Annotated in this window: 105 protein-coding genes (1 of these 105 only partly in view); 34 read left to right on the top strand and 71 right to left on the bottom strand. The window is 63.6% G+C overall.

The genetic code is table 11. From position 1 onward, the window contains the following. Positions 1 to 403: the 3' portion of a DUF2069 domain-containing protein gene (locus CAF70_RS20140; protein WP_085626465.1), read on the top strand. Its footprint begins 11 nt before the window's first position; only the last 403 of its 414 coding nucleotides appear in the window; its start codon lies beyond the left edge, outside the window; it ends in the stop codon at positions 401 to 403. Positions 404 to 505: 102 nt separating this feature from the next. Here the strand turns inward: CAF70_RS20140 and CAF70_RS20135 are convergent, their stop codons facing one another. Together CAF70_RS20135 and ttcA are read right to left on the bottom strand one after the other, a co-directional pair. Next, the gene (locus CAF70_RS20135; protein ID WP_085626464.1) at positions 506 to 1,177 is read right to left on the bottom strand and encodes a DNA-3-methyladenine glycosylase I; all 672 of its coding nucleotides are present in this window, start codon (positions 1,175 to 1,177) and stop codon (positions 506 to 508) included. Between the two features lie 4 nt (positions 1,178 to 1,181). Next, positions 1,182 to 2,006, bottom strand: coding sequence for a tRNA 2-thiocytidine(32) synthetase TtcA (ttcA, locus tag CAF70_RS20130; protein ID WP_012270926.1), 825 nt, complete (start codon positions 2,004 to 2,006; stop codon positions 1,182 to 1,184). 262 nt (positions 2,007 to 2,268) lie between these two features. Between ttcA and CAF70_RS20125 the strand changes: the two genes are divergently transcribed. After that, positions 2,269 to 2,868 carry a Yip1 family protein gene (locus CAF70_RS20125; RefSeq protein ID WP_003252385.1) on the top strand — a complete coding sequence of 200 codons (600 nt, stop codon included), beginning with the start codon at positions 2,269 to 2,271 and terminating at the stop codon, positions 2,866 to 2,868. Between the two features lie 131 nt (positions 2,869 to 2,999). Continuing rightward, on the top strand, positions 3,000 to 3,494 hold the full coding sequence (locus tag CAF70_RS20120; RefSeq protein WP_085626463.1) for a SprT family zinc-dependent metalloprotease: 495 nt from the start codon (positions 3,000 to 3,002) through the stop codon (positions 3,492 to 3,494). 187 nt (positions 3,495 to 3,681) lie between these two features. Here CAF70_RS20120 and fpr read toward each other — a convergent pair whose 3' ends face one another. Further along, positions 3,682 to 4,461, bottom strand: coding sequence for a ferredoxin-NADP reductase (fpr, locus tag CAF70_RS20115; RefSeq protein ID WP_003252381.1), 780 nt, complete (start codon positions 4,459 to 4,461; stop codon positions 3,682 to 3,684). A gap of 121 nt (positions 4,462 to 4,582) precedes the next feature. On the opposite strand from fpr, the gene finR reads away from it, so the two are divergent. After that, a complete protein-coding gene (gene finR / locus CAF70_RS20110) occupies positions 4,583 to 5,509 on the top strand; it encodes a LysR family transcriptional regulator FinR (protein WP_085626462.1) in 927 nt (308 codons plus the stop codon). Here the strand turns inward: finR and CAF70_RS20105 are convergent. The 3 genes from CAF70_RS20105 to CAF70_RS20095 form a co-directional block, all read right to left on the bottom strand. Continuing rightward, positions 5,506 to 5,871 (bottom strand): diacylglycerol kinase, encoded by a 366-nt coding sequence (locus CAF70_RS20105; RefSeq protein WP_004375479.1) that lies wholly within the window; start codon positions 5,869 to 5,871, stop codon positions 5,506 to 5,508. The two genes, finR and CAF70_RS20105, sit on opposite strands and share 4 nt — an antisense overlap. 73 nt (positions 5,872 to 5,944) lie before the next feature. Then, a complete protein-coding gene (gene erdR / locus CAF70_RS20100; RefSeq protein WP_025338000.1) occupies positions 5,945 to 6,595 on the bottom strand; it encodes a response regulator transcription factor ErdR in 651 nt (216 codons plus the stop codon). A gap of 78 nt (positions 6,596 to 6,673) precedes the next feature. Then, positions 6,674 to 7,384: a tRNA-uridine aminocarboxypropyltransferase gene (locus CAF70_RS20095; RefSeq protein WP_085626461.1), complete on the bottom strand. Its 711-nt coding sequence runs from the start codon at positions 7,382 to 7,384 to the stop codon at positions 6,674 to 6,676. Positions 7,385 to 7,606: 222 nt separating this feature from the next. Here CAF70_RS20095 and CAF70_RS20090 point away from each other — a divergent pair, with 222 nt between their 5' ends. Then, positions 7,607 to 8,026 (top strand): quorum-sensing-regulated virulence factor family protein, encoded by a 420-nt coding sequence (locus CAF70_RS20090; protein WP_085626460.1) that lies wholly within the window; start codon positions 7,607 to 7,609, stop codon positions 8,024 to 8,026. Positions 8,027 to 8,040: 14 nt separating this feature from the next. Here CAF70_RS20090 and CAF70_RS20085 read toward each other — a convergent pair whose 3' ends face one another. Then, positions 8,041 to 8,250: a hypothetical protein gene (locus tag CAF70_RS20085; protein WP_085626459.1), complete on the bottom strand. Its 210-nt coding sequence runs from the start codon at positions 8,248 to 8,250 to the stop codon at positions 8,041 to 8,043. Between the two features lie 161 nt (positions 8,251 to 8,411). Here CAF70_RS20085 and CAF70_RS20080 point away from each other — a divergent pair, with 161 nt between their 5' ends. After that, positions 8,412 to 9,530, top strand: a complete 1,119-nt coding sequence (locus tag CAF70_RS20080) for an LOG family protein (protein WP_085626458.1) — start codon at positions 8,412 to 8,414, stop codon at positions 9,528 to 9,530. A gap of 204 nt (positions 9,531 to 9,734) precedes the next feature. Here the strand turns inward: CAF70_RS20080 and recX are convergent, their stop codons facing one another. The 4 genes from recX to CAF70_RS20060 form a co-directional block, all read right to left on the bottom strand. Next, a complete protein-coding gene (recX, locus tag CAF70_RS20075) occupies positions 9,735 to 10,205 on the bottom strand; it encodes a recombination regulator RecX (RefSeq protein WP_085626457.1) in 471 nt (156 codons plus the stop codon). Between the two features lie 21 nt (positions 10,206 to 10,226). After that, positions 10,227 to 11,294, bottom strand: coding sequence for a recombinase RecA (recA, locus tag CAF70_RS20070; RefSeq protein WP_085626456.1), 1,068 nt, complete (start codon positions 11,292 to 11,294; stop codon positions 10,227 to 10,229). A gap of 103 nt (positions 11,295 to 11,397) precedes the next feature. Next, on the bottom strand, positions 11,398 to 11,880 hold the full coding sequence (locus CAF70_RS20065) for a CinA family protein (protein WP_085626455.1): 483 nt from the start codon (positions 11,878 to 11,880) through the stop codon (positions 11,398 to 11,400). Between the two features lie 54 nt (positions 11,881 to 11,934). After that, positions 11,935 to 13,002 carry a hypothetical protein gene (locus tag CAF70_RS20060; RefSeq protein ID WP_085626454.1) on the bottom strand — a complete coding sequence of 356 codons (1,068 nt, stop codon included), beginning with the start codon at positions 13,000 to 13,002 and terminating at the stop codon, positions 11,935 to 11,937. A 185-nt stretch (positions 13,003 to 13,187) separates the two neighbouring features. On the opposite strand from CAF70_RS20060, the gene mutS reads away from it, so the two are divergent. Together mutS and fdxA are read left to right on the top strand one after the other, a co-directional pair. Beyond that, the gene (gene mutS / locus CAF70_RS20055) at positions 13,188 to 15,761 is read left to right on the top strand and encodes a DNA mismatch repair protein MutS (RefSeq protein ID WP_085626453.1); all 2,574 of its coding nucleotides are present in this window, start codon (positions 13,188 to 13,190) and stop codon (positions 15,759 to 15,761) included. A gap of 140 nt (positions 15,762 to 15,901) precedes the next feature. After that, positions 15,902 to 16,225: a ferredoxin FdxA gene (fdxA, locus tag CAF70_RS20050; RefSeq protein ID WP_085626452.1), complete on the top strand. Its 324-nt coding sequence runs from the start codon at positions 15,902 to 15,904 to the stop codon at positions 16,223 to 16,225. A gap of 537 nt (positions 16,226 to 16,762) precedes the next feature. Here fdxA and rpoS read toward each other — a convergent pair. From rpoS to CAF70_RS20005, 8 genes are all read right to left on the bottom strand, one after another. After that, entirely contained in the window at positions 16,763 to 17,770 is a 1,008-nt protein-coding gene (gene rpoS, locus CAF70_RS20045) for an RNA polymerase sigma factor RpoS (protein ID WP_021785876.1), read from the bottom strand. A gap of 108 nt (positions 17,771 to 17,878) precedes the next feature. Beyond that, on the bottom strand, positions 17,879 to 18,736 hold the full coding sequence (locus CAF70_RS20040; protein ID WP_085626451.1) for a peptidoglycan DD-metalloendopeptidase family protein: 858 nt from the start codon (positions 18,734 to 18,736) through the stop codon (positions 17,879 to 17,881). Positions 18,737 to 18,957: 221 nt separating this feature from the next. Next, entirely contained in the window at positions 18,958 to 19,596 is a 639-nt protein-coding gene (locus tag CAF70_RS20035; RefSeq protein WP_015269209.1) for a protein-L-isoaspartate(D-aspartate) O-methyltransferase, read from the bottom strand. Positions 19,597 to 19,631: 35 nt separating this feature from the next. Continuing rightward, positions 19,632 to 20,381, bottom strand: a complete 750-nt coding sequence (surE, locus tag CAF70_RS20030; protein ID WP_085626450.1) for a 5'/3'-nucleotidase SurE — start codon at positions 20,379 to 20,381, stop codon at positions 19,632 to 19,634. Further along, complete coding sequence (gene truD, locus CAF70_RS20025; protein ID WP_085626449.1) at positions 20,369 to 21,427, bottom strand: tRNA pseudouridine(13) synthase TruD; 1,059 nt, start codon at positions 21,425 to 21,427, stop codon at positions 20,369 to 20,371. The genes surE and truD overlap by 13 nt, the downstream gene beginning before the upstream one ends. Further along, positions 21,424 to 21,897, bottom strand: coding sequence for a 2-C-methyl-D-erythritol 2,4-cyclodiphosphate synthase (ispF, locus tag CAF70_RS20020; RefSeq protein ID WP_085626448.1), 474 nt, complete (start codon positions 21,895 to 21,897; stop codon positions 21,424 to 21,426). Before ispF ends, truD begins: the two co-directional genes overlap by 4 nt. A gap of 210 nt (positions 21,898 to 22,107) precedes the next feature. Next, on the bottom strand, positions 22,108 to 22,962 hold the full coding sequence (gene fghA / locus CAF70_RS20010) for an S-formylglutathione hydrolase (protein ID WP_085626446.1): 855 nt from the start codon (positions 22,960 to 22,962) through the stop codon (positions 22,108 to 22,110). Between the two features lie 8 nt (positions 22,963 to 22,970). Then, on the bottom strand, positions 22,971 to 24,083 hold the full coding sequence (locus CAF70_RS20005; protein ID WP_016712915.1) for an S-(hydroxymethyl)glutathione dehydrogenase/class III alcohol dehydrogenase: 1,113 nt from the start codon (positions 24,081 to 24,083) through the stop codon (positions 22,971 to 22,973). A gap of 105 nt (positions 24,084 to 24,188) precedes the next feature. Between CAF70_RS20005 and CAF70_RS20000 the strand changes: the two genes are divergently transcribed. Next, a complete protein-coding gene (locus CAF70_RS20000) occupies positions 24,189 to 25,085 on the top strand; it encodes a LysR substrate-binding domain-containing protein (protein ID WP_085626445.1) in 897 nt (298 codons plus the stop codon). Positions 25,086 to 25,202: 117 nt separating this feature from the next. Here the strand turns inward: CAF70_RS20000 and ispD are convergent, their stop codons facing one another. From ispD to rpsB, 23 genes are all read right to left on the bottom strand, one after another. After that, positions 25,203 to 25,910 (bottom strand): 2-C-methyl-D-erythritol 4-phosphate cytidylyltransferase, encoded by a 708-nt coding sequence (gene ispD, locus CAF70_RS19995; RefSeq protein ID WP_085626444.1) that lies wholly within the window; start codon positions 25,908 to 25,910, stop codon positions 25,203 to 25,205. Next, positions 25,907 to 26,188: a cell division protein FtsB gene (ftsB, locus tag CAF70_RS19990; protein ID WP_004375443.1), complete on the bottom strand. Its 282-nt coding sequence runs from the start codon at positions 26,186 to 26,188 to the stop codon at positions 25,907 to 25,909. Before ftsB ends, ispD begins: the two co-directional genes overlap by 4 nt. Before the next feature lie 168 nt (positions 26,189 to 26,356). Next, positions 26,357 to 27,646: a phosphopyruvate hydratase gene (eno, locus tag CAF70_RS19985; protein WP_015269203.1), complete on the bottom strand. Its 1,290-nt coding sequence runs from the start codon at positions 27,644 to 27,646 to the stop codon at positions 26,357 to 26,359. Between the two features lie 153 nt (positions 27,647 to 27,799). Next, positions 27,800 to 28,645, bottom strand: coding sequence for a 3-deoxy-8-phosphooctulonate synthase (gene kdsA, locus CAF70_RS19980; RefSeq protein WP_025337985.1), 846 nt, complete (start codon positions 28,643 to 28,645; stop codon positions 27,800 to 27,802). Positions 28,646 to 28,648: 3 nt separating this feature from the next. Then, positions 28,649 to 30,277 carry a CTP synthase gene (locus tag CAF70_RS19975; RefSeq protein ID WP_085626443.1) on the bottom strand — a complete coding sequence of 543 codons (1,629 nt, stop codon included), beginning with the start codon at positions 30,275 to 30,277 and terminating at the stop codon, positions 28,649 to 28,651. Between the two features lie 269 nt (positions 30,278 to 30,546). Beyond that, positions 30,547 to 31,830: a tRNA lysidine(34) synthetase TilS gene (gene tilS / locus CAF70_RS19970; RefSeq protein ID WP_085626442.1), complete on the bottom strand. Its 1,284-nt coding sequence runs from the start codon at positions 31,828 to 31,830 to the stop codon at positions 30,547 to 30,549. A 163-nt stretch (positions 31,831 to 31,993) separates the two neighbouring features. Beyond that, positions 31,994 to 32,941: an acetyl-CoA carboxylase carboxyl transferase subunit alpha gene (gene accA / locus CAF70_RS19965; protein ID WP_013971263.1), complete on the bottom strand. Its 948-nt coding sequence runs from the start codon at positions 32,939 to 32,941 to the stop codon at positions 31,994 to 31,996. 107 nt (positions 32,942 to 33,048) lie between these two features. Further along, positions 33,049 to 36,573, bottom strand: a complete 3,525-nt coding sequence (dnaE, locus tag CAF70_RS19960) for a DNA polymerase III subunit alpha (protein ID WP_085626441.1) — start codon at positions 36,571 to 36,573, stop codon at positions 33,049 to 33,051. A 237-nt stretch (positions 36,574 to 36,810) separates the two neighbouring features. After that, positions 36,811 to 37,434, bottom strand: a complete 624-nt coding sequence (gene rnhB, locus CAF70_RS19955; protein ID WP_085626440.1) for a ribonuclease HII — start codon at positions 37,432 to 37,434, stop codon at positions 36,811 to 36,813. A gap of 1 nt (position 37,435) precedes the next feature. Then, entirely contained in the window at positions 37,436 to 38,563 is a 1,128-nt protein-coding gene (gene lpxB, locus CAF70_RS19950; protein ID WP_085626439.1) for a lipid-A-disaccharide synthase, read from the bottom strand. Position 38,564: 1 nt separating this feature from the next. After that, positions 38,565 to 39,341, bottom strand: a complete 777-nt coding sequence (gene lpxA / locus CAF70_RS19945; RefSeq protein ID WP_085626438.1) for an acyl-ACP--UDP-N-acetylglucosamine O-acyltransferase — start codon at positions 39,339 to 39,341, stop codon at positions 38,565 to 38,567. Then, complete coding sequence (gene fabZ / locus CAF70_RS19940) at positions 39,338 to 39,778, bottom strand: 3-hydroxyacyl-ACP dehydratase FabZ (RefSeq protein WP_028634990.1); 441 nt, start codon at positions 39,776 to 39,778, stop codon at positions 39,338 to 39,340. The genes lpxA and fabZ overlap by 4 nt, the downstream gene beginning before the upstream one ends. Before the next feature lie 114 nt (positions 39,779 to 39,892). Then, positions 39,893 to 40,948 carry a UDP-3-O-(3-hydroxymyristoyl)glucosamine N-acyltransferase gene (gene lpxD, locus CAF70_RS19935; RefSeq protein ID WP_085626437.1) on the bottom strand — a complete coding sequence of 352 codons (1,056 nt, stop codon included), beginning with the start codon at positions 40,946 to 40,948 and terminating at the stop codon, positions 39,893 to 39,895. Position 40,949: 1 nt separating this feature from the next. Further along, on the bottom strand, positions 40,950 to 41,453 hold the full coding sequence (locus tag CAF70_RS19930; protein ID WP_015269197.1) for an OmpH family outer membrane protein: 504 nt from the start codon (positions 41,451 to 41,453) through the stop codon (positions 40,950 to 40,952). Positions 41,454 to 41,497: 44 nt separating this feature from the next. Next, complete coding sequence (bamA, locus tag CAF70_RS19925; protein WP_085626436.1) at positions 41,498 to 43,846, bottom strand: outer membrane protein assembly factor BamA; 2,349 nt, start codon at positions 43,844 to 43,846, stop codon at positions 41,498 to 41,500. A gap of 74 nt (positions 43,847 to 43,920) precedes the next feature. Beyond that, on the bottom strand, positions 43,921 to 45,273 hold the full coding sequence (rseP, locus tag CAF70_RS19920; protein ID WP_085626435.1) for an RIP metalloprotease RseP: 1,353 nt from the start codon (positions 45,271 to 45,273) through the stop codon (positions 43,921 to 43,923). Between the two features lie 70 nt (positions 45,274 to 45,343). Further along, entirely contained in the window at positions 45,344 to 46,534 is a 1,191-nt protein-coding gene (ispC, locus tag CAF70_RS19915; protein WP_085626434.1) for a 1-deoxy-D-xylulose-5-phosphate reductoisomerase, read from the bottom strand. Beyond that, entirely contained in the window at positions 46,531 to 47,346 is an 816-nt protein-coding gene (locus tag CAF70_RS19910) for a phosphatidate cytidylyltransferase (RefSeq protein WP_085626433.1), read from the bottom strand. Before CAF70_RS19910 ends, ispC begins: the two co-directional genes overlap by 4 nt. After that, complete coding sequence (gene uppS, locus CAF70_RS19905; protein ID WP_015269194.1) at positions 47,346 to 48,101, bottom strand: polyprenyl diphosphate synthase; 756 nt, start codon at positions 48,099 to 48,101, stop codon at positions 47,346 to 47,348. Before uppS ends, CAF70_RS19910 begins: the two co-directional genes overlap by 1 nt. A 15-nt stretch (positions 48,102 to 48,116) precedes the next feature. Continuing rightward, positions 48,117 to 48,674 carry a ribosome recycling factor gene (gene frr, locus CAF70_RS19900; protein WP_085626432.1) on the bottom strand — a complete coding sequence of 186 codons (558 nt, stop codon included), beginning with the start codon at positions 48,672 to 48,674 and terminating at the stop codon, positions 48,117 to 48,119. Further along, positions 48,671 to 49,414 carry a UMP kinase gene (pyrH, locus tag CAF70_RS19895; protein WP_003252294.1) on the bottom strand — a complete coding sequence of 248 codons (744 nt, stop codon included), beginning with the start codon at positions 49,412 to 49,414 and terminating at the stop codon, positions 48,671 to 48,673. The genes frr and pyrH overlap by 4 nt, the downstream gene beginning before the upstream one ends. Positions 49,415 to 49,592: 178 nt before the next feature. Continuing rightward, entirely contained in the window at positions 49,593 to 50,456 is an 864-nt protein-coding gene (tsf, locus tag CAF70_RS19890; RefSeq protein WP_013971250.1) for a translation elongation factor Ts, read from the bottom strand. A gap of 186 nt (positions 50,457 to 50,642) precedes the next feature. Continuing rightward, the gene (rpsB, locus tag CAF70_RS19885; RefSeq protein WP_003252287.1) at positions 50,643 to 51,380 is read right to left on the bottom strand and encodes a 30S ribosomal protein S2; all 738 of its coding nucleotides are present in this window, start codon (positions 51,378 to 51,380) and stop codon (positions 50,643 to 50,645) included. Positions 51,381 to 51,726: 346 nt separating this feature from the next. Between rpsB and map the strand changes: the two genes are divergently transcribed. The 3 genes from map to dapC are packed head-to-tail and all read left to right on the top strand — an operon-like array spanning position 51,727 to position 56,481. Further along, positions 51,727 to 52,509, top strand: a complete 783-nt coding sequence (gene map / locus CAF70_RS19880) for a type I methionyl aminopeptidase (protein WP_004375406.1) — start codon at positions 51,727 to 51,729, stop codon at positions 52,507 to 52,509. A gap of 42 nt (positions 52,510 to 52,551) precedes the next feature. Continuing rightward, entirely contained in the window at positions 52,552 to 55,254 is a 2,703-nt protein-coding gene (locus tag CAF70_RS19875; protein ID WP_085626431.1) for a [protein-PII] uridylyltransferase, read from the top strand. Between the two features lie 30 nt (positions 55,255 to 55,284). After that, positions 55,285 to 56,481, top strand: coding sequence for a succinyldiaminopimelate transaminase (dapC, locus tag CAF70_RS19870; RefSeq protein ID WP_085626430.1), 1,197 nt, complete (start codon positions 55,285 to 55,287; stop codon positions 56,479 to 56,481). Positions 56,482 to 56,595: 114 nt separating this feature from the next. Here dapC and CAF70_RS19865 read toward each other — a convergent pair whose 3' ends face one another. Then, positions 56,596 to 58,242 (bottom strand): Na+/H+ antiporter, encoded by a 1,647-nt coding sequence (locus tag CAF70_RS19865; protein WP_085626429.1) that lies wholly within the window; start codon positions 58,240 to 58,242, stop codon positions 56,596 to 56,598. A 246-nt stretch (positions 58,243 to 58,488) separates the two neighbouring features. Here CAF70_RS19865 and CAF70_RS19860 point away from each other — a divergent pair, with 246 nt between their 5' ends. From CAF70_RS19860 to CAF70_RS19835, 6 genes are all read left to right on the top strand, one after another. Beyond that, positions 58,489 to 58,767 carry a type II toxin-antitoxin system RelE/ParE family toxin gene (locus tag CAF70_RS19860; protein ID WP_082810539.1) on the top strand — a complete coding sequence of 93 codons (279 nt, stop codon included), beginning with the start codon at positions 58,489 to 58,491 and terminating at the stop codon, positions 58,765 to 58,767. An 8-nt stretch (positions 58,768 to 58,775) separates the two neighbouring features. Then, a complete protein-coding gene (gene graA, locus CAF70_RS19855) occupies positions 58,776 to 59,075 on the top strand; it encodes a type II toxin-antitoxin system antitoxin GraA (protein WP_004375387.1) in 300 nt (99 codons plus the stop codon). Between the two features lie 127 nt (positions 59,076 to 59,202). Beyond that, positions 59,203 to 59,550 carry an ArsC family reductase gene (locus tag CAF70_RS19850; protein WP_178076409.1) on the top strand — a complete coding sequence of 116 codons (348 nt, stop codon included), beginning with the start codon at positions 59,203 to 59,205 and terminating at the stop codon, positions 59,548 to 59,550. Between the two features lie 31 nt (positions 59,551 to 59,581). Continuing rightward, entirely contained in the window at positions 59,582 to 60,616 is a 1,035-nt protein-coding gene (dapD, locus tag CAF70_RS19845; protein WP_025337969.1) for a 2,3,4,5-tetrahydropyridine-2,6-dicarboxylate N-succinyltransferase, read from the top strand. A 111-nt stretch (positions 60,617 to 60,727) separates the two neighbouring features. Then, complete coding sequence (locus tag CAF70_RS19840) at positions 60,728 to 61,933, top strand: cysteine desulfurase (RefSeq protein ID WP_085626427.1); 1,206 nt, start codon at positions 60,728 to 60,730, stop codon at positions 61,931 to 61,933. Continuing rightward, the gene (locus CAF70_RS19835; RefSeq protein ID WP_085626426.1) at positions 61,930 to 62,340 is read left to right on the top strand and encodes a SufE family protein; all 411 of its coding nucleotides are present in this window, start codon (positions 61,930 to 61,932) and stop codon (positions 62,338 to 62,340) included. Before CAF70_RS19840 ends, CAF70_RS19835 begins: the two co-directional genes overlap by 4 nt. A 111-nt stretch (positions 62,341 to 62,451) precedes the next feature. On the opposite strand, the gene tcdA is transcribed toward CAF70_RS19835, so the two are convergent. Next, positions 62,452 to 63,261 carry a tRNA cyclic N6-threonylcarbamoyladenosine(37) synthase TcdA gene (gene tcdA, locus CAF70_RS19830; RefSeq protein ID WP_178076407.1) on the bottom strand — a complete coding sequence of 270 codons (810 nt, stop codon included), beginning with the start codon at positions 63,259 to 63,261 and terminating at the stop codon, positions 62,452 to 62,454. A 119-nt stretch (positions 63,262 to 63,380) separates the two neighbouring features. On the opposite strand from tcdA, the gene CAF70_RS19825 reads away from it, so the two are divergent. From CAF70_RS19825 to CAF70_RS19810, 4 genes are all read left to right on the top strand, one after another. After that, on the top strand, positions 63,381 to 65,972 hold the full coding sequence (locus tag CAF70_RS19825; RefSeq protein ID WP_085626424.1) for a glycosyltransferase: 2,592 nt from the start codon (positions 63,381 to 63,383) through the stop codon (positions 65,970 to 65,972). A 182-nt stretch (positions 65,973 to 66,154) separates the two neighbouring features. Next, positions 66,155 to 67,306, top strand: a complete 1,152-nt coding sequence (gene dapE / locus CAF70_RS19820) for a succinyl-diaminopimelate desuccinylase (protein ID WP_085626423.1) — start codon at positions 66,155 to 66,157, stop codon at positions 67,304 to 67,306. Continuing rightward, on the top strand, positions 67,306 to 68,118 hold the full coding sequence (locus CAF70_RS19815) for a putative RNA methyltransferase (protein ID WP_085626422.1): 813 nt from the start codon (positions 67,306 to 67,308) through the stop codon (positions 68,116 to 68,118). Before dapE ends, CAF70_RS19815 begins: the two co-directional genes overlap by 1 nt. 17 nt (positions 68,119 to 68,135) lie before the next feature. Further along, the gene (locus tag CAF70_RS19810; RefSeq protein ID WP_063911497.1) at positions 68,136 to 68,510 is read left to right on the top strand and encodes a hypothetical protein; all 375 of its coding nucleotides are present in this window, start codon (positions 68,136 to 68,138) and stop codon (positions 68,508 to 68,510) included. A gap of 126 nt (positions 68,511 to 68,636) precedes the next feature. On the opposite strand, the gene CAF70_RS19805 is transcribed toward CAF70_RS19810, so the two are convergent. After that, positions 68,637 to 68,846, bottom strand: a complete 210-nt coding sequence (locus CAF70_RS19805; RefSeq protein WP_003252255.1) for a cold-shock protein — start codon at positions 68,844 to 68,846, stop codon at positions 68,637 to 68,639. A 233-nt stretch (positions 68,847 to 69,079) separates the two neighbouring features. Between CAF70_RS19805 and plsB the strand changes: the two genes are divergently transcribed. Further along, positions 69,080 to 71,566 carry a glycerol-3-phosphate 1-O-acyltransferase PlsB gene (gene plsB / locus CAF70_RS19800; protein ID WP_085626421.1) on the top strand — a complete coding sequence of 829 codons (2,487 nt, stop codon included), beginning with the start codon at positions 69,080 to 69,082 and terminating at the stop codon, positions 71,564 to 71,566. A 113-nt stretch (positions 71,567 to 71,679) separates the two neighbouring features. Then, positions 71,680 to 72,366 carry a DUF4197 domain-containing protein gene (locus CAF70_RS19795; RefSeq protein WP_085626420.1) on the top strand — a complete coding sequence of 229 codons (687 nt, stop codon included), beginning with the start codon at positions 71,680 to 71,682 and terminating at the stop codon, positions 72,364 to 72,366. 130 nt (positions 72,367 to 72,496) lie between these two features. Here CAF70_RS19795 and CAF70_RS19790 read toward each other — a convergent pair whose 3' ends face one another. After that, positions 72,497 to 75,562, bottom strand: a complete 3,066-nt coding sequence (locus tag CAF70_RS19790; RefSeq protein ID WP_085626419.1) for an efflux RND transporter permease subunit — start codon at positions 75,560 to 75,562, stop codon at positions 72,497 to 72,499. Positions 75,563 to 75,568: 6 nt separating this feature from the next. Continuing rightward, a complete protein-coding gene (locus CAF70_RS19785) occupies positions 75,569 to 76,669 on the bottom strand; it encodes an efflux RND transporter periplasmic adaptor subunit (protein WP_085626418.1) in 1,101 nt (366 codons plus the stop codon). Between the two features lie 169 nt (positions 76,670 to 76,838). On the opposite strand from CAF70_RS19785, the gene CAF70_RS19780 reads away from it, so the two are divergent. Next, positions 76,839 to 77,480 carry a TetR/AcrR family transcriptional regulator gene (locus CAF70_RS19780; RefSeq protein WP_085626417.1) on the top strand — a complete coding sequence of 214 codons (642 nt, stop codon included), beginning with the start codon at positions 76,839 to 76,841 and terminating at the stop codon, positions 77,478 to 77,480. 129 nt (positions 77,481 to 77,609) lie between these two features. Here the strand turns inward: CAF70_RS19780 and CAF70_RS19775 are convergent, their stop codons facing one another. Further along, entirely contained in the window at positions 77,610 to 78,386 is a 777-nt protein-coding gene (locus CAF70_RS19775) for a class I SAM-dependent methyltransferase (protein WP_085626485.1), read from the bottom strand. A 103-nt stretch (positions 78,387 to 78,489) separates the two neighbouring features. Between CAF70_RS19775 and CAF70_RS19770 the strand changes: the two genes are divergently transcribed. Next, positions 78,490 to 79,110 carry an energy transducer TonB gene (locus CAF70_RS19770; RefSeq protein ID WP_085626416.1) on the top strand — a complete coding sequence of 207 codons (621 nt, stop codon included), beginning with the start codon at positions 78,490 to 78,492 and terminating at the stop codon, positions 79,108 to 79,110. Between the two features lie 2 nt (positions 79,111 to 79,112). On the opposite strand, the gene CAF70_RS19765 is transcribed toward CAF70_RS19770, so the two are convergent. The 7 genes from CAF70_RS19765 to ppc all read right to left on the bottom strand — a co-directional run bounded on the left by CAF70_RS19765 (position 79,113) and on the right by ppc (position 86,456). Further along, entirely contained in the window at positions 79,113 to 79,802 is a 690-nt protein-coding gene (locus CAF70_RS19765; RefSeq protein ID WP_085626415.1) for an extensin family protein, read from the bottom strand. Beyond that, complete coding sequence (locus CAF70_RS19760; protein WP_085626414.1) at positions 79,802 to 80,632, bottom strand: oxaloacetate decarboxylase; 831 nt, start codon at positions 80,630 to 80,632, stop codon at positions 79,802 to 79,804. The genes CAF70_RS19765 and CAF70_RS19760 overlap by 1 nt, the downstream gene beginning before the upstream one ends. A 28-nt stretch (positions 80,633 to 80,660) precedes the next feature. After that, the gene (locus CAF70_RS19755; protein ID WP_085626413.1) at positions 80,661 to 81,530 is read right to left on the bottom strand and encodes a DUF72 domain-containing protein; all 870 of its coding nucleotides are present in this window, start codon (positions 81,528 to 81,530) and stop codon (positions 80,661 to 80,663) included. A gap of 3 nt (positions 81,531 to 81,533) precedes the next feature. Further along, positions 81,534 to 81,824, bottom strand: a complete 291-nt coding sequence (locus CAF70_RS19750) for a hypothetical protein (RefSeq protein WP_085626412.1) — start codon at positions 81,822 to 81,824, stop codon at positions 81,534 to 81,536. A 131-nt stretch (positions 81,825 to 81,955) separates the two neighbouring features. Then, complete coding sequence (gene tsaB / locus CAF70_RS19745; protein ID WP_085626411.1) at positions 81,956 to 82,630, bottom strand: tRNA (adenosine(37)-N6)-threonylcarbamoyltransferase complex dimerization subunit type 1 TsaB; 675 nt, start codon at positions 82,628 to 82,630, stop codon at positions 81,956 to 81,958. A gap of 290 nt (positions 82,631 to 82,920) precedes the next feature. Beyond that, complete coding sequence (gene adk / locus CAF70_RS19735; protein ID WP_046616115.1) at positions 82,921 to 83,571, bottom strand: adenylate kinase; 651 nt, start codon at positions 83,569 to 83,571, stop codon at positions 82,921 to 82,923. Positions 83,572 to 83,828: 257 nt separating this feature from the next. After that, on the bottom strand, positions 83,829 to 86,456 hold the full coding sequence (gene ppc, locus CAF70_RS19730; RefSeq protein WP_085626409.1) for a phosphoenolpyruvate carboxylase: 2,628 nt from the start codon (positions 86,454 to 86,456) through the stop codon (positions 83,829 to 83,831). 281 nt (positions 86,457 to 86,737) lie between these two features. Here ppc and CAF70_RS19725 point away from each other — a divergent pair, with 281 nt between their 5' ends. The 3 genes from CAF70_RS19725 (at position 86,738) to CAF70_RS19715 (ending at position 88,615) form a co-directional block, all read left to right on the top strand. Continuing rightward, the gene (locus tag CAF70_RS19725) at positions 86,738 to 87,082 is read left to right on the top strand and encodes a pilin assembly protein (RefSeq protein WP_085626408.1); all 345 of its coding nucleotides are present in this window, start codon (positions 86,738 to 86,740) and stop codon (positions 87,080 to 87,082) included. Between the two features lie 277 nt (positions 87,083 to 87,359). Next, a complete protein-coding gene (locus tag CAF70_RS19720; RefSeq protein WP_085626407.1) occupies positions 87,360 to 87,773 on the top strand; it encodes a DUF4398 domain-containing protein in 414 nt (137 codons plus the stop codon). Positions 87,774 to 87,823: 50 nt separating this feature from the next. Beyond that, entirely contained in the window at positions 87,824 to 88,615 is a 792-nt protein-coding gene (locus CAF70_RS19715) for an OmpA family protein (protein WP_085626406.1), read from the top strand. Positions 88,616 to 88,773: 158 nt separating this feature from the next. Here the strand turns inward: CAF70_RS19715 and CAF70_RS19710 are convergent, their stop codons facing one another. The 15 genes from CAF70_RS19710 to CAF70_RS19645 all read right to left on the bottom strand — a co-directional run bounded on the left by CAF70_RS19710 (position 88,774) and on the right by CAF70_RS19645 (position 104,993). After that, positions 88,774 to 89,100, bottom strand: a complete 327-nt coding sequence (locus CAF70_RS19710; protein ID WP_085626405.1) for a hypothetical protein — start codon at positions 89,098 to 89,100, stop codon at positions 88,774 to 88,776. Further along, entirely contained in the window at positions 89,097 to 90,020 is a 924-nt protein-coding gene (locus CAF70_RS19705; RefSeq protein ID WP_085626404.1) for an alpha/beta hydrolase, read from the bottom strand. The genes CAF70_RS19710 and CAF70_RS19705 overlap by 4 nt, the downstream gene beginning before the upstream one ends. Continuing rightward, entirely contained in the window at positions 89,992 to 91,269 is a 1,278-nt protein-coding gene (locus CAF70_RS19700) for a flavohemoglobin expression-modulating QEGLA motif protein (RefSeq protein ID WP_085626403.1), read from the bottom strand. The genes CAF70_RS19705 and CAF70_RS19700 overlap by 29 nt, the downstream gene beginning before the upstream one ends. 130 nt (positions 91,270 to 91,399) lie before the next feature. Further along, a complete protein-coding gene (locus CAF70_RS19695) occupies positions 91,400 to 91,948 on the bottom strand; it encodes a hypothetical protein (protein ID WP_085626402.1) in 549 nt (182 codons plus the stop codon). 29 nt (positions 91,949 to 91,977) lie between these two features. Further along, positions 91,978 to 92,682, bottom strand: a complete 705-nt coding sequence (locus CAF70_RS19690; protein ID WP_085626401.1) for a TetR/AcrR family transcriptional regulator — start codon at positions 92,680 to 92,682, stop codon at positions 91,978 to 91,980. A 205-nt stretch (positions 92,683 to 92,887) separates the two neighbouring features. Then, positions 92,888 to 94,390 (bottom strand): lysine--tRNA ligase, encoded by a 1,503-nt coding sequence (lysS, locus tag CAF70_RS19685; protein ID WP_085626400.1) that lies wholly within the window; start codon positions 94,388 to 94,390, stop codon positions 92,888 to 92,890. 93 nt (positions 94,391 to 94,483) lie between these two features. Then, a protein-coding gene (prfB, locus tag CAF70_RS27085; RefSeq protein WP_108480361.1) for a peptide chain release factor 2 occupies positions 94,484 to 95,579 on the bottom strand; the annotation gives its coding sequence in 2 pieces (ribosomal slippage) (positions 94,484 to 95,506 and positions 95,508 to 95,579; 1,095 coding nt in all). A 124-nt stretch (positions 95,580 to 95,703) separates the two neighbouring features. After that, a complete protein-coding gene (wspR, locus tag CAF70_RS19680; protein ID WP_085626399.1) occupies positions 95,704 to 96,708 on the bottom strand; it encodes a Wsp signal transduction system regulator diguanylate cyclase WspR in 1,005 nt (334 codons plus the stop codon). Positions 96,709 to 96,759: 51 nt separating this feature from the next. Then, entirely contained in the window at positions 96,760 to 97,773 is a 1,014-nt protein-coding gene (wspF, locus tag CAF70_RS19675) for a Wsp signal transduction system protein-glutamate methylesterase WspF (RefSeq protein ID WP_085626398.1), read from the bottom strand. Then, positions 97,770 to 100,067 (bottom strand): hybrid sensor histidine kinase/response regulator, encoded by a 2,298-nt coding sequence (locus CAF70_RS19670; protein WP_085626397.1) that lies wholly within the window; start codon positions 100,065 to 100,067, stop codon positions 97,770 to 97,772. Before CAF70_RS19670 ends, wspF begins: the two co-directional genes overlap by 4 nt. Then, positions 100,064 to 100,711, bottom strand: a complete 648-nt coding sequence (locus CAF70_RS19665) for a chemotaxis protein CheW (RefSeq protein WP_371915960.1) — start codon at positions 100,709 to 100,711, stop codon at positions 100,064 to 100,066. Before CAF70_RS19665 ends, CAF70_RS19670 begins: the two co-directional genes overlap by 4 nt. 11 nt (positions 100,712 to 100,722) lie before the next feature. Beyond that, on the bottom strand, positions 100,723 to 101,997 hold the full coding sequence (locus CAF70_RS19660) for a protein-glutamate O-methyltransferase CheR (RefSeq protein WP_085626395.1): 1,275 nt from the start codon (positions 101,995 to 101,997) through the stop codon (positions 100,723 to 100,725). Continuing rightward, positions 101,994 to 102,500, bottom strand: coding sequence for a chemotaxis protein CheW (locus CAF70_RS19655; protein ID WP_085626394.1), 507 nt, complete (start codon positions 102,498 to 102,500; stop codon positions 101,994 to 101,996). The genes CAF70_RS19660 and CAF70_RS19655 overlap by 4 nt, the downstream gene beginning before the upstream one ends. 5 nt (positions 102,501 to 102,505) lie before the next feature. After that, positions 102,506 to 104,128 (bottom strand): methyl-accepting chemotaxis protein, encoded by a 1,623-nt coding sequence (locus CAF70_RS19650; RefSeq protein WP_085626393.1) that lies wholly within the window; start codon positions 104,126 to 104,128, stop codon positions 102,506 to 102,508. 172 nt (positions 104,129 to 104,300) lie between these two features. Continuing rightward, on the bottom strand, positions 104,301 to 104,993 hold the full coding sequence (locus CAF70_RS19645) for a tellurite resistance TerB family protein (protein ID WP_085626392.1): 693 nt from the start codon (positions 104,991 to 104,993) through the stop codon (positions 104,301 to 104,303). Between the two features lie 217 nt (positions 104,994 to 105,210). On the opposite strand from CAF70_RS19645, the gene ydcS reads away from it, so the two are divergent. The 5 genes from ydcS (at position 105,211) to CAF70_RS19620 (ending at position 110,695) form a co-directional block, all read left to right on the top strand. Beyond that, the gene (ydcS, locus tag CAF70_RS19640; protein WP_085626391.1) at positions 105,211 to 106,362 is read left to right on the top strand and encodes a putative ABC transporter substrate-binding protein YdcS; all 1,152 of its coding nucleotides are present in this window, start codon (positions 105,211 to 105,213) and stop codon (positions 106,360 to 106,362) included. A 150-nt stretch (positions 106,363 to 106,512) separates the two neighbouring features. Then, entirely contained in the window at positions 106,513 to 107,544 is a 1,032-nt protein-coding gene (locus tag CAF70_RS19635; protein ID WP_085626390.1) for an ABC transporter ATP-binding protein, read from the top strand. A gap of 1 nt (position 107,545) precedes the next feature. Next, complete coding sequence (locus CAF70_RS19630) at positions 107,546 to 108,457, top strand: ABC transporter permease (protein WP_085626389.1); 912 nt, start codon at positions 107,546 to 107,548, stop codon at positions 108,455 to 108,457. After that, on the top strand, positions 108,447 to 109,253 hold the full coding sequence (locus tag CAF70_RS19625) for an ABC transporter permease (protein WP_085626388.1): 807 nt from the start codon (positions 108,447 to 108,449) through the stop codon (positions 109,251 to 109,253). The genes CAF70_RS19630 and CAF70_RS19625 overlap by 11 nt, the downstream gene beginning before the upstream one ends. 17 nt (positions 109,254 to 109,270) lie before the next feature. After that, the gene (locus CAF70_RS19620; RefSeq protein WP_085626387.1) at positions 109,271 to 110,695 is read left to right on the top strand and encodes a gamma-aminobutyraldehyde dehydrogenase; all 1,425 of its coding nucleotides are present in this window, start codon (positions 109,271 to 109,273) and stop codon (positions 110,693 to 110,695) included. Positions 110,696 to 111,208: 513 nt separating this feature from the next. Here CAF70_RS19620 and CAF70_RS19615 read toward each other — a convergent pair. Then, complete coding sequence (locus CAF70_RS19615; RefSeq protein WP_085626386.1) at positions 111,209 to 112,315, bottom strand: NADH:flavin oxidoreductase/NADH oxidase; 1,107 nt, start codon at positions 112,313 to 112,315, stop codon at positions 111,209 to 111,211. Positions 112,316 to 112,512 lie beyond the last annotated feature (197 nt).

Raw genomic sequence — 112,512 nt, 5'->3', positions numbered from 1 at the left:
GCCCAAGGTATTGCCGACGCTGGAGTGGCTGGCACCGCGCCTGCGCCTGACGCGGGCACTGAGCCTGGCGTTCTTCTTTGGCCTGATCGCCCTGCTGGTGGTGAACAACCTGTGGTTCGCCAACCTGCACGGGGCGCGGGTCGAGGTGATCCTGGCGATCGAACTGGTGCCATTGCTGCTGTTGCTGCCGGGCATGCTGGCAGGCAGCGCCCGGGCACATGCCTGGACCTGCTTTGTGGTGAATATCTATTTCATCAAGGGTGTGCTGGCGGCGTTCGACCCGGCGCGGGCGGTGTTTGGCTGGGTAGAAGTGCTGGTGAGCCTGGGGCTGTTCATTGCCGGGCTGCTGTATGTGCGCTGGAAGTTCCAGCATGAGCGGCGCATGGCGGGCGAAGGCAGCTAGATTCTTCGCGGGCTTGCCCGCTCCCACAGGGTTCGCGCCACACATGAGGCCGGCGCTGTACCTGTGGGAGCGGGCATGCCCGCGAAGGGGCCAACACAATTCTCAATGGTTGACGGTATGCGCCAGCATCACCGACAACTGGCACAGCGGCCGCCCGCTCTCGGCATGCCACTGGTTGAACGCCTGCTGCACCAAGGCCAGATCGCGCTGGCTGGTCGGCTGTTTGTCGATCACTTTCTGCGCAATCAACGCCGCCGCCATGTCATCGGTAGGTATGAACGTGTCCTTGCCGACCATGCGCAAGAAGCGCGGCGCGGACAACCCGCCCAGCTGGTTACCGTGCTTGGCCAAGTACTTCCACAAGCCGACGATGTCGGTCACCGGCCAGTCGGCGATGAGCGCACCAAAGCTACCCTTCTCCTTCGCGATATCAAGCACCATCTGCGCATTACGCGGCACGCTCCTGAGCTTGCCCAGGTGGCGGATGATGCGCTCGTCGTGCATGAGCCGCTCAAGGTGCTCGGCGCCCATCAATACCACCTTCTCCGGGTCGAAGCCGAAGAATACCTGCTCAAAAGCTGGCCACTTGGCATCCACCAGGCTGTGCTTGAGCCCGGCGCGGAACACGCGCAGAGCCAAGGTCGACAGGTAGCGGTCGTCACTGATATCACGCAGCTGCGCCGGCGTGCGCGGCTGCGGCAGAAAGGCCTCCAGCGCCTGGGCCGAGCCGAAGCGGTTCAGGCAGTATTCGTGCAACCACTGGTAATCGCGCATGGGCTCAGATGTTCAGCACGTCAAGGAAGCGCGGGGTGGCGTTTTCGTCGATCTTCAGGCTGGTGAAATCGAACAGGTTGCGGTCGGCCAACTGCGACGGTGCCACGTTCTGCAAGGCGCGGAAGATGCTCTCGGTACGCCCCGGGTGCTTGCGCTCCCACTCCACCAGCATGTCCTTGACCACCTGGCGCTGCAGGTTTTCCTGCGAACCGCACAGGTTGCACGGAATGATCGGGAATTCCTTCATGTCCGAATAGGCCTGGATATCCTTTTCGCTGCAGTAGGCCAGCGGGCGGATCACCACGTTGCGGCCATCATCGGCGCGCAGCTTCGGCGGCATGCCCTTGAGCGCGCCGTTGAAGAACATGTTGAGGAAGAAGGTTTCGACGATATCGTCGCGGTGGTGGCCCAGCGCCATCTTGGTCGCGCCGATTTCGTCAGCGAAGGTGTACAAGGTGCCACGGCGCAGACGCGAGCACAGCGAGCAGGTGGTCTTGCCCTCGGGCACCAGCTCCTTGACCACCGAGTAGGTATCCTTCTCGACGATGTGGTACTCGACACCGAGTTCCTTGAGGTAGGCCGGCAGCACATGCTCGGGGAACCCTGGCTGCTTCTGGTCCATGTTCACCGCGACGATCTCGAACTTGATCGGTGCCACCTTCTGCAGGTGCAGCAGAACATCGAGCATGGTGTAGCTGTCCTTGCCGCCGGACAGGCAGACCATGACCTTGTCGCCATCCTCGATCATGTTGTAGTCGGTGATGGCTTCGCCGGCGAGACGACGCAGGCGTTTTTGCAGTTTGTTCTGGTTGACCGAGAGGGTGCCCATAGCGCTTGGATCCGCGAGGTGTGACAAAAGCCGGCTATTTTACGCACAAACGCGGCGGCGCTGTAGGCATTCCGATAAAGACTTCGTTGTAATCAACAGCCCGCCTTACAGCGCAATTTGCTCTAAAAAGCACGGTTTATGCGGGTAACGGCTTCCTATACTGCGACATAAGGCCACATTACCGCTTGCTTCGGTGTTCGGGCGTAGGGCCGCTTGCGCTCCATCTGGGGGGCGTTTGGCAACATTGAGAGGAGTGATCGGCATGATTCATCACGTTGTGGGGCTGTTTACCCATCCCGACCAGGAATGGCGGGAAATTCGTGGCGAAGAAGAAACCATCAGCCACATGTACCTGACGCACACCCTGATCCTGGCTGCGATCCCCGCCGTTTCGGCGTTCATCGGTACGACCCAGGTCGGCTGGGTAATCGGCGACCGGCCAGCGGTGATGCTGACCATGGAAAGCGCCATCTGGATGAGCATCATGTCGTACCTGGCGATGCTTGCCGGGGTGGCAGTGATGGGGGCGTTCATCCACTGGATGGCCCGCACCTACGATGCCAACCCATCCATGGCGCAGTGCATCGCCTTTGCCACCTACACCGCCACCCCGTTGTTCATCGGCGGCCTGGCGGCGCTGTACCCGCACCTGTGGCTGGGCATGCTGATTGGCACTGCCGCCATCTGCTACACGGTGTACCTGCTGTACGTCGGTTTGCCGACGTTCATGAACATACCGTCCGACGAAGGCTTCCTGTTCTCCAGCTCGGTGCTGGCGGTGGGCCTTGTGGTACTGGTGGCGATCATGGCCGCCACGGTGATCATCTGGGGACTGGGCGTGGGGCCCGTCTACACCAACTAGAACAGACTCGACCAACACTGGGGCATCAACCAGGGGCCGCCGCAAGGCGGCCTCTGGCTGTGCACTGACCGGTGGCTCGGCAGGCTGCCCGGGGTTGCGGCATAATGCCCGGTCAGGAGAACCATCCCGCCATGCCCGAGCTGCTCAGACAACGCGTCGAAACCTGTTACCAGCAAGCCGAAACCTTCTTCAAACGCCCCTTCCCGCGCCCGGAAGTCAGCTTCAAGCTGCGCGGGCAAAAAGCCGGGGTCGCCCATCTGCACCAGAACCTGCTGCGCTTCAACCTGCAGCTTTACCGGGAAAACCAGGAAGACTTCCTGCGCCAGACCGTGGCCCATGAAGTGGCACATCTGGTGGCCCACCAGCTGTTCGGCGACCGTATCCAGGCCCATGGCGAGGAGTGGCAGCTGATCATGCGGGGGGTGTATGAACTGCCGCCCAACCGTTGCCACAACTACGAAGTGCAACGGCGCGTGGCCACCCGCTACATCTACCGCTGCCCGTGCCCGCAGAGCGACTTCCCGTTTACCGCACAGCGGCACAAGCTGGTGCGCCAAGGGCGGCGTTACCTGTGCAAGCGGTGCAGGGAGATATTGGTATACAGCGGCGAGACGCGCGTCGAATAGATTGTAAGTTGCCAGCACTGGCCTCTTCGCGGGCTTGCCCGCTCCAACAGGAAAATCACTGGCCTCAAGCCTTGTGATATCCCTGTGGGAGCGGGCAAGCCCGCGAAAGGGCCGGAACAGGCTGTTCACGAATGACAGGCACAAGAAAGGCGACCCGAGGGTCGCCTTCTTTGCATCAACCTGCGCCTTACTTCTCGACGAAGGCACGCTCGATCAGGTAATCACCCGGCTCGCGCATACGCGGGGAGATCTTCAGGCCGAAGCTGTCCAGCACTTCGCTGGTCTCGTCGAGCATGCTCGGGCTGCCGCAGATCATCGCGCGGTCGTCCTGCGGGTTGATCGGTGGCAGGCCGATGTCGCTGAACAGTTTGCCGCTACGCATCAGGTCGGTCAGGCGGCCCTGGTTCTCGAACGGTTCGCGGGTCACGGTCGGGTAGTAGATCAGCTTGTCACGAACCGACTCACCGAAGAACTCGTTCTGCGGCAGGTGCTCGGTGATGAACTCGCGGTAGGCCACTTCGTTCACGTAGCGCACGCCGTGCACCAGGATCACTTTCTCGAAGCGCTCGTAGGTTTCCGGGTCCTGGATGACACTCATGAACGGCGCCAGGCCAGTACCGGTGCTCAGCAGGTACAGGTGCTTGCCCGGGTTCAGGTCGTCGAGTACCAGGGTACCGGTAGGCTTCTTGCTGATGATGATCTCGTCGCCTTCCTTCAGGTGCTGCAGCTGCGAGGTCAGCGGGCCGTCCGGCACCTTGATGCTGAAGAACTCCAGGTGCTCTTCCCAGTTCGGCGAAGCGATGGAATAGGCGCGCATGAGCGGACGGCCGTTGTCCTGTTGCAGGCCGATCATCACGAACTGACCGTTCTCGAAGCGCAGGCCCGGGTCGCGGGTGCACTTGAAGCTGAACAGGGTGTCGTTCCAGTGGTGAACACTGAGGACACGTTCGTGGTTCATGTTGCTCATCTAATGGGGCTCCTGAAGAAAGACGCGGCGCGCGCAAGACGCGCAGTTGCGCGATAGTTTAGGGGCAGCGACAATATCTGTTAACTGGATTATCAAGATATGTGTTATCGGTTATATCGATATGCGATTTACACTTCGTCAACTGCAAGTCTTCGTTGCCGTGGCCCAGCACCAAAGCGTCTCTCGGGCCGCTAGCCTGCTCGCCTTGTCGCAGTCGGCCGCCAGTACCTCTATCACCGAACTGGAGCGGCAATCGAGCTGCCAGTTGTTCGACCGTGCCGGCAAACGCCTGGCCCTCAACGCCCTGGGCCATCAACTGTTGCCACAAGCGGTAGCCCTGCTCGACCAGGCCAAGGAAATCGAAGACCTGCTCAACGGCAAGTCCGGTTTCGGTTCGCTGTCGGTCGGTGCCACGTTGACCATCGGCAACTACCTGGCCACCCTGCTGATCGGCAGCTTCATGCAGACCCACCCGGAAAGCCAGGTAAAGCTGCATGTACAGAACACTGCACATATTGTGCAACAGGTCGCGCACTACGAAATTGACCTGGGTCTGATCGAAGGTGACTGCAACCACCCGGACCTGGAAGTGCAGCCGTGGGTCGAGGACGAACTGGTAGTGTTCTGCGCCCCGCAGCACCCGCTGGCCAAGCTGGGCCGTGCCGATATCGAAAACCTCTCGCAAGAAGCCTGGATCCTGCGCGAACAGGGCTCGGGCACGCGTCTGACCTTCGACCAGGCCATGCGCCACCACCGCGCCAACCTCAATATCCGCCTGGAGCTGGAACACACCGAAGCAATCAAGCGCGCGGTGGAGTCGGGCCTGGGCATCGGTTGCATTTCACGCCTGGCCCTGCGTGACGCCTTCCGCCGTGGCAGCCTGGTACCGGTGGAAACCCCGGAGCTGGACCTGATGCGTCAGTTCTACTTCATCTGGCACAAACAGAAGTACCAGACCTCGGCCATGCGTGAGTTTCTTGAGCTATGCCGCAACTTCACCGCGGGCTTTACCCGCAGTGACGAAATCGTGTTGCCACCGATCGCTTAAAGCAGGATCACACCCCACACCAGCGCCACCATGGTCAGTGCCACCAGTTGCGCGGCGCTGCCCATGTCCTTGGCATTTTTCGACAGCGGGTGACGCTCCAGCGAAATGCGGTCGATCGCGGCCTCCACCGCCGAGTTGAACAGTTCGACGATCAAGCCCAACAGGCAAACGGCGATCATGATCGCCCGCTCCGCACGGCTGACCGGCAGCCAGAAGGCGATCGGGACCAGCAGCACATTGAGCAGCACCAGTTGGCGGAACGCGGCCTCGCCCTTGAAAGCGGCACGCAGGCCGTCCAGCGAATAGCCAGCGGCGTTGAAGATACGTTTGAGGCCGGTCTGGCCCTTGAATGGCGATGTCATGTGAGTCACTTCACAACGGAAAGGCCAGCAGACTAGACCGGCTCGGGTCAAAAAAGCGTGAAGCCAGGTGCACTCAGCTACTGGCAACCGATTCAAGTTGTTGCAGCAGCAACGCGGCCTGGGTGCGGGTACGCACACCCAGCTTGCGGAAGATCGCGGTCACGTGGGCCTTGATGGTCGCTTCCGAGACGTTCAGCTCATAGGCGATCTGCTTGTTCAGCAAGCCTTCACAGACCATGGTCAGCACGCGGAACTGTTGCGGCGTGAGGCTGGCCAGGCCTTCGCTGGCAGCCTTGGCCTCGGCCGAGACATCGACCTTTTCGAACGCCTGCGGCGGCCACCAGACCTCGCCATCGAGCACCTTGCGCACCGCATCCTGGATCACTTCCAGGGTACTCGACTTGGGAATGAAGCCACTGGCGCCGAACTCGCGGGACTTGACCACCACTGCGGCCTCTTCCTGCGCCGATACCATCACCACGGGGATCTGCGGGTATTGCCCGCGCAGCAGCACCAGCCCGGAAAAACCGTAGGCACCCGGCATGTTCAAGTCCAGCAACACCAGGTCCCAGTCGGCTTTTTCGCTCAGGCGGGTTTCCAGTTCGGCAATGCTGGCGACTTCAACCAGGCGTACATCCGGGCCCAGGCCGAGGGTAACGGCCTGGCGCAAAGCGCCACGGAACAGCGGGTGGTCATCGGCAATCAGGATTTCGTAAGTGGCCATCGATCTGGGGATCCTGTTCTGTGTCGGGCACTCGGGTAAGGGTCATTATGAACCAAAGCAGGGGTTGTGCCCCTTGGACTATAGGAAGGTATGCAAACGTTGGTGGGTGTCGTCCTGCTCGTCCAGCGGCAGGCGCCGCTTGCCGCTCAGGTAATGCAGGCTGAACACATCCAGGTAGGCGTCCAGCGCCTGCGAAGCCCGTGTATCACCGGCCAGCTCCAGGCACATGGCCGCGACTTCCGCGGTGCAGAAGTGATCGTCGCGCCTGGAGCGGCGCAGGCGGTAGCGGGACATCTGCTCGGCCTGCAGGCTCAAAACCGGGAAGCGGTCAAGGTACGGGCTTTTGCGGAACATCTTGCGTGCTTCGGTCCAGGTGGCATCCAGCAGGATGAACAGCGGGCGTTTGCCTGGCTCGCGCACCACCTCGCTGACCACCCGCTGCGGGACAACGAATTCGCCGGGGAAGACGATGTACGGCTGCCAGCGCGGGTCGTCCAGCAAGGCCAGCAAGCGTTCGTCGACCGACGTGCGCAGCCAGCCGAAGGCCGAGGTGTCCTCGATCAGGTCGGCGATCAGCCAGCCGGTATTGGTAGGCTTCAGCGGCTCGGTGTCATGCATCAGCAGGCACATCCCGGACTCGGCCTGCACCCGGGGCTTCCAGGCGCACAGGCAATGCGTGGCGATGACCCGGCAATCTGGGCAGCGCTCGGCACGCGAACCACGGGCGATGAAGGGCTTGTTGCTGCGCGCCAGGCGTTCGGCGCGCAGGTGCGCTACCGCATGGCTCATGCCGGCAGGCCTCTGGACAGGTTGGGAATGGACACAAGGATGACTCGGGTGAAAACTAAGGGCACCAGTCTACCAGAACAGGGGGCAATTGCTGTGCAGGTGGCGGCGCGGTCCCTATAATCGCTGTTTTTACCGTCCCCCAGCCTCGCGCCTGCGCGATTTTCAGGGAACGCCGTCGACCCGCGCATGTCAAAGCGCCAGTCATCGAACCAGGAGAGATTCATGCTGCGCCGTATCGTCCCCGCCCTGAGCCTGTTGCTCGCCCTGCCCCTGGCAGCCCAGGCGGCTTCCAAGCAGGAATACGACCTGAACAACATGCTGCAGAAGGTTGCCAAAGAGAGCAGTGTCGGCACCCCGCGAGCCATCAACGAGGACATCCTCGACCAAGGTTACACAGTGGAAGGCAAGGCGCTGGTCAACCACCTGAGCGTGCGCCAGGAGCATGCTGCGCGCATGCAGGCCAACCCCGAACAGGTACGCAGCCAGCTGGGTGACAGCGTCTGCCGCAACAGCGGTTTCCGCAACCTGATGTCCAAAGGCGCGGTGATGGTCTACCGCTTCACGGTATACAAGAGCAACCAGCCGATCATGGACCAGGCGTTCGACAATGCCAGCTGCGTGGCCGGCAACAAGAAGAAGTAACCAACCTCAGATCGCTACGCCTTCTGGTCTTCACGGGCGCGCCAGCGCCCTTCAGCGGCATCGGCGCGCATCTCTGCCAGCAGCGCCTGCAGGTAGCACGACTGACACTCCAGGCCCGACAACCTGCGCCGGCACTCGGCCTCCAGGCTCAGGTGATGCATCTGGGCCGCATTCTCCAGCTGCTGGTAAAGCTGCCGGTCCACTTCGATGACCAAGCGATGCATACCGCCACCTCCTGCATCGACACGTTTCGCTTTAACCAGTTAACCAAACCCGCACTCGCCGTGGCTGCATGCCGACGGGCGGCTGTGCCGAACAGCCCGGCACAATTGAGCGCGAGGGTCTAGATTGAGGTCAGAGGTATTGGTGCAGAAGGAGACGTTGCATGCCTTACCAATCGAGTGAACTGCTGTTCAGCCACTTCCGCGACAACAACATCGACCTGAGCAACATCGACGCACAATTGCAACTGGTGGCACCGAACAGCCCCAACCTGCCGCTGTACCGCGACATGATGCTGACCGTCCTGCGCATGGCCCATGACGACACCGACCGCTGGAGCGCCAAGATCACTCTGCAGGCGCTGCGCGAACTGGACCATTCGTTCCGCACCCTGGAACGCTACAAGGGCCGACGCAAGGTAACCGTGTTCGGCTCGGCGCGCACCCCGCTGGAACACCCGATGTACGCCCTGGCCCGCGAACTGGGCGCAACCCTGGCGCGCTCCGACCTGATGGTCATCACCGGCGCCGGCGGCGGTATCATGGCTGCTGCCCACGAAGGCGCTGGCAGCGACCACAGCCTGGGTTTCAACATCACCCTGCCCTTCGAACAACACGCCAACCCCACGGTGGACGGCACCGACAAGCTGCTGCCGTTCCACTTTTTCTTCATCCGCAAGCTGTTCTTCGTCAAGGAAGCCGATGCCCTGGTGCTGTGCCCAGGCGGTTTCGGCACCCTGGATGAAGCGCTGGAGGTGCTGACCCTGATCCAGACCGGCAAGAGCCCGCTGGTACCGGTGGTGCTGCTGGATTCGCCAGGCGGCAGCTTCTGGCGCGACTGCCTGGACTTCATCAGCAGCCAACTGGAGGAAAACCGCTACATCCTCCCCAGCGACCTGAAACTGTTGCGCCTGGTGCACAGCGCTGACGAGGCAGTGGAGGAAATCAACCAGTTCTACAGCAACTACCACTCCAGCCGGTGGCTGAAAAACCAGTTCGTGATCCGCATGCACCACCCGCTCAGCGAGGCGGCGCTGTATGACATCCAGGAAGGCTTTGCCGACTTGCGCCTGAGTGGCAAGTATCACCAGCAACCTGATAGCAGCGCCGAGCACGAAGTGGGCAATTTCAGCCACCTGACCCGTTTGTCATTTGCCTTCAATGGCCGGGATCAGGGCAGGCTGCGCGAGCTGGTGGACTTCATCAACCTGCCGGAGAACTGGGCCAAGCCGCAACCCATGCATACCACGCAGCGGGCCAGGGAGGCGTTGAAGGTCAGTTGATCGTGACATTAGTCCGCGCATCTTGTGGGAGCGGGCTCATCGAGGCGTCGAACCGCCGCGAAGAATCCAACGCGGTGTATGGCACCGGCTGCGCCGGTGTTCGCGGGCTTGCCCGCTCCCACAGGAGCGACGCACTGTCTGATACATCGCCTCAAACCCGTGGGAGCGGGCAAGCCCGCGAAGGGCCGCAAAGCGGCCCAGTCTTCAGTAGTCGTCGATATCCCGCCCACTGAGCAAGCGGCCGATCATGTCCATGGGGAAACCCCGGTAAGCCAGAAACCGGGTCTGCTGGGCACGGCTGCGCGGATCCTGCGGGCGCTGACCAGCAAACTTGCGCTGCCATACGTCCCGCATGCGCTCGCCCCAGTCCACCTCGCTCTCGCGCAGCGCCTGCTCGATATCACCACGCGCCAAACCACGCTGGCCCAGCTCTTCGCGAATGCGCGCAGGGCCATAGCCGGAGCTGGAACGGTATCTGATGAAACTTTCGAGGTAGCGGGCTTCGCTAAGCAGCCCTTCTTCGGTGAGTCGATCGAGCTCAGGTTCGATCAGCTCGTCCGAAGCGCCGCGCTGACGCAACTTGCGCGTCAGCTCGACGCGACCGTGCTCACGTCGCGCGAGCAGGTCCATGGCTGTCCGCCGGATGGCGACGGGGGTGTCGAGTACGGCGGACATGTTCGGCTATCTACCGCGCAATCAATAACCGGCGTCAGCGTCGGCCATGTCGTCGGCATCGGCTTCGACAGCAGCAGCTTTACCAGCAGCCGCGACAGCACCAGCAGTCAGCAGCTTCTCGCGAATCTGCTTCTCGATCTCGGCACCAATGGCAGGGTTCTCAGCCAGGTACTTGGCAGCGTTTGCTTTACCTTGACCGATCTTGTTGCCTTGATAGGCGTACCAGGCACCGGACTTCTCGACCAGGCCCTGGGAAACACCCAGGTCAATGATCTCGCCGTTACGGTAGATACCCTTGCCGTAGAGGATCTGGAACTCGGCCTGACGGAACGGCGGCGAGACCTTGTTCTTGACGATCTTGACGCGGGTTTCGCTACCCACCACCTCGTCGCCTTCCTTGACCGCGCCAGTACGGCGGATATCCAGACGCACCGAGGCGTAGAACTTCAGGGCGTTACCGCCGGTGGTGGTTTCCGGGCTGCCGAACATCACACCGATCTTCATACGGATCTGGTTGATGAAGATGACCAGGCAGTTGGCGTTCTTGATGTTACCGGTGATCTTGCGCAGCGCCTGGGACATCAGGCGTGCCTGCAGACCCACGTGCATGTCACCCATCTCGCCTTCGATCTCGGCCTTCGGTACCAGGGCAGCCACGGAGTCGACGATGATCACGTCAACAGCGTTGGAACGCACCAGCATGTCGGTGATTTCCAGGGCCTGTTCGCCGGTGTCCGGCTGCGAAACCAGCAGGTCGTCGACGTTGACGCCGAGCTTGCCTGCGTACTCAGGGTCGAGGGCGTGTTCGGCGTCGACGAAGGCGCAGGTGGCGCCGTTTTTCTGGGCTTCGGCGATGACCGACAGAGTCAGCGTGGTCTTACCCGACGATTCCGGACCGTAGATCTCGACGATACGGCCTTTTGGCAGACCGCCGATGCCCAGGGCGATGTCCAGGCCCAGCGAGCCGGTGGAGATGGCAGGGATAGCCTGGCGCTCGTGGTCGCCCATGCGCATGACGGCGCCTTTGCCGAATTGGCGTTCGATCTGACCCAGGGCCGCAGCCAAGGCGCGCTTCTTGTTGTCGTCCATTGAAATCCTCACGTGTTCGACTTGGCCCTGACGGCCGGAATACCTGTATAAGTAGCCAGTATTATTCCACAGGCAAGCGCCCGCGCAAACCCCTGTCGTCGATTTACTCGGCACCAAGCTGTAACAAGCCGTCTAACGCGGCGATCACCGTCTGTCGGCGCACCGCCTCGCGGTCGCCGTCGAACTGGCGGCGTTCGCTGAATATGTGGCTGCCGTCGCCCCAGGCCAGCCACACGGTACCGACCGGTTTGGCCGGCGAACCACCGTCCGGCCCGGCCACGCCGCTCACTGCCACGGCAAAGCGCGCGCCGCTGGCGGCCTGGGCGCCGCGGACCATGGCTTCAACCACTTCCTGGCTGACTGCGCCAACCTGGCCGAACAACGCCGCGGGCACGCCCAACTGACGGGTTTTCTGGGTGTTGGAATAGGTCACGTAACCGGCCTCGAACCAGGCCGAGCTGCCAGGCACACGGGTGATGGCCTCGGCGATCCCGCCGCCGGTGCAGGATTCGGCGGTGGTCACCTGCGCGTTGAAGCGGCGCAGATGTTCACCCAGGCGGGTGGCAAGCGTGGTGATAGGGTCCATGTCGGGCTCCTTGACGGTTGCCCTCTACCCTACCACCCTGCGCCGGGCTCTGGCTCAGGAAACCTTCAGGCTGCCCCGGGCGATTTCGCTGAACGCACGCTCTTCGCTCCGACCGAGGCGCGGCAACCCTTCGGGCCATTCCTGGCTCCAGTCAAAACCACCTAGCTTGCGCATGTCTTCAATTGCCGAACGCCACCAGATCATCTTGCAAGCGCGCTGATAGTCGTCACCGCTCATCATACTGCCGTACAGCAGCTTGCGTCCGATACCACGCAGCTCCCGCGGCACACGCTTGAGGCGCCATTTCACCGAAAGCCGCGCCAGCCAGGACGGCACCGGGCGATGTGCCGGCACCTCCAGCGCCAGGCCAGGCATCCTGGAGTGGAAGTGCTCGCCATGCCGGGCAAAGAAAATTTCCAGAATGGCATGCACGTACTGCTTCATCGCGAAGTAGTGGCTGATCACGCCACGCGCTTCATTGATCTGCGCGCCGTACAATTCAAAGGAGAAGGCGATCTGCTCAATGGTGTGCAAGTCACGCGCATAGGGCGTCCAGGTGTCGATGCGCTCGATGGCGCGCTCGGCGATGCCGAGGTTGTCGCGGGTAAAACCCATGACGCCACTGTTGCACAGCCGCAGGTCATCGGGCGGTGCTGCGCCAGCCGCGGCTACCCCGCTGGTGAAGCTGCGGTAATAGCTGCTGCGCGAGGCTTCGGCCCAGCTCATTTCCACCTCGTCGACCAGGAACTGCCCGACATCGACCTGGCTGAACAGCTTCAGCGGCGATTGCAGGAACAGCGTATCGGTATCAATGAACACGGTCTTGTCCGCCCACTGCCCGGCCTGGGCAATAGCGCAGGCCTTGCGTCGGTGGGTGTAGCCGCCGTTGCCGGACCACGCCTGCAGGGTCTGCTCATCCAGCGTGATCACTTCCACCGGCCAGCCGGCAAAAGCCTGTGGCTGGTCGGTAAGCACGCGAATCACCGGCAGCTCTGCCGGCTTGCAGCGTGCCAGGGCGGTAAGGATGCTGAACTTGGCCTCCAGCTGATAGATCCGGCGCTCGCCATAAAGGAGGTAGATCAGTTGCTGCTTCACAGGGGGGACACGGCTGGACACATTCATGCGGGTCACGGCTAGGGGCGTTCATCGAGGGCCGTGCATTCTAGAGGGTAACGCGGCGCAGCTCCACCATTGCCCGCCAGGCTGCGCACACATGGCTCCATTACCGGCGCCTGCATCTCGCCGAAAAAGCCTGTACCATTACCGGTTTACCATCGCCAACCAGATCACCCGCTGTAAGGCCCTGAATGTCAGATCTTTCCGCACACACCCCGATGATGCAGCAGTACTGGAAGCTGAAAAACCAGCACCCGGACCAGCTGATGTTCTACCGCATGGGCGACTTCTACGAAATCTTCTACGAAGATGCAAAGAAAGCCGCAAAACTGCTGGACATCACCCTGACCGCGCGCGGTCAGTCGGCCGGCCAGTCCATCCCCATGTGCGGGATTCCGTTCCATTCGCTGGAAGGCTACCTGGCAAAGCTGGTCAAGCTCGGCGAATCGGTGGTGATCTGCGAGCAGATTGGCGACCCCGCCACCAGCAAGGGCCCGGTGGAGCGCCAGGTGGTGCGCATCATCACCCCCGGCACGGTCAGCGACGAGGCCCTGCTCGACGAGCGTCGCGACAACCTGATTGCCGCGCTGCTCGGAGACGAGCGCCTGTTCGGCCTGGCCGTGCTGGACATCACAAGCGGCAACTTCAGCGTGCAGGAGATCAAGGGCTGGGAAAACCTGTTGGCCGAGCTCGAGCGCCTGAACCCGGTCGAGCTGTTGATCCCCGACGACTGGCCGCGCGACCTGCCTGCCGAGAAACGCCCTGGGGCCCGTCGCCGTGCGCCATGGGACTTCGACCGCGACTCGGCGCGCAAGGCCCTGTGCCAACAGTTCGCAACCAAGGACCTCAAGGGCTTTGGCTGCGACAAACTGACCCTGGCCATCGGCGCCGCCGGCTGCCTGCTGATCTACGCCAAGGAAACCCAGCGCACCGCCCTGCCGCACCTGCGCAGCCTGCGCCATGAACGCCTGGACGACACGGTCATACTCGACGGCGCCAGCCGCCGTAATCTGGAGCTGGACATCAACCTTGCCGGCGGCCGTGACAACACCCTGCAGTCGGTGATCGACCGCTGCCAGACCGCCATGGCCAGCCGTTTGCTGAGCCGCTGGTTGAACCGCCCGCTGCGCGACCTCAAGGTGCTGCAGGCACGCCAGGACTCGATCCGCTGCCTGCTCGACGGTTACCGCTTCGAGAAGCTGCAGCCGCAGCTCAAGGAAATTGGCGATATCGAGCGGATTCTCGCCCGTATCGGCCTGCGCAACGCCCGCCCACGCGACCTGGCACGCCTGCGCGACGCCTTGGGCGCGCTGCCCGAACTGCAGAACGCCATGGCCGAGCTGGAGGCACCGCACCTGGCACGCCTGGCCGCCATTACCGGCACCTACCCCGAACTGGCCAGCCTGCTGGAGCGGGCGATCATCGACAACCCGCCAGCGGTAATCCGCGATGGCGGCGTACTCAAGGCCGGCTATGACAACGAGCTGGACGAACTGCTGGCGATCAGCGAGAACGCCGGCCAGTTCCTGATCGACCTGGAAGCCCGGGAAAAGGCCCGTACCGGCCTGGCCAACCTCAAGGTCGGCTACAACCGCGTGCATGGCTACTTCATCGAGCTACCGACCAAGCAGGCCGAGCAGGCCCCGGGCGACTACATCCGCCGCCAGACCCTCAAGGGCGCCGAGCGCTTCATCACCCCGGAGCTGAAAGCGTTCGAGGACAAGGCGCTGTCGGCCAAGAGCCGCGCCCTGGCCCGCGAGAAGATGCTCTACGATGCCCTGCTGGAAACCCTGATCAGTCACCTGGCACCGCTGCAGGACAGCGCCGCCGCCCTGGCCGAACTGGACGTGCTCAGCAACCTGGCCGAACGTGCGCTGAACCTGGACCTGAACTGCCCGCGCTTCGTCGACGAGCCGTGCCTGCGAATCGAGCAGGGCCGTCACCCGGTGGTGGAACAAGTTTTGACCACACCGTTCGTGGCCAATGACCTGGGCCTGGACAACAGCACGCGCATGCTGATCATTACCGGCCCGAACATGGGCGGTAAGTCTACCTACATGCGCCAGACCGCCCTGATCGTGCTGCTGGCACACATCGGCAGCTTCGTGCCGGCTGCCAGCTGCGAACTGTCGCTGGTCGATCGCATCTTCACCCGCATCGGCTCCAGTGACGACCTGGCCGGCGGCCGCTCGACCTTCATGGTCGAGATGAGCGAAACCGCCAACATCCTGCACAATGCCACCGACCGAAGCCTGGTGCTGATGGACGAAGTGGGCCGCGGTACCAGCACCTTCGACGGCCTGTCGCTGGCCTGGGCCGCCGCCGAGCGCCTGGCCCAGCTGCGTGCCTACACGCTGTTCGCCACGCACTATTTCGAGCTCACCGTGCTGCCGGAAAGCGAGCCGCTGGTGGCCAACGTGCACCTGAACGCCACCGAGCACAACGAACGCATCGTGTTCCTGCACCACGTACTGCCTGGCCCTGCCAGCCAGAGCTACGGCCTTGCCGTGGCGCAGCTGGCCGGTGTGCCATCGGCCGTCATCCAGCGTGCCCGTGAACACCTGGCGCGGCTGGAAACCACCAGCCTGCCGCATGAACAACCGCCGGCCCAAAAAGCCAAGGGCGAACCACAGGTCCCGCACCAGAGCGACCTGTTCGCCAGCCTGCCACACCCGGCCATCGAGAAGCTGGGCAAGCTGCAGCTGGACGATATGACCCCGCGTCAAGCTATCGAAATGCTATATCAACTAAAGAACCTGTTATAACGGCGCCCATTACAAGCTGGTAGAATCCGCCGCGGTTTGCTGGTGCTGCAGGTTATTAGCCTGGCCTGCAGCCACATACCCGTAAACCGCGCGGCCCTGAGAGGAAGGGCCGCCGCCGTCGCCTGAGGAGAGAACTAGAAATGACCTTCGTCGTCACCGACAACTGCATCAAATGCAAATACACCGACTGCGTGGAAGTCTGTCCGGTGGACTGCTTCTACGAAGGCCCGAACTTCCTGGTCATTCACCCGGACGAGTGCATCGACTGCGCCCTGTGCGAGCCGGAGTGCCCAGCGCAAGCCATCTTCTCGGAAGACGAAGTGCCTGCGGGCATGGAAAACTTCATCGAGCTGAACGCCGAACTGGCGGAAATCTGGCCGAACATCACCGAGCGCAAGGACGCCCTGCCGGACGCTGAAGAGTGGGATGGCAAAACTGGCAAGATCGAACACCTGGAGCGCTGATAGCGCCGCATACAAAAAAGGCCCTTGTGGCCTTTTTTGTTTTTTGCGGGCAAAAAAAAGGGGCGGTTTGACCCGCCCACATTTTTTCCGTAGTCCCTGCTTGTCCCAAACATCATCCTGATGAAATCGCTTCTTGCGATGTCCCTGGCTTTCCTCCTGAAAGCCTGTGCATGTCCCTGTGCACAGTTCGAATACTAGCGACTTGAGCCCGGCGGGCAACCGCGAAACCTCACAGGTTGTTGCAGGTGACACATTTCCTCACAGCTGAATAAACCAAGGTTTTCAAGGGGTTGGGAAAACGCAGGTTCTGGATACGGCAATGATTTACTGAAGCGTACATAGAAGGCTTACATAACAAGTAAGCAAAGGCTTACACGCGATGTTACTGGGGTAGCGCGGTACACATTTGATTTTTGTTTTTCCTGGGCGATTTTGGGGCTGCTTTGCAGCCCCCGGCAATCCTGGATGGGACACCTCTGATCGGCACATACAAAAACGCCCCGAAATCATCGGGGCGCTTTGTGTTGCAGGCTTCCGCTACTGGAACAACGACTCACTGGACAGGCCGTTCTTTTCGAGGATCTCCCGCAAACGCTTGAGCCCCTCGACCTGGATTTGCCGCACCCGCTCACGGGTCAGGCCGATTTCCAGGCCGACATCTTCCAGGGTGCTGCTTTCATGCCCGCGCAGGCCAAAGCGGCGCACCACCACTTCACGCTGCTTGTCGGTCAATTCACCCAGCCATTGGTCGATGCTCTGCGACAGGTCGTCATCCTGCAGCAGTTCGCACGGGTCAGTCGGACGGTCGTCGGTCAGGGTATCGAGCAGGGTCTTGTCCGAGTCCGGGCCGAGCGACACATCCACCGAAGACACCCGCTCGTTCAGGCCCAGCATGCGCTTGACCTCGGTGACCGGCTTCTCCAGCAATGTGGCGATTTCTTCCGGCGAGGGTTCGTGGTCCAGCTTCTGGGTCAGCTCGCGCGCTGCACGCAGGTAGACGTTCAGTTCCTTGACCACGTGGATCGGCAGGCGAATGGTGCGGGTCTGGTTCATTATCGCCCGCTCGATGGTCTGGCGAATCCACCAGGTCGCATAGGTCGAGAAGCGGAAACCACGCTCCGGGTCGAACTTCTCGACCGCACGGATCAACCCCAGGTTGCCCTCCTCGATCAGGTCGAGCAATGACAGGCCACGATTCACGTAACGACGGGCAATTTTTACAACCAGGCGCAGGTTGCTTTCGATCATGCGCTTGCGGCCGGCGGGGTCGCCCTTTTGCGACAGGCGCGCAAAGTGCACTTCCTCTTCCGGCGAAAGCAGAGGCGAGAATCCGATCTCGTTGAGATACAGCTGGGTGGCATCGAGCGCCCGGCTGTAATCGATATACTTGTGTTGCTTGAGCGAAGAGCCCGACTTGGCCCTCGTCCGAACCGAAGATACAGCAGGTTCGTCTGACACCACATCCGTTTCCAAAACGATACCCGTCTCCATCAGGAGGACGTCATCGTCGATGTCAAACTCCGGCACTTCTTTACTGAGAGCCATTGTTATAGTCCTTTGCTGAGTTCGAACTCAGACTCGAGCGGCACCTGTCTCCCTGGCAGCGCTGGAGCCTGTCCCCTCTACATCAGCGGAACAGGCCGGGTACAACGGTCAACGACGTGGCAGGAACTGGAGCGGATCGACGGGTTTACCCTGGCGGCGAATCTCGAAATGCAGCTTCACCCGATCAGTGCCCGTGGACCCCATTTCAGCAATCGACTGCCCTGCCTTGACCTGCTGCCCCTCCCGAACCAACAGCCTGCGGTTATGGCCGTAGGCACTGACGTAGGTATCGCTGTGCTTGATGATGATCAGCTCGCCGTAGCCCCTCAAGCCACTCCCGGCGTAAACCACTGCACCATCAGACGCAGCAAAAACAGGCTGTCCCAAATCACCGGCGATATCAATGCCTTTATTCAAACTACCGTTTGAAGCGAATTTTCCAATCAGCACGCCGTTGGCTGGCCAGGTCCAGCCGCCTACCGCGCGCTCCGCAGCGGGCACGGTGGCGACCACCGGGGTACTGCTGGAGGCTGCCGGCGTAGCCGGCTTGCTGGTGCTGGCAGGAGGGGCGGCGGTGCTACCCACAGGCCGCCGGATGACCGTGGTCTTGCTCGACGACGACGGGCTGGACACCACCGTGGTGCTGCCGGTAGAGCCACTGCTGAAACGAATCGCCTGCCCCGGGCGAATGGTGTAAGGCGCGGCGATGCCGTTGCGCGCAGCCAGCTCCTTGTAGTCCCAGCCATAACGGAAGGCGATGGAGAACAGCGTATCGCCAGGTTTGACGATGTACTGCCCGGTAGTTACCGCCGGCCGCTTGGGAACGGTGTTACTGCGGTCGACCACCCGCGCGCTGTTGCTGCTGGTGCTCGAGCAACCCACCAATAGCGTACCCATGGCCAGTGCAATCACCAGAAGCGTGAAACCCGACCCGTCCTTGCGCTGCCGAATGACTGTGTGACCCACCCGCGCTCCCCTCATGGTGCCGAAAAACGATATGAAGACAAGAAATGCAATATTGTTGCAATTATAACCAAGCCCGCCCGCATTGGCAGGGTTGGTAGAAGACTGTTGCAAAGCCTTGGTGCAAGCTGTGCGCTGGCGCTTCACCCCGCCAGATAGACAGGGCGTTGCGGCAAGAATTCGGTGCTGGCGCAAAAATATCGCGCGGTTCGAACCCGCTGTGGTCAGGCTAGCGGACCGTTGAGCAGCGGTACGAACCGCACGGCCCCCAGCACGCGGCGAGAGAAGCCATGTTCCTCGCGCACGATCAGCATCAACTGCTGGGTTTCGCCGGCGGGCCCCACCGGGATCACCATGCGGCCACCGGGTGCCAGTTGGTCGAGCAGTGCCTGCGGCACTTCCGGTGCCACCGCGGTGACGATGATGCCGTTGTACGGTGCTAGCGCCGGCCAGCCCTCGCAACCGTCGCCCCAACGGAACACCACATTGCGCAGGTTCAGTTCCACCAGGCGCTCCTTGGCCCGGTCCTGCAGCACCTTGATGCGTTCCACCGAGAACACCCGCTCGACCAGCTGGGCCAGGATCGCCGTCTGGTAGCCCGAGCCGGTGCCGATCTCCAGCACCTTGTCCAGCGGCCCGGCCTCGAGCAGCAGCTCGCTCATGTGGGCAACCATGAACGGTTGCGAGATGGTCTGGTTGTGGCCGATCGGCAGCGCGGTGTCTTCATAGGCGCGATGCGCCAGCGCCTCGTCGACGAACAGGTGGCGCGGAGTACGACGGATCACGTCGAGCACCTTGGTGTTCGAAACACCTTCCTCGCACAGGCGCTGGATCAGCCGCTCCCGGGTACGCTGGGAGGTCATGCCGATGCCACGCCGCAGCATATCGTCCTCGCGCATCAGAGCAGGCCCTCCAGCCAGCCGTCGAGCTGCTCGAAGGCATCACTGAAAGTGCGGTCGAGCTGCAGCGGCGTGATCGATACGTAACCTTGCATCACAGCGTGGAAGTCGGTGCCCGGGCCGCCGTCCTCGGCATCCCCGGCCACGGCGATCCAGTAGCCTTCCTTGCCGCGCGGGTTGACCACCTTGGTCGGCGCCGCCGCCCGCGCCCGGTGACCGAGGCGGGTGAGCTGGATGCCACGAATGTGCTCCAGCGGCAGGTTGGGGATGTTGACGTTGAGCACGGTGCGCGGCGGCAAGGCCAGGCGCGACTGCGCCTCGACCAGGCGACGGGCGATATGGGCCGCGGTCGGCAGGTTGTCCGGCTGGCGCGACAACAGCGAAAACGCCAGCGAGGTACCGCCAAGGAAACGGCCTTCCAACGCGGCCGCGACCGTGCCCGAATAGAGCACGTCATCGCCCAGGTTGGCACCGAGGTTGATCCCCGATACGACCATGTCCGGCGTCTGTGGCAACAGCCCATTGAGCCCCAGGTGCACGCAGTCGGTCGGCGTGCCGTTGAGGCTGATGAAGCCATTGGCCAAAGTCTGCGGGTGCAGTGGCCGGTCCAGCGTCAGCGAACTGCTGGCGCCGCTCTTGTCTTGATCCGGAGCAATCACCACGCACTCGGCGTAATCTGCCAGCGCAGCGTGCAGCGCGGCGATGCCGGGTGCGGTAACACCGTCGTCGTTCGAAATCAGAATACGCATGAGCTGTCCGTCTGCCCTGCCGACACCAGATCCACGACTTCGCGCACCACCACGGTGGCGAAGCATCCGGCCGGAAGGACGAATTCCAGTTGCAGGATATCAGGCTCGGGATAATGCCACGTAAGGCCGCCAATAGGGAGCCGCAGAATGCGTCGTTCGTGATCCATGCCCGCCTGGGCCAACCACTGGCAAAGTTCCGGCTGACGCGCACCGACGGCGTTTTCCAGCTGCGCTGTGACGCCAGCGGCCGGCGAATCGCCCGCCCCCCACATCGGGCCGGTCGGGTGCAGGTCGAGAATTGCCAGGCGCGGGTCGGCACATTCCGCCTCCCCTGCCGGGAAGAAGCTGCGGCTGTCGGTGAACGCCAGCAGGTCGCCCACCTGGGCCCGCGCCCAGCTGCCATCGGCGACACGGGCCGCCAACACCTGGTTGAACAGGTAGCTGCGCGCGGCCGACAGCAGGCGCGAGCGCACGTTGCGCTGCTCGGGCAGGGCCTTGCGTGCGGCCCAGTCGAGGGCGTCGTGAACGTTGCCGCCACCGTGGCCGAAGCGCTGAGTGCCGAAATAGTTGGGCACGCCGTGCTGCTTGAGCTGTTCCAGGCGCGCATCCAGCGCCTGGTGATCGGCAGCCAGGGCAGTCAGGCGCAGCGTGAAGCCGTTGGCCGAATGCGCGCCGCGCTGCAGCTTGCGCTGGTGACGCACCTGCTTGAGCACACGCAGGCTGGCATCCTCGGCACGCGAAAGGTCCGGGTCGGCCTTGCCCGGCAGGTGCAGGCTGAACCACTGGCGGGTCAGGGCCTGGCGGTCCTTGAGGCCGGCGTAGCTGATCGTGCGCACCGGCACGCCAGCGGCACGTGCCAGGCGGCGGGCTGCCTCCTCGGTGTTCAGGTCACGCTTTTCGACCCACAACCACAGGTGCTCGCCCTGGCCCGACAGCGGTATGTCCAGCACTTCGTCGACCTGAAAATCTTCGGCCACCGCCTTGAGGACGGCGGTACCCAATGGTTCGCCCGATGCGCGCGGGCCCAGCAGTTCCAGTTCGGTCATGCTGGCAGCAGCAGGGCAACCGCATGCACGGCGATGCCCTCCTCGCGGCCAGTAAAGCCCAGCTTTTCGGTGGTGGTAGCCTTGACGTTGACCTGATCGAGTGCAACCTGCAGGTCCTCGGCGATCAGCTGGCGCATGGTTTCGATGTGCGGGGCCATCTTCGGCGCCTGGGCGACGATGGTGGTGTCGATGTTGCCGACCTTCCAGCCCTTGGCCTGGACGATGCCGACAACATGGCGCAGCAGTACGCGGCTGTCGGCGCCCTTGAACTGCGGGTCGGTGTCGGGGAAGTGCTTGCCGATGTCGCCCAGCGCTGCCGCGCCAAGCAAGGCATCGCTCAGGGCATGCAGCAGCACGTCACCGTCGGAGTGGGCCAGGAGGCCGTATTTGTGGGGGATACGCACCCCGCCCAGGGTAATGAAATCACCGTCGCAGAAACGGTGCACATCGTAGCCGTGGCCAATACGCATAGAAAAACGCCCTGAATGAGTCAGGGCGTGATTCTACCTGCTTTAGCCGCCATTGGGGCTGCCTTGTAGGAGCGGCCTTGCGTCGCGATCGGGCTGCAAAGCAGCCCCGGCAATATCCGCGTCAACGCCTGAATCCGGGGGCCGCTTTGCGGCCCTTTCGCGACACAAGGCCGCTCCTGCAAGCGATCAAGCAAACACCGCAGCTGCGCCTTACACTCGCCCCAGCGCCACCGCATGATGACGCAAGTGCTCCTCGATGAAGCTGGCGATGAAGTAATAGCTGTGGTCATAGCCAGGCTGCAGCCGCAGGGTCAGTTCATGCCCTCCTTTGCGCGCCGCCTGCTCCAGCGCTTCAGGCTTGAGCTGCTTCTCGAGGAAGTCGTCGCGGTCGCCCTGGTCCACCAGCAATGGCGGGCACTCGCCAGCCGCGGTTTCGGCCAGCAGCACGCTGGCATCCCACTCGCGCCAGCGCGCACGGTCTTCACCCAGGTAGCGGCTGAAGGCTTTCTCGCCCCACGGGCAATCCATCGGGTTGCTGATCGGCGAAAACGCCGACACCGAGCGGTAGCGCCCCGGGTTGCGCAAGGCACACACCAGTGCGCCATGCCCACCCATGGAGTGGCCACTGATGCTGCGCTCGCCCGAGGCGGGGAAGTGTGCCTCGATCAACGCAGGCAACTCCTCCACCACATAGTCGTGCATGCGGTAGTGCTGGGCCCAGGGCTGCTGAGTGGCATTGAGGTAGAAACCGGCACCCAGGCCGAAGTCCCAGGCGCCGTCCGGGTCACCCGGCACCTGCTCGCCACGCGGGCTGGTGTCGGGGGCGACGATGATCAGCCCAAGCTCCGCGGCCAGGCGCTGGGCGCCGGCCTTCTGCATGAAGTTCTCGTCGGTGCAGGTGAGGCCGCTGAGCCAGTACAGCACCGGCAGCTTCTCGCCCTGTTCGGCCTGCGGCGGCAGGTATACGGCGAACACCATGTCGCAGCCCAGCACCTTGGAGTGATGCCGGTAACGCTTGTGCCAGCCGCCGAAGCTCTTCTGGCAGGAGATGTTATCCAGGCTCATGGCAAACCTCAGAAGTGGATCACGCTGCGGATGCTCTTGCCTTCGTGCATCAGGTCGAAGGCCTTGTTGATGTCTTCCAGGCCCATGGTATGGGTGATGAAGGTATCCAGTGGGATTTCGCCCTTCTCCGACATTTCCACGTAGCTTGGCAGCTCGCTGCGGCCACGCACGCCGCCGAACGCCGAACCACGCCATACACGGCCGGTGACCAGCTGGAACGGACGGGTGGCGATTTCCTGGCCAGCGCCGGCCACGCCGATGATCACCGACTCACCCCAGCCCTTGTGGCAGCATTCCAGCGCTGCACGCATCAGCTGCACGTTGCCGATGCACTCGAAGGAGAAGTCCACGCCGCCGTCGGTGAGGTCGACGATCACTTCCTGGATCGGGCGGTCGTAGTCTTTCGGGTTGATGCAGTCGGTGGCACCCAGCTGGCGGGCGATTTCGAACTTGGCAGGGTTGATGTCGATGGCAATGATGCGCGAGGCCTTGGCCTTGACTGCACCGATCACCGCCGACAGGCCGATGCCGCCCAGGCCGAAGATGGCCACGGTGTCACCCGGCTTGACCTTGGCGGTGTTGAGCACCGCGCCGATACCCGTGGTGACGCCACAGCCCAGCAGGCAGACCTTTTCCAGTGGCGCTTCTTTCTGGATCTTGGCCACGGAGATTTCCGGCAGCACGGTGTACTCGGAGAAGGTCGAGGTACCCATGTAGTGGAACAACTGCTGGCCTTTGTAGGAGAAGCGCGTGGTGCCGTCCGGCATCAGGCCCTTGCCCTGGGTGGCGCGGATGGCCTGGCACAGGTTGGTCTTGCCCGAGAGGCAGAACTTGCACTTTCCGCATTCCGGGGTGTACAGCGGAATGACGTGGTCACCGACGGCGACCGAAGTGACGCCCTCGCCTACCGCCTCGACGATCGCACCACCTTCATGACCGAGGATCGACGGGAAGATACCCTCCGGGTCGGCACCCGACAGGGTGTAGGCGTCGGTGTGGCAGACACCACTGGCGACCACGCGCAGCAGCACTTCACCGGCCTTGGGCATGGCCACGTCGACTTCGACGATTTCCAGGGGTTTCTTGGCTTCGAAGGCTACGGCAGCACGGGACTTGATCATCAAAGGTCTCCAGAGAGGGTCGATTCAGTCTGGCAGTGTAATTCACCGCCATTTGATGAATAATCCAGCCAAAGACAAAACATTATTGCCATACAGGGATAATCCATGAGCAGCCGCTGGGAAGGCATCGACGAATTCGTCGCCGTGGCCGAATCGGGCCAGTTCACCGCGGCCGCCGAGCGCCTGGGGGTTTCCTCGTCGCATATCAGCCGGCAGATTGCCCGGCTGGAGGAACGGCTGCAGACGCGCCTGCTGTACCGCAGTACCCGGCGGGTGACCCTGAGCGAGGCCGGGCAGACATTCCTGCAGCACTGCCAGCGCCTGCAGGATGGCCGTGAGGAAGCCCTGCGCGCCATGGGTGATCTGGCCAGCGAGCCCAAGGGTTTGCTGCGCATGACCTGCGCGGTGGCCTACGGCGAGCGCTTCATCGTACCGCTGGTGACGCGGTTCATGGCGCTGTACCCGCAGTTGCGGGTGGATGTGGAGCTGAGCAACCACACCCTCGACCTGGTGCATGAAGGCATGGACCTGGCCATCCGCCTGGGCCGGCTGGCCGACTCGCGACTGGTGGCAACCCGCCTGGCGCCCCGGCGAATGTACCTGTGCGCCTCGCCGGCTTACCTGGAACGTTATGGCCGGCCACACAGCCTGTCGGAACTGGCGCGGCACAATTGCCTGGTGGGCAGTTCGGACTTGTGGGCGCTGCAGCAGGACGGTCGCGAGATCAGCCAGCGGGTGCAGGGCAACTGGCGTTGCAACAGCGGGCAGGCGGTGCTGGATGCGGCGCTGCAGGGGATGGGGTTGTGCCAGTTACCCGACTATTACGTGCTGGAGCACTTGAACAGTGGCGCGCTGGTGTCGTTGCTGGAGGCGCACCAGCCGCCGAACACAGCAGTGTGGGCACTGTATCCGCAGCAGCGGCACCTGTCGCCGAAGGTGCGGCGGCTGGTGGATTACCTGAAGGAAGGGTTGGCGGGGCTGCCGGAGTATCGGTTCGGCTGAGGGGTGCGCTGCCTGTGCCGGCCTATTCGCGGGCTTGCCCGCTCCCACAGGTACTGCGCATACCTTCACTGTGGGAGCGGGCAAGCCCGCGAAGAGGCCGGCACAGGAGCAAGAAATTCAGCGGCGCCCTGCCCAACGCTGGCGCAACCACTCCAGGTCTTCCGGCCGGGTCACCTTGATGTTGTCGCTGCGCCCTTCGACCAGCCGCGGCGCCTGGCCGGACCACTCGATGGCAGAGGACTCGTCGGTCACCGGCACATCCGACACCAGGCACTCGGCCAGCGCCCGATGCAACGCCCCCAGGCGGAACATCTGCGGGGTATAGGCCTGCCAGACGGTACTGCGGTCTACGGTGGCGCCCACCCGGCCATCGGCATTGGCCCGCTTGAGGGTATCGCGCGCCGGCACTGCCAGCAGGCCACCCACCGGGTCGTTCGCCAGCTCCGACAACAGTTTGTCCAGATCGCTGCGCGCCAGGTTCGGTCGCGCGGCATCGTGCACCAGCACCCAGTCGCTGTCCGCGGCCCCTTGGGCATGCAGCATCAGCAAGGCATTGAGCACCGAATCGGCACGCTCGCGGCCGCCCGCCGCGCGCTGGATGCGCGGGTCACCGGCGCAGCGCAGGCGAGGCCAGTACGGGTCGTCTTCGGCAATGCTGACCACCACGCCCTTGAGCATCGGATGGCCAAGAAAACAGTCGAGGCTGTGCTCGAGAATGGTCTGCCCGGCCAGCTCCAGGTACTGCTTGGGGCGGTCGGCAGCCATGCGGGCACCGATGCCCGCAGCAGGAATCACGGCCCAGAAGGCCGGTAATGGTTCGATCATTTTTGTGGCAACTGGAAGAGGGTTTCGCCCTCTTTGACCATTCCCAATTCGTGGCGAGCCCGCTCTTCAACGGTCTCCATGCCTTTTTTAAGTTCCAGCACTTCGGCATCGAGCACGCGGTTGCGCTCGAGCAGGCGCTCGTTTTCGGCATGCTGCTCGGCAATCTGCTGCTTCAGCTCGGTCACTTGCGCCAGGCTGCCGTTACCCACCCACAGGCGGTACTGCAGGCCACCCAGTAGCAGGAGCAGGACGAGGAACAACCAATAGGGACTGCGCATCACGTTATCCAGGTTAAAAAGGCTGCCGGGTATCGTTTACTTCGGGGCCTCGAATAGCACGAAGCCTGGCCGAGGCCAGGCTTCGTCGACAGAAACCCGTTGGAATGTAGGAAAGATCAGTACGAACGTTCCTACAACTCCGGCTGCTGTCTTTTTACCATCTCTTGCTTAGCCGCGAAACTCGGCACGACCGCGGTAAACCGCTTTGGCACCCAGTTGCTCTTCGATGCGCAGCAGCTGGTTGTACTTGGAAACGCGGTCGGAACGGCACAGCGAGCCAGTCTTGATCTGGCCAGCAGCGGTACCCACGGCCAGGTCGGCAATGGTCGAGTCTTCGGTTTCACCGGAACGGTGCGAAATCACCGCGGTGTAGCCAGCAGCCTTGGCCATCTGGATGGCTTCCAGGGTTTCGGTCAGCGAGCCGATCTGGTTGAACTTGATCAGGATCGAGTTACCGATGCCTTTTTCGATGCCTTCTTTCAGGATCTTGGTGTTGGTCACGAACAGGTCGTCGCCAACCAGCTGCACTTTGGTGCCGATCTTGTCGGTGAGGATCTTCCAGCCAGCCCAGTCGGACTCGTCCAGGCCGTCTTCGATCGAGATGATCGGGAAGCGCTCGGTCAGGCCTTTCAGGTATTCGGCGAAACCTTCGGCGTCGAACGACTTGCCTTCGCCAGACAGGTTGTACTTGCCGTCTTCGTAGAACTCGGAAGCCGCGCAGTCCAGAGCCAGGGTCACGTCGGTGCCCAGCTTGTAGCCGGCTTTCTCGACGGCTTCGGCGATGGCGCCCAGGGCGTCTTCGTTGGAAGCCAGGTTAGGGGCGAAACCACCTTCGTCACCAACCGCGGTGTTCAGGCCACGGGCCTTCAGCACGGCTTTGAGGTGGTGGAAGATTTCGGTACCCATGCGCAGGCCGTCGGAGAAGGTCTTGGCGCCAACCGGCTGAACCATGAACTCCTGGATGTCGACGTTGTTGTCGGCGTGCTCGCCACCGTTGATGATGTTCATCATCGGTACCGGCATCGAGTACTGGCCAGGGGTGCCGTTCAGGTTGGCGATGTGCGCGTACAGCGGCAGGTCCTGGTCCTGGGCAGCGGCCTTGGCAGCAGCCAGGGACACGGCCAGGATGGCGTTGGCGCCCAGCTTGGCCTTGTTCTCGGTACCGTCCAGCTCGATCATGGCGCGGTCCAGGGCCTTCTGGTCGGCAGGGTCCTTGCCCAGCAGCAGGTCACGGATCGGGCCGTTGATGTTGGCGACGGCCTTCAGCACGCCTTTGCCCAGGTAACGGCTCTTGTCGCCATCACGCAGCTCCAGCGCTTCGCGCGAGCCAGTGGAAGCACCGGACGGCGCGCAGGCGCTGCCGATGATGCCGTTGTCGAGCAGTACATCGGCTTCCACGGTGGGGTTGCCACGCGAATCGAGAACTTCACGACCTTTGATGTCGACGATTTTTGCCATTGTTGTAAGCACTCCAGAATTGACGAAAACAACTTAGCTTAGGAAATTCTTGCCGTTCACCGGGCGGACTTGCAGTGGGCAGGCCGGGTGAAGGGAACCCCTGACCGACTGGTCAGGGGTGGATCGGACGGTACTTTACCCGAGAATCGAGCTTTACGCGGTTTCTACCGTCGGAAAACTTTTCACCAGGTCGTCCAGTTGCTTGAGCTGGGCCAGGAACGGCTCCAGCTTGTCCAGGCGCAGGGCGCATGGGCCATCGCACTTGGCGTTGTCCGGATCGGGGTGGGCTTCGAGGAACAGCCCGGCCAGGCCCTGGCTCATGCCGGCCTTGGCCAGGTCGGTGACCTGGGCGCGGCGACCACCGGCGGAGTCGGCGCGACCACCCGGCATCTGCAGAGCATGGGTCACGTCGAAAAACACCGGGTACTCGAACTGCTTCATGATGCCGAAGCCGAGCATGTCCACTACCAGGTTGTTGTAGCCGAAGCTCGAACCACGCTCGCACAGAATCAATTGGTCGTTACCGGCCTCTTCGCACTTGGTCAGGATGTGTTTCATTTCCTGGGGCGCGAGGAACTGGGCCTTCTTGATATTGATCACCGCGCCGGTTTTGGCCATGGCCACCACCAGGTCGGTCTGCCGCGACAGGAAGGCCGGCAGCTGGATGATGTCGCACACCTTGGCTACCGGTTCGGCCTGGTAAGGCTCGTGCACGTCGGTGATGACCGGCACGTTGAAGGTGCGCTTGATCTCCTCGAAGATCTTCAGCCCTTCTTCCATGCCCGGGCCACGGTACGAGGTTACCGACGAACGGTTGGCCTTGTCGAAGCTGGCCTTGAACACGTACGGGATACCGAGCTTCTCGGTCACCCGCACGTACTCTTCGCAGACCTTCATTGCCAGGTCACGGGACTCCAGGACGTTCATGCCGCCGAACAGGACGAACGGCTTGTCGTTGGCGATCTCGATGTTACCGACGCGAATGATCTTCTGGGTCATTGATCAGGCCTTGTTCTTCTGAGCCAGGGCTGCCTTGACGAAACCACTGAACAGCGGGTGGCCGTCACGCGGGGTCGAGGTGAATTCCGGGTGGAACTGGCAGGCGACGAACCATGGGTGGTCCTTGGACTCGACCACTTCCACCAGCGCGCCGTCTTCGGAACGGCCGGAAACCACCAGGCCGGCGTCGACCAGTTGCGGCAGCAGGTTGTTGTTCACTTCGTAGCGGTGACGGTGACGCTCGGTGATCACGTCCTTGCCGTAGCAGTCGTGCACCCTGGAACCGGCGGCCAGCTGGCAGTCCTGTGCGCCCAGGCGCATGGTGCCACCCAGGTCGGAGGCTTCGCTGCGGGTTTCAACGGCACCAGTGGCATCGGACCACTCGGTGATCAGGCCGACTACCGGGTGGCCGCTGTTGCGGTCGAACTCGGTGGAGTTGGCGTCTTTCCAGCCCATCACGTTACGGGCGAATTCGATCACGGCCACCTGCATGCCCAGGCAGATACCCAGGTACGGCACCTTGTTCTCACGGGCGTATTGCACCGCGGTGATCTTGCCTTCCACGCCGCGCAGGCCGAAACCGCCCGGCACCAGGATGGCATCGGCGCCTTCGAGCAGGCTGGTGCCCTGGTTCTCGATGTCTTCCGAGTCGATGTAGCGCAGGTTGACCTTGGTGCGGTTGGTGATGCCGGCGTGGCTCATCGCTTCGATCAGCGACTTGTACGCATCCAGCAGCTCCATGTACTTGCCGACCATGGCGATGGTCACTTCGTGCTCAGGGTTGAGCTTGGCATCGACCACCTTGTCCCATTCGGACAGGTCGGCGCCATTGCACTGCAGGCCGAAGCGCTCGACGACGAAGTCGTCCAGGCCCTGTGCGTGCAGTACGCCCGGGATCTTGTAGATGGTGTCGACGTCTTCCAGCGAGATCACCGCACGCTCTTCGACGTTGGTGAACAGCGCGATCTTGCGACGCGACGAGGCATCGACCGGGTGGTCGGAGCGGCAGATCAGTACGTCAGGCTGCAGGCCGATGGAGCGCAGTTCCTTGACCGAGTGCTGGGTCGGCTTGGTCTTGGTCTCGCCAGCGGTGGCGATGTACGGGACCAGGGTCAGGTGCATCAGCATGGCGCGCTTGGAGCCCACTTCGACGCGCAGCTGGCGGATGGCTTCGAGGAACGGCTGCGACTCGATGTCACCCACGGTACCGCCGATTTCCACCAGGGCCACGTCGGCATCGCCGGCGCCCTTGATGATGCGACGCTTGATTTCGTCGGTGATGTGCGGGATGACCTGGATGGTCGCGCCCAGGTAGTCACCACGGCGCTCTTTACGCAGTACGTGCTCGTAAATGCGGCCGGTGGTGAAGTTGTTGTTCTGGGTCATGGTGGTGCGGATGAACCGCTCGTAGTGGCCCAGGTCGAGGTCGGTCTCGGCGCCATCGTGGGTGACGAACACTTCACCGTGCTGGAACGGGCTCATGGTGCCCGGATCGACGTTGATGTACGGATCCAGCTTGAGCATGGTGACCTTCAGGCCCCGCGCTTCCAGGATGGCCGCCAGGGAAGCCGAGGCAATGCCTTTCCCCAATGAAGAAACAACACCGCCCGTGACGAATATGTAGCGCGTCATGAAAAACCCTAGAAGTCTGCGTTAAGGCGGCCAGCGCCGCCGGAGAAAGCGAAGGAAGGCCGAAGCCCCCGATCACCTGCGTCAATCACAGTGCATCTCGAAAAACTGCCGCGTCTGTACAGACCAGGGGTATCCCCGGCATGGAGCTCGCTCGTCATTTTCAGAATCAGCCCAGCAAAAAACTGCTTGGTAATCGGCAACTCCTGTGTTTTCGCGGAACCCACAGAAGCTGTATCAAGAAGGGAGGGTAGTCTACCCGAATGTACCCTTCAGCTCAAACCTTGCGCGTTCGTCGGCAACTGCCAGTACAGCTGGCAATCCGCCTGCACCAGCCCGGGCAGGTTGGCCACTGCCAGCAGGCGCTCGCCCTGGTACAGCAGTGGCAGGCGCGGACGCAGGAAGAACGGGACCTGCAGTTCGTTGAGCAGGCGCTTGAGGTCGCGTCGGCCGCGGCCGGGAAGGTCCAGCACTTCACCGCCCTGGCGGTAGGCGATGCGCAAGCCGCCCAGTGGCGCTGCGCCAGCAAGACGCACCCTGCCGTTACCCGGCAACAGCAACGGCTTGCCGGGATCGACCCAGGCCAGCTCGCCCGTGGGCAGCTGCAGCCAGTCGCCGCTCAACCACCAGATGCGCCCATGGCTGCGCAGCAGTTGCCCATCGGCAAGCTGCCAGACGGGCCGGGCATCGGCGGCGGCATCGCGCAGGTCCGCCCAGCCGGCCCAGTGGCGGGTGTCGGGCAGGCGGCTGCGCCGGCTCAGCCAGTATTGCAGGGCATTGCGTTGACGGGCAGGCGACAGCGCCACCAGGGTTGCCAGGTCGAGGGAGGCCAGCCCCGGCCAGGCCAGCGGCGCGCCGGCCCCGGCGAGCGCCAGGTCGTCCTGGGCCAATTCGTCCAGCAGCCCCTGGGCTTCGCCCAGGTGCTCGGCGGCGCGGGCGAAATTCTGGCTGGCTTGCGGCCAACGCTGCCGAAGCAGCAGAAACACTTCGCGGCGCAGGTAGTTGCGGGCAAATTGTGTATCAGCGTTGGACGGATCTTCGATCCAGGCCAGGCCATTAGCCTGGGCGTAGTCCTGCAGTTGCTGGCGGGAACAGCCCAGCAATGGCCTGACCAGGCTGCCCTGCCCTAGCACCCGCTGCCCCGGCATTGCTGCCAGGCCACGCAGGCCGGCGCCCCGCAGCAGGCGGAACAGCAGGGTTTCGGCCTGGTCGTCGCAATGCTGGCCGGTGAACAGGATGTCGCCTGGGCCGAGGGCTTGCCTGAAGGCGGCATAGCGGGCGTCGCGGGCGGCCTGTTCGAGGCTGGCGCCGGGGGAGACCTGAACGTGGATGACCTGGAGTTCGATACCCAGGCTGTCGCAGATGGCTTGGCAGTGGGCGGGCCAGATGTCGGCGGCGGCTTGCAGGCCATGGTGGACGTGGATGGCGCGCAATGGTGGGGATGCGTGATTGCGGGCGTGGCTGGCCAGCAGGTGCAGGAGCACGGTGGAGTCGAGGCCACCGGAAAAGGCGATGTACCAGGTGGGGGCGTTGAGCCAGGGGGTGAGGTTGATCATTGGGGCCTCACATGGCTTGGGAAAACCGAGAACCCTGTGGGAGCGGGTTCATCGAGGCGTCGAACCGCCGCGAACACCGGCGCAGCCGGTGCCATGCACCGCGTCGCCTTCTTCGCGGGTGAACCCGCTCCCACAAGGGCCGCAGAGCGGCCCCAGGGATCTATCAGATGCCGTAGCTCATCAGGCGATCGTAACGGCGAGCCAGCAGCGCGTCGTGGTCGAGCTTGCCGAGCATGTCCAGCTGCTGTACCAGGTCGGCACGGATGCTTTCCGACATTTTCGCCGGGTCACGGTGGGCGCCGCCCAGCGGCTCCTGAATGACCTTGTCGACGATGTTCAGGCTCTTCAGGCGCTCGGCAGTGATGCCCATGGCCTCGGCCGCGTCGGCTGCCTTGTCGGCGGTCTTCCACAGGATCGAGGCGCAGCCTTCCGGGGAGATCACCGAGTAGGTGGAATACTGCAGCATGTTCAACTGGTCGCACACGCCGATGGCCAGCGCACCGCCGGAACCACCCTCACCGATCACGGTGGCGATGATCGGGGTTTTCAGGCGCGCCATCACGCGCAGGTTCCAGGCGATGGCCTCACTCTGGTTGCGCTCTTCGGCGTCGATGCCCGGGTAGGCGCCAGGGGTATCGATGAAGGTCAGGATCGGCATCTTGAAGCGCTCGGCCATTTCCATCAGGCGGCACGCCTTGCGGTAGCCTTCAGGGCGCGGCATGCCGAAGTTGCGGCGCACCTTCTCGCGTACTTCACGGCCCTTCTGGTGGCCGATGACCATGACCGGCTTGCCGTCCAGGCGCGCGGTACCACCGACGATGGCAGCGTCGTCGGAGAAGTGGCGGTCGCCGTGCAGCTCTTCGAACTCGGTGAAGATGTGCTCCAGGTAGTCCAGGGTGTAAGGACGACGCGGGTGACGAGCCAGGCGAGCGATCTGCCAGCTGGTCAGGTTGCCGAAGATGCTTTCGGTCAGAGTGTTGCTCTTGTCTTGCAGACGGGCAATTTCATCGCTGATGTTCAGCGAGTTGTCGTTGCCTACCAGGCGCAGGCCTTCGATCTTGGCTTGCAGGTCGGCAATCGGCTGTTCGAAATCGAGAAAATTCGGGTTCATAGTCATCCGTCTTGGGTCTACGGCCAGGCGGCCGGCCGGTTGATCCGTTTGGCGCCCTACCTTAAGGGATCAGGCGCATTCAGGTCGAGATTAAATTTTTTGTCGGTTCAACGATATTGCAGGAAGACGTTCTCACGCCCGAACTGGTCACGCAGCGCCTGAATCAGCCCATCAGCCGGGTCGATGGCCCACTGCTCACCGAACTGCAGCATGGCCTTGGCGTCGCTGCCGGTGTACTCGAGGGTGATAGGGCAAGCACCGCGATGGCGGGTAATCAAATCGCCCAGCCACTTCAACCGGTCGCCCTTGAGCGCTTCGTGTGCCACCTTCAGGCGCAGGCTTTCGGCCAGCTTGGTGCGCGCGTCCTCCATGGTCATCACCTGCTTAACCCGCAGGCGCAGGCCACCGGAGAAATCGTCGTTGCTGACCTCGCCTTCGACAACCACCATGGCATCGGTCTGCAGCAAGGACTGTGCCGCCATGAAGGCATCGGCAAACAGCGACGCCTCGATGCGCCCGGAACGGTCATCCAGGGTGACGAAGCCCATCTTGTCACCCTTCTTGTTCTTCATCACCCGCAGGGCAATGATCATGCCGGCGATGGTCTGGGTATCGCGTGACGGCTTGAGGTCGATGATGCGCTGGCGGGCAAAGCGGCGAATCTCGGTCTCGTACTCGTCGATCGGGTGGCCGGTGAGGTACAGGCCGAGGGTATCCTTCTCCCCCTTCAGGCGCTCCTTGAGGGTCAGTTCGCGCACCTTGCGGTGGTTGGCGTAGACGTCGGCATCCGCCGCTTCGAACATGCCGCCGAACAGGTCGACGTGGCCACTGTCAGCGGTGTGCGCGGCCTGCTCGGCAGCCTTGATGGCCTCGCCCAGCGCCGAGAGCAAGGTTGCACGGTTGATGTCGATGTTGGCGTGATAGGCCTTTATCTCGTCATGGAAGTGCGGGCCCAGGCGGTCCAGCGCACCACTGCGGATCAGCGCATCGAGGGTTCGCTTGTTGACCCGCTTGAGGTCGATGCGTTCACAGAAATCGAACAGGTCCTTGAACGGGCCACCCTGGGCGCGGGCCTCGACGATAGCCTCTACCGGGCCTTCGCCGACGCCCTTGATGGCGCCCAGGCCGTAGACGATGCGCCCGTCATTGTTGACGGTGAACTTGAAGTCGGAGAAGTTCACGTCCGGCGCGTCGAGGCGCAGCTTCATGCTGCGCACTTCCTCGACCAGCACCACCACCTTGTCGGTGTTGTGCATATCCGCCGACAGTACCGCAGCCATGAACGCCGCCGGGTGGTGGGTTTTCAGCCAGGCAGTCTGGTACGACACCAGGCCATAGGCAGCGGAGTGGGATTTGTTGAAGCCGTAGCCGGCGAACTTTTCCACCAGGTCAAAGATGTTACCGGCCAGGTCTGCATCGATATTGTTGTTGGCACAACCTTCGATGAAACCACCGCGCTGCTTGGCCATCTCCTCGGGCTTCTTCTTACCCATCGCACGGCGCAGCATGTCGGCGCCGCCGAGGGTATAGCCTGCCATCACCTGGGCGATCTGCATCACCTGTTCCTGGTACAGGATGATGCCGTAGGTGGGCGCCAGTACCGGCTTCAGGCCTTCGTACTGGTAGTCCGGGTGCGGGTACGCCAACTCGGCGCGGCCGTGCTTGCGGTTGATGAAGTCGTCCACCATGCCTGACTGCAGCGGGCCTGGGCGGAACAGCGCCACCAGTGCGATAAGGTCTTCCAGGCAGTCGGGTTTGAGCTTCTTGATCAGCTCTTTCATGCCCCGCGATTCAAGCTGGAACACCGCCGTGGTTTCGGCCTTCTGCAACAGCTCGTAGGTCTTGCGGTCGTCCAGCGGAATGAAGTCGATGTTGACGTCGGGCAGGTTCTTCTTGGCCTGCTCGCGGTTGATGATCTCCATTGCCCACTTGATGATGGTCAGGGTCCGCAGGCCGAGGAAGTCGAACTTCACCAGGCCGGCGGCCTCGACGTCATCCTTGTCGAACTGGGTAACCAGGCCGCCGCCCTCTTCGTCACAGGCAATCGGCGAGAAGTCGGTGAGCTTGGTCGGGGCGATGACCACACCACCGGCGTGCTTGCCGGTACCGCGCGTCACGCCCTCGAGCTTCAGGGCCATGTCCCAGATTTCGCGGGCGTCTTCGTCACCCTTGAGGAAGTCGCGCAGGATCTCTTCCTGCTCGTAGGCCTTCTCCAGGGTCATGCCCACTTCGAACGGGATCATCTTCGACAGGCGGTCGGCCAGGCCGTAGGACTTGCCCTGTACCCGCGCCACGTCTCGCACCACCGCCTTCGCCGCCATGGTACCGAAGGTGATGATCTGGCTGACCGCATTGCGGCCATAAGCTTCGGCCACGTAATCGATTACCCGGTCACGGCCATCCATGCAGAAGTCGACGTCGAAGTCGGGCATGGAAATACGTTCGGGGTTAAGGAAGCGCTCGAACAGCAGGTCGTAGGCCAGCGGGTCGAGGTCGGTGATCTTCAGCACGTAAGCCACCAGCGAGCCGGCACCCGACCCCCGGCCCGGGCCGACTGGCACGCCGTTGTTCTTGGCCCACTTGATGAAGTCCATCACGATCAGGAAGTAACCGGGGAAGCCCATCTGGATGATGATGTCCAGCTCGAACTTCAGGCGGTCCAGGTAGACCTGGCGCTTCTCTTCGTAATTGGGCGTGGTCTCTTTCGGCCACAGCACCGCCAGGCGCTCTTCCAGGCCTTCGTGGGACACATGCCGCAGGTAGTCATCGATGCCCATGCCGTTGGGCGTGGGGAAGTCGGGCAGGAAGTACTTGCCCAGCTGCACCTGGATGTTGCAGCGCTTGGCGATCTCGACGGTGTTGGCGATGGCGTCGGGCAGGTCACTGAACAGCTCGGTCATTTCCTCGGCTGACTTCAGGTACTGCTGGTCGCTGTACATCCTTGGCCGTCGCGGGTCGTCGAGTGTCCAGCCCTCGCCGATGCACACGCGGGTTTCGTGGGCGTCGAAGTCCGACTGCTTGATGAAGCGCACGTCGTTGGTCGCAACCAGCGGAGCGCCGAACTTGTCCGCCAGGGCCACGGCTGCATGCACGTACTCCTCGTCGCGGGCGCGGTTGGTGCGCTGCACTTCGACGTAGAAGCGCTCGGGGAACATGGCCATCCAGTCCTGCAGCAGGGCCTCGGCTTCATCGTCCTTGCCGGCCAGCAGGGCCATGCCGATGTCGCCTTCCTTGCCTGCGGACAGGGCGATCAGGCCCTCACTGGCGGGGGCGATCCATTCACGCTGGAGGATGACCAGGCCGTTGCGCTGGCCGTCGGTCCAGCCGCGCGAGATCAGCTCGGTGAGGTTGCGGTAGCCCTTGGGGTTCATGGCCAGCAAGCAGATACGCGACAGCGGTGCTTCCGGATCGGCAGCGGCCAGCCACAAGTCGGCGCCGCAAATCGGCTTGATGCCGGCACCCATGGCGGTCTTGTAGAACTTGACCAGCGAGCACATGTTGCTCTGGTCGGTGATCGCCACCGCCGGCATGTTCATCCCGGCCAGTGCCTTGGCCAGCGGCTTGATCCGCACCAGGCCGTCGACCAGCGAGAATTCGGAGTGGACGCGCAGGTGAACGAAGGGAACCGACATGGAAGATCCTGTAGCAATGCTGAACGACAAGGGCGGGATTGTAGCTTAATTGAGGATAGGATTTGGGGTTGCGGTGTCGGGCAGAGAATAAAGAATGTGCGCGCACCGCCGCCCCTGTGGGAGCGGGTTCACCCGCGAAGAATCCAACACGGTGTATGGCACCGGCTGCGCCGGTGTTCGCGGCTAAAGCCGCTCCCACAGAGGATAGCGTGACGCCTGCAGCAACGAACTAATAGGTCAGATCAGGGATTCGGTGACGCCTTCAAGCGCGTCCCAGGCAGCCCGCACCGGGGCAAAGGAACGCCGATGAATGGGCGTTGGCCCCAAGCGTGCCAGCGCCTCGAGGTGCACCGGGGTCGGGTAGCCCTTGTGTCCGCCAATGCCATAACCCGGGTAGATCAGCTCGAATGCGCTCATCTCCCGGTCACGGGTCACCTTGGCCAGGATCGACGCCGCCGCGATTGCCGGCACCTGGCTATCACCCTTGACCACCGGCGACGCCGGTACGGCCAGTTTCGGGCAGCGGTTACCGTCGATCAGGGCCAGCTTCGGTGTAATGTGCAAGCCTTCCACGGCGCGCTGCATGGCCAGCATGGTCGCATGCAGGATGTTCAGTCGGTCGATTTCCTCGACCTCGGCGCGGGCGATGCAGAAGCTCAGGGCCTTTTCGCAGATCTCGTCGAACAGCGCTTCACGCCTGGCTTCGGTGAGTTTCTTCGAATCGTTCAGGCCGAGGATCGGGCGCGCCGGGTCGAGGATCACCGCGGCGGTCACCACCGCGCCGCACAGCGGGCCACGGCCCACTTCGTCGACGCCGGCGACCAGGTCCTCGACCAGGTTGAAGTCCAGTCCAATTTGCATGTCAGCGGTCCTTGAGCAAGGCCAGTATCGCCTCGGCCGCCTGGTTGGAGGCGTCACGGCGCAAGGTGCGGTGAATTTCGTCGAAACGCTCGGTCTGCTGCCTGCCATCGGCTACCAGCGGCGCCAAGGTATTGGCCAAGGCTTCGCTAGTGGCCTCGTCCTGCAGCAGCTCGGGTACCAGCACGCGCTGGGCCAGCAGGTTCGGCAATGACACGTAGGGGCTCTTGACCAAGCGCTTGAGGATCCAGTAGGTCAGCGGCGCCAGGCGATAAGCCACAACCATCGGCCGCTTGTACAGCAACGCTTCGAGGGTGGCGGTACCCGAGGCGATCAGCACCGCGTCACAGGCCGCCAGGGCCTGGTGCGACTGGCCATCGAGCAGGGTCAGCGGCAAGTCGCGGCCTTCGAGCATCTGCTCGATCTGGGCGCGCCGCGCGGCATTGGCACAAGGCAGTACGAAATGCACACCCGGGACCTGCTGGCGGAGCCGTTCGGCAGCATCCAGGAACAGGGCCCCCAGGCGCCCGACTTCGCCGCCCCGGCTGCCTGGCATCAACGCAACTACCGGCCCTTCGCCCAGGCCCAGCGCGACACGTGCCGCCGGGCGGTCGGCTTCGAGCGGGATGGTATCGGCCAACGGGTGACCGACAAAACGCACAGGCACGCCCTGCTCTTCATAGAAGCGCGCCTCGAATGGCAACAGCGTCAGCATCAGGTCGCAGCCTTCGCGAATCTTCAGCACCCGCTTCTGCCGCCAGGCCCAGACCGACGGGCTGACGTAGTGCACGGTCTTGATCCCGGCCTGACGCAGTTTCAGTTCGATGTTGAGGGTGAAGTCGGGGGCATCGATGCCGATGAACACATCGGGCTGTTCGCCGATCAGGGTCTCGATCAGCAGCTTGCGGCGCTTGAGCAATTCGCGAAGGCGCCCCAGCACTTCGACCAGGCCCATGACGGCCAGGCGCTCCATGGGGAAATAGGATTGCAGGCCTTCGGCTTCCATCAGCGGGCCGCCAACGCCGATGAACCGTACGTCGGGGTGGCGTGCCTTGATGGCACGCATCAAACCTGAACCGAGAATGTCGCCGCTGGCCTCACCTGCGACCAAGGCTACGCAAAGCCGGGCCATGTCAGCGGGTGATGCCGCGGGCAGAATTCACGATCGACTGACGGAACAGATCGACCTCGGGGTGCTTGGCGGCCAGTTCGTCCAGCTCCTTGAGCGCGTCTTCGACGGTCAGGCCCTGGCGATAGACGATCTTGTAGCAACGACGCAGCACGTGGATCACCTCATCGCTGAAACCCCGGCGGCGCATGCCTTCGAAGTTCATGCTGCGGGCTTCGGCCGGGCTACCGAACACGGTGACGAAGGCCGGGACGTCCTTGCCGATCGCCGTGCCCATGCCGGAAAACGCGTGGGCACCGATATGGCAGTATTGGTGCACCAGGGTGTAGCCGGACAGGATCGCCCAGTCGCCCACATGCACATGGCCGGCCAGGGCGGTGTTGTTGACCAGGATGCAGTGGTTGCCGATGACGCTGTCGTGGCCGATGTGGGCATAGGCCATGATCAGGTTGTGATCGCCCACGGTGGTTTCCGCGCGGTCCTGGACGGTGCCGCGGTGGATGGTCACCCCTTCGCGGATCACATTGTGGTCACCGATCACCAGGCGAGTCGGTTCACCCTTGTACTTGAGGTCCGGGGTATCTTCGCCGATCGAGGAAAACTGAAAGATACGGTTGTGCCTGCCGATGCGGGTCGGCCCTTTGAGCACAACATGCGGGCCGATAACGGTGCCCTCCCCGATTTCCACATCGGGGCCAACGATCGACCAGGGGCCGACCTCGACACCATCGGCCAGCTTGGCCGACGGGTCGATAATGGCCCGAGGATCAATCGAATTCATAGGGAGCGTTCCGCACAGGTGATTTCTGCCGAGCAAACCGGCTTGCCGTCGACCAGGGCGCGGCATTCGAATTTCCAGATCATGCTCTTGCGGCTGAGGAACTTGGCTTCCAGCACCAGCTGGTCACCCGGCAGTACCGGCTGACGGAAACGCAGCTTGTCGGAGCCAACGAAGTAGTACAGGGTGCCATCGGCCGGCTTGGCGTCAAGCATCTTGAAACCGAGGATACCGGCGGCCTGGGCCATGGCTTCGATGATCAGAACGCCCGGCATGATCGGGTGCGCCGGGAAATGGCCGTTGAAGAACGGCTCGTTGATGCTGACATTCTTGTAGGCACGAATGCTCTGGGCCTCGTAGTCCAGATCCGTCACACGGTCCACCAGCAGGAACGGGTAACGGTGAGGCAGGTATTCGCGAATCTCGTTGATGTCCATCATTTCGGGGGGGAAGCCTGTAATAAGAATAGGGAGCGCAGGTGCTGACCACACGCTCCTTTTGCAGTCCAAAGAGGAGCCAGCTAGCGACTGTTCACTCTTGCTCAGGGAATGGTATCAGCCTTCTGATGTCGGCTGGCCACCTGAGGTCACGGTATCGACGCGTTTTTCCAGCTGCTGGAGACGCTTGGCCATGTCGTCCAGGTGGCGGATACGCGCGGCGCTCTTGCGCCATTCAGCCAGTGGCTGCATGGCAGTGCCGGAAGAGTAGGCACCCGGTTCGGTGATCGAACGGGTCACCATGGTCATCCCGGACACGAAAACGTTATCACAGACATCGATATGACCAACCATGCCGACACCGCCGGCGATGGTGCAATGCTTGCCGATGCGCGTGCTGCCGGAAATCCCGACACAGGCGGCCATGGCTGTGTGCTCACCGATCTGCACGTTGTGGGCGATCTGGATCTGGTTGTCGAGCTTGACCCCGTCAGCAATCCGCGTGTCCGACAGCGCACCGCGATCGACCGCGGTATTGACACCGATTTCAACGTCGTCGCCGATGGTCACGCCACCGATCTGGGCGATCTTGCGCCATACGCCCTTCTCGTTGGCAAAGCCGAAGCCCTCACCGCCGATCACCGCACCCGACTGGATGACCACACGCTTGCCGATGGTCACATCATGGTACAGCGTGACCCGAGGAGCCAGCCAGCCGCCCTCACCGATCACGCACCGGGCACCGACCACGCAGTGCGCACCTACGCTGACATTGGCCGCGATGCGCGCACCGCTTTCGATGACCGCAAACGGCCCGATGCTGGCACTGGCATCCACCTGCGCGTCCTCGGCTACCACGGCGCTGGGATGAATACCCGCCACAGCCTTGGGTTTGGGATCGAACAGATGGGAAATGCGCGCGTAGGCCAGGTAGGGATCGGCGACGATCAGTGCATTGCCGGCAAAGCCTTCGGCGTCCGCCGCCTTCAGCAGCACCGCGGCCGCCTGGCTGTTATCCAGGAATTTGCGGTACTGCGGGTTGGCGAGGAAACTCAACTGACCGGGGCCAGCCTCCTGCAAGGTGGCCAGCCCGGTAATCTGCAGCGCCTCGGGCCCCTTGAGGGTGGCGCCGAGGGCCTCGGCCAACTGGCCTAGCGTCATGGTCACGGTCATATCAACGGGCTTGGTTCATGCGCTCGATGACCTGGCGGGTGATGTCGTACTGAGGTTTGACATCGATAACCGCGCCACGCTCAAGGACCAGGTCGTAACCGCCCTTCTTGATCACTTCCTCTACAGCGCCATCCAGCTTCGGCTTCAGCTGCTTGAGCATGTCGCGGTCGGCAACCGCCTTGGCTTCGTTCAGTTCCTTGGACTGGAACTGGAAGTCACGGGCCTTCTGCTTGAACTCGAGCTCCAGGCGCTCACGCTCCTGCTGCTGCATCTTGTCGCCGCCCTTGATCAGACGGTCCTGAATGCCCTTGGCGCTGCTTTCCAGGCTTTTCAGCTTGGTCAGCTGCGGGCCGAACTTCTTCTCGGCATCTACCGCGTACTTCTTGGCGGCATCCGATTCCAGCAAGGCCATCTGATAGTTCAGGACGGCAACCTTCATTTCGGCGAAAGCCGGGGTGGCGACCAGCGCCGCGGCCACTACGGCCAGTTGGGTCAACTTACGCACGATGAACTCCTGGATAAACCGTTGTCATTAAGCGAGGGCCGACCTCAGAAGGTCTGGCCCAGAGAGAATTGGAACACCTGGGTGTCGGCATCGTCCGGCTTCTTGACCGGCATTGCCAGGCTGAAGCTCAGCGGGCCCAGTGCGGTGATCCAGGTCACGCCCAGGCCGACCGAACTGGCCATGCCCGAGAAACCGACCTTCTCGCAATCAGGCTGGTTGCCGCAATTGGTATCGAACACGTTACCCACGTCCCAGAACACGGAGGTGCGCAGCGAACGCTGGTCCTTGACGAACGGCAGCGGGAACAGCAGCTCGACACCGCCCTGTACCAGCACGTTGCCACCGAACGGCAGCGGATCCTGGTCCGGGTCGCGCAGAGTGCCTGGTCGAGTACCGTCGCTCGGGGTACTGCGTGGGCCCAGGCTGCTGTCCTTGAAGCCACGGACCGAGTTGAAGCCACCCGCGAAGTAGTTCTCGTAGAACGGCAGGCCCGAGGTGCCGCCGTAGCCATCACCATAGCCCAGCTCGGTGTGCAGGCGCAGGGTGTAGTTGCTGCTGATCGGCTTGAACAACTGGCCGCGGTAGTCGAGCTTGTAGAACGACAGGTCGCTGCCTGGAACAGTCGATTCCAGAGTCAGGCTCTGGGAGTGACCACGGGTCGCCAGCACACCCTTGTTCAGGGTCGATTCCGACCAGCCGATCGAGGCCTTGAAGTTCAGGAAGTTGTCGCCTTCCTCTTCGAGGAAATCGAAGATTTCGTCAACGGTGTACTTGCCGGTCTTGATCTTGTCCTGCTGTACGCTCAGGCCGTAGGTCAGGCGCGAGGTCTCGCTGATCGGGTAGCCCAGGCTGACACCGGCACCGTAGCTGTCCACTGCGTAGCTGGCCACGTCGACATCGAGGTCGTCGTAGTCGGTGCTGCGGTAGAAGGCGTTGTAGCCCAGGCTCACGCCATCGGCAGTGAAGTAGGGGTCAACGAAGCCGAAGTTGTAGCGGGTCTGGTATTCCGAACGGGTCAGGCCGATGGACACCTTGTTACCGGTACCGAGGAAGTTGCTCTGGCTGATCGAACCACCGAGGATCAGGCCGGCGCTCTGGGCGAAACCGACGCTGGCGGTGATCGAGCCGGAGGCCTGTTCTTCGACGCTGTAGTTGACGTCGACCTGGTCGTCGGTGCCCGGCACCGGCGGGGTCTCGACGTTGACTTCCTTGAAGAAGCCCAGGCGTTCCAGACGGGTCTTGGACTGGTCGATCAGGTAGGTCGAGGCCCAGCCGCCTTCCATCTGGCGCATTTCGCGACGCAACACTTCGTCTTCGGTCTTGGTGTTGCCGCGGTAGTTGATGCGGTTGACGTAGGCACGCTTGCCCGGGTCGACCACGAACATGATATCGACAGTGTGGTCTTCATCGTTCGGCTGCGGCACGCCGTTGACGTTGGCGAAGGTGTAGCCTTCGTTACCCAGACGACGGGTGATCAGATCGGACGTGCTGGTCATCACCTTGCGCGAGAACACCTGGCCCGGCTGCACCAGCAGCAGCGACTTGACCTGGTCTTCCGGCACCTTCAGGTCACCGGACAGCTTCACGTCGCGAACGGTGTACTTCTCGCCTTCGTTGATGTTGACGGTGATGTAGACGTGCTTCTTGTCCGGCGTGATGGACACCTGGGTGGAAGCGATATCCATATTGATGTAGCCGCGGTCCAGGTAGTAGGAACGCAGGCGCTCCAGGTCACCGGAGAGCTTTTCGCGGGCGTACTTGTCGTCGTTCTTGAAGAACGACAGCCAGTTGGTGGTCTTCAGCTCGAACAGCTGCGCCAGGGTCTCGTCGTCGAACACGTTGTTGCCAACGATGTTGATGTGCTGGATGGCGGCGACGGTGCCTTCGTTGATCTTGATCTTCAGCGCCACGCGGTTGCGCGGCTGCGGCACCACCTCGGCGTCGACCTCGGCCGAGTAGCGGCCCTGGGCCACGTACTGGCGCTGCAGCTCGTTACGCACACCTTCGAGGGTGGCACGCTGGAAGATCTCGCCTTCGGCGAGGCCCGATTGCTTCAGGCCCTTCATCAGGTCTTCGGTGCTGATGGCCTTGTTGCCTTCGATCTCGATGCTCGACACCGACGGGCGCTCGACCACGTTGATGATCAGGACATTGCCATCGCGGTTCAGCTGGATGTCCTGGAAGAAGCCGGTCTTGAACAGGGAACGGGTCGACTCCACCAGTCGGCGATCATCGGCCTGGTCGCCGACGTTCAGCGGCAAGGCACCGAAGACACTGCCGGCGGAAACCCGCTGCAGGCCGTTGACGCGGATATCGGAGATGGTGAAGGACTCGGCGTGAACTTCAGCGATCATCAGTGCGGACATGACCGCAGTTAGCAGCAGACGTTTCATGAAGTCCTTTTATTCCAACTGGCAATAAACAGCCCGCCGCGACAAGACGGCAGGTTTCGCAATTGAGCGAAGCTTTATAGTCGACCCAGATCGTTGATCAGGGCGAGCAACATCACCCCTATGACCAAACTGATACCGATCTGGACCCCCCAACCTTGCACCCGATCCGACAGCGGACGACCGCGCGCCCACTCGACCAGGTAAAACAGCAAATGCCCCCCATCCAGAACCGGGATGGGCAGCAGGTTAAGAACCCCCAGGCTTATGCTCAGGTAGGCCAGGAAATTCAGGAAATCCCCCACGCCGGACTGGGCTGAAGCGCCCGCCACTTTAGCAATGGTTATCGGTCCGCTCAAGTTTTTTACCGAGAGCTCCCCGAACAGCATTTTCTTCAGCGATTCAAGGGTCAGGACGCTCATGTTCCAGGTGCGTGACAAGCCCTCACCTACCGCATCCAGCGGGCCGTAGCTGACTTCGCGGAGCATGCTGGCAGGCCATTCGCCACCTTTTACTCCGGCCCCCAGATAGCCGCCGGCCGCCTTGCCCTCGCCCTTGCGCGCCAGGGTGACCGGGACGTCCAGCGCAGCACCATCGCGCTCGACACGCACCACAACCTTGGCTTGCGGGCGGGCCCGCACGGCATCGACCACCTGCTGCCATTCGCTCACTGCCACGCCATCGAGGGCCAGCAGCTTGTCACCGGTTTTCAGGCCCGCGGCGGCAGCCGGGCCCTTCGGATCGATCTCGGCCAACACCGGCACGATCGCCGGGCGCCAAGGCTGCAGCCCCAGGGACTGGATCGGGTCCGGCTCGTCAGCGCCCTTGAGCCAGCTGTCCAGTTTCACTTGCAGTTGGCGCTCGGCGCTGGCGCCTTCTTCACGCACGCCAACCTGCAAGGTGCCGCTTTCGCCCAGCCGGCGAACCAGCTGCAGGTTGACTGCAGACCAACCATTGGTCGGCTTGCCGTCGATGGAGACGATTTCCTGACCTGCGGTCAGGTCCGCCGATGCTGCCAGGCTGCCAGCCTCGACCGCACCGATCACCGGGCGGACCTGCTGGGTACCCAGCATCGCCAGCACCCAGAAGAACAGGATGGCCAGCAGGAAGTTGGCAACCGGGCCCGCCGCGACGATCGCGATGCGCTGGCGCACGGACTTGCGGTTGAACGATTGCTCGACAAGCGCCGGCGGCACCTCGCCTTCGCGCTCGTCGAGCATCTTGACGTAGCCACCCAGCGGGATCGCCGCAATCACGAACTCGGTGCCATGGCGGTCATGCCAGCGCAGCAGCGGCGTGCCGAAGCCCACCGAGAAGCGCAGCACCTTGACACCACAGCGGCGTGCCACCCAGAAGTGGCCGAACTCATGGAAAGTGACCAGCACGCCCAGGGCTACGAGGGTGCCGATAATCATGTAGAGCGCTGTCATATCCATCTCCGAATGATGTTCAGCGGGCTGGCATCATGCCCAGCCCCTCGTGAACCGTGGCGGGCCTGCATCAGCGACCGTGACGCCTCAGCCACTCACGGGAAAGCTCGCGGGCACGCTGGTCGGCGGCGAACACCGCGTCCAGCGACGGCAGCGGTACGACGGGCTCCTGATCGAGCACCTGTTCGATCATACCCGCGATCTCCGGAAAGCGGATACGCCGCTGGAGAAATGCCTCGACTGCAACCTCATTGGCCGCATTGAGCACGGCCGGTGCGCTGTTGCCGGCTTCGGCAGCCTGCCGCGCCAGGCGCAGGCAAGGGAAGCGCTGTTCGTCGGGCGCCTGGAAATCCAGACGGGCTATGGCGAACAGGTCCAGCGGGGCCACCCCGGAATCGATCCGCTCGGGCCAGGCCAGGGCGTTGGCGATGGGCGTGCGCATGTCCGGGTTACCCAGCTGCGCCAGCACCGAACCGTCCACATAGTCCACCAGGGAGTGGATCACGCTCTGTGGGTGCACCACCACCTCGACCTTGGCCGGTGCGGCATCGAACAGCCAGCAGGCCTCGATCAGTTCCAGGCCTTTGTTCATCATGCTGGCCGAATCCACGGAAATCTTGCGCCCCATGGACCAGTTGGGGTGTGCGCAGGCCTGCTCCGGGGTGACGTCCAGCAGCGCCTCGACAGGGGTCTCGCGGAACGGGCCACCGGAGGCGGTGAGCAGGATCCGGCGCACGCCGACGGCACTCAGGCCGCGCGCGTAGTCGCCAGGCATGCACTGGAAGATCGCGTTGTGCTCGCTGTCGATCGGCAGCAGCACGGCGCCACTGCGCCGCACCGCGTCCATGAACAGCGCGCCGGACATGACCAGCGCCTCCTTGTTGGCCAGCAACACTTTCTTGCCCGCCTCGACCGCCGCCAGGGTGGGGCGCAGGCCGGCGGCGCCGACAATGGCCGCCATCACCGCATCCACCTCTGGCGCAGAGGCCACCTGGCACAGCCCGGCCTCGCCTTCCAGCACTTCGGTGGCACAGCCTGCCGCAACCAGGCTTTCACGCAGCCGTATGGCCGCCTCGGCGCCCGGCACCACGGCGAACGCCGGGCGGTGGCGCACACACAGGGCCAGCAATTCGTCGATACGCGAATAGCCACTCAGGGCGAAAACCTGGTAGCGGTCGGGGTGGCGCGCGATGACATCCAGCGTGCTCAGGCCAATGGAGCCGGTGGCCCCCAGCACGGTAATCCGCTGCGGACGACTCACATCACACCCCATTCAGCCGCCCACAGCAGCACGGCGAAAATCGGGATCGCCGCGGTCAGGCTGTCGATGCGGTCGAGCACCCCACCGTGACCAGGCAACAGGTTGCTACTGTCCTTGATGCCGGTACGGCGCTTGAACATGCTTTCGGTCAGGTCACCGACCACCGAAGACATGACTACCAGTGCGGCACCCAGCAGACCCAGCAGGATCTGGCCGAAGCCCCAGTCGCGACTGATGCCGACCACCAGGGTAATTGCCAGGCTGACTGCCAGGCCGCCATAGACGCCTTCCCAGCTCTTGCCCGGACTGACCTGTGGCGCCAGCTTGCGCTTGCCGAAGGCACGGCCAGAGAAGTACGCGCCAATATCGGCAGCCCACACCAGCACCATGACCGACAGGATCAGCCAGTTACCCAGCGGCCAGTGCTTGAGCAGCACCAGACCCTGCCAGGCCGGCAGCAATACCAGCAGGCCGATCAGCAACCGGCAGGCGGCACTGGCCCACAGCTCACTGCTGCGCGGGTAGGTAAGCACCAGCCAGGTGGCCAACCCCCACCAGATCACCGCGGCCCCCAGCACCCAGGGCGCCAGCTCCGGAAGGATGTACAGCAGCATCAGCGCTCCGGCGACGACCACGGCATAGGCGATGCGCAGCGGCTGGGCCATCAGCCCGGCCAGGCGCGCCCACTCCCAGGCGCCGAGGGTCACCACGAAGCCGATGAACAGGGCGAAATCCCCACCGTTGAGCAGGAAAAAGCCACCCAGCGCGACCGGCAGCAGGATCAGCGCGGTAATGATGCGTTGTTTAAGCATTAAGCACGAGCTCCAGCCTCGACCTGCTCGCTGGTCTTACCGAAGCGGCGCTGGCGCGAAGCGAAATCGGCCAGGGCGTTGCGCATGGCCTCGTGTTTGAAGTCCGGCCAGTACAGGTCGGAGAAGTACAGCTCGGCGTAGGCCAGCTGCCACAACAGGAAGTTGCTGATGCGGTGCTCGCCACCGGTGCGGATACACAGGTCCGGCAGCGGCAGCTCGCCGGTTGCCAGGCAGGTCTGCAGCAAGCCCGGGGTGATGTCTTCCGGACGCAGGTGCCCGGCTTGCACTTCCCGCGCCAGCCGCTGGGCGGCCTGGGCGATGTCCCACTGGCCACCGTAGTTGGCCGCGATCTGCAGGATGAAGCGATTGTTGCCGGCGGTAAGCGCCTCGGCTTCGCGCATGGCGGCTTGCAGCTCCGGATGGAAACGCGAACGATCACCAATGATACGCAAGCTGATGTTGTTCTCGTTGAGGCGCTTGGCCTCACGGCGCAGGGCCGAGAAGAACAACTCCATCAGCGCACCCACCTCTTCGGCGGGGCGCTGCCAGTTCTCGCTGGAGAAGGCGAACAGGGTCAGCACCTCGACCCCGGACTCGGCACAGACTTCAATGACCGCGCGAACGGCGTCGACACCCGCCTTGTGCCCGGCAACGCCTGGCAGCAGGCGTTTTTTCGCCCAGCGGTTGTTGCCATCCATGATGATCGCGACATGACGCGGCACCGAGGACGGCGCCGCTGGCTTGGTCTTTTCCATTAAAAAACCCCGGCCTTAGACGGCCATCAGGTCCTTTTCCTTGGCTTTGAAGGCGGCATCGACCTCGGCAACGTACTTGTCGGTCAGTTTCTGGATCTCGTCAGCGGCACGACGCTCTTCGTCTTCGCTGATTTCCTTGTCCTTGGTCAGCTTCTTCAGCTCGGCCAGGGCATCACGGCGCACGTTGCGCACGGCGACCTTGGCATCCTCGGCAACGCCGCTGGCCTGCTTGGTGTAGCCCTTGCGGGTTTCCTCGGTCAGGGCCGGCATCGGCACACGGATAGTGGTACCGGCGCTGGACGGGTTCAGGCCCAGGTCGGAGGTAAGGATGGCCTTCTCGATGGCGGCGCTGAGATTCTTGTCGTGGGCGACGATCTTCAGGGTACGGGCATCTTCGACGGTGATCGCGGCCACCTGGTTCAGCGGCATCTCGCTACCCCAGGCCGGGACCTTGACGCTGTCCAGGATGCTTGGGTGGGCGCGACCGGTGCGGATTGCCGCCAGGTTGCGAGCCAGGGCCTCGAGGGACTTGGTCATGCGCTCCTGCGCGTCTTTCTTGATGTCGTTGATCATGCTTGGCCTTCCTCGATCAGAGTACCTTCAGCGCCACCCACCACGATGTTCAGCAGGGCGCCAGGCTTGTTCATGTTGAATACCCGCAATGGCATCTTGTGGTCACGGCACAGGCAGATTGCGGTCAGGTCCATCACGCCCAGCTTGCGATCCAGGACCTCGTCGTAGGTCAGGTGATCGAACTTCTCGGCATGCGGGTCCTTGAATGGATCGGCAGTGTACACACCATCGACCTTGGTCGCCTTCAGCACCACGTCGGCATCGATTTCGATGGCGCGCAGGCAGGCTGCGGAGTCGGTGGTGAAGAACGGGTTGCCGGTACCGGCGGAGAAAATTACCACATCCCCGGAGTTGAGGTGGCGAATAGCTTTGCGACGATCGTAATGATCGGTGACACCGACCATGGAAATGGCCGACATGACCAGGGCCGGGATGTTCGAGCGCTCCAGCGCGTCGCGCATGGCCAGGCCGTTCATCACGGTAGCCAGCATGCCCATGTGGTCACCGGTGACACGGTCCATGCCGGCTGCGCTCAGCGCGGCGCCGCGGAACAGGTTGCCGCCACCGATCACCAGGCCGACCTGGACACCGATCCCTACCAGCTGGCCAACTTCAAGGGCCATGCGATCCAGCACTTTCGGGTCGATCCCGAAGTCTTCCGAGCCCATCAGGGCCTCGCCGCTAAGTTTGAGCAAAATGCGTTTATAGCGAGGTTGGCGACCACTCACCTGCTGAGCCATTGCGAGTCTCTCCTGCGGCGTACTTTTAGAAAATTCGTGCGGGCTGTTTACAGCCTGCTAACTGTAGCGTGACACCGCTTCGGTGCCAGCGGCGGGGCCTTATAAACCCTTCGCCGTTTTGACAAAGAGGCTGCGCGCGTGAGCGGGCAGCCTCTTTGGGGCGACAGACGGGGCTGTCTTACTGCTTGGCAGCAGCGACCTGAGCGGCAACTTCAGCAGCGAAGTCGTCGACTGGCTTCTCGATGCCTTCGCCTACTTTGAAGTAGGTGAAGGAAACGATTTCAGCGCCGGCTTTCTTGGCCAGCTCGCCAACTTTGACTTCCGGATTCATGACGAAAGCCTGCTCGACCAGCGAGGCTTCGGCCAGGAACTTCGAGATACGACCTTTGATCATGTTCTCGACGATGTTTTCCGGCTTGCCGGCGATCTTGTCAGCGTTCAGCTGCAGGAAGACGCCCTTCTCGCGCTCGATGGCTTCGGCGGAAACTTCCGACGGCAGCAGGAACTCAGGGTTCGAAGCTGCAACGTGCATGGCGATGTTCTTGGCCAGATCGACGTCGCCGCCTTTCAGGACAACGGCAGCGCCGATCTTGTTGCCGTGCAGGTAGGCACCGACAACGTCACCTTCAACGCGCACCAGGCGGCGGATGTTGACGTTCTCGCCACACTTGGCAACCAGGGCTTCACGAGCAGCTTCACGCGAGGCGATCAGCGGAGCAGCGTCGGTCAGCTTCTGGGCGAAGGCTTCTTCGATGCTGTCGGCAACGAAGTTCTTGAAGTCGTCTTGCAGGGCCAGGAAGTCGGTCTGCGAGTTCACTTCCAGCAGGACGGCGGATTTACCGTCGGTCTTGACGGCGATAGCGCCTTCAGCAGCGACATTGCCAGCCTTTTTGGCGGCCTTGATGGCGCCCGAGGCACGCATGTCGTCAATGGCTTTTTCGATGTCGCCGCCGGCCTTTTCCAGGGCCTTCTTGCAATCCATCATGCCTTCGCCGGTACGCTCGCGCAGTTCTTTTACCAGCGCTGCAGTAATTGCTGCCATTTCAAAATCCTCTTGGAAAGTTTTTCAACCATTCCACCCGTTCGTCACGGGCGTTCAATTCTGCAAATCCGCTGTGTTTATCTCAGCGGGCCCATGATGCGGGGCCGATGCTGACAGCAGGATTTCAAGGTGGCAAAAAGGGGGCAGAGCCCCCTTTTTGCGTGCCAAGTCGACGCTAGCGTCTAATTACTCGGCAGCAGGTGCAGCCGCTTCTTCAGCGTAAACTTCGGTGCCGCCGGCAACGTTGTTGCGGCCGCGGATGACAGCGTCAGCCATCGAAGTCATGTACAGCTCGATAGCGCGGATGGCGTCATCGTTACCCGGGATGATGTAGTCAACACCTTCAGGGCTGCTGTTGGTATCGACAACGCCGATAACCGGGATGCCCAGCTTGTTGGCTTCGGTGATCGCGATGCGCTCGTGATCAACGTCGATCACGAACAGAGCGTCTGGCAGACCGCCCATGTCCTTGATACCACCCAGGCTGCGATCCAGTTTTTCCAGGTCGCGGGAGCGCATCAGGGCTTCTTTCTTGGTCAGCTTGGCGAAAGTGCCGTCTTCGGCCTGGGTTTCCAGGTCGCGCAGACGCTTGATCGAAGCGCGGATGGTCTTGTAGTTGGTCAGCATGCCGCCCAACCAACGGTGGTCAACGTACGGCGAACCGCAACGAGCAGCTTGCTCGGCGACGATCTTGCCGGCGGAACGCTTGGTGCCGACGAACAGGATCTTGTTCTTGCCCTGGGCCAGGCGCTCTACGAACGACAGAGCGTCGTTGAACATCGGCAGGGTTTTTTCCAGGTTGACGATGTGGATCTTGTTACGCGCGCCGAAAATGTACTTGCCCATTTTCGGGTTCCAGTAACGGGTCTGGTGGCCGAAGTGCACACCGGCCTTCAGCATATCGCGCATGTTGACTTGGGACATGATAGTTCCTTGATAAGTCGGGTTGGGCCTCCACGTATCCCAATGACCAACCCGCGAATTCTGCAACTCGGGGCACCCAGGTCATCGTGTCGACACGTGTGTGGGTTAAGTGCTGACGGGGTCGTCCCCGAAAGCGGCGCATTTTATACCACAGACCGCGGCCAAACGGAACCCGGATACTGTTGCGTCCGTCAGCGGTTTTTGCAGCACCCCGGCTTTCGCGCCAGAATGCCAGCTATAGACAGCAGCATGAGCGTCTTTATCCCGACCGATCGGCGCCCTGCTCTGCTAGAATCCGGCCTTTCCCGTTTGTTCGCGTCGCATGCGGCGCTGTAGAGAGCCTGTAATGACCGTCACCATCAAGACCGCAGAAGACATCGAGAAGATGCGCATCGCTGGCCGCCTGGCCGCCGAAGTGCTGGAAATGATCGAAGAACACGTCAAGCCCGGTGTCACCACCGAAGAGCTGGACCGTCTGTGCCACGACTACATCGTCAACGTCCAGCAGGCCATTCCGGCGCCACTCAACTACAAGGGCTACCCGAAGTCGATCTGCACCTCGATCAACCATGTGGTCTGCCACGGCATCCCCAACGACAAGCCGCTCAAGGACGGTGACACGCTGAACATCGACGTGACCGTGATCAAGGACGGCTACCACGGCGACACCAGCCGCATGTTCCACGTCGGCACCGTGCCGGTATGGGCCGAGCGCCTGTCCAAGGTCACCCAGGAATGCATGTACAAGGCCATCGAACTGGTCAAGCCGGGCTGCCGCCTGGGCGACATCGGCGAAGTGATCCAGAAGCACGCTGAAAAGAACGGTTTCTCGGTGGTACGCGAGTTCTGCGGCCACGGCATCGGCAAGGTGTTCCACGAAGAGCCGCAAATCCTGCATTACGGCCGGGCTGGCACCGGCATGGAACTGAAGGAAGGCATGACCTTCACCATCGAGCCGATGATCAACCAGGGCAAGGCCGACACCAAGGTGCTGGGCGACGGCTGGACCGCCATCACCAAGGATCGCAAGCTCTCGGCGCAGTGGGAACACACCCTGGTGGTCACCGCGACCGGCTACGAGATCTTCACCCTGCGCAAGGACGACACCATCCCGCGCACCTCTGCCTGACCGCACTTCGACAGGCCACCCCCACGACAGGAACGTGACGCGATGCCCCAGGTGGATCCCGAGCTGTTCGACCGCGGCCAGTTCCAGGCGGAACTGGCCCTCAAGGCGAGCCCCATCGCTGCCTTCAAGAAAGCCATCCGCCAGGCCGGCGAGGTGCTCGACAAGCGTTTCCGCAGTGGCAGCGAAATCCGCCCGCTGATCGAGGCCCGCGCCTGGCTCGTCGACAATATCCTGCAACAGGCCTGGAACCAGTTCGACTGGGGCGACCAGAGCGGCATTGCCCTGGTTGCGGTGGGCGGTTACGGGCGCGGTGAGCTGCACCCGCATTCGGACATCGACCTGCTGATCTTGCTGGGTGCCGCCGAACACGAGCAGTACCGCGATGCCATCGAGCGGTTTCTTACCCTGCTGTGGGACATCGGCCTGGAAGTTGGCCAGAGCGTGCGCACCGTCGACGAGTGCGCCGAGCAGGCCCGCGCCGACCTGACGGTTATCACCAACCTGATGGAAAGCCGCACCATTGCCGGCCCCGAGGCCCTGCGCCAGCGGATGCTGGAGGTGACCAGTACTGCACACATGTGGCCGAGCAAGGATTTCTTCCTGGCCAAGCGAGCCGAACTCAAGGCCCGCCACCACAAGTACAACGACACCGAGTACAACCTCGAACCCAATGTGAAAGGTTCACCCGGCGGCCTGCGCGATATCCAGACAGTGCTATGGGTCGCCCGCCGCCAGTACGGCACGCTCAACCTGCACGCGCTGGCAGGCGAAGGTTTCCTGCTGGAAAGCGAAAACGAGCTGCTGGCCTCGTCACAGGACTTCCTGTGGAAGGTGCGCTACGCCTTGCACATGCTCGCCGGGCGCGCCGAGGACCGCCTGCTGTTCGACCACCAGCGCAGCATCGCCGCGCTGCTGGGCTACCGCGACGACAACCCCAAGCGGGCGATCGAGCAGTTCATGCAGCAGTACTACCGTGTGGTGATGAGCATCAGCCAGCTGTGCGACCTGATCATCCAGCACTTCGAGGAGGTCATCCTCGCCGATGACGACAGTGGCACCACCCAGCCTCTGAATGCGCGCTTCCGCCTGCATGACGGCTATATAGAAGCTACCCGGCCGAACGTGTTCAAGCGCACGCCGTTCGCCATGCTGGAAATCTTCGTGCTGATGGCCCAGCATCCGGAAATCAAGGGCGTACGCGCCGATACCGTGCGGCTACTGCGCGAGCACCGCCACCTGATCGACGACACCTTCCGCACCGATATCCGCAATACCAGCCTGTTCATCGAACTGTTCAAGTGCGAAATCGGTATCCACCGCAACCTGCGGCGGATGAACCGCTACGGCATCCTGGGCCGCTACCTGCCGGAGTTCGGCCTGATCGTCGGTCAGATGCAGCACGACCTGTTCCACATCTATACGGTCGATGCGCACACCCTCAACCTCATCAAGCACCTGCGCAAGCTGCAATACACGCCGGTGTCCGAGAAATTTCCACTGGCCAGCAAGCTCATGGGCCGCCTGCCCAAGCCCGAGCTGATCTACCTGGCCGGCCTGTACCACGACATCGGCAAGGGCCGCCAGGGCGACCATTCCGAGCTGGGCGCAGTGGATGCGCAGAAGTTCTGCGAACGCCACCAGTTGCCGGCCTGGGACAGCCGGTTGATCGTCTGGCTGGTGCAGAACCACCTGGTGATGTCGACCACCGCCCAGCGCAAGGACCTGTCCGACCCGCAGGTGATCAACGATTTCGCCCTGCACGTGGGCGACGAGACACGCCTGGACTACCTGTACGTGCTGACCGTGGCCGATATCAACGCCACCAACCCCAGCCTGTGGAACTCGTGGCGGGCCAGCCTGCTGCGCCAGCTGTACACCGAGACCAAGCGCGCCCTGCGCCGTGGCCTGGAAAACCCTCTGGACCGCGAAGAGCAGATTCGCCAGACCCAATCGGCGGCGCTGGATATCCTGGTGCGCGAAGGCACCGACCCGGACGACGTCGAGCAGCTGTGGTCACAGCTGGGCGATGACTACTTCCTCAAGCACACCGCTGCCGACGTGGCCTGGCACAGTGACGCGATACTCCAGCAGCCGGCCGATGGCGGGCCGCTGGTGCTGATCAAGGAAACCACCCAGCGCGAGTTCGAGGGCGGCACGCAGATCTTCATCTACGCCCCCGACCAGCACGACTTCTTCGCCGTGACGGTGGCGGCCATGTCGCAGCTGAACCTGAACATTCATGACGCGCGGATCATCACCTCGAGCAGCCAGTTCACCCTCGATACCTACATCGTGCTGGACAACGACGGCGGCTCGATCGGCGACAACCCGCAGCGGGTCAAGCAGATTCGCGACGGCCTGACCGAAGCGCTGCGCAACCCCGAGGACTACCCGACCATCATCCAGCGCCGGGTACCGCGCCAACTCAAGCACTTCGACTTCCCGCCGCAAGTGACCATCCTCAACGATGCCCAGCGACCGGTGACCATCCTCGAGATCACTGCGCCCGACCGCCCAGGCCTGCTGGCCCGGCTGGGGCGGATCTTCCTGGAATTCGACCTGTCGCTGCAGAACGCCAAGATCGCCACCCTTGGCGAGCGGGTGGAAGACGTTTTCTTCATCACCGATGCCGACAACCAGCCGCTGTCCGACCCACAGCTGTGCAGCCGCCTGCAGGAGGCCATCGTCCAGCAGCTGCAGGCCGGCCAGGCCAGCGATGCCAGCCCTACCCGCGTAACCTTTTGACGACTAGACGATTGACGAGACCTTGCGCCGATGAACCATGCCTTGACCCAGCTTCAGCCCTATCCGTTCGAGAAGCTCCGCGCCCTGCTGGGCAGCGTGAAGCCTGCGGCAGACAAACGCGCCATCGCCCTTTCGATCGGTGAGCCGAAGCACGAATCGCCGGCGTTCGTCGCCCAGGCCATGGCCGACAACCTCGACAAGCTGGCGGTGTACCCGAGCACCATCGGCCTGCCGGCCCTGCGCCAGGCCATCGGCCAGTGGTGCGAGCGGCGCTTTGGAGTACCGGCCGGCTGGCTGGACGCCGACCGCCACATCCTGCCGGTCAACGGCACCCGTGAGGCGCTGTTCGCCTTCACCCAGGCCGTGGTCAACCGCGCCGATGACGGCCTGGTGGTCAGCCCCAACCCGTTCTACCAGATCTACGAAGGGGCAGCGCTGCTGGCCGGTGCCACCCCGCACTACCTGCCGTGCCTGGAAAGCAACGGCTTCAACCCCGACTTCGACGCCGTGCCGGCTGAAGTGTGGAAGCGTTGCCAGATCCTGTTCCTGTGCTCACCGGGCAACCCCACCGGCGCACTGGTGCCGATGGACACGCTGAAGAAGCTGATTGCCCTGGCCGACGAGCACGACTTCGTGATTGCCGCCGACGAATGCTACAGCGAACTGTACTTCGACGAGGATGCCCCGCCGCCGGGCCTGCTGACGGCCTGTGCGGAACTGGGCCGCAGCGACTTCAAGCGCTGCGTGGTTTTCCATAGCCTGTCCAAGCGCTCCAACCTGCCAGGCCTGCGCTCGGGCTTCGTCGCCGGTGATGCCGAGATCATCAAGCCGTTCCTGCTGTACCGTACCTACCACGGCTGCGCCATGCCGGTGCAAACCCAGCTGGCCAGCATTGCTGCCTGGCAGGACGAGGCACATGTGCGCGAGAACCGCGACCAGTACCGCGCCAAGTACGATGCCGTGCTGGATATCCTGCAGCCGGTACTGGACGTGCAGCGCCCGGATGGCAGCTTCTACCTGTGGGCCAAGGTACCCGGCAGCGATGCCGAGTTCACCCGCGACCTGTTCGAGGCCCAGCATGTGACGGTGGTACCGGGGTCGTACCTGTCGCGTGAAGTGGATGGCCTGAACCCGGGCGCCGGCCGCGTGCGCATGGCGCTGGTTGCACCGCTGGCCGAGTGCATCGAGGCGGCGGAGCGGATTCGCGCATTCCTGCAAACCCGCTGATCGCCCGATTCGCGGGCTTGCCCGCCCCCACAGATACAGCGCAAGCCGAGAAAGCGGCGCAGTACCTGTGGGAGCGGGCAAGCCCGCGAAGGGCTGCAGAGCAGCCCCTGGGACCTACTTGACTGAACCCAGGTTCGCCTCACTCATATCCAGCTCCCCCAGCACCTGCCGCACCACTTCATCACCCACCAGATGCTGGCGATGCAGGTTATACAGTTCCAGCCGCTGCGCCCGCAGCGCCCGCAAGCGCAAACGCCGCTCCAGCAAGTCCATCTGCTCGGCCAGGGCCTTGGCCTCGGCACTGTCGTTATAGCTATCCAGTTCATCCCGATACTCAGCCATCAGCCGCGCCTTCAGCTCGGTCGCCAAGGTTGCCTGCGCGGCGTCCTGCGGCGCATTGCTGTCGATCACTTCCTCCGCCTCCAGCGCATGGATCGCCGCCTCGGCCGTGCGTCGCCACGCTTCCTGCACCTCCTGATGCAACCGCTCGTCCGGGCTTTTGGTAATACCGCGCAGCAAGATCGGCAGCGCGATGCAGGCGCTGATCAACGACAGCAGGATCACCCCGGCCGCAATGAAGATCAGCAAGTCACGCTCCGGAAAGGCCTTGCCTGCTCCGATCAGCAACGGGATCGACATCACGCCGGCCAGGGTGACCGCACCGCGCACGCCCCCCAGGGTCAGCAACCAGCAGGAACGCGCCGTCGGCATCAGCACCAGCGCGGGCTTGCCGCGCCAGCGGCGTACCACACCGATCGAGCGCCAGATGCTCTGCACCCAGATGAACCGCAACAAGATCAGCGCGGCAAAGATCGCCACTACATCCAGGCAGCGGTAGGCCAGGGTCGGCCACACAGTCGCTTCGTGGCTGACCACCGCCTTGATGATGTCTGGCAGCTGCAGGCCCAGCAGCAGGAAGATCAGGCCGTTGAAAGCGAACTCCAGCAGCGACCACACGCTGCGGTTGAGCAGGCGCGTGCTGGTCTGCCGTGGCAGCAGGTCGAGCCAGCTCTGCATCATGCCGGCCGCCACCGCCGAAAGGATGCCCGACACGCCCAGGCGCTCGGCCAGCACGTAGGCGGCAAACGGTAGCAGCAACATGAATACCACGTGGGTAGCCGGGTCGTCCCAGCCGCGGGCGATCATCCAGGCCCGCAGGCGGCCGATCAGCCAGCTCAGGGCCACGCCCACGGCCAGGCCGCCCAGGGCGACCAGCACGAAGCTGAAGCTGGCGTCGGTCAGCGAGAATACCCCGGTGATCGCCGCTGCCAGGGCGAACTTGAAGGTCACCAGGCCCGAGGCATCGTTCATCAGGGCCTCGCCCTGGAGCATGTGCATCAGCGGGGTGGGCAGGCGGTCCTGGGTAATGGCCGAAACCGCCACGGCGTCGGTCGGCGACAACACGGCAGCCAGGGCGAAGGCCACCGGCAGCGGGATGCTCGGCAGCAGCCAGTGAATGAAGTAACCGGCTCCGACCACGGTAAACAGCACCAGGCCCACGGCCAGCGCTACCACCGGCCCACGAATGCGCCACAACTCGCGCTTGGGAATGCGCCAGCCGTCGGCGAACAGCAACGGCGGCAGGAACAGGAACAGGAACAACTCGGGGTCCAGGGCCACATGCAGGCCCAGTGTCGGCCATGCGAGCAAGGCGCCGGCGGCGATCTGCACCAGCGGCAAGGGCAGCGGAATCATGCGGCCGACCAGCTTCGACACGCTGACCAGGGTCAGCAGGATGAGGACGGTGTAGGCGGACTGCATCCGGTAAGGCTTCCTTTGTGAACCAGAAACGACAACAGGGCGAAACATCGCCATTGAAACAATATGTTAGCGGTGATGGGCGATTCGGGGCCGCTGCACGATAGTCGCAGGTGGCGGATGAATATGTAACATGTTGATACCCAGCACGTGACTGACGTTGGCGAGCATCTTGCGCTAGCCAGGCTTGAACTGCTGGGATCCCGTCGTATAATCAACCTTAACGAATAACGTTAAGCATTCAGCCTCATGATTCGAAGCTTTAGCTGTGCCGACACGGAAGCACTTTTTACTCATGGAAAGACACGGCGTTGGTCAGATATCAAGTCAGTTGCGGAACGCAAACTGGCCATGCTCGATGCCGCAACAGAGCTGCGAGACCTTCGGTCGCCACCTGGCAACCGTCTCGAGGCATTGAGCGGCAACCGAGCAGGCCAGCACAGTATCCGTGTCAATGACCAATGGCGCCTGTGCTTTATCTGGACCGACAACGGGCCGATTAACGTTGAAATTGTCGATTACCACTGAGGTGCATCATGCTCAAGAACGGTATGCGTCCGATTCATCCCGGAGAAGTCCTGCGTGAGGACTTCCAGAAAGAAATGGGTTTCAGCGCCGCGGCACTGGCCCGGGCGCTAGGCGTTGCCACACCAACCGTCAACAACATCCTGCGTGAACGGGGCGGTGTTTCCGCCGACATGGCGCTGCGCCTGTCCATCTGCCTGGACACCACCCCCGAGTTCTGGCTCAACCTGCAGACCGCCTTCGATCTGCGCACCGCTGAACAGCAACACGGTGACGAGATCATCGGTTCGGTACAGCGCCTGGTCGCTTGAGACATACCTTGATCAGTAAACATGGGCACCATGGGGCGTGGCGCCGCGAGGATCGTTCCCGCATAATCCCGCGCCTGAAATCGGAAAACGGAGAGGTTGGGGCCGCCTGTGATCCCCAATGCACACAATGACCTACACGCTCTACGGCATCAAAGCCTGTGACACCATGAAGAAGGCACGTACCTGGCTCGAAGACCAGGCCATTGCCTACGAATTCCACGACTACAAGACCAAAGGCATCGACCGCGACAGCCTGAACCGCTGGTGCGACGAACACGGCTGGGAAGTCATCCTCAACCGTGCCGGCACCACCTTCCGCAAGCTGGACGACGCCAGCAAGGCCAATCTCGACCAGGCCAAGGCCGTCGAGCTGATGCTGGCCCAGCCGTCGATGATCAAGCGCCCGGTGCTCGACCTTGGCGCGCGCACCCTGGTCGGCTTCAAGCCTGACCTGTACGCCGCCGCCCTGGCCTGAGCCCCTACCCTATTTCGCACGAGGTAATCACATGTCCAATACCCTGTTCAGCCTGGCCTTCGGTGTCGGCTCCCAGAACCGCCAGGGCGCCTGGCTGGAAGTGTTCTACGCACAACCGCTGCTCAACCCGAGCGCCGAACTGGTCGCTGCAGTAGCCCCTGTTCTCGGTTATCAAGGTGGCAACCAGGCCATCGCCTTCAGCAACGCCCAAGCCGCGCAACTGGCCGAAGCCGTGAAAGGTGTGGATGCCGCCCAGGCCGCCCTGCTGACCCGCCTGGCTGAAAGCCACAAGCCGCTGGTCGCTACCCTGCTGGCCGAAGACGCCGCGCTGACCTCGACCCCAGAGGCCTACCTCAAGCTGCACCTGCTGTCGCACCGCCTGGTCAAGCCACACGGCGTGAGCCTGGCCGGCATCTTCCCGCTGCTGCCGAACGTGGCCTGGACCAACCAGGGCGCGGTCGACCTGGCCGAACTCGCTGAGCTGCAACTGGAAGCGCGCCTGAAGGGCGAGCTGCTGGAAGTATTCTCGGTGGACAAGTTCCCGAAAATGACCGACTACGTGGTCCCGGCCGGCGTGCGTATCGCCGACACCGCCCGTGTGCGCCTGGGCGCCTACATTGGCGAAGGCACCACCATCATGCACGAAGGCTTCGTCAACTTTAACGCGGGCACCGAAGGCCCGGGCATGATCGAAGGCCGCGTTTCCGCTGGCGTATTTGTCGGCAAGGGCTCGGACCTGGGCGGCGGCTGCTCGACCATGGGCACCCTGTCCGGTGGCGGCAACATCGTCATCAAGGTTGGTGAAGGCTGCCTGATCGGCGCCAACGCCGGTATCGGCATTCCGCTGGGCGACCGCAACACCGTCGAAGCCGGCCTGTACATCACCGCCGGTACCAAGGTGAACCTGCTGGACGAGAACAACCAGCTGGTCAAAGTGGTCAAGGCTCGCGATCTGGCTGGCCAGACCGACCTGCTGTTCCGCCGCAACTCGCTGAACGGCGCGGTGGAGTGCAAGACCCACAAGTCAGCCATCGAGCTGAACGAGGCGCTGCACGCGCACAACTGAGAACCCCGCAGACGCGAGCTTGCTCGCGAACAGCGGATTCTCAGCGTTTGAAATGTTAAGATCGGGTCTGGCAACACGCCAGACCCGATTTTCATTCCAGGCCCCGCGACCATGTTCCAGCCCTCCCCCTGGCGTGCCGATTTTCCCGCCATCGCCGCCCTGCAACGGCAGCACCAGACCTACCTGGACAGCGCCGCCACCACCCAGAAGCCACAAGCCCTGCTTGATGCCCTGAGCCATTACTATGGCCATGGCGCGGCCAACGTGCACCGCGCCCAGCACTTGCCCGGCGCACTGGCGACCCAGGCCTTCGAAACCAGCCGCGACAAGGTTGCCGCCTGGCTCAATGCGGCAGACGCGCGGCAGATCATCTTCACCCACGGCGCCACTTCGGCGCTGAACCTGCTGGCCTATGGCCTGGAACACCGCTTCGAGGCCGGTGACGAAATTGCCGTCAGCGCCCTGGAGCACCATGCCAACCTGCTGCCCTGGCAACAGCTGGCACGCCGGCGCAACCTGCGCCTGGTGGTGCTGCCGCTGGATGCCCATGGCCGCATCGACCTGGACCAGGCATTGCAACTGATCGGCCCGCGCACCCGAGTGCTGGCCCTGAGCCAGTTGTCCAACGTACTGGGCACCTGGCAGCCGCTACCGGCGCTGCTGGCCCATGCCCGCGCCCAAGGCGCGCTGACCGTGGTCGACGGTGCCCAGGGCGTGGTGCATGGCCGCCATGATGTGCAGCAGCTTGGCTGCGACTTCTATGTATTCTCCAGCCACAAGCTGTACGGCCCGGAAGGCGTTGGTGTGCTGTACGGCCGCAGCCAGGCGCTGGACCTGCTGCAGCACTGGCAGTTCGGCGGCGAGATGGTGCAACTGGCCGAGTACCACAGCGCCAGCTTCCGCCCGGCGCCGCTGGGCTTCGAGGCAGGTACGCCGCCGATTGCCGGGGTGATCGGCCTGGGTGCGACCCTGGACTATCTGGCCAGCCTCGATGCCCAGGCACTCGAAGCCCATGAAACCAGCCTGCACCAGCAACTGCTGCGTGGCCTGGCGGACCGCGAGGGCGTGCGCATTGTTGGCACGCCACAGGCAGCCCTTGCCAGTTTCGTCATCGAAGGCGTGCACAACGCCGACATCGCCCACTTGCTGACCGAACAAGGCATCGCCGTGCGTGCCGGGCACCACTGTGCCATGCCGCTGCTGAAGGAGTTGGGGCTGGAGGGCGCTATTCGCGTGTCGCTGGGGCTGTACAACGACAGCGATGACTTGCAGCGTTTCTTCGCGGCGCTGGATCAGGGCCTGGAGCTGCTGCGATGAACCTGCCGGCACAGGCATGTCAGGCGCTGGAGGCGTTTGAGCAAAGCAAGGGCTGGGAGCAGCGAGCACGGCTACTGATGCAGTGGGGCGACCGCCTGGACCCGCTGACTGACAGCGATAAGACCGAGGCCAACCGGGTGCATGGCTGCGAAAGCCTGGTCTGGCTTGTGGCCGAGCAGGTCGAGGGCTTGTGGCGGTTCAAGGCCAGCAGCGATGCACGCCTGTTGCGCGGGCTACTGGCGTTGTTGCTGGTGCGGGTACAGGGGTTGGCCAGTGAAGAGCTGGCCGGGCTTGATCTGCGTGAGTGGTTCACTCAGCTGGGGCTGGAGCGCCAGCTGTCGCCGTCGCGCAGCAATGGCCTGCATGCGGTGTTGCAGCGGATGGCGGAGCTGGCGTCCAACCGTTGAATCGGTGCTGGCCTTTTCGCGGGCTTGCCCGCTCCCACAGGGTCCTCATCGTTCTTGAGAGAGAAGCAGTACCTGTGGGAGCGGGCAAGCCCGCGAGAAAGCCCATGCGGTCTATTCAGGCTTGACCCGCTCCGAAGGCCGCCGCGCCCCCGCCACCAGTTTTTCCACCGCCTTGCTCGCCGCCACCATGCCAAAGGTCGCGGTCACCATCATCACCGCGCCAAAGCCACCCGAGCAGTCCAGGCGCACGCCCTCGCCGACGAAGCTTTTCTGCAGGCAAACGCTGCCATCGCCCTTGGGATAGCGCAGCTGTTCGCTGGAGAACACGCATGGCACGCCATAGTTGCGGCTGACATTGCGCGAAAAGTTGTAGTCGCGGCGCAGGGTGGAACGCACCCGCGAGGCCAGCGGGTCGTTGAAGGTCTTGTTCAGGTCGGCGATCTGGATCTGGGTCGGGTCGATCTGCCCACCGGCACCACCCGTGGTGACGATGGCGATCTTGCGGCGCCGGCACCAGGCGATCAGGGCGGCCTTGGCCATGACGCTGTCGATGCAGTCGATCACGCAATCGAGGTGCTCGGTGATGTACTCGACCATGGTGTCGCGGGTAACGAAGTCGGCCACCGCATGCACCGTGCACGCCGGGTTGATCGCCCGCAGGCGCTCGGCCATGACCTCGACCTTGGGCCGCCCCACCTGCCCTTCCAGGGCATGGGCCTGGCGGTTGGTGTTGCTGACGCAGACGTCGTCAAGGTCGAACAAGGTGATCTCGCCCACGCCACTGCGCGCCAGCGCTTCCGCCGCCCACGAGCCTACCCCGCCAATACCGACCACGGCCACATGGGCCTGGCCCAGGCGGTGCAGCCCCTGGTCGCCATACAGCCGGGCAACGCCGGCGAAGCGTGGATCTTCTGTGCTCATGCTCATACCCCAAAAAACCGGCGCGCATTATATGCCAGCGGGCCCATGGCCTGCATCGTTAGGAAAGACACTACCAACCCTGCTTTAATGTCCTATCACTTCGACACATATGGACGACAATGTCTTCACGTAAATTCGGCCTGAACCTGGTCGTGGTCCTGGCCATCGCCGCGTTGTTCACCGGATTCTGGGCGCTAATCAACCGCCCGGTTTCCGCCCCCGCCTGGCCAGAGCAGATCTCTGGCTTCTCGTACTCACCGTTCCGTCTGGGTGAGAGCCCGCAGAAGGGCCAGTACCCCAGTGACGACGAGATGCGTCAGGACCTGGAGCAGTTGAGCAAACTGACCGACAGTATCCGGATCTACACCGTGGAGGGCACCCAGGCGGATATCCCGCGCCTGGCCGAGGAGTTCGGCCTGCGGGTAACGCTGGGCATCTGGATCAGCCCGGACCTGGAGCGCAACGAGCGCGAAATTGCCACCGCCATCCAGCTGGCCAACACCTCGCGCAGCGTGGTGCGGGTTGTGGTCGGCAACGAAGCGCTGTTCCGTGAAGAAGTCACGCCGGAAAACCTGATCAAATACCTCGACCGGGTACGTGCAGCGGTCAAGGTGCCGGTAACCACCAGCGAGCAATGGCACATCTGGAAGGAAAACCCGCAACTGGCCAAGCACGTCGACCTGATTGCCGCGCACATCCTGCCGTACTGGGAGTTCGTGCCGATGAAAGATTCGGTCGAGTTCGTGCTCGACCGCGCCCGCGAGCTGAAACACCAGTTCCCACGCAAACCCCTGCTGCTGTCGGAAGTCGGCTGGCCGAGCAACGGCCGCATGCGCGGTGGTGCCGACGCCACCCAGGCCGACCAGGCCATCTACCTGCGCACCCTGGTCAACACCCTCAACCGCCGCGGCTACAACTACTTCGTCATCGAAGCCTACGACCAACCGTGGAAGGCCAGCGACGAAGGCTCGGTAGGCGCCTACTGGGGCGTGTACAACGCCGAACGCCAGCAAAAATTCAACTTCGACGGCCCGGTGGTGGCTATCCCGCAGTGGCGTGCCCTGGCGGTCGCCTCGGTGGTGCTGGCGATGATTGCCCTGATGGTACTGTTCATCGACGGTTCGGCCTTGCGCCAGCGCGGCCGCACCTTCCTGACCTTCATTACCTTCCTGTGCGGGTCGGTGCTGGTATGGATCGCCTACGACTACAGCCAGCAATACAGCACCTGGTTCAGCCTGACCGTGGGTGTGCTGCTGGCCCTTGGCGCGCTGGGCGTGTTCATCGTGCTGCTGACCGAGGCCCACGAACTCGCCGAGGCGGTGTGGATACACAAGCGCCGGCGCGAGTTCCTGCCGGTGCAGGCCGACAGCGCCTACCGGCCCAAGGTGTCGGTGCATGTGCCGTGCTACAACGAGCCGCCAGAGATGGTGAAGCAGACCCTCGACGCCCTGGCTGCACTGGACTACCCCGACTACGAAGTGCTGGTGATCGACAACAACACCAAGGACCCGGCCGTGTGGGAGCCACTGAAGGCCCATTGCGAGAAGCTCGGCGAGCGCTTCAGGTTCTTCCACGTCGCGCCCCTGGCCGGTTTCAAGGGTGGCGCGCTGAACTACCTGATCCCGCACACCGCCAAGGACGCCGAAGTGATCGCGGTGATCGACTCGGACTACTGCGTCGACCGCAACTGGCTCAAGCACATGGTGCCGCACTTCGCCGACCCGAAAATTGCCGTGGTGCAGTCGCCGCAGGACTACCGCGACCAGCACGAAAGCGCCTTCAAGAAGCTGTGCTACAGCGAGTACAAGGGCTTCTTCCACATCGGCATGGTCACCCGCAACGACCGTGACGCGATCATTCAGCACGGCACCATGACCATGACCCGGCGCAGCGTGCTGGAAGAGCTGGGTTGGGCCGAGTGGTGCATCTGCGAGGACGCCGAACTGGGCTTGCGTGTGTTCGAGAAGGGCCTGTCGGCCGCCTATGCCCACAACAGTTACGGCAAGGGCCTGATGCCCGACACCTTCATCGACTTCAAGAAGCAACGCTTCCGCTGGGCCTACGGCGCCATCCAGATCATCAAGCACCACGCCAGCGCCCTGCTACGCGGCAAGGGCAGCGAGCTGACCCGCGGCCAGCGCTACCACTTCCTGGCCGGTTGGCTGCCATGGATCGCCGATGGCATGAACATCTTCTTCACCGTCGGCGCGCTGCTGTGGTCGGCAGCGATGATCATCGTGCCGCACCGGGTCGACCCGCCGCTGATGATCTTTGCCATTCCGCCGCTGGCGCTGTTCTTCTTCAAGGTCGGCAAGATCATCTTCCTCTACCGCCGCGCGGTGGGGGTGAACCTCAAGGATGCCTTTGCTGCGGCGCTGGCGGGGCTGGCACTGTCGCATACCATTGCCAAGGCGGTGCTGTACGGGTTCTTCACCAGCAGCATGCCGTTCTTCCGCACGCCGAAGAATGCCGACAGCCACGGGCTGCTGGTGGCGATTTCCGAGGCGCGGGAAGAGCTGTTCATCATGTTGCTGCTGTGGGGCGCAGCGCTGGGCATCTACCTGGTACAGGGGCTGCCGAGTTCGGACATGCGCTTCTGGGTGGCGATGTTGCTGGTGCAGTCGTTGCCTTATGTGGCGGCGTTGGTGATGGCCTTCCTGTCTTCGCTGCCCAAGCCTGGGGAAAAAGCCGCTGAGCCGCAGCAGGCCTGAGATTGCCGGGGCTGCTTTGCAGCCTATTCGCGGGCACGCCCGCTCCCATAGGTCTGTCACCGACATTCAGAGCTGTGCAGTACCTGTGGGAGCGGGCGTGCCCGCGAATGGGCCGTGCCGCCTGAAACCATTTGATATAAGATAACGCCCTCAGTTTTCCCCGCCTTGCCCCGGAGTCCCCCATGACGGCCCCAGCCGAGCTCTCGCCTACCCTTCAACTGGCCTGCGACCTGATCCGTCGCCCCTCGGTCACCCCCGTCGACGCCGATTGCCAGGAGCAGATGATGAACCGCCTGGGCGCCGTCGGCTTCCAGCTGGAACCCATGCGCATCGAGGACGTCGACAACTTCTGGGCCACCCACGGCAGCCAGGACGGCCCGGTGCTGTGCTTCGCCGGCCACACCGACGTGGTGCCCACCGGCCCGGTGCAGCAATGGCAGCATGAGCCGTTCGAAGCGCTGATCGACGCCGACGGCATGCTGTGCGGCCGTGGTGCCGCCGACATGAAGGGCAGCCTGGCCTCCATGGTGATTGCCAGCGAGCGCTTCGTGCAGGACTACCCGGACCACCGTGGCAAGGTTGCGTTCCTGATCACCAGCGACGAGGAAGGCCCGGCCCACCATGGCACCAAGGCCGTGGTCGAGCGCCTGAAAGCACGCAACGAGCGCCTGGACTGGTGCATCGTCGGCGAACCCTCCAGCACCACCCTGCTGGGTGACGTGGTCAAGAATGGCCGCCGCGGCTCGCTGGGCGCCAAGCTCACCGTGCGCGGCAAGCAGGGCCATGTGGCCTACCCGCACCTGGCGCGCAACCCGATCCACCTGGCCGCGCCGGCCCTGGCGGAACTGGCAGCCGAGCACTGGGACGAAGGCAATGCGTTCTTCCCGCCGACCAGCTTCCAGATTTCCAACCTCAACTCCGGCACCGGCGCCACCAACGTGGTCCCGGGCGAGCTGACTGCACTGTTCAACTTCCGCTTCTCCACCGAGTCCACCGTCGAAGGCCTGCAGGCGCGGGTGTCGTCGATCCTCGACAAGCATGAGCTGGACTGGTCGATCGACTGGGCGCTGTCGGGCCTGCCGTTCCTCACCGAACCGGGCGAGTTGCTGGACGCCGTCTCGGCCAGCATCAAGGGCGTCACCGGCCGCGACACTCAGCCGTCCACCAGCGGCGGTACCTCCGATGGCCGTTTCATCGCCACCATGGGCACCCAGGTGGTCGAACTCGGCCCGGTCAACGCCACCATCCACCAGGTGGATGAGCGGATCCTGGCCAGCGACCTCGACCTGCTGACCGAAATCTACTACCAGACTCTGGTCCGGTTGCTCGCCTGATGCTCGCCTGCCCTCTTTGCCAGGCGCCGCTGAGCCGGCTCGACAACGGTGTGGTGTGCCCGGCCGGCCACCGCTTCGACCGCGCCCGCCAGGGTTACCTGAACCTGCTGCCGGTGCAGCACAAGAACAGCCGCGACCCGGGTGACAACCAGGCCATGGTCGAGGCCCGCCGCGACTTCCTCGACGCTGGCCACTATGCGCCGGTGGCCTGCCGCTTGGCCGACCTGGCCGCCGAGCGCCAGCCTGACGCCTGGCTGGACATCGGCTGCGGCGAGGGTTACTACACCGCGCAGATCGCCCAGGCCCTGCCAACTGCCGACGGTTATGCCCTGGACATCTCCCGCGAGGCGGTCAAGCGCGCCTGCCGCCGTGCGCCGGAAGTCACCTGGATGGTCGCAAGCATGGCCCGTGTGCCGCTGGCGGACGCCAGCTGCCAGTTCATCGCCAGCGTGTTCAGCCCGCTGGACTGGGCCGAGGCCAAGCGCCTGCTCAGCCCCGGCGGCGGCCTGATGCGGGTCGGCCCCACCAGCGGCCACCTGATGGAACTGCGCGAAGTGCTCTACGATGAAGTACGCCCTTACGCCGACGACAAACACCTGGCCCTGGTCCCCGAAGGCATGGTCCATGCCCACAGCGAAACCCTGGAGTTCCGCCTGAGCCTGGCCGCGCCCAAGGCCCGTGCCGACCTGCTGGCCATGACCCCGCACGGCTGGCGCGCCAGTGCCGAAAAGCGTGCCCGGGTGATCGACCAGCCCGAGCCGTTCGAGGTCACGGTTTCCATGCGTTATGACTATTTCGTGCGCCAAGACTGAGCACACCCGGAGCCCTTATGCGCCAACCTGATATCGAGATCTACCTGAAGGACACCGACGTCGACCACAAGCAGATTGCCGAGTGGCTCGCCCAGGCGATTGGCCCGTGCAGCGAATGGAAGCAGAAAGGCCATACCTTCAAGTGCCAGGCCGGTAACATTCCGGTCACTTGGCTACCCAAGGCTGTAGGGAAATGGAACAGCCTGTACCTGGAAAGCGACCAGACGCCGTGGGCCGATGACGTTGCCTGCGCCCGCGCCGCATTTGCCGCACTGGGTGTGGAAGTGCGCTGCGCGCCAGGTGGCTGGGTGGAGGAAGATGGGGAAGAAGATGCCGACCGCTGGGTGCGCATCAGCGCCGACGGTGAAGAGGAAATCACCTGGCGCACCTGAATGCAGTGCATTCATTCTTTGTGGGAGCCCGGCTTGCCGGCGATTCAGGCAACACGGTGCCTGGCACCGGCTTCGCCGGTGATCGCCGGCAAGCCAGCCCCCACAACAAGCCTTACAGCATGAGGCTCAGAGGCCCACTACGTCTTCGGCTTGCAGGCCTTTCTGGCCCTGCACGCAGGCGTATTCCACCCGCTGTCCTTCGACCAGGGTACGATGCCCCTCACCGCGGATCGCCCGATAGTGGACGAATACATCCGCACCACCTTCGCGCTGAATGAAGCCATAACCCTTGGCATCGTTGAACCACTTTACATTCCCAGTCTCACGAGACGACATCTGAACTACTCCGGATTTTTATTGTGAAGATCGCCTTGTAGACACAGGGGTCTGCTCCCTGTGTCGACGCCGCTTGCGCAAATATCTTGCAAGTGGCAGGCCGAGTATATGACACAGAACAAAAAAATTTGATGACCGTCGCGCCGTTCGGCGATTTTTGCTGAACTTGCGCGGATACGGCAGACTAATTGGCTGGATACCCCTCTGAACATCACACCCAGGGCACACACCCCATGACCCGTTCCCCCCTGCGCCGCCTGATCTTCGGCGCCCTGCGTCGCCTGTTGTACCTGTGGGTGCGCTCCGAGACCATCAACCAGTCCTCCCTCACCCTCAAGCTCGACCGCAGCCGCCCGGTGTTCTATGCCCTGCCCACGCCCGCACTTACCGACCTGGCCGTGCTCGACCATGAATGCACCAAGGCGGGCCTGCCGCGCCCGGTGCTGCCGGTGGCGGTTGGCCCGCTGCAGGAACCGGCCGCCTTCTTCTATCTGACCCCGGACCCGGACTGGCTCGGCCGCCATGACAAGCGCGGCGCCCCGCCCACCCTGGAGCGTCTGGTCGCCGCCGTCAGCCAACATGCCGAAGAAGATGCGCAGATCATTCCGGTCAGCGTGTTCTGGGGCCAGACCCCGGCCAGTGAGTCCAGCCCGTGGAAGCTGCTGTTTGCCGACAGCTGGGCGGTTACCGGGCGCCTGCGCCGGCTGCTCACCGTGTTGATCCTGGGGCGCAAGACCCGGGTACAGTTCTCCGCGCCCATTCACCTGCGCGAACTGGTCCAGCACAACAAGGGCCACGAGCGCACAGTGCGCATGGCCCAGCGCCTGATGCGCGTGCACTTTCGCAACCTCAAGACTGCCGTCATCGGCCCCGACATCTCGCACCGGCGCAACCTGGTCAAGGGGCTTATCCACGCGCCCCAGGTGCGCCAGGCCATCGTCGAGGAAGCGCAGCGTGGAAACCTGCCGCTGGCCAAGGCCGAAGCCCAGGCTCTGCGCTACGGCAACGAGATTGCCTCGGACTACACCTACACTGCCATCCGCTTCCTCGAAGTGGTGCTGAGCTGGTTCTGGAACAAGATCTACGACGGCATCAAGGTCAACCATATCGAGCAGGTGCAGGGCATCGCCCCCGGCCACGAAGTGATCTACGTACCGTGCCATCGCAGCCACATCGACTACCTGCTGCTGTCGTACCTGCTGTTCCGCAACGGCCTGACCCCGCCGCACGTGGCGGCAGGCATCAACCTCAACATGCCGCTGGTGGGTAACCTGCTGCGCCGTGGCGGTGCGTTCTTCATGCGCCGCACGTTCAAGGGCAACCCGCTGTACACCGCGGTATTCAACGAATACCTGCACACCCTGTACACCAAGGGCTTCCCGGTCGAGTACTTCGTCGAAGGCGGCCGCTCGCGCACCGGGCGCATGCTGCAGCCGCGCACCGGGATGCTGGCCATTACCCTGCGCAGCTTCCTGCGCTCGTCACGCACGCCGATCGTGTTCGTACCGGTGTACATCGGCTACGAACGCGTACTCGAAGGCCGCACCTACCTGGGCGAACTGCGCGGTGCCAGCAAAAAGAAAGAGTCGATCTTCGATATCTTCAAGGTGTTCGGCGCGCTCAAGCAGCGCTTTGGCCAGGTGTACGTCAACTTCGGCGAACCGATCCGCCTGGCCGGCTTCCTCGACCAGCAACAGCCCGGCTGGCGTGAACAGGACCACGGCCCGCAGTACCGCCCGGCCTGGCTCAACGCCGCCACCAGCCGCCTGGGCGAAACCGTTGCCCGCCACCTCAACGAGGCAGCCGCGATCAACCCGGTCAACCTGGTAGCCCTGGCGTTGCTGTCCACCAGCCGCCTGGCCCTGGACGAGCGCGCCCTGACCCGCGTGCTCGACCTGTACCTGGCCTTGCTGCACCAGGTGCCTTACTCGCCGCACACCACCCTGCCCGAAGGCGACGGCCAGTCGCTGATCGAACACGTGCGCGGCATGAACCTGGTGGCCGAGCAGAAGGACGCCCTGGGCCGCATCCTGTACCTGGATGAAGGCAACGCGGTACTGATGACCTATTACCGCAACAACGTGCTGCACATCTTCGCCCTGCCGGCACTGCTGGCCAGCTTCTTCCTCAGCAGCTCGCGCATGAGCCGAGAACTGCTGGGCCAGTATGTGCATGCCATGTACCCTTACCTGCAGGCCGAACTGTTCCTGCGCTGGTCGCCGGAGCAACTGGATGCAGTGATCGACCAGTGGCTGGCCGCGCTGGTCGGGCAAGGGCTGCTGCGCCAGGACAACGACACTTACATTCGTCCGGCGCCCAGCTCGCGGCAGTTCGTGTTGCTGACCCTGCTCGCCCGCACCATCACCCAGACCCTGCAGCGTTTCTACATGGCTACCTCGCTGCTGCTCAACAGCGGGCAGAACAGCCTGAGCGCCGAAGAGCTGGAAGACCTTTGCGTGATGATGGCCCAGCGCCTGTCGATCCTGCACGGCCTGAATGCCCCGGAGTTCTTCGACAAGACCCTGTTCCGCCACTTCATCCAGACCTTGGTCGAGCAGGGTGTGCTGCACGCCGACGCGCAAGGCAAGCTGGGTTATCACGACAAGCTCGGCGAGCTGGCCGAGGGCGTGGCCAAGCGTGTGCTGTCAGCGGAGCTGCGGCTGTCGATCCGTCAGGTGGCGTTGCACCGGGAGGACGGGCTGGAGACCTCTTGCCTCTGATGGGTGTACGTCACAGGCTCTGCAAGGCTGACGACAAGCACTGCCGCTAATGATTGACAAGCCTTCATCAGCCGCGAAAATCCGCAAGACTATCCATCTACAAGGAAAGCTCCATGATCCGCACTTCCCTGCGCTTCACCACCCTGTGCGCCGGCCTGATGCTGTCGGCCAGCGCCCTGGCCCTGTCGCTGGGCGACCTGAGCCAGAAGGACGCCACCGGCGGCCTGAAAGATGCCCTGACCCAAGGCGCACAACTGGCGGTCAAGCAGCTGAGCACCCCGGGCGGTTTCAGCAACAACCCGGACGTGCGCATCGAACTGCCGGGCAATCTTGGCAAGGCGGCCAAAGCGATGAAGATGTTCGGCAAGGGTGAACAGGTCGAAGCACTGGAAACCAGCATGAACAAGGCCGCCGAAGCTGCCGTGCCGCAGGCCCAGGCGATTCTGGTGGATGCCGTGAAGAACATGAGCGTGACCGACGCCAAGGGCATCCTCAGCGGCGGCGACGACTCGGCCACCCAGTACCTGAACAAGAGCAGCCGCGAGCAGATCCGCGCCAGGTTCCTGCCGATCGTCAAGCAGGCTACCGACAAGGTTGGCGTGGCCCAGCAGTACAATGCCTTCGCTGCACAAGCCAAAGGCCTGGGGCTGGTCAAGGATGACGCCAATATCGAGAACTACGTGACCGAGAAGGCACTGGATGGCCTGTTCGAGATGATTGCCAAACAGGAACAGAGCATTCGCCAGAACCCGGCTGAAGCGGCTACCAGCCTGGCCAAGAAGGTCTTCGGCGCCCTCTGATTCCGGTTGTCGCAATTCCCTGTAGGAGCAGCCTTGTGCTGCGAAGAGGCCGGGGCAGCAAATGAAAATTCATGTTGCTGTACCGGCCTCTTCGCAGCACAAGGCTGCTCCTACAGGGCGGTGAAAGCCGCTAGGCTTTCTTCACCCTGAACCACGCCGCATACAACGCCGGCAGGAACAACAGGGTCAGCACCGTGGCGACGATCAAACCACCCATGATCGCCACCGCCATCGGCCCGTAGAATACGCTACGCGACAACGGAATCATCGCCAGCACCGCCGCCAGCGCAGTCAGCACGATTGGCCGGAAGCGCCGCACCGTAGCTTCGATGATCGCCTGCCAGCGCTCCATCCCCGCCGCGATATCCTGCTCGATCTGGTCCACCAGGATCACCGAGTTGCGCATGATCATTCCCGCCAGGGCAATGGTGCCGAGCATGGCGACAAAGCCGAACGGCTGACGGAACACCAACAGGAACAGGGTCACGCCAATCAATCCCAACGGCGCGGTGAGGAACACCATCACCGTGCGCGAGAAGCTGCGCAGCTGAATCATCAGCAAGCTCAGCACCACCACCACGAACAATGGCATACCGGCATTCACCGACTTCTGCCCACGCTCGGAGTCCTCCACGGTACCACCCACCTCCAGCAGGTAGCCGTCGGGCAGCTTGGCGCGGATCTCCTGCAGGGTCGGCAGAATCTGCTTCACCAACGTCGCCGGTTGCTCCTTGTCGTAGATATCGGCACGCACGGTCACGGTCGGCAAGCGGTTGCGGTGCCAGATGATGCCCTCTTCAAAACCGTACTCCAGGGTCGCCACCTGCGACAGCGCCACGCTCTGGCCGTTGTCGGTCGGCAGTGCCAGGCTGCCGAGGTTGCCCAGCTCGCTGCGCTCCTTCTGCGTGCCACGCAGCAGGATCTCGATCAGCTCGTTGTCCTCACGGTACTGGCTGACCGTGGTACCGGTCAGCGAGCTTTGCAGGAAGCTGGACAGGTGTGCGGTGCTTACGCCCAGGGCGCGGGCACGGTCCTGGTCGATCTCCAGGAACACCGCCTTGCTCGGTTCTTCCCAATCCAGGTGCACGTTTACCACATGCGGGTTCTCACGCACCTTCTCGGCCACTTCACGGGCCAATGCACGGGCCTTCTCGATATGCTCACCAGTCACCCGGAACTGCACCGGGTAGCCCACGGGCGGGCCGTTTTCCAAACGGGTAACCCGCGCGCGCAGGTCAGGGAACTGCTGGTCCACGGTGCTGATCAGCCAGCTGCGCAGGCGCTCACGGTCTTCCATCGACTTGGCCAGCACCACGAACTGGGCAAAGCTGGCCGCCGGCAGTTGCTGGTCCAACGGCAGGTAGAAACGCGGCGAACCGGTGCCCACGTAGGCCACATAGTTGTCGATGCCGTCCTGCTGCTTGAGCAACACCTCCAGTTGCTTGACCCGCTCGGCGGTGTTGGCCAGCGAGGCACCTTCGGCCAGTTTCAGGTCGACCATCAGCTCCGGGCGCCCGGAGGCCGGGAAGAACTGCTGGGGCACAAAACGGAACAGCAGGATGCTGCCGACAAAGGCGGCAATGGTCAGCAGGATCACTGTCTTGCGCCGCCGCACGCACCATTCCACAACGCGTCGTACCCGCTGATAGAACGCTGACGCATAGGGGTCTGGCGCGTAGCCATCCTCGCCGTGGCGCGCCTCACGTATCCTGGCCAGGTCCGGCAACAGGCGCTCGCCCAGGTAAGGCACGAACACCACGGCTGCCACCCAAGAGGTCAGCAAGGCGATAGTGACCACCTGAAAGATCGAGCGGGTGTATTCACCGGTGCTGGAGGCCGCCGTGGCAATCGGCAGAAAGCCCGCCGCGGTGATCAGGGTGCCGGTGAGCATCGGGAAGGCAGTGCTGCTCCAGGCGTAGCTGGCCGCCTTGAGGCGGTCGTAGCCCTGCTCCATCTTGATCGCCATCATCTCCACGGCAATGATCGCATCATCCACCAACAAACCCAGGGCCAGCACCAGTGCGCCAAGGGAGATCTTGTGCAGGCCGATGCCGAAGTAGTGCATGGCGGCGAAGGTCATGGCCAGCACCAGCGGGATGGCCAGCGCCACCACCAGGCCAGTACGCAGGCCCAGGGAGAAGAAGCTCACCAGCAACACGATGACCAACGCTTCGACCAGCACCTGGACGAATTCGCCCACGCCAGCCTTGACCGCCGCCGGCTGGTCCGAGACCTTGCGCAACTCCATACCGGCCGGCAGGCTGCGTGCCAGGCGTTCGAACTCGCTTTCCAGGGCCTTGCCCAACACCAGGATGTCACCGCCGTCCTTCATCGACACCGCCAGGCCGATGGCATCCTCGCCCATGAAGCGCATGCGCGGTGCGGGTGGGTCGTTGAAGCCGCGGTGCACCTCCGCCACATCGCCTATGCGGAAAGTGCGGTCACCGACGCGAATGGGGAACTGGCGAATCTGCTCGACGCTGTCGAAGCGCCCGCTAACCCGCAGTTGCAGGCGCTCGCTGGGCGTCTCGTAGAAGCCGGCGGTGCTCACCGCGTTCTGCTCGCGCAGGGCCTGCTGCACAGCCTCCAGCGGCACGCCGAGGGTGGCCAGCTTGAGGTTGGACAGCTCGATCCAGACTTTTTCGTCCTGCAGGCCGATCAGCTCGACCTTGCCCACGTCCTTGACCCGCTGCAGCTGGATCTGGATACGGTCGGCGTAGTCCTTGAGCACCGCGTAGTCGAAGCCCTCGCCGGTCAGCGCGTAGATGTTGCCAAAGGTGGTGCCGAACTCGTCGTTGAAGAACGGGCCCTGGATTTCCGGCGGCAAGGTGTGGCGGATGTCCGCGACCTTTTTGCGGATCTGGTACCACAGCTCGGGAATGTCCTTGGAATGCAGCGAGTCGCGGGCCATGAAGGTGACCTGCGATTCGCCAGGGCGAGAGAACGAGACGATCCGCTCGTACTCGCCGGTTTCCATCAGCTTCTTCTCGATGCGCTCGGTGACCTGGCGCGACACTTCCTCGGCGGTAGCACCGGGCCATAGGGTACGGATGACCATGGCCTTGAAGGTGAACGGTGGGTCTTCGCTCTGGCCGAGCTTGGTGTAGGACATGGCGCCAATGGCTGCCAGCAGGATCATCAGGAACAGGACGATCTGGCGGTTGCGCAGCGCCCAGGCAGAAAGGTTGAAACCCATCGGGACTTACTCCTTGGCCGTCAGGTTCACTACGCGGTTGGTACGGTCCACGGGGCGTATCTCCTGGCCCTCGCGCAATACATGGCCTCCCGCTGCGACGACCCAGTCGCCGGGGGCGAGGCCTTCGAGCACGGGTACGCTGTCGGCGCCGTAGGCCCCCAGGCGTACCACTGCCCGCTCCAGGCGGCTGTCTTTGTTGACCCGCCAGACGTAGGCCTGGCCGTTTTCCGCAGTGACTGCCGACAGGGGAACCGCCAGCGGGATCACCCCTTCGTGGGCGATGAACACCCGGGCGCTCTGGCCCAACTCCGCCGGTGTAGCGGCCGAGGTAAAGGCAATGCGGGCAGCGAAAGTGCGCGAACGCGGGTCGGCGGCCGGTGACAGCTCGCGGATCCGCCCCTGGAAGCGCTCATGCGGGTGCGACCATAGCTCAACGCTCACCGGCTGCCCCACGGCAAAGCGGGCGAACTGCTGCTCCGGCAGACCGATGACTACTTCCCGCTCGCCATCGGCGGCCAGGGTGAACACAGTCTGCCCTGCAGCAACCACCTGGCCCACTTCGACCTGGCGCTTGGCTATTACCCCGGCTTGTGGTGCGCGCAGCACAGCATATTCGGCCTGGTTGCCAGCCACGTCGAACTCGGCCTTGGCCTGTTTCAGCCTGGCCAGGCCGGCGCGGTAGAGGTTTTCGGCATTGTCGTACTGGGAATGGCTGACCATCTGCCGGTCAAGCAGCTTCTGGTAGCGGTCGCGCTCGGCGCGCACCAGCGAAAGGTTGGCTTCGGCGGCCGTCAACTGAGCACGGTTGGCTTCCAGTTGCAGGCGCACGTCCTGCGGGTCCAGTTCGGCCAGCGGCTGGTCGGCCTTGACCCGCTGCCCCTCCTCGACCAGGCGTTTGCTGACCTTGCCGCCAATGCGGAAAGCCAGTTCCGGCTCGAAGCGCGCACGCACTTCGCCGGGGTAACTGTCGGCAGCGGCTTCGGCCGGCTGCGGCTGCACCACCAGCGCCGGGCGCGGCGCAGCCGGTGGGGCGGTTTCCTGGCCGCACGCTGTCAGGAACAGCACGGCAGCGGCAGGCAGAGCGATGGACAAGGCATGGCGCAACATGATGAATCCTTTCCCAGAGAGCACATCGAATATTTATACTGGCAAGTATATTAAATCAGGCAGTCGGAGCCGGGAAGGGTGCGCGGCGGTTTTTAAAAGGAAGGGCTCGAACCTTGCGGGTTCGCCCGAATGGCACCTGACCCGTTAAGATGGGCGACTCTTCAACCAGATGCAGACCACAATGTCCAACGACGCACCCATCGGCCCGGGCCGGCCCAAGGACCTGGCCAAGCGCGAGGCAATTCTCGAAGCAGCCAAAGCCCTTTTCCTCAGCCTCGGCTACGCCAACACCAGCATGGATGCGGTCGCTGCGGCGGCAGGTGTTTCGAAGCTCACCGTGTACAGCCACTTCACCGACAAGCAGACGCTGTTCTGCTCGGCGGTCATGGCTACTTGTCAGTTGCAGTTGCCCGACCTGCTGTTCGAGTATCCCGAAGGGGCGCCAGTGGAAGAGGTGCTACTGACCATTGCCCGTGGCTTCCAGGCGCTGATCAGCAGTGACGAAGCGGTCAAGCTCAGCCGCCTGATCATGGCCCAGGGCAGCCTCGACCCGAGCTTTGGCGAGTACTTCTACGAGGCCGGTCCCAAACGTGTGCTGGCGGGGATGGAAGCGCTGCTGCGCGGGGCGGATGAGCGTGGGTTGCTGCGTATCGACAACCCGCTGCGGGCGGCGGAGCACTTCTTCTGCCTGGTCAAGGGGGCGCCGGATTACCGCTTGCTGCTGGGGTGTGCGGGGCCGCTGGACGGTGATGAAGCCGAAGCGCATGTGCGCGAAGTGGTGGGGGTGTTCTTGCGGGCGTTCCGGCCCTGATATCAGGCTGCCTGTGCGGGCCTCTTCGCGGGTAAACCCGCTCCCACAGGGTCGATGTGATCTTGAAGTTTGTACAGCACCTGTGGGAGCGGGTTTACCCGCGAAGAGGCCCGAACAGGCATAGCCAAATCAGGCCTTGAGGGCCTTCTTCGGATAAATGTCATACCGGCTCGACTTGCCCTCCAGGCTATGGCTAGGCTTCGGCCCTTCGATAATCGGCGCCTTGCGCGGCCGCTTCACCACCACCCGGTGGCTGGCCAGCGCCAAGGCGGCTTCGAGCAGGGCCGGGGCGTCCAGGTCATCACCGACCAAGGGCCGGAACACGCGCATTTCCTTTTTCACCAGCGCGCTCTTGTCGCGGTGCGGGAACATCGGGTCGAGGTAGATCACCTGCGGCGCCTCGCCTTCCCAGGCGCGCATGCGTTCGATGGCGTTGCCGGTCAGCAGGCGCATGCGCCCGACAATCGGCCCCACCTCTTCATCCGTACGGGCGCGCGCCAGGCCATCCTCCAGCAACGCAGCAATCAGCGGCTGGCGCTCGATCAGGGTCATCTGGCAACCCAGGCTGGCCAGCACGAACGCATCCTTGCCCAGCCCCGCCGTGGCATCCAGCACCTGCGGCCGCACGCCCTGGGCGATACCCACCGCCTTGGCGATCATCTGCCCGTTGCCACCACCAAACTGGCGCCGGTGCGCGGCCTGGCCTTCGACGAAGTCCACTCGCACCGGCCCCGGTGCCTGCGGGCCCAGTTGCTGGATCTGCAAGCCATCAACACCCACCTGCACGGCAAACCCGGCAGCCTCGTCCTGCAGCGGCAGCGCCAGGCGCTCGGCCCATGCGGCGGCCTGCGCCTCGAATTCAGCCGACAGCGCCTCGACCCGGATACCTGTGCCCTGCTCTTCCATCATTCACACCTAGAAATTGAACCCAGCCCCTCATGTATCGACCGCCACGGCCGATACAGGCAATATCCCGCTATTCTGCCAGAGCACAACGCGCGCGACTGCCATGTCAGATACTCTTCCCATCGGCTTGACCTATTTGTCGCCTGTCGGCAACTACAGCCAGCGCAACACCCAGGCACTCGGCGGCGTCAGTCACCTGTGGCAGGATTTCTTTGCCCGGGCCATGGCCGAGCGGCAGGAAGAGCCGGTAGACAGCGTCAGCCAGTCGTTCGTGCAATACGACCAGAGCAGCGGCGAGCCGATCGGCGGCGCCCGTGCACTGGCCCTCATCGACGCTCAGCGTGCCTGCCCGGTGCATGACACCATCGTGGCACCGCCCGAGCCCCTGTTCCTGCCCAAGGCAGAACTCGAAGCCAACCTGCTGCCGCCTGCCCCCGAGCCGTTCAGCGCAGTCGAACTGATCGAGCAGCAGCGCCAGCTCGATATCAGCAACAGCTGGCTGCGCCCGGTGGTGATGAGCCAAGGTCACCCGATCGCCGAGCCCGGCCCAGGCCCGACCCCACGCTCGCTGTTCCTGCCGATCGCCGAGCTGGAAAGCAACCTGCTGGACCCGGCCCCGGAACCATTCGACGCCACCACCCTGGCCAAACAGCAGAACGACCTGGCGTTCGACATCCACTGGGCACGCCCGGTAGTGCTGAACAACGTCCGCGCGTACGCCTGAGGCTAACGACAGACCTGCCAACGTCCCATGTCCAGATGGAAGTGGTTGTGGTGCGCGGCGTTGTAGTCCGGCCCCAGTACCGTGCTGAAGCGCTTGCAAGCCGCCTGCTGCACTTCGCGCAGGAATTGCGCCTTCTGCCCGCCCGCCTGCCAGTCACGCGCCAATACGATGCGTTGGCCGTCCTGCAGGCGAAAACCGCTGATGTCCAGGGCATTGGCCGTGGCGTGCTGGCTCAGGCGGCCTTCTTTACGGTGGTAGACGTTGCGACAGGCAAAGCTGCCTTGATGGTCGACCTGTGTCACCGGCTGGCCCAGTACCCTGTGTGCGACAGGTTGCAAGCCATGCCTTTCGAACAGCGCATAGGCCACCGCCAGCGGGCAACTGGCCAGGAAGCTGCTGCTGAGGCGCGCCTGGCCACCTTCTATACGCCATACATTTTGCAGCGGACAATTGGCCGAGGCCGGGCTGTCGGCCTGTGCCCGGTAGCGCAGCTGGCTGCTTTCCAGTGCCTGACGGCACAGGGCCGGGTCATCACGCAACCGTGCAAGCTTGTAAGTGGTCAGCAGATTGGGCGGTTGGCGCACGTCCAACGGCGCCCAAGGGTTCCAGACTGCGGGCAGGCGCCAGCCAAAGTGCCAGGCCAGGCCGGCCAGTAACAGCAGACCTGCCAGCAGCACCAGCACGGCCCGCATCAGCGGCGGAACAGGTCGTTGAGCTGGGCAAACGGCAGCGCTTGCTCGCCGTAACCGAAGGTGCCCGCATCTCGAACTTCCAGCGCGGCACGATGCAACGCCCCGAGGGCCGCACGCGCCAGTGACGAGCCGACGCTGATACGACGCACGCCCAGGTCCTGCAACTGGTTGACGCTCAGCGATACGCCAGCCATGCCCATCAGTACATTGACTGGCCGCGGCGCGACGGCCTGCACCACTGCGCGGATTTCCTCGACCGTACGCAGCCCGGGTGCGTAGAGGACGTCAGCGCCGGCTTCGGCGTAGGCCTGCAGGCGCAGGATGGTGTCATCCAGGTCCATGCGCCCGTGCAGCAGGTTTTCTGCCCGGGCGCACAGGGTGAACGGGAACGGCAGGCTACGGGCGGCCTGCACGGCGGCGCGCACGCGCTCCACGGCCAGGCCGAAGTCATGGATGGGCGCATCGCTACGGCCACTCGCATCCTCGATAGAGCCACCGACCAGGCCGACTTCGGCTGCCCGCAAAATGGTCTGGGCGCATTCCTCGGGCAGGTCGCCAAAGCCGTTCTCCAGGTCGGCGGCCACCGGCAAAGGGGTCGCATCGACAATCTCGCCAGCATTATCGAGGGTATCGTCCAGGCTCAAGGCGCCTTCGGCGTCCGGACGACCCAGGCGGAAAGCCAGGCCTGCACTGGTAGTGGCCAGCGCCTCGAAGCCCAGGCTGGCCAGTAACTTGGCCGAACCGGCATCCCATGGGTTGGGGATGACGAAGGCGCTGTCGCGCTCGTGGAGGGCCTTGAAGGCTTCGGCTCGCAGGGTTTGCACATCCATGGTTCAACCTCCGGCAGTCAGGGAATGGTCAGAGTAGCCCCAGTTGTTCGACCTCGGGGGTGCGCGGCAATTCCGGCAGTGCCGCAAGGCCGGGCAAGCGCTGCATCAGGCGTTGGTGAAAGCGCTGGGCCAGCGCCGCGGCCAGGCGGTTGTCCGAGGTGTGCAGGAAGATGTAGGGGTTGCGGCCTTCGTCGATCCAGGCGGCGACCTTGTCTACCCAGGGGGTAAGGAAGGCCTCGTTGGCCTCCAGCTGCGGATGGCCGATGAAGCGCACCTGCGGATGCTGGCTGAAGGCCGCCGGGCGTGGCGGCACCTTGGGCTTCTTCGCCTGCGCATGCAGCACGGCGGGGTCGCGTGAGGTGCAACTGAACAAGGCGCGCGGGTCGAGGCAGATACGCTCCACGCCACGATTATGCAGCAGCCGGTTGAGCAGCAGCTCTTCTTCACCCTTGGCGAAGAATGCCTGGTTACGCACCTCCACTGCCACCGGCACTCCGACTTCGTCAAGGAAGTGGCAAAGCTCGCCCAGCCGTGCGGGGTTGAACTGAGCCGGCAACTGCAGCCAGTACGGTGCTACGCGCTGGCCCAGCGGGGCCATCAGGCGGGTGAAGTCAAACGCCGGCTCCAGCTGATCGCGCAGGTCACCTTCATGGCTGATGTCTCGGGGGAACTTGGCAGTGAAGCGAAAGTGTTCGGGCATGATCTGCGCCCAACGCGCAATGGTGCCGGGTGCGGGGCGTGCGTAGAAAGTGGTATTGCCTTCGACAGCGTTGAATACCTGGCTGTAGTAGCCGAGCATTTCACTGCTGTTGGCGTCGGCGGGGTACAGGTAGTCGCGCCAGGCGTTTTCGCTCCATGACGGGCAACCGAGAAAATAAGGCAGTGGGGATGGGCTCATCCCCTAAATGTACAGGTCGAGCCCCAGTACTTCCATGTCCCAGTCGGTAAAACCGGCGGTGCTCAGGTAGCTGGCCAATGCAGTAGCCGTGCGGCGGTCACGGGCGCGGGGGAAGATCATGTCCTGCTGGCGGGCTGGCAGGCCACCACTGCGACGGCGGGCGGTGGCGTCCTGAGGGGCTGTTTCGGCCTCCTCGATCACCTCGGCATCTTCGAGAGCCTCGTCACGCACCGCCGCCTTGCGCGGCGAGCGCTTGATCGGGTAGGACTGCGGTGAAAAACCGTCGATACGCATGGCATGAGCACTCAGGACCGATGATGGCAATTTAGCAGCATCAGGGTTCCATCGCTAATGCTCGTGTGATAACTGGACCACAGATCACGCAAAAGGTTTTAGTGTCAGCGGCGATAAACGACCAACAGCACTCAGCGCTTCTTGGGTGTCGCTACATTATCGCGCAGGTAGACCGGTTGCGCCTGTTCGGCAACGATCGCCTCGCCGCGTGCCCAGGCAAAGCCGGCCAGGTTGAGGATGTCCAGGGCGTTGGGCAAGGCACTGGCATTGCTGGCCGCCACCTGCACCGCCAGGCGCTCGGCATAGCCCCAACCGGTACCGGCACCGAACCACGCGCCAGCGCTGTCCGCCGGCAGCGCCACCTGCCCGGGCGGCAGCACCGCCTCCTGGCCGACCAGGCGCATTTCACCTTCGCTGGCCTGGTAACAGCCCCAATACACTTCATCCATGCGCGCATCAATGGCGGCCGCCACTTGCTGCACACCCTGTTCGCGCAGCGCGCCCTGGGCCAGTGCGGCCAGGTTGGACACCGGCAACACCGGGCGCTCCAGAGCGAAGGCCAGGCCTTGAACCACACCGATGGCAATGCGCACACCGGTGAACGCGCCCGGGCCACGACCAAAGGCGATGGCATCCAGCGCGCTCAGCGGCACGCCGGACTCGGCCAACAGCTGCTTGATCATCGGCAGCAGCTTCTGGGCATGCATGCGCGGGATCACCTCGTAATGGCTGGTTACCTTGCCGTCATGCAGCAGTGCGACGGAACAGGCTTCGGTGGCGGTATCCAGGGCCAAGAGGGTGGTCATCGAACGGGTATCCAGGTACTAGGGGGAAAAGAGCGGCAGTATAGAGCAGTGGCGGCGTTGTGTCCCGAAGGGGCCGCTGCGCGGCCATTATGCGCTACATGGCGAACTGGCGCGGTCTCTGTGGGAGCGGGCGTGCCCGCGAACACCGGCGCAGCCGGTGCCAGCCACCGCGTTGAATTCTTCGCGGGCACGTCCGCTCCCACAAAGGCCGCATCAGGGCCGCAATGCCGCGCCCCACAAACGACAACGGCCCGCAAGCGGGCCGTTGTCGAGGTGCTCCAGGCGCAGGATCAGCTAAGGGCTGCCAGGACCTTGGCGGTGATGGCTTCGACCGAGCCGACGCCTTCGATGTGGCTGTACTTCGGCTTGCCGCCATTGGCAGCCGACAGCTTCTGGTAGAAGTCCACCAGCGGCTTGGTCTGGCTGTGGTAGACCGACAGGCGATGGCGAACGGTTTCTTCCTTGTCGTCATCACGCTGGATCAGGTCTTCGCCAGTCTCGTCGTCCTTGCCTTCCACTTTCGGCGGGTTGTACTGAATGTGGTAGGTACGGCCCGATGCCAGATGCACGCGGCGGCCAGCCATGCGGCCGACGATTTCTTCGTCGTCCACGGCAATTTCCACGACGGCGTCGATGTCGACACCGGCAGCGACCATGGCTTCGGCTTGCGGGATGGTGCGTGGGAAGCCATCGAACAGGCAGCCCTTGGCGCAATCAGGCTGGGCGATGCGCTCCTTGACCAGGCTGATGATCAACTCGTCGGAGACCAGCTGGCCGGCATCCATGACTTTTTTCAGTTCCAGGCCCAGCGGAGTACCGGCCTTGACGGCGGCACGCAGCATGTCACCGGTGGAAATCTGGGGGATACCGAACTTTTCGGTGATGAACTTTGCCTGAGTACCTTTACCGGCCCCGGGAGCTCCCAGCAGAATTACGCGCATCTTGTGCTCCTCAAATTTTTTTATGAAATTCAATGGATTCGGCGACCAGGGCCAAGTCCGGAAAATCGGGTATGACCACAAATCGGTCAGAAGGCTGCTCAAGATACACAGCGCCCGGCAGCCAGACAAGCGTCCCAAAGTTGCAGGAATGCGCCACCTACGGCCCGCCTGACAGCTGGTTGCGCCAGGCGCAACCACCCTCCTCGTCCACCTGCATGCCCGGCACAACGCTCACCCGGGACGCTTCGGGCCTACCCTCAGCCGGTGTTGCGCAGGCCGGCAGCAATACCCGCCACGGTGACCAGCAAGGCCTGCTCCAACGGGCTGTCCAGAGCGGCTTCGCGGCTGCGCGAGCGGGCCAGCAGTTCGGCCTGCAGACGGTGCAACGGGTCCAGGTAGGTGTTGCGCAGGCTGATGAATTCCAGCGTTTCGGGACTGTGCGCAAGTAGCACCGGCTGCCCGGTAAGGCCCAGTACCACCTGGCACGACTGCGACAATAGGTCGCGCAGGTGCGCACCCAAAGGCAGCAGGTGCGGTTGCACCAGACGTTCGTCGTAGGCCTCGGCGATTTGCGCATCGGCCTTGGCCAGCACCATCTCGAGCATGTCGATGCGGGTGCGGAAGAACGGCCATTGCTCGCGCATCTGCGCCAGCAGCTCGCCCTGGCCACGGGCCAGGGCATTGTTCAATGCCGTCTCCCAGCCAAGCCAGGCTGGCAGCATCAGGCGGGTCTGGGTCCAGCCGAAGATCCACGGGATGGCCCGCAGGCTTTCGATGCCACCGGCGCGGCGCTTGGCCGGGCGGCTACCCAGCGGCAGGCGCCCCAGCTCCTGCTCCGGGGTCGACTGGCGGAAGTACTCGACAAAATCGGGGTTCTCCCGTACCACGCCGCGGTAGGCCTTCACCCCATCGGCGGCCAGCTGGTCCATCACCTCGCGCCAGGCCGGCTGCGGTGGTGGCGGAGGCAACAAGGTGGCTTCGAGCACAGCCGCCAGGTACAGGTTCAGGTTCTGCTCGGCGATACCCGGCAAGCCGAACTTGAAGCGGATCATCTCGCCCTGTTCGGTGGTGCGAAAACGCCCCGCAACCGAACCCGGTGGCTGCGACAGGATCGCTGCGTGGGCCGGGCCACCGCCGCGGCCTACCGTGCCGCCACGGCCGTGGAACAGCAGCAACTCGACCTGGTGCTCGGCGCAGATACGCACCAGGTTTTCCTGGGCCCGGTACTGCGCCCAGGCCGCAGCCGTGGTACCGGCATCCTTGGCCGAATCGGAGTAGCCGATCATCACTTCCTGCGGGCCGCGCAGGTTGGCGCGATAGCCTGGCAGGCCGAGCAGGCGCTGCATCACCGGGCCGGCATTGTCGAGGTCGGCGAGCGTCTCGAACAGCGGCACCACACGCATGGGCCGAGTCAGGCCGGCTTCCTTCAGCAGCAACTGCACCGCCAGCACATCCGAGGCAGCACCGGCCATGGAGATCACGTAAGACCCCAGCGATGCGGCTGGCGCTGCGGCAATTTCACGGCAGGTGGCCAGCACCTCGGCAGTATCGGCCTGCGGCTTGAAGTGTGCGGGCAGCAGTGGCCGACGGTTTTTCAGCTCGGCCTGGAGGAACTCGATGCGCTGCTCTTCATCCCAGTCGGCATAACGCCCCAGGCCCAGGTAGTCGGTAATCTCGCTCAACGCATCACGGTGGCGGGCGGCGTCCTGGCGCACATCCAGGCGGCCCAGGAACAGGCCGAAGGTCACGGCGCGGCGCAGGCAGTCGAGCAACGGCCCCTCGGCGATCACCCCCATGCCGCAGGCGTGCAGGGACTGGTAGCACAGCTCCAGCGGCGCGATCAGGTCGCGGTTGTCCACCAGTACCTCGGCACTGGCTGGCTGGCTGCCGGTCAATGCCGAATGCGCCCAGGCGCGCGTTGCGCGCAGGCGATCGCGCAATTGCTTGAGCAGGGAACGGTAGGGTTCGGCACTGTCGCCGACCCGTTCGCGCAAGGCATCGTCGGCCTGCTGCATGGACAACTCGGACGCCAGCGCATCGATGTCGCGCAGGAACAGGTCGGCAGCCATCCAGCGCGCAAGCAGCAGTACTTCGCGGGTAACCGCTGCGGTCACGTTCGGGTTGCCATCACGGTCACCGCCCATCCACGAGGCGAAGCGGATCGGCGCCGCCTCCAATGGCAGGCGCAGGCCGGTAGCCTCCGCCAGGGCCTTGTCGACCTTGCGCAAATGGCTGGGGATGGCATGCCACAGCGAGTGCTCGATCACCGCGAAGCCCCACTTGGCTTCGTCCACCGGCGTCGGCCGGGTGCGGCGGATTTCTTCGGTATGCCAGGCCTCGGCGATCAACCGGCGCAGGCGCTCGCGCACCTGCTGGCGTTCGCCCGGGGTCAGGTCGCGGTGGTCCTGGGCAGCCAGTTGGCCGGCGATGGCATCGTACTTCTGGATCAGGGTGCGGCGGGCCACCTCGGTGGGGTGCGCGGTGAGCACCAGCTGGATGTCGAGCTTGGCCAATTGCCGGGCCAGGGCATCATTGCTGTGCCCGGCCTGCTTCAGGCGCGCCAGCAGCTCGGGCAGCACCCGGGCCTCGAACGGCTCGGGCTGATCGGCGTCGCGGCGGCGGATCAACTGGTACTGCTCGGCCATGTTGGCCAGGTTGAGGAACTGGTTGAAGGCCCTGGCCACGGGCAACAAGTCTTCATCGGCCAGGTCCGCCAGGGTCGAGCTCAGTTGCTCGCCGGCGCTGCGGCGGTCGGCCTTGGCACTGTGGCGGATGCCCTCGATCTTCTGCAGGAAAGCCTCGCCATGCTGCTGACGAATGGTATCGCCGAGCAACTCACCCAACACATGTACATCTTCACGCAAACGCACATCGATATCGGTCATTGGCCCTCTCTCCGGCGCGGCTCTGGCGCACTACATCCCTTTAAGCCTTTACGCGATCCCCTGTGGGAGCGGGTTAACCCGCGAAGAATCCAGCGCGGTGCCTGGCACCGGCTGCGCCGGTGTTCGCGGGTGAACCCGCTCCCACAGGGGTGCGCGGTATTCCCCCCAAGAGTGCCCACAGGCGGGCGTCGATGGCAAGCCGTGATCGGCCAAAGCCAACTAAAGTGAAAGCACGACACGTCCATGCAATGCAGCCATTTCAGGCATCAACAGAGGTCATCATGAAAATCCGTGAACTCGCCCAGCATTGGGAACAGAATGCCGCCGGTACCCTCAGCCCCACCAGCCATGTCCTGCACCTGGACCTGGAGTCAGAAGCGCGCCTGGCCGCGCTGATCGACATGTACCCCAAGCGCACCGCCGAGGAACTGCTCGGTGAACTGGTCGCGGCAGCCCTCGAGGAACTGGAAGCCAGCTTCCCCTATGTGCAGGGCCGCCAGGTCATCGCCACCGACGAGGAAGGCGACCCGCTGTACGAGGACATCGGCCCTACTCCGCGCTTCCTGTCACTGTCGCGACAGCATCTGCACGCCCTCAGCAACCCCGTAGCCGACAGCGAGAAGTAACCCACCGCCCCACCTTTCCGGGCCTGGGAACGGCCCGGAATACCTCTGCACCCCACATAAGTTCCAGGCAAGTCGCACTGACCGATCAGTCAGAAATAGTTGTCTGCTCGGGGCATTTTTTTCTGAACTATCCGGAAAATGCGTCAGTCACAGCCAATAGCCATCACGCTAAAACCCTGCACACCTGTCGTTGTGCACCGTTGAGCTGAAGCGCGCGCACGTGTCAGGGAACGAGCGATGGACTGCTACGGACAACGTCGTAAACAGGAGTGATCCAATGGAACTGACCACCAAGAACACCCGCTTCTCCAAACCCTTATCCACTCATGTGCGCGGGGTCAAGCTGGCAGCGCTGGCTCTGGGCAGCAGCATGGTCCTGGCCGGCTGTGCCGGCAACCCGCCCACCGAGCAGTATGCAGTCACCCAGTCCGCCGTTAACTCTGCCGTCAGCGCTGGCGGCACCGAGTTCGCCGCCGTGGAAATGAAAGCGGCCCAGGACAAGTTCAAGCAGGCCGAAATTGCCATGCATGACAAGAAGTATGACGAAGCCAAGCGCCTGGCCGAGCAGGCCGAGTGGGACGCGCGCCTGGCCGAACGCAAGGCACAGGCGGCCAAGGCCCAGAAGGCCGTGCAGGATGCCCGCCAGGGTGTTCAGGACGTACGTGAGGAAGGCCTGCGCAGCGCTCAGTGAGCCCCGCCCCGCCAACCTCTGCCTTCGCACACGATCAAAGGATGAACACTATGCGCAACCACGTCATGATTCCCGCCCTGCTGGCCCTGAGCGTCGGCCTTGTCGCCTGCTCGCACGACCCGAATGCCAACCTGGAAGCGGCCCGCAGCAACTTCTCCGCGCTGCAGAGCGACCCACAGTCAAGCAAGGTCGCGGCGCTGGAAACCAAGGACGCACAAGACTGGCTGAACAAGGCCGACAAGGCCTACATGGAGCGTGAAGACGAGCAGAAGGTCGACCAGCTGGCCTACCTGACCAACCAGCGCGTCGAGGTGGCCAAGCAGACCATCGCCCTGCGCACCGCCGAAGGCGAACTGAAAAACGCCTCGGCCCAGCGCGCCCAGGCCAAGCTGGACGCTCGCGACGCGCAGATCGCCAAGCTGCAGGAAAGCCTCAACGCCAAGCAGACCGAGCGCGGCACGCTGGTCACCTTCGGCGACGTGCTGTTCGACTTCAACAAGGCCGAGCTCAAGAGCAACGCCTACCCGAACATCACCAAGCTGGCGCAGTTCCTCCAGGAAAATCCGGAGCGCAAGGTGATCGTCGAGGGTTACACCGACAGCGTCGGCTCGGCCAACTACAACCAGACCCTCTCCGAACGCCGCGCCAACAGCGTGCGCATGGCCTTGGTGCGTGCCGGTGTAGACCCGGCGCGTATCGTTTCCCAGGGGTATGGCAAGGAGTACCCGGTAGCGGACAACTCGAGCAACTCGGGGCGTGCGCAGAACCGTCGGGTGGAGGTGACTATCTCCAACGACAACCAGCCGGTAGCGCCGCGTTCGGTGAGCCAGGTACAGCAGTAAGGCTGGCTAGCTGAACGACAAGCCCCGCGATCGAAGCGGGGCTTTCTTTTGCCTGTTCCGGCCTCTTCGCGGGCACGCCCGCTCCCACAGGTGCCATGCAGTACCTGTGCGAGCGGCTTTAGCCGCGAAAGGGCCAGCACAGGCAATAAGATCGAGGATCACTGCACCTGCTGCGGGGTTTCCTCACCCATGCAGCGCACCGCGCGCTTGCGGTTGTCCACCAGCACACCGGTAAGGCCTTTTTGCTGGGTGTCGAACAGCACCAGCACGCCATCGACGCACTGGGCCACTTGCGGCGCCGGGTCCAGCGAGACCTTGTAGTCCTCGCCGGGGACAGTCTTGAGCATGGTGAAATCCTGCAGCAACAGGGCATCCTCGGGCTTGGCGAAATGCAGGTACCCGTAGTACCACAAGGCCCCCACCGTCACGATGATGCTGCCGACGCCGGTCAGGATCAGCGGGATGGCGTTGCGTTCTTCACTCATTGCTTGTTCTTCTCGTCAGGGTAATCGGGCACTTCGGCCAGCCGCCGCAGGCCGTTGAAATGGCTGGGGTCATCAAGGAAATGCAGCATCACCTGGCGCCAGGTCGGGTCGGCGAAGGTCTGCACGTGGCCACCACGGGTCAGTTGCAGCACCCGCGGCGGTGGCGCGTGCTGGTACAGGCGGATGCCGTTGTCCATCGGCACCAAGGTATCGTCGATGCTGTGGAAGAACAGCTTGGGCGGGCTGCTCAGTTGCTCGATCGAGCGGATCGCGCTATCGCCGTCCGGCACCAGCCACGACAGCGGCACCTGCAGCGGCCAGGTCATCCACGAGGTGCTGAGGGCAAAGCGCCCGACCGCACGGTAACTGGCCGGCACACCGTCGAACACCAGGGCACTGAAACGCTGGCGCTGCTCCGGATGGGCCGCCAGGTAGTGAATGGCCATGGCTCCACCAAGGCTCTGCCCCAGCAGTACCAGCGGCTTGCCCTTGACCTCGGGCGCCTGCTCCAGCCAGACCATGGCCGCGGCGATGTCCTGGTACACCTCCGGCAGGCTCGGCTCGCCCTGCGACAGGCCATAGCCGCGGTAATCGATCATCAACACCTGGTAGCCCTGCTCCGGCAGCCAGTAGCTGCCGCCCAGGTGCCCAGGCAGGTTGCCGCCATTGCCGTGCAGGTGCAGCACCGTGCCCTTGACCTCGACCCCGGCCTTGGCCGGCAACCACCAGCCATGCAGGCGGATGCCATCAGCCGTGGTCAGGGTGACATCACGGTACTCGAGCCTGGCCCGCTCGGGCGTGAACGCCTGGCCACGCTCGGGGTAGAACAGCAGGCTGCTGCAACCGCCCAGGCCCAGCAGGATCAAACCCAGGGCCAGCAGGCGGCAGCAATCAGAGAATGTTCGCGTAGTCGGCTTCAATGCGATCCAGGCTCAGGTGGTTGAGGAAGTTGGAGAAGCACATCCAGGCCGACAGCGCGTTGAGGTCGCGGAACTGTTCGGGCAGGTACTTGGGCGGCTCGACCAGGCCTTCCTCGACCAGCTGGCGCAAGGTACGCATGTCTTCCAGGGTGGTCTTGCCACAGAACAACAACGGGATCTGTTCGAGCTTGCCTTTCTTCACGGCCAACTGAATGTAGTTGTAAACCATGATGAAGCCTTTGAGGTAGGACAAGTCCTTGGTAAATGGCAGGCCATTGGGCACCGACCCGCGGAACACCCGGCTGGCGTTGCTGTAGCTCTGCGCCATCTCGAAGCCCTGCTCGCGGAAGAAGTTGTAGACCTGCATGAAATCGGCGCCCTCCTCGACCATGTGGATGGCGCGGGTGCGGTTGGTGAGCTTGCGCAGCCGGCTGGGGTAGGAGGCAAAGGCGATCACCTCCATGAGAATGGCCAGGCCTTCCTGGGTCACCGTCGACGAGGGCGGGCCCTTGGCCAGGAAGGTACAGATAGGCTGATTCAGGCCGTTGAGCGTGGTGCCGACATGCACCAGCCCTTCGTGCACCTCCAGGGCGCGTACGTCGCGGGCATTGAACATGGCGTCGGCACGCACCTTGATGTAGTCGGCCCCGGCCGCGGCATCGGCGACGATACCGTCGGACTCGAACACCCGGATGGTCTCCTCGGCCTCGCCGAACACCTTGTTCAACCGGTGCTGGAGGATTTCCACGGCCTCCTTGGCGGTGAGGTTCTTCGGTTCGTCCTTGAGGTCACCACGGCCATCGATGTTGTTCAGGTAGTCCGACAGCATCAGGCCGAGGTCGGCCAGGGTCGGGTCACCGGCGTGGAAGGCATCCGAGGCAGCGCCGTACAGCTCCTGGGAAATCAGGCCGAAGTCCTCGGTACCGCGTGCTTCGAGCATGCGTACCACCATGCGGTATTCGCGGCACATGCGCTTCATGATCTGCCCGACCGGGTTGAACTGGCCGAGCTGGCGAATGATGTCGCGCTCGATGGCCTGGAACTCGGCCTTGACCGCACCAGAGTCGAACGCCAGCGGGCGCGACTGGTAGTAGCCACGGTCGACGGCCGGCGGCTCCTTGCCCTTGGCCTTGAGAAAGCCCTGGCGGATGTTGTCGTCCCACTTCACCGCGTCCAGGACCCGGATCGGGGTCTGTGCCGCGACGATGCGGTCGGACAGGGCACGGATGGTTTGCTGGTAATCGTCCACCGGGGACTCCTTATTGGAACAAAGTGCCAAGCCTTGCGTTGCCTGAACCGGCCTCTTCGCGGCTAAAGCCGCTCCCACAGGAATTGCAAACCCTGTGGGAGCGGCTTTAGCCGCGAAGAGGCCAGCACAGTCATTTGCCGGAACGCTGGAACCGCGCCACTTCAACGAACAGGTCGGAATTGGCCGGGTCGTCCAGGTACGCCAGCACCCGCGCCGACGGGCTGTCGATCAGCACGCCGTCGCCGTTGTCTTCAGGCACCTCGGTGCTGCGCCCGGTCAGCTCCTTCTTGTCCACCGCCTGCTGCACCTGCTCGACATCCAGGTTGTAGACCACCAGTTCCTTGCCATCGACAATATCGAAACCGCCGATAAGGAAGTTGCCACCCAGGCGCTTGGGCACGCCGGCCGACAGGTACCAGCGGTTGCCGTGGCGCGAGACGGTGAACACGTATTCCTCAGGGGCCTTGCCCTTGGCCGTGGCCACCGCCTTGTAGGCATCGGCGCCGCTACGGCTGATCACCAGCTTCAGCGGCTCGCCCCAGGCGTCCTTGCTGTTCCACTTGCCGAGCAGGGCCTTGGGCGCCGCCTGGTTGCTCGGCAAGGGCTCGTGGAAGGTCACCAGACAACCGCCCAGCAGCAGGAATGACAGAGTCAACAACACCACACGCCAGGCTTTCATCAGGTTCTCCTTGAAAAATCGGTCTCGGCTCAGGCCGACGCCAGCACCAGCTGCAGGTATCGGCTAAGCATAGCGAGCATCTGCCCATCGGCTTGCGCGTTCGCATCCTTGAGCAGGCCCTGATATTCCATCTGCTCGATAATCGCCGTCAACATCTGGGCGTCCTGCTCCGGTTGCCGCGAGCCCACCACCTGCAGCAATTGCCGGGTGCCATGCAGCAGGATCTGCTCATGGGCGCACACCAGTTCGGCCAGGCGCGGGCACAGCAGCGCTTCCTGGCGGAAGGCCTGCTCGGCCATCAGGAAGTCGCGACGGGTCAGCAGCTGCCGCTGTACGTAGTCGGCAGTCATGCGCGCTACCTCGTCAGCCAGCCGTGCCCGTGCCTGCGGGCCGCCGTCGCCCTGGGCCAGCAACTGGCGCAATACCACCTCGGTGTTGGCCCACAGCTTGGCCATGTAGGCAGCACTGCGCTCGACGTACTGGGCGAAGGTGTCGGTGAGCAGGTCCTCGATGTCCTTGAAATAGTAGGTGGTGGCCGACAATGGCACACCGGCCTCGGCGGCCACGGCGCGATGGCGCACACCGCGTACGCCGTCGCGCACGACAATGCGCATGGCGGCGTCGAGGATCAGTTGGCGACGCTGCTCGCTGCCCTGGCGGGCAGTTTTGCGGCCTTGGTATTGCACGCTTTCGGCGACGGCGGTGGCGATGCCGGCGGCGCCCTGGTGAGGCATTGCGGGTGTCACGGGGGGTACCTCATGGACAGTGTTTCGTCAGTGCCGGCCTCTTCGCGGCTAAAGCCGCTCCCACAGGGACTGCACCAGCCTGAGGGCAGTGGGATCCCTGTGGGAGCGGCTTTAGCCGCGAAAGGGCCGGCACAGGCAATTCAAGTGTACAGGCAAGAAAAAGCCGCCTCGAAAGGCGGCTCATTCAATTCACTCAGGCCTGCGGACGCATGTGCGGGAACAGGATTACGTCACGGATCGACGGCGAGTTGGTCAGCAGCATCACCAGGCGGTCGATACCGATGCCTTCACCTGCCGTCGGCGGCATGCCGTATTCCAGGGCACGAACGAAGTCGGCGTCGTAGTGCATGGCTTCGTCGTCACCGGCGTCCTTCTCGGCCACCTGGGCCAGGAAGCGCTCGGCCTGGTCTTCGGCATCGTTGAGCTCGGAGTAGGCGTTGGCGATCTCGCGGCCACCGATGAACAGCTCGAAACGGTCGGTAACAGCCGGGTTTTCGTCGTTGCGACGGGCCAGCGGCGACACTTCGAACGGGTACTCGGTGATGAAGTGCGGTTGCTCCAGCTTGTGCTCGACCAACTCTTCGAAAATCATCACCTGCAGCTTGCCCAGGCCTTCGTGGCCCAGCACCTTGGCGCCGGCCTTTTTGGCGATCTCGCGGGCGCGGTCGACGTCCTGCAGGTCGGCAGCGGTCAGCTCCGGGTTGTACTTGAGGATCGAGTCGAATACCGACAGGCGGGCGAACGGTTCACCGAAATGGAACACCTTGTCGCCGTAGGGTACGTCGGTAGTGCCCAGTACCAGCTGCGCCAGTTCGCGGAACAGTTCCTCGGTGAGGTCCATGTTGTCGCGGTAGTCGGCGTAGGCCTGGTAGAACTCGAGCATGGTGAATTCAGGGTTGTGACGAGTCGAAACGCCTTCGTTACGGAAGTTGCGGTTGATTTCGAACACCTTCTCGAAGCCACCAACCACCAGGCGCTTGAGGTACAGCTCCGGCGCAATACGCAGGAACATGGCCATGTCCAGGGCATTGTGATGGGTTTCGAACGGCTTGGCCGCAGCACCGCCCGGGATGGTCTGCAGCATCGGCGTCTCGACTTCGAGGAAGTCGCGCTCGATGAGGAACTTGCGGATGTGCGAGATCACTTGCGAACGCACACGGAAAGTGTGGCGGGTCTCTTCGTTGACCATCAGGTCGACGTAGCGCTGGCGGTAGCGCTGCTCGGTGTCGGTCAGGCCGTGGTGCTTGTCGGGCAGCGGGCGCAGCGACTTGGTCAGCAGACGCACGTTGGTCATTTCGACGTACAGGTCGCCCTTGCCGGAACGAGCCAAGGTACCTTCTGCGCTGATGATGTCGCCCAGGTCCCAGGTCTTGACCGCGGCCAGGGTTTCTTCCGACAAGGTCTTGCGGTTGACGTAGACCTGGATACGGCCGGTCATGTCCTGAATCACCATGAACGAGCCGCGGTTGAGCATGATGCGGCCGGCAACCTTGACCGGAATCGCTGCTGCTTCCAGTTCTTCCTTGGTCTTGTCCGCGTACTGCTTCTGCAGGTCATTGCAGTAGCTGTCGCGACGGAAGTCATTGGGGAAGGCATTGCCCTTGGCGCGCTCGGCGGCAAGCTTTTCCTTGCGCAGGGCGATCAGGGCGTTTTCTTCCTGTTGCAGGTCTTGCGCTTCGGTCTTGAGGTCGCTCATTTCGTCATTCTTTCCATCAGGTGTTCGGTGCCCCTTTCGGGCAGGGCTCGCGATACCGGCCCCAGGCCAGGTACCGCGGCGGTTGTGTGTGGCTTACAGCCCCTGCTTGAGGCTCGCTTCCAGGTACTGGTCGAGATCACCGTCCAGTACCTTCTGGCAGTCGCTGCGCTCTACACCGGTACGCAGGTCCTTGATACGCGAGTCATCCAGTACGTAGGAGCGGATCTGGTGGCCCCAGCCGATGTCCGACTTGCTGTCTTCCAGCGCCTGCGAGGCGGCGTTGCGCTTCTGCATTTCCAGCTCGTACAACTTGGCCCGCAGCATCTTCATGGCGGTGTCCTTGTTGGCGTGCTGGGAGCGTTCGTTCTGGCAGGCCACCACGGTATTGGTCGGTACGTGGGTAATACGCACCGCCGAGTCGGTGGTGTTCACGTGCTGACCACCGGCACCGGAGGAACGGTAGGTGTCGATGCGCAGGTCGGCCGGGTTGATCTCGATCTCGACCTTGTCGTCGATTTCGGGCGACACGAACACCGCCGAGAACGAGGTATGGCGACGGGCACCGGAGTCGAACGGGCTCTTGCGCACCAGGCGATGCACACCGATCTCGGTGCGCAGCCAGCCGAAGGCGTACTCGCCCTTGATATGCACGGTGGCGCCCTTGATACCGGCGACTTCACCTTCGGAAAGCTCGATGATGGTGGCATCGAAACCACGCTTGTCGGCCCAGCGCAGGTACATGCGCAGCAGGATGTTGGCCCAGTCCTGCGCCTCGGTACCACCGGAGCCGGCCTGGATGTCCAGGTAGGCGTTGTTCATGTCCATCTCGCCGCTGAACATGCGACGGAACTCGAGCTGGGCCAGCTTTTCTTCCAGGCCTTCCAGTTCGGTCACGACGTCGCCGACAGCGCCTTCGTCATTTTCCTCGACGGCCATGTCGAGCAGGTCCTGGCAGTCCGCCAGGCCGCCGGACAGCTTGTCCAGGGTCTCGACGACCTGTGCCAGCATGGCACGCTCGCGGCCCAGGGCCTGAGCGTACTCGGGCTTGTTCCAGACGTTGGGGTCTTCAAGCTCGCGGTTGACTTCGATCAGGCGGTCATGCTTGTGATCGTAGTCAAAGATACCCCCGAATGGACTGGGAACGCTCGGTGAGGTCCTTGATGGTGTTCAGGATCGGTTGGATTTCCATGGGCTGGCTACTCGCACGAATTCGGTGAAAAGCCTGCGAGTATAACCGAGTCCGTAGCAGGGCGGCAGACCCGCCGGGCGCCCAAATGGCCGCAATTTCCCTTGTAGGAGCGGTGCAGGCCCTGTCAGGCGATGCCGACCTGGTTGCGCCCACCATTCTTGGCCTGGTACAGGCCTTTGTCGGCGGCCGAAATCAGCTGCCGGCTATGGCTGCCGATGGATGGAGTCTGGGTGGCCAGACCGATGCTCACGGTCAGATACGAGTCAGGCACCGGCGCAGTATGCGGAATACCCAGGCCGAGCACGGTCTGGCGCAGCTTCTCGGCCACCAGGCGTGCCCCACCCGGCGAAGTGTTGGGCAATACCAACGCGAACTCTTCGCCACCATAGCGCGCCGGCAGGTCGGTCGGCCGCGAGCACGAGCCGCGCAGCGCCTCGGCCACCTGGCGCAAGGCCTCGTCGCCGGCCAGGTGACCGAAGCTGTCGTTGTAGGCCTTGAAGAAGTCCACGTCGATCATCAGCAGCGACAACTGCTGCTGTTCACGCATCGCCCGGCGCCATTCCAGCTCCAGATACTCGTCAAAATGGCGGCGGTTGGACAGCCCGGTCAGGCCATCGGAGTTCATCAGCCGCTGCAGCATCAGGTTGGTGTCGAGCAATTGCTGCTGGCTGACGCGCAGGGCGCGGTATGCCTCGTCGCGCTGCAGCAAGGTCAGGTAGGAGCGTGAGTGATAGCGAATGCGCGCCACCAGCTCGATGGTGTCCGGCAGCTTGACCAGGTAATCGTTGGCCCCGGCGGCAAACGCCGCGCTCTTGACCAGCGGGTCTTCCTTGGTCGACAGGACGATGATCGGGATGTCCTGGGTCGCCGGGTTGTTGCGGTATTCACGCACCAGGGTCAGCCCGTCCAGGCCAGGCATGATCAGGTCCTGCAGGATTACCGTCGGCTTGATGCGCACCGCCTGGGCCACTGCCTGGTGCGGGTCGGCGCAGAAGTGGAAGTCGATGTTTTCCTCATTGGCCAGGCCGCGCCGTACCGCCTCGCCGATCATGGCCTGGTCATCGACCAACAGCACCATTGCCGAGTTCTCGTTGGCGGTCGCGAAACCTTCGATCGGTAAGTCATTCATACCTGTTCACCCGATCACTGCCGGCCTGGCGGCGTGATTCAATACACTTCGTCATTTTGCGAAAAATTCCATCAAGCGCCCGGCTATGCGTTCCAGCGGGCGGATTTCCACTGCGGCATCGATAGCCGCAGCGGCCTTGGGCATCCCGTACACCGCACTGCTGGCCTGGTCCTGGGCAATGGTCAAGAAGCCCTGCTGGCGCATCAGCTTCAGGCCCTGGGCACCGTCGCGGCCCATGCCGGTAAGCAGCACGCCCACCGCATCGCCGGTCCAGTAGCGCGCCACACTCTCGAAGAACACATCGATCGAAGGCCGGTAGATCTCATTGACCGGTTCGGCAGTGTAGGCCAGTTGGCCGTTCTGTAGCAGGCGGATGTGGTGATTGGTGCCGGCCAGCAACACCTGCCCCGGCTGCGGCGGCTCGCCTTCACGGGCCAGACGCACCGGCAAGCCGGCAGCGCTGCTGAGCCATTCGGCCATGCCAGCAGCAAAAACCTGGTCCACATGCTGGACCAGCACGATCGCCGCCGGAAATGCCGCCGGCAGGCTCTTGAGCAGTACTTCAAGGGCTGCCGGGCCACCAGCCGACGAGCCGATCGCCACCAGCCCGCGGTGCTGGGACGTGACCCGTACCGGGGCAGCGACCGAGCGTGCGGCCGGGGCTCGCTGCTGGCCGATCAGCCAGCTTATGTTGAGGATCTTGCGCAGCAGTGGCGCTGCCGCTTCGCGCGGATCGCCCGCCCCCAACGCCGGCGTGTCGACCACGTCGAGGGCGCCGTGGCCCATGGCCTCAAACACCCGGTGCATGTTCTGCTTGCGGTCGACCGTTACGATCACGATGGCGCAGGGGGTTTCGGCCATGATCCTGCGAGTGGCCTCGACGCCGTCCATCACTGGCATTATCAGGTCCATGAGGATCAGGTCCGGTAGTTGCTCCGTGCAACGCTGCACCGCCTCGGCACCATTACCGGCCACCCAGATCACCTGGTGCTCGGGCTCGAAGGCAACTACCCGGCGCAGCGCCTCGACGGCCATGGGCATGTCGTTGACGATGGCGATCTTCATCCCTGAGCACCTCCGATCAGCTCAACCACAGCATCCAGCAACGCATCGTCGTGGAAACTGGCCTTGGCCAAATAATAGTCGGCGCCGGCATCCAGGCCACGCCGTCGGTCTTCCTCACGGTCCTTGTACGACACCACCATCACCGGCAGCGATTGTAGGCGCTGGTCGCGGCGCACCAGGGTGACCAGTTCGATGCCGTCCATGCGCGGCATGTCAATGTCGGTGATCAGCAGGTCGAAGTCTTCGCCACGCAGGGCGTTCCAGCCGTCCATGCCATCCACCGCCACCGCAACGTCGTAGCCACGGTTGCCAAGCAGCTTGCGCTGCAGTTCACGCACGGTCAGCGAGTCGTCGACCACCAGGATGCGCTTGCGCGCTACGCCACGGGCGCCGCTGCCACCGCGCTCGATGCGTTCAAGGCTGCCGGTGCTGAGCAGTTTCTCCAGCGAGCGCAGCAGGTCCTCGACATCAATGATCAGTACCACCGAACCATCGTCGAGCAAGGCGCCCGAGGAAATGTCCTGCACCTTGCCCAGCCGTGGGTCGAGCGGCATCACCACCAGCACCCGCTCGCCCACCAGCCGCTCCACGGCCACGCCGTAGAGTTGCTCACGTTCACGGATCACCACCACCCGCAGGCTGCTCTCCTGCGCTTGCCCGGCCGGGCGGTTGAGCAGCTGGCTGGCCGCGACCAGACCGATGTGCCGGCCTTCGTGCCAGAAGTGCTGGCGCCCTTCGATCTGCACGATCTCGTCGGCGCCCACTTCCAGCGTGCGTTCGATATGGGCAAGCGGGAAGGCATACGCCTCGCCACCTACCTCGACCACCAGGCTGCGCACCACCGACAGGGTCAGCGGCACCTGCAAGTGGAAACGGCAGCCCTGCCCGGCCCACTGGGTCAGCTCGATCGAACCGCGCAGCTCACGGATCATGTGCTGCACCGCATCCAGGCCGACGCCGCGCCCGGACACCTCGGTGACCTTGTCGCGCAGGCTGAAGCCGGGCAGGAACAGGAACGTCAGCAACTCTGCCTCGCTCATCCGCGCCACCGTGTCGGCGGGCGACAGGGCACGCTCGACGATGCTGCTGCGCAGGCGCTCAAGGTCGATGCCAGCTCCGTCATCGATCAGTTCAAGGCTGAGCATGCCGGCCTGGTGCAAGGCCCGCAGGCGAATCACGCCCTCCTCCGCCTTGCCCGCCAGCAGACGCCGCTCGGGCAGCTCGATGCCGTGATCGACCGCGTTACGCAGCAGGTGGGTCAGCGGCGCTTCGAGCTTTTCCAGGACATCGCGGTCAACCTGGGTCTTTTCCCCTTCCACCAGCAACCGCACCGGCTTGCCCAGCGAGCGGCCAAGGTCCCGCACCATGCGGCTCTGCCCGGTCAGCACATCGGCAAACGGCCGCATGCGGCAGGCCAGCGCAGTGTCGTAAAGCAGTTGCGCGCGCTGGCTGGCCTGCCAGCCGAACTCGTCCAGGTCGCTAGCCTGCTGCTGCAGGATCTGCTGGGTTTCTGCCAGCAAGCGCTGGGTCTGTGCCAGGGCTTCGAGCACCTCGCTGCTCTGACCACTGCCCTCCAGCTGCGTGCGCAGGCCGTCGAGCGCCTGCATGCCCTGGCCGTGCATGCGCTTGAGGCGCTGCAGGGTGGCCAGGTAAGGCTTGAGCCGCTGGGTTTCCACCAGCGACTTGCTGGACAGGTCGAGCAGGCTGTTGAGGCGGTCGGCGGTTACCCGCAGCACCCGTTCCGTACCTTCGCCCGCGCGCTTGCCGGCCTTGCGATGTGAGGCCGGCTCGGGTTCGGGCGCCAAGGGCTCGACAGGCAACGGAAACGCTTCGGCTTGCATGGCTTGCACTGGCGTTTCCGGCGCCGCTGGCAAGGCAGGTGGCACGGGGGGCATGACTGCCCCACCAGGATCAAGCAGGTTGGCCATTTGCGCGAGGAACACCGGCAGGCTCGCCTGCGCCACGGTGTCACCAGGCGTAGCAATGCGCATCAGCAGGTCAGTGCCCTGCAAAAGGGCGTCGATATGCTCGGCGCTCAAACGCAGGCGGCCCTCCTGGGCAGCTACCAGGCAATCTTCCATGACGTGGGCTACGCTGACACCCGCATCCACCCCGACGATCCGCGCCGCCCCCTTCAGCGAGTGGGCGGCACGCATGCAAGCCTCGAGCTGGTCGGCCTGCGTAGGGTTACGTTCCAGCGCCATCAGGCCGACGCTGAGCACCTGGGTCTGCGCCTCGGCCTCCAGGCTGAACAGTTCGAGCAACGATGCGTCGCGCATTTGCTCTGGGGTCATGACAGGCTCCGCTGCACGGCAGACAGTAAGTGTTGATCGTCCAGCACTCGCACGCTACGGCCACGCCATTGCAGCACCGCAGCGGTGAAGTGGGTGGCGTCCTGACCACTGCCCGGCAGCAGCGGGTCGAGCCGGTGAATGCCGTCGATTTCCTCGACCGCCATCACTACCGGCCCCCCCTTGGCGGCCAGGATCAGCATGCGCGGCAGCGATCGGCCGCTGCGTTGTTCGCCAGCGCTGGCCTGCACCCCCAAAAGGTCGGCCAGTGACAGGCAGGGCACCAGCGCACCGCGCACGTTGGCCACCCCAAGCAACACCCGTGAGCGCTGGTGGGGCAGTGAATGCACCGCTTGCAACGGGGCAATTTCGGCCAGGCAGGCAGTGGCCAGCGCCAGCCACTCTTCCCCCAGGCGGAACAGCAGCATGGAGCGGCCACTGCTTTCCTCGACCGGCGGCGCCATGGCAGCCTGATGGTCCTGCATCAGCGCGTAGCGATCGAGCAGGCGAGTGGCAGCAGCGGCGTAGACTTCGCAGTTGCGGCAGTGAACGTGACGCTCCAGCAGCGGGCACTGCTTGTCGCCGTGCACGCCGATGCGGTTCCAGCAGTCGTCGATGTGCGCGTCATCCTCGGCGAGCAATTGCATCGCGGATTCCTTCATCGTTCAGACTCCCGGCCAACCCGCGCAGCGCGCTCCTGCAGGCGCCGGGCACCGGCCAGGTCGCCCTGGGCCGCCAGCAAGGCCGCCAGGTGCACCAGCGCCTCAGGGTGCTGCGGCTCCAGGTACAGGGCTTTGCGGTAGTGGCTCAGCGCCTGCTGCGCATCGCCTTCGGTATCGCTCAGCAGCCCAAGCCAGTAGTAAACCTGCGCCGCAGGCGCAAACTGGCCCAGGTAGCGCTGGCATTCGGCACGGGCCTGCTCGCTGGCGCCGGCGTTGGCCAGCCGGGCAATGCTGGCCAGCAACTCGCTGGCCTCCTCGCGTTTCTGCGCGCGGGCCGGTGCGGGCCTGGCTGGCGTCGGCAGCACGCGTAGCGGCCGGGGCAAGGGCGCGTTCGCGGCGGAAAAGCCTGGCGTCGCCGAGGGTGGCAAGGTGCGCCGCACGGGCTGCACCGGGGCCGGGGCCCGCGCGGCGGCGCCGTCCTCCTGGCGCACGTAGGCAAACGACTGGGCAACCCCCAGCGGGCGCATGCCCAGGCGTGCCAACAAGCTGCCTTCGGCCGGGCCGATGAACAGCACGCCCTGTGGGTGCAGCAGGCGCTTGAGCACTTCGAACACCCGTTGCTGGGTCGGTACATCGAAGTAGATCAGCAAGTTGCGACAGAACACGAAATCGTACAGGCCATCGCGGCTGGCCAGCGTCGGGTCGAGCACATTGCCCACCTGCAGGTTGACCTGCTCGCGCACCCGCTGATGAAGGTGGTGGCCTTCTTCGACGACATCGAAGTAGCGCTCGCGAAAGCTCAGGTCGCTGCCACGGAAAGCATTGCGGCCGTACACGGCCTGCACGGCCTTGGCCACCGAACCGGGGCTGATGTCCATGCCGTCGATCAGAAACGCCCCCGGCGCGATGCCGGCATCGAACAGGGCCATGGCCAGCGAATAGGGTTCCTCGCCGGTCGAACAGGGCAGGCTGAGCAAGCGCAGCGGGCGCGCCCCGGCCAGCTCGGCCAGGCGCTTGTGTGCCAGGCTGGCCAGCGCAGCGAAGGATTCGGGATAACGGAAAAACCAGGTTTCCGGGACAATCACCGCCTCGATCAGTGCCTGTTGCTCATCCAGCGATCGCTGCAGGTACAGCCAGTAATCATCCAGATCCGCGGTGTTGGCCGCCACACAACGCTGGCGTAGCGCACGCTCGACCATGGGCGCGCCCACCGACTCCACATCCAGGCCGATGCGGTCGCGCAGGAAGCGGAAGAAACGCTGTTCGCTCATGTCGGCCTCCCTGTCGGATCATCGGCGTACAGCAGCTCGTGCACGGCATCGGGCAGCAGATCGTTGACTTCGATGCACTGCAACAAGCCCTGTTCATCCTGGCGCACCGGGCCCAGATACTGGGCTTCGCCGCTGTCTACGCCATACGGCTGGAACTCGTCGGGGTGGCAACGCAGGGTTTCGGTGGCCTGTTCCAGGATCAGGCCAAGCTGCAGGCCATCGCGGTAATGCACCAGCACCAGCCGGGTACTGGTGCGTTGCGCCGCTGGCTGGCCGAAGCTCAACGCTGCCAGGTCGATCACCGGCACCAGCAGGCCTCGGTGGGCAAGAATGCCCGCGACCCAATCAGGCGCCTGAGCGATCGGCTTGAGCGGCTGGCGCGGTAGCACCTCGATCACCTCGTGCACGCTCAGGGCAAAGCGCTGCTCCTTGATGCGAAACTGCAGGTACAACGCCCCCTGGGCGTTGCCCGCTCGCGCAGCACGCGGTTGCAATTCCTTCATCGCGGTCAGACTTTGAAACGCGACACGCCGCCACGCAGGCCGGCGGCCACCTGGCTCAGCTCGTCGATGGCGAAACTGGCCTGGCGCAACGACTCGACCGTCTGGGTGCTGGCATCGCTGAGCTGCGCCAGCGCCTGGTTGATCTGTTCGGCACCGGTAGCCTGGGCCTGCATGCCTTCATTGACCATCAACACGCGCGGTGCCAGGGCCTGCACCTGGTGGATGATCTGGCTAAGTTGCTCACCCACCTGCTGTACCTCGAACATGCCGCGGCGCACCTCTTCGGAAAACTTGTCCATTCCCATGACCCCGGCCGACACGGCGGACTGGATCTCGCGCACCATCTGCTCGATGTCGTAGGTGGCCACGGCAGTCTGGTCGGCAAGGCGGCGCACTTCGGTTGCCACCACGGCAAAGCCGCGGCCGTACTCGCCGGCCTTCTCCGCCTCGATGGCAGCATTCAGCGACAACAGGTTGGTCTGGTCGGCGACCTTGACGATGGTCACCACCATCTGGGTGATGTTGCTTGCCTTCTCGTTGAGGATGCCCAGCTTGGCGTTGACCAGGTCGGCAGCGCCCATCACCTGGTGCATGGTTTCCTCCATGCGCGCCAGGCCCTGCTGGCCGGAGCCGGCCAGGCTGGAGGCCTGATCGGCGGCCGAGGTGACTTCGGTCATGGTACGCACCAAGTCGCGCGAGGTGGCGGCGATTTCCCGCGAGGTGGCGCCGATTTCCGTAGTGGTGGCGGCGGTTTCGGTGGCGGTAGCCTGCTGCTGCTTGGAAGTGGCGGCGATCTCGGTTACCGAGGTGGTCACCTGCACCGACGAGCGCTGGGCCTGGGCCACCAGGTTGGCCAGGGCTTCGGCCATTTCGTTGAAGCCGCTCTCGATGGCACCGAATTCGTCCTTGCGGTCCAGGCTCAGGCGCATGCTCAGGTCGCCAGAGCGCAGTTTGTCGAGGGCATGCACGATACGCTGCATGGGCGCACTGATGACACGCATGAGCAGCAGCCCGCATATGCCCGCGGCGATGATTGCCAGCAACAGCGAAACCACCATGCTGCCCTTGGCGGTGCTCACGGCGCTGACGATTTCGTTGGTAGCCTCGTTGGCCGATATGCGATTGTCCTCGATGACTTCGTTCAGGTGCTTGCGCCCATCCACCCAGGCCGGGGTGAGCACCTCGTTGATCAGCCGCTGGGCTTCGGCGTAGTCATGCCGGCGATAGGCGTCCAGCACCTGGTTGACGATCTTCAGGTAATTGTCCGCGAGTTGCCCGAAGCTGTCGAAGCGGGTCTGGTCGTCCTTGCTCTTGATCGTGTTCTGATAACTCGCCATGTGTTGCCGCAGGCGGTCCTCGAAACTCTTGAACAGTTCCATGTCGGCCGAGGTGATTTCGCGCTGGTTGGACAGGCCCACCAGCTGCTGGCTGGTGACGTAGCTGTCGACCCAGGCGCTGCGGATCATGGAGCTGTAGTAGAGGCCGGGAATGCTGTCGCTGCCCACTGCCTGCTCGGCAGATGCGATGGTCGCCAGCCGCGAGTAGGCGGCCACGATCATCAGCAGCATGATGGCGATGATCACGGCGAAACTTGCCAGGATCCGTTGGCGCAAGGTCCAGTTCTTCACATTCAGCCCTCAGGAATTCACAACGAGCGGGGAAATCGCCGAAGTATAGCCCAGGCGCCCAGCGCTCATGCGGCTGAAATGTGCGGCTCCCACCTCGACCGCATGACCTCAGGCCATGTGCGATCCCTGTGGGAGCCCGGCTTGCCGGCGATGGGCTGCAACGCAGCCCCCATCACTGGCCGGCAGCAAGCCTTGCCTGGCTTTCCAGTTCCTGGCGCAGGCCAGGGTCCAGGCGTAACTGGCGGGCCAGTTCGTCCAGGTAGGCACGCTCCATGAAGTTCTCCTGGTCGATCATCATCACGCTGGCCAGGTACATCTCGGCAGCCATCTCCGGCGTTTGCGCGGCACGGGCCACTTCGGCCGGGTCCAGTGGCCTGTTCAGCTCGGCATGCAGCCAATGCTGCAATTCGCGGTCTGTGCCCAGACGCGTGAACTCGCCCTCGATCAGCGCCCGCTCGCGTTCGTCGATATGGCCATCGGACTTGGCCGCCGCCACCAGCGCCTGCAGCACCGCCTGGCTGTGCTGCTCGGCCTGGGCCGGCGGCAGGCGGTCGACCGTCTGTGGCTCGGTGGCGGCCATCTGCTGGCGCGCCTGCCAGTTGCCGTAAGCCTTGTAGGCCAGTACACCGAGCGCTGCCAGGCCGCCATAGGTGAGGGCCTTGCCGCCATATTTGCGGGCTTTCCTGTTGCCCAGCAGCAAACCCATTGCACCTGCCGCCAGGGCGCCGCCACCGGCACCGGAAAGCAGGCTGCCAAGGCCGCCGGCACTGGCAGCTGGCTTGCCAGCGCTGCCCTTGCCGGCCTGGCTGGCGAGCAAGTCCTGGCCGGACTTGAGCAACTGGTCGAGCAATCCCCGGGTATTCATCAAACGGTCTCCACATTGGCCAAGGGAGCCGTCAGGTTAAGCCCTGCCCGCGCGATCGCCATGGGGGATTTGCTTCCGGATGTTGCATTGGCTGGCAAAAAGCCAACTAGACTCGATATCGCCAATACCGCGCGCAACCGCACTACGCTTATAACGATTGCTTCACGGCTTGCTTGACGACTGCCTCCGACCAAAATCTCCAAGAAGAGGGAACACCATGTCAGTGCACAAGACCGCATTGCTCGGCGCCACTGCCTGCGCCGTGCTGGCCAGCGCCGGCCTGCAGGCTGGCGAACCGCCCAAGGCCCTGGGGCCCGGCGAGGGCCGCCTGGACATCGTCGCCTGGCCCGGCTACATAGAGCGCGGTGAAAGCGACAAGGCCTACGACTGGGTGACCGGTTTCGAGCAGGAAACCGGCTGCAAGGTCAGCGTGAAGACCGCCGCCACTTCGGACGAGATGGTCAGCCTGATGACCAAGGGCGGCTACGACCTGGTCACCGCCTCGGGCGACGCGTCGCTGCGGCTGATCGCGGGCAAGCGGGTACAACCGATCAACACCGCCTTGATCCCCAACTGGAAGAACATCGACCCACGGCTGCAGAACGGCGGCTGGTACGTGGTCGACAAGCGGGTCTATGGCACCCCGTACCAGTGGGGGCCGAATGTTCTGCTGTACAACACCGAGGTGTTCAAGCAGGCACCCACCAGCTGGGGCGTGCTGTTCGAGCCGCAGAACCTGCCCGACGGCAAGCCGAACAAGGGCCGCGTGCAGGCCTACGACGGGCCGATCTACATCGCCGATGCGGCGTTGTACCTGAAGACGGCCAAGCCGGAGCTGGGCATTCAGGACCCGTACGAGTTGAACGAAGCGCAGTACAAGGCCGTGCTGGAACTGCTGCGCCAGCAGCAACCGCTGATTCACCGCTACTGGCATGACGCCACGGTACAGATGAGCGACGTGAAGAATGAAGGCGTAGTCGCCTCCAGCTCCTGGGGTTATATGGTCAATGGCCTGAAGGCCGAGAAGCAGCCTGTGGCCTCGACCATCCCCAAGGAAGGCGCGACCGGCTGGGCCGATACCACCATGCTGCACAGCGAGGCCAAGCACCCTAACTGTGCCTACAAATGGATGGACTGGTCGCTGCAGCCGAAGGTACAGGGTGACGTGGCAGCCTGGTTCGGTTCGTTGCCTGCAGTACCGGCGGCCTGTACCGGCAGCGAGCTGCTGGGGGCCGAGGGTTGCAAGACCAATGGCTTCGACAACTTCGACAAGATCGCCTTCTGGAAAACCCCGCAGGCCCAGGGGGGCAAGTTCGTGCCGTATAGCCGCTGGACCCAGGATTACATTGCGATCATGGGTGGGCGCTGAGGTTGCCTGAATGCCTGGCCCGACCTCTTCGCGGGCTTGCCCGCTCCCACAGGTAGGGCACCGGCCTTGAAGGCTGTGTAGTACCTGTGGGAGCGGGCGTGCCCGCGAAGAGGCCGGCACAGGAGAAACTTTGATGCCTGGAGCCCACGCATGCCCCTAGCCGTTCAGTTCACCCAGGTCTCCCGCACCTTCGGCGAGGTCAAGGCCGTCGACCAGGTCAGCATCGACATCGTCGATGGCGAATTCTTTTCCATGCTCGGCCCCTCTGGCTCGGGCAAGACCACCTGCCTGCGCCTGATCGCCGGCTTCGAGCAACCCACCAGCGGTTCGATCCGCATCCACGGCGTCGAAGCCGGCGGCGTGCCGCCCTACCTGCGCGACGTCAACACCGTATTCCAGGACTACGCATTGTTCCCGCACATGAACGTACTGGACAACATCGCCTACGGCCTGAAGGTAAAGGGCGTGGCCAAAGCCGAACGCCACAGCCGCGCCGAAGAAGCCTTGGCGATGGTGGCTTTGGCCGGCTACGGCGGGCGTAGGCCGGCGCAGCTGTCCGGCGGCCAGCGTCAGCGCGTGGCCCTGGCCCGTGCGCTGGTCAACCGGCCACGGGTACTGCTGCTGGACGAGCCGCTGGGCGCGCTGGACCTGAAATTGCGCGAACAGATGCAGGGCGAGCTGAAAAAGCTGCAGCGCCAGCTGGGCATCACCTTCATATTCGTCACCCACGACCAGACCGAGGCGCTGTCGATGTCCGACCGTGTCGCAGTGTTCAACCGCGGCCGTATCGAGCAGGTCGACACCCCGCGCAACCTGTACATGCAGCCGGCCACCCCCTTCGTTGCGGAATTCGTCGGCAGCTCCAACGTGGTGCGCGGCGAACTGGCCATGGCGCTCAATGGCAGCCCGGCGCCCTTCTCCATCCGCCCCGAACACATCCGTCTCGGTGACCCGGCCACAACCGGTGAGCATGTCCAGGTCAGCGGCCTGCTGCACGATATACAGTACCAGGGCAGTGCCACCCGCTACGAGCTGCAGCTGGACAGCGGCCAGTTGCTGGCGGTGAGCCAGGCCAACGACCGCTGGCAGGCGCAGGCACAGGCCTGGCAACCCGGGCAACGGGTCCAGGCCCACTGGCCCCGCGAAGCCATGACGCTGCTGCAGGAAACCGAGGGCTGCTGACATGAGCACATTGCGCGGCCTGTCCAACCTGCTGTACCGGCGCCCCAACCTGTACCTGGCCCTGCTGTTGATCCCGCCACTGACCTGGTTCGGCGCGATCTACCTTGGCTCGCTGCTGAACCTGCTGTGGCAGGGCTTCTATACCTTCGACGACTTCACCATGGCGGTAACCCCGGACCTGACCCTGGGCAATTTCACCGCGCTGTTCAACCCGTCGAACTTCGACATCATCCTGCGCACCCTGGGCATGGCGCTGGCGGTGTCGCTGGCCAGTGCGGTGCTAGCCTTCCCTGTCGCCTACTACATGGCGCGCTACACCAGCGGCAAGACCAAGGCATTCTTCTACATTGCAGTGATGATGCCGATGTGGGCCAGCTACATCGTCAAGACCTACGCCTGGACCCTACTGCTGGCCAAGGGCGGCGTGGCCCAGTGGTTCGTCCAGCAGCTGCACCTGGATGCCTTGCTGCAAACCGTACTGGCCGTGCCAGGCGTGGGCGGCAGCACCCTGTCGACCTCGCACCTGGGGCGCTTCATGGTGTTCGTGTATATCTGGCTGCCGTTCATGATCCTGCCGATCCAGGCTTCGCTGGAGCGCTTGCCGCCGTCGTTGCTGCACGCCTCGGCAGACCTCGGCGCCCGGCCCGGGCAAACCTTCATGCAGGTGATCCTGCCACTGTCGATCCCGGGCATTGCCGCCGGCTCGATCTTTACCTTTTCGCTGACCCTGGGCGACTTCATCGTGCCGCAGTTGATCGGCCCGCCCGGTTATTTCATCGGCAGCATGGTCTATGCCCAGCAAGGGGCGATCGGCAACATGCCGATGGCCGCCGCGTTCACCCTGGTGCCTATCGTGCTGATCGCGGTGTACCTTTCCATCGTCAAGCGCCTGGGGGCCTTCGATGCACTCTGAAAAAGCCTCGACCGGGCTGCGCCTTGCCGCCTGGGGCGGCTTGCTGTTCCTGCACTTTCCGATCCTGATCATCTTCCTGTACGCCTTCAACATCGAAGACGCAGCGTTCAGCTTCCCGCCCAAGGGCTTCACCCTGAAGTGGTTCGCCGTAGCTTTCGCCCGGCCCGATGTGCGGGAGGCGATCACGTTGTCGCTGCAGGTAGCCTGCCTGGCCACGCTGATCGCCCTGGTGCTCGGCACGCTGGCCTCGGCGGCGCTGTACCGGCGCAGCTTTTTCGGCAAGGAGAGCATTTCGCTGATGCTGATCCTGCCCATCGCCCTGCCCGGCATCATCACCGGCATCGCCCTGCTCTCGGCGTTCAAGACCCTGGGGATAGAGCCTGGGGTGTTCACCATCGTGGTCGGCCACGCCACGTTCTGCGTGGTGATCGTATACAACAACGTGATCGCCCGCCTGCGGCGCACTTCGCAGAGCCTGATCGAAGCCTCGATGGACCTGGGCGCCGACGGCTGGCAGACCTTCCGCTACATCATCCTGCCCAACCTCGGCTCGGCGCTGCTGGCCGGCGGCATGCTGGCCTTTGCCCTGTCGTTCGACGAAATCATCGTCACCACCTTCACCGCCGGCCACGAACGCACCCTGCCGATCTGGCTGCTCAACCAGCTCAGCCGCCCGCGCGACGTGCCGGTGACCAACGTGGTCGCCATGCTGGTGATGCTGGTGACCATGCTGCCGATTCTTGGCGCCTATTACCTGACCCGTGGCGGCGAAAGCGTCGCGGGCAGCGGCAAATGACCCTGGAGGAGTCCCCGATGCAAACGCAGATGCTGATCAATGGTCAAATGGTCGCTGGCCAAGGCCCGGCCTGGACCGTGCTCAACCCGGCGCTGGGCACCGCCCTGGCGCAGATCAACGAAGCCAGCGAAGCCCAGGTGGATAGCGCCGTGCGCGCCGCCGACCAGGCCTTCGACAGCTGGTCGCAAACCAGCCCCAAGGAGCGCTCGCAAACCTTGCTGGCGCTGGCCGACGCTATCGAAGAACATGGCGATGAACTGGCCAGGCTGGAATCGCAGAACTGCGGCAAGCCGCTGAGCGCCGCGCTGAATGACGAGATCCCGGCGATTGCCGACGTGTTCCGCTACTTTGCCGGTGCGGCGCGCTGCCTGGGCGGCTCGGCAGCCGGCGAGTACCTGCCGGGCCATACGTCGATGATCCGCCGCGACCCGCTGGGCGTGGTGGCTTCGATCGCGCCTTGGAATTACCCGTTGATGATGCTGGCGTGGAAGATCGCCCCGGCCCTGGCGGCCGGCAATACGGTGGTGATCAAGCCCTCCGAGCTGACCCCGCTGACCGCACTGCGCCTCGGTGAACTGGCCCGGGACCTGCTGCCAGCGGGGGTGCTGAACATTCTCTTCGGCCGTGGCCAGACGGTCGGTAACCCGCTGGTCACCCACCCCAAGGTGCGCATGGTGTCGCTGACCGGCTCGATCCCTACCGGCGCACACATCATCAGCGCCACTGCCGACAGCGTAAAACGCATGCACATGGAACTGGGCGGCAAGGCCCCGGTTTTGGTGTTCGATGATGCCGACATCGACGCCGCCATCGACGGTATCCGCACCTTCGGCTTCTACAACGCCGGCCAGGACTGCACCGCCGCCTGTCGGCTGTATGTGCAGGACGGCATCTACGAGCGTTTCGTCGAACGCCTGGGGGCCGCAGTGGCCAGCCTCAAGCCAGGCCTGCAGGATGCCGAGGACACTGAACTTGGGCCACTGATCAGTGCACAGCACCGCGACAAGGTCGCAGGGCTGGTGCAACGGGCCATCGCCCAGCCGCATATTCGCCTGGTAACCGGTGGCAAGGCGATTGATGGCGACGGCTTCTTCTTCGAACCGACCGTGCTGGCCGATGCCCTGCAGGATGACGAAATCGTGCGCAACGAAGTGTTCGGCCCCGTGGTGTCGGTGACCCGCTTCAGCGACGAGGCCCAGGCGCTGTCCTGGGCCAACGACTCCAACTACGGCCTGGCCTCATCGGTCTGGACCCGCGACACCGGCCGCGCCCACCGCCTGGCGGCGCGCCTGCAGTATGGCTGCACATGGGTGAACACCCACTTCATGCTGGTCAGCGAAATGCCCCATGGCGGGCAGAAGCATTCGGGGTATGGCAAGGACATGTCGATGTATGGGCTGGAGGACTACACCTGTGTGCGGCATGTGATGATCAAGCATTGAGGGTAAAGCCTGGGCTGAGATCGGCACCTCAGTCCGGGAGCTTTCCTGCAATCGGTTCGGCCCATTCCTAATGCCACATCCTTTAGCTTGTAGTCATCGAAACTGGATTATCACGAGGCTGGATGACATGAAATATCGAGGACAACGAGCAAAGGTGAAATACAGCAAGGAAGACCATTCATGGGTCGGGCACCTTTGCACGACTTGCGATATCGTCGGGTTTCACGCTCGGTCGCGCAGGCTATTGCCTGCCGCGTTCAAAGAGGCAGTGGACGACTATTTGGAAGTAGCCAATAGAAAGGAGTAAGTATCAACGCCTGACTTTGCGCGATTTCTGTGGGAGCGGGTTCATCGAGGCGTCGAACCGCCGCGAACACCGGCAAAGCCGGTGCAAAACACCGAGCCGCCTTCTTCGCGGGCTTGCCCGCTCCCACAGGTACATCACAGCCCTTGAGGTTAGTGATTTACCTGTGGGAGCGGGCAAGCCCGCGAAGAGGCCAGTACAGATAGCCCCTAGTCGCGCAGGTCCGACTCGTGAATCGGGTTAGCCCGGCTGGTGGCGCGCTGGTACTGCGCTGGCCAGGTGGCCTTGTTGCCGCCCAGATCATCGTCGGCATGCAGCGGCCAGTACGGGTCGCGCAGCAGTTCACGGGCAAGGAAGATGATGTCGGCCTGGCCGGTGCGCAGGATGTGCTCGGCCTGGGCCGGTTCGGTAATCATGCCCACGGTGCCGGTAGCAATTTCCGACTCCTTGCGCACGCGCTCGGCGAAGCGGGTCTGGTAGCCGGGCCCGGTGGGGATTTCGGCATTGACCGAGGTGCCGCCGGAGGACACATCGATCAGGTCGACGCCCAAGCCACGCAGACGGCGCGCCAGTTCGACGGTTTCATCCGGATTCCAGCCGTCCTCGACCCAGTCGGTGGCCGATACACGCACGAACAGCGGTAACTCGGCAGGCCAGACCTTGCGCACGGCCTCGACCACCTGCAGGGTCAGGCGGATACGGTTTTCGAAGCAACTGCCGTATTCGTCGCGACGCTGGTTGCTCAGCGGCGACAGGAACTGGTGCAGCAGGTAGCCATGAGCGGCGTGGATTTCGACCACCTTGAAACCGGCCTTCAGGGCACGCTCGGTCGAGGCGACGAAGGCGGCGATCACATCCTGGATCTCGTCATGGGTCAGCTCGCGTGGCGGTGTGTGTTGCGGGTCGAAGGCGATCTTCGACGGCCCCACCGGCTGCCAACCGCCCTCTTCCAGTTTGACGCTGCCTTGCTTGCCCAGCCACGGACGATAGGTGCTGGCCTTGCGCCCGGCGTGAGCCAGCTGAATACCGGGCACGCCCCCCTGGGCGGTGATGAAACGGGTGATGCGCTGCAATGGGGCGATCTGCGCGTCGTCCCACAAGCCGAGGTCTTCAGCGGTGATGCGGCCATCGGCGGTAACCGCCACGGCTTCAGTGATTACCAGGCCCGCACCACCCACGGCGCGGCTGCCTAAATGGACAAGGTGCCAATCGTTGGCCAGGCCATCGACAGCGGAATACTGGCACATCGGCGAAACAGCTATGCGGTTGGGCAGGGTCAACTGACGCAGGGTGTAAGGCTCGAGCAACAGGCTCATGAGGGCACCTCCCAAGGACTCCAATGGTGATCCGGCCCGAACACTCAATTGCACGTCCCTGGCCCGGGTCCGGTCATAACATCAGACTAGACCAGAATGGTTGGGGGGGAGGTTCCATGGGATTTGGTAGAGGTTGAACGGCTCTGCGTTACCAGCCCCATGTCTGATCAGAGTTTCAGATATCCCTTACGGCCCAG

It is taken from the genome of Pseudomonas sp. B19(2017), from assembly GCF_002113165.1.
Taxonomy (GTDB): domain Bacteria; phylum Pseudomonadota; class Gammaproteobacteria; order Pseudomonadales; family Pseudomonadaceae; genus Aquipseudomonas.
Note: the sequence above shows the minus strand (reverse complement) of the source record. Positions and strands in the feature narration are given on the sequence as shown.

What these genes read in the sequence shown, in the direction of transcription:
- CAF70_RS19850 (WP_178076409.1), top strand. Translation starts at nt 59,203, where the DNA reads ATGACCTACACGCTCTACGGCATCAAAGCCTGTGACACCATGAAGAAG.
- CAF70_RS20090 (WP_085626460.1), top strand. Translation starts at nt 7,607, where the DNA reads ATGCTGCGCCGTATCGTCCCCGCCCTGAGCCTGTTGCTCGCCCTGCCC.
- tsaB (WP_085626411.1), bottom strand. Translation starts at nt 82,630, where the DNA reads ATGACCACCCTCTTGGCCCTGGATACCGCCACCGAAGCCTGTTCCGTC.
- CAF70_RS19805 (WP_003252255.1), bottom strand. Translation starts at nt 68,846, where the DNA reads ATGTCGTCTCGTGAGACTGGGAATGTAAAGTGGTTCAACGATGCCAAG.
- map (WP_004375406.1), top strand. Translation starts at nt 51,727, where the DNA reads ATGACCGTCACCATCAAGACCGCAGAAGACATCGAGAAGATGCGCATC.
- wspF (WP_085626398.1), bottom strand. Translation starts at nt 97,773, where the DNA reads ATGAAGATCGCCATCGTCAACGACATGCCCATGGCCGTCGAGGCGCTG.
- recX (WP_085626457.1), bottom strand. Translation starts at nt 10,205, where the DNA reads ATGTCCGCCGTACTCGACACCCCCGTCGCCATCCGGCGGACAGCCATG.
- CAF70_RS20095 (WP_085626461.1), bottom strand. Translation starts at nt 7,384, where the DNA reads ATGAGCCATGCGGTAGCGCACCTGCGCGCCGAACGCCTGGCGCGCAGC.
- CAF70_RS19710 (WP_085626405.1), bottom strand. Translation starts at nt 89,100, where the DNA reads ATGAGTGAAGAACGCAACGCCATCCCGCTGATCCTGACCGGCGTCGGC.
- CAF70_RS19810 (WP_063911497.1), top strand. Translation starts at nt 68,136, where the DNA reads ATGCGCCAACCTGATATCGAGATCTACCTGAAGGACACCGACGTCGAC.
- CAF70_RS20035 (WP_015269209.1), bottom strand. Translation starts at nt 19,596, where the DNA reads ATGACCTCCCAGCGTACCCGGGAGCGGCTGATCCAGCGCCTGTGCGAG.
- lpxA (WP_085626438.1), bottom strand. Translation starts at nt 39,341, where the DNA reads ATGAATTCGATTGATCCTCGGGCCATTATCGACCCGTCGGCCAAGCTG.
- dapD (WP_025337969.1), top strand. Translation starts at nt 59,582, where the DNA reads ATGTCCAATACCCTGTTCAGCCTGGCCTTCGGTGTCGGCTCCCAGAAC.
- dapC (WP_085626430.1), top strand. Translation starts at nt 55,285, where the DNA reads ATGAACCATGCCTTGACCCAGCTTCAGCCCTATCCGTTCGAGAAGCTC.
- CAF70_RS19780 (WP_085626417.1), top strand. Translation starts at nt 76,839, where the DNA reads ATGCAGACCACAATGTCCAACGACGCACCCATCGGCCCGGGCCGGCCC.
- kdsA (WP_025337985.1), bottom strand. Translation starts at nt 28,645, where the DNA reads ATGACCCAGAAGATCATTCGCGTCGGTAACATCGAGATCGCCAACGAC.
- CAF70_RS19795 (WP_085626420.1), top strand. Translation starts at nt 71,680, where the DNA reads ATGATCCGCACTTCCCTGCGCTTCACCACCCTGTGCGCCGGCCTGATG.
- CAF70_RS20005 (WP_016712915.1), bottom strand. Translation starts at nt 24,083, where the DNA reads ATGATCAAGTCCCGTGCTGCCGTAGCCTTCGAAGCCAAGAAACCCCTG.
- CAF70_RS19690 (WP_085626401.1), bottom strand. Translation starts at nt 92,682, where the DNA reads ATGCCTCACCAGGGCGCCGCCGGCATCGCCACCGCCGTCGCCGAAAGC.
- CAF70_RS19790 (WP_085626419.1), bottom strand. Translation starts at nt 75,562, where the DNA reads ATGGGTTTCAACCTTTCTGCCTGGGCGCTGCGCAACCGCCAGATCGTC.
- rnhB (WP_085626440.1), bottom strand. Translation starts at nt 37,434, where the DNA reads ATGCAAATTGGACTGGACTTCAACCTGGTCGAGGACCTGGTCGCCGGC.
- mutS (WP_085626453.1), top strand. Translation starts at nt 13,188, where the DNA reads ATGTCAGATCTTTCCGCACACACCCCGATGATGCAGCAGTACTGGAAG.
- tsf (WP_013971250.1), bottom strand. Translation starts at nt 50,456, where the DNA reads ATGGCAGCAATTACTGCAGCGCTGGTAAAAGAACTGCGCGAGCGTACC.
- CAF70_RS19825 (WP_085626424.1), top strand. Translation starts at nt 63,381, where the DNA reads ATGTCTTCACGTAAATTCGGCCTGAACCTGGTCGTGGTCCTGGCCATC.
- CAF70_RS19615 (WP_085626386.1), bottom strand. Translation starts at nt 112,315, where the DNA reads ATGAGCCTGTTGCTCGAGCCTTACACCCTGCGTCAGTTGACCCTGCCC.
- CAF70_RS20065 (WP_085626455.1), bottom strand. Translation starts at nt 11,880, where the DNA reads ATGGACCCTATCACCACGCTTGCCACCCGCCTGGGTGAACATCTGCGC.
- CAF70_RS19620 (WP_085626387.1), top strand. Translation starts at nt 109,271, where the DNA reads ATGCAAACGCAGATGCTGATCAATGGTCAAATGGTCGCTGGCCAAGGC.
- CAF70_RS19760 (WP_085626414.1), bottom strand. Translation starts at nt 80,632, where the DNA reads ATGGATGTGCAAACCCTGCGAGCCGAAGCCTTCAAGGCCCTCCACGAG.
- fpr (WP_003252381.1), bottom strand. Translation starts at nt 4,461, where the DNA reads ATGAGCAACATGAACCACGAACGTGTCCTCAGTGTTCACCACTGGAAC.
- recA (WP_085626456.1), bottom strand. Translation starts at nt 11,294, where the DNA reads ATGGACGACAACAAGAAGCGCGCCTTGGCTGCGGCCCTGGGTCAGATC.
- CAF70_RS19835 (WP_085626426.1), top strand. Translation starts at nt 61,930, where the DNA reads ATGAACCTGCCGGCACAGGCATGTCAGGCGCTGGAGGCGTTTGAGCAA.
- CAF70_RS19625 (WP_085626388.1), top strand. Translation starts at nt 108,447, where the DNA reads ATGCACTCTGAAAAAGCCTCGACCGGGCTGCGCCTTGCCGCCTGGGGC.
- CAF70_RS19865 (WP_085626429.1), bottom strand. Translation starts at nt 58,242, where the DNA reads ATGCAGTCCGCCTACACCGTCCTCATCCTGCTGACCCTGGTCAGCGTG.
- CAF70_RS19655 (WP_085626394.1), bottom strand. Translation starts at nt 102,500, where the DNA reads ATGAAGGAATTGCAACCGCGTGCTGCGCGAGCGGGCAACGCCCAGGGG.
- CAF70_RS19975 (WP_085626443.1), bottom strand. Translation starts at nt 30,277, where the DNA reads ATGACGCGCTACATATTCGTCACGGGCGGTGTTGTTTCTTCATTGGGG.
- CAF70_RS19755 (WP_085626413.1), bottom strand. Translation starts at nt 81,530, where the DNA reads ATGAGCCCATCCCCACTGCCTTATTTTCTCGGTTGCCCGTCATGGAGC.
- CAF70_RS19910 (WP_085626433.1), bottom strand. Translation starts at nt 47,346, where the DNA reads ATGCTTAAACAACGCATCATTACCGCGCTGATCCTGCTGCCGGTCGCG.
- tcdA (WP_178076407.1), bottom strand. Translation starts at nt 63,261, where the DNA reads ATGAGCACAGAAGATCCACGCTTCGCCGGCGTTGCCCGGCTGTATGGC.
- ppc (WP_085626409.1), bottom strand. Translation starts at nt 86,456, where the DNA reads ATGACCGATATCGATGTGCGTTTGCGTGAAGATGTACATGTGTTGGGT.
- CAF70_RS19875 (WP_085626431.1), top strand. Translation starts at nt 52,552, where the DNA reads ATGCCCCAGGTGGATCCCGAGCTGTTCGACCGCGGCCAGTTCCAGGCG.
- CAF70_RS19720 (WP_085626407.1), top strand. Translation starts at nt 87,360, where the DNA reads ATGGAACTGACCACCAAGAACACCCGCTTCTCCAAACCCTTATCCACT.
- CAF70_RS19725 (WP_085626408.1), top strand. Translation starts at nt 86,738, where the DNA reads ATGAAAATCCGTGAACTCGCCCAGCATTGGGAACAGAATGCCGCCGGT.
- CAF70_RS19770 (WP_085626416.1), top strand. Translation starts at nt 78,490, where the DNA reads ATGTCAGATACTCTTCCCATCGGCTTGACCTATTTGTCGCCTGTCGGC.
- wspR (WP_085626399.1), bottom strand. Translation starts at nt 96,708, where the DNA reads ATGAATGACTTACCGATCGAAGGTTTCGCGACCGCCAACGAGAACTCG.
- ispF (WP_085626448.1), bottom strand. Translation starts at nt 21,897, where the DNA reads ATGCGTATTGGCCACGGCTACGATGTGCACCGTTTCTGCGACGGTGAT.
- dapE (WP_085626423.1), top strand. Translation starts at nt 66,155, where the DNA reads ATGACGGCCCCAGCCGAGCTCTCGCCTACCCTTCAACTGGCCTGCGAC.
- CAF70_RS20135 (WP_085626464.1), bottom strand. Translation starts at nt 1,177, where the DNA reads ATGCGCGATTACCAGTGGTTGCACGAATACTGCCTGAACCGCTTCGGC.
- CAF70_RS19750 (WP_085626412.1), bottom strand. Translation starts at nt 81,824, where the DNA reads ATGCGTATCGACGGTTTTTCACCGCAGTCCTACCCGATCAAGCGCTCG.
- eno (WP_015269203.1), bottom strand. Translation starts at nt 27,646, where the DNA reads ATGGCAAAAATCGTCGACATCAAAGGTCGTGAAGTTCTCGATTCGCGT.
- CAF70_RS19860 (WP_082810539.1), top strand. Translation starts at nt 58,489, where the DNA reads ATGATTCGAAGCTTTAGCTGTGCCGACACGGAAGCACTTTTTACTCAT.
- rpoS (WP_021785876.1), bottom strand. Translation starts at nt 17,770, where the DNA reads ATGGCTCTCAGTAAAGAAGTGCCGGAGTTTGACATCGACGATGACGTC.
- CAF70_RS19645 (WP_085626392.1), bottom strand. Translation starts at nt 104,993, where the DNA reads ATGAATACCCGGGGATTGCTCGACCAGTTGCTCAAGTCCGGCCAGGAC.
- finR (WP_085626462.1), top strand. Translation starts at nt 4,583, where the DNA reads ATGCGATTTACACTTCGTCAACTGCAAGTCTTCGTTGCCGTGGCCCAG.
- ydcS (WP_085626391.1), top strand. Translation starts at nt 105,211, where the DNA reads ATGTCAGTGCACAAGACCGCATTGCTCGGCGCCACTGCCTGCGCCGTG.
- accA (WP_013971263.1), bottom strand. Translation starts at nt 32,941, where the DNA reads ATGAACCCGAATTTTCTCGATTTCGAACAGCCGATTGCCGACCTGCAA.
- ttcA (WP_012270926.1), bottom strand. Translation starts at nt 2,006, where the DNA reads ATGGGCACCCTCTCGGTCAACCAGAACAAACTGCAAAAACGCCTGCGT.
- CAF70_RS19785 (WP_085626418.1), bottom strand. Translation starts at nt 76,669, where the DNA reads ATGTTGCGCCATGCCTTGTCCATCGCTCTGCCTGCCGCTGCCGTGCTG.
- CAF70_RS20120 (WP_085626463.1), top strand. Translation starts at nt 3,000, where the DNA reads ATGCCCGAGCTGCTCAGACAACGCGTCGAAACCTGTTACCAGCAAGCC.
- CAF70_RS19660 (WP_085626395.1), bottom strand. Translation starts at nt 101,997, where the DNA reads ATGAGCGAACAGCGTTTCTTCCGCTTCCTGCGCGACCGCATCGGCCTG.
- graA (WP_004375387.1), top strand. Translation starts at nt 58,776, where the DNA reads ATGCTCAAGAACGGTATGCGTCCGATTCATCCCGGAGAAGTCCTGCGT.
- ftsB (WP_004375443.1), bottom strand. Translation starts at nt 26,188, where the DNA reads ATGCGCAGTCCCTATTGGTTGTTCCTCGTCCTGCTCCTGCTACTGGGT.
- adk (WP_046616115.1), bottom strand. Translation starts at nt 83,571, where the DNA reads ATGCGCGTAATTCTGCTGGGAGCTCCCGGGGCCGGTAAAGGTACTCAG.
- CAF70_RS20080 (WP_085626458.1), top strand. Translation starts at nt 8,412, where the DNA reads ATGCCTTACCAATCGAGTGAACTGCTGTTCAGCCACTTCCGCGACAAC.
- lpxD (WP_085626437.1), bottom strand. Translation starts at nt 40,948, where the DNA reads ATGACCGTGACCATGACGCTAGGCCAGTTGGCCGAGGCCCTCGGCGCC.
- erdR (WP_025338000.1), bottom strand. Translation starts at nt 6,595, where the DNA reads ATGGCCACTTACGAAATCCTGATTGCCGATGACCACCCGCTGTTCCGT.
- lysS (WP_085626400.1), bottom strand. Translation starts at nt 94,390, where the DNA reads ATGAGCGACCTCAAGACCGAAGCGCAAGACCTGCAACAGGAAGAAAAC.
- CAF70_RS20060 (WP_085626454.1), bottom strand. Translation starts at nt 13,002, where the DNA reads ATGAATGTGTCCAGCCGTGTCCCCCCTGTGAAGCAGCAACTGATCTAC.
- CAF70_RS19765 (WP_085626415.1), bottom strand. Translation starts at nt 79,802, where the DNA reads ATGCGGGCCGTGCTGGTGCTGCTGGCAGGTCTGCTGTTACTGGCCGGC.
- bamA (WP_085626436.1), bottom strand. Translation starts at nt 43,846, where the DNA reads ATGAAACGTCTGCTGCTAACTGCGGTCATGTCCGCACTGATGATCGCT.
- pyrH (WP_003252294.1), bottom strand. Translation starts at nt 49,414, where the DNA reads ATGGCTCAGCAGGTGAGTGGTCGCCAACCTCGCTATAAACGCATTTTG.
- lpxB (WP_085626439.1), bottom strand. Translation starts at nt 38,563, where the DNA reads ATGGCCCGGCTTTGCGTAGCCTTGGTCGCAGGTGAGGCCAGCGGCGAC.
- CAF70_RS20085 (WP_085626459.1), bottom strand. Translation starts at nt 8,250, where the DNA reads ATGCATCGCTTGGTCATCGAAGTGGACCGGCAGCTTTACCAGCAGCTG.
- fdxA (WP_085626452.1), top strand. Translation starts at nt 15,902, where the DNA reads ATGACCTTCGTCGTCACCGACAACTGCATCAAATGCAAATACACCGAC.
- rseP (WP_085626435.1), bottom strand. Translation starts at nt 45,273, where the DNA reads ATGACAGCGCTCTACATGATTATCGGCACCCTCGTAGCCCTGGGCGTG.
- CAF70_RS19840 (WP_085626427.1), top strand. Translation starts at nt 60,728, where the DNA reads ATGTTCCAGCCCTCCCCCTGGCGTGCCGATTTTCCCGCCATCGCCGCC.
- CAF70_RS19775 (WP_085626485.1), bottom strand. Translation starts at nt 78,386, where the DNA reads ATGGAAGAGCAGGGCACAGGTATCCGGGTCGAGGCGCTGTCGGCTGAA.
- CAF70_RS19665 (WP_371915960.1), bottom strand. Translation starts at nt 100,711, where the DNA reads ATGCAATTGCTCGCCGAGGATGACGCGCACATCGACGACTGCTGGAAC.
- CAF70_RS20000 (WP_085626445.1), top strand. Translation starts at nt 24,189, where the DNA reads ATGAGCAGCCGCTGGGAAGGCATCGACGAATTCGTCGCCGTGGCCGAA.
- CAF70_RS20125 (WP_003252385.1), top strand. Translation starts at nt 2,269, where the DNA reads ATGATTCATCACGTTGTGGGGCTGTTTACCCATCCCGACCAGGAATGG.
- rpsB (WP_003252287.1), bottom strand. Translation starts at nt 51,380, where the DNA reads ATGTCCCAAGTCAACATGCGCGATATGCTGAAGGCCGGTGTGCACTTC.
- fabZ (WP_028634990.1), bottom strand. Translation starts at nt 39,778, where the DNA reads ATGATGGACATCAACGAGATTCGCGAATACCTGCCTCACCGTTACCCG.
- CAF70_RS19695 (WP_085626402.1), bottom strand. Translation starts at nt 91,948, where the DNA reads ATGAAAGCCTGGCGTGTGGTGTTGTTGACTCTGTCATTCCTGCTGCTG.
- uppS (WP_015269194.1), bottom strand. Translation starts at nt 48,101, where the DNA reads ATGGAAAAGACCAAGCCAGCGGCGCCGTCCTCGGTGCCGCGTCATGTC.
- truD (WP_085626449.1), bottom strand. Translation starts at nt 21,427, where the DNA reads ATGACCGAACTGGAACTGCTGGGCCCGCGCGCATCGGGCGAACCATTG.
- CAF70_RS20105 (WP_004375479.1), bottom strand. Translation starts at nt 5,871, where the DNA reads ATGACATCGCCATTCAAGGGCCAGACCGGCCTCAAACGTATCTTCAAC.
- dnaE (WP_085626441.1), bottom strand. Translation starts at nt 36,573, where the DNA reads ATGTCGGTTCCCTTCGTTCACCTGCGCGTCCACTCCGAATTCTCGCTG.
- tilS (WP_085626442.1), bottom strand. Translation starts at nt 31,830, where the DNA reads ATGATCAACCTCACCCCCTGGCTCAACGCCCCCACCTGGTACATCGCC.
- CAF70_RS19635 (WP_085626390.1), top strand. Translation starts at nt 106,513, where the DNA reads ATGCCCCTAGCCGTTCAGTTCACCCAGGTCTCCCGCACCTTCGGCGAG.
- ispD (WP_085626444.1), bottom strand. Translation starts at nt 25,910, where the DNA reads ATGATCGAACCATTACCGGCCTTCTGGGCCGTGATTCCTGCTGCGGGC.
- CAF70_RS19715 (WP_085626406.1), top strand. Translation starts at nt 87,824, where the DNA reads ATGCGCAACCACGTCATGATTCCCGCCCTGCTGGCCCTGAGCGTCGGC.
- fghA (WP_085626446.1), bottom strand. Translation starts at nt 22,962, where the DNA reads ATGAGCCTGGATAACATCTCCTGCCAGAAGAGCTTCGGCGGCTGGCAC.
- surE (WP_085626450.1), bottom strand. Translation starts at nt 20,381, where the DNA reads ATGCGTATTCTGATTTCGAACGACGACGGTGTTACCGCACCCGGCATC.
- CAF70_RS19630 (WP_085626389.1), top strand. Translation starts at nt 107,546, where the DNA reads ATGAGCACATTGCGCGGCCTGTCCAACCTGCTGTACCGGCGCCCCAAC.
- plsB (WP_085626421.1), top strand. Translation starts at nt 69,080, where the DNA reads ATGACCCGTTCCCCCCTGCGCCGCCTGATCTTCGGCGCCCTGCGTCGC.
- frr (WP_085626432.1), bottom strand. Translation starts at nt 48,674, where the DNA reads ATGATCAACGACATCAAGAAAGACGCGCAGGAGCGCATGACCAAGTCC.
- CAF70_RS19670 (WP_085626397.1), bottom strand. Translation starts at nt 100,067, where the DNA reads ATGACCCCAGAGCAAATGCGCGACGCATCGTTGCTCGAACTGTTCAGC.
- CAF70_RS19815 (WP_085626422.1), top strand. Translation starts at nt 67,306, where the DNA reads ATGCTCGCCTGCCCTCTTTGCCAGGCGCCGCTGAGCCGGCTCGACAAC.